The sequence below is a fragment of the Bacillus sp. YKCMOAS1 genome (genome assembly GCF_030268125.1).
Taxonomy (GTDB): Bacteria; Bacillota; Bacilli; order Bacillales; family Bacillaceae; genus Bacillus; species Bacillus safensis.
Map to the genome: position 1 here is coordinate 344,464 of NZ_BSEI01000003.1, position 115,343 is coordinate 459,806.

The 115,343-nt window shown below is 42.0% G+C and carries 115 protein-coding genes, 1 riboswitch and 1 other annotated feature (2 of these 117 only partly in view); of the genes, 11 read left to right on the top strand and 104 right to left on the bottom strand.

All coding sequences use genetic code 11. From position 1 onward, the window contains the following. The 13 genes from pknB to QSJ46_RS10870 all read right to left on the bottom strand — a co-directional run. A protein-coding gene (gene pknB, locus QSJ46_RS10810; protein WP_212039811.1) for a Stk1 family PASTA domain-containing Ser/Thr kinase crosses the window boundary here: on the bottom strand, nucleotides 1-916 show its 5' portion. Its footprint begins 1,040 nt before the window's first position; the window shows 916 of its 1,956 coding nt (coding positions 1-916); it begins with the start codon at nucleotides 914-916; its stop codon lies beyond the left edge, outside the window. Then, nucleotides 910-1,680, bottom strand: a complete 771-nt coding sequence (locus QSJ46_RS10815) for a Stp1/IreP family PP2C-type Ser/Thr phosphatase (RefSeq protein ID WP_249117668.1) — start codon at nucleotides 1,678-1,680, stop codon at nucleotides 910-912. The genes pknB and QSJ46_RS10815 overlap by 7 nt, the downstream gene beginning before the upstream one ends. 3 nt (nucleotides 1,681-1,683) lie before the next feature. Further along, complete coding sequence (gene rlmN / locus QSJ46_RS10820; RefSeq protein WP_024424208.1) at nucleotides 1,684-2,766, bottom strand: dual-specificity RNA methyltransferase RlmN; 1,083 nt, start codon at nucleotides 2,764-2,766, stop codon at nucleotides 1,684-1,686. A 3-nt stretch (nucleotides 2,767-2,769) separates the two neighbouring features. After that, entirely contained in the window at nucleotides 2,770-4,113 is a 1,344-nt protein-coding gene (gene rsmB / locus QSJ46_RS10825) for a 16S rRNA (cytosine(967)-C(5))-methyltransferase RsmB (RefSeq protein ID WP_107163644.1), read from the bottom strand. Next, entirely contained in the window at nucleotides 4,100-5,053 is a 954-nt protein-coding gene (gene fmt, locus QSJ46_RS10830) for a methionyl-tRNA formyltransferase (RefSeq protein ID WP_039178449.1), read from the bottom strand. Before fmt ends, rsmB begins: the two co-directional genes overlap by 14 nt. A 5-nt stretch (nucleotides 5,054-5,058) precedes the next feature. Beyond that, complete coding sequence (gene def, locus QSJ46_RS10835; RefSeq protein ID WP_285604706.1) at nucleotides 5,059-5,541, bottom strand: peptide deformylase; 483 nt, start codon at nucleotides 5,539-5,541, stop codon at nucleotides 5,059-5,061. Nucleotides 5,542-5,556: 15 nt separating this feature from the next. Then, on the bottom strand, nucleotides 5,557-7,965 hold the full coding sequence (priA, locus tag QSJ46_RS10840) for a primosomal protein N' (protein WP_285604707.1): 2,409 nt from the start codon (nucleotides 7,963-7,965) through the stop codon (nucleotides 5,557-5,559). After that, complete coding sequence (gene coaBC, locus QSJ46_RS10845) at nucleotides 7,962-9,179, bottom strand: bifunctional phosphopantothenoylcysteine decarboxylase/phosphopantothenate--cysteine ligase CoaBC (protein WP_285604708.1); 1,218 nt, start codon at nucleotides 9,177-9,179, stop codon at nucleotides 7,962-7,964. The genes priA and coaBC overlap by 4 nt, the downstream gene beginning before the upstream one ends. Nucleotides 9,180-9,296: 117 nt before the next feature. Beyond that, nucleotides 9,297-9,500 carry a DNA-directed RNA polymerase subunit omega gene (gene rpoZ, locus QSJ46_RS10850; protein WP_003211647.1) on the bottom strand — a complete coding sequence of 68 codons (204 nt, stop codon included), beginning with the start codon at nucleotides 9,498-9,500 and terminating at the stop codon, nucleotides 9,297-9,299. A 3-nt stretch (nucleotides 9,501-9,503) separates the two neighbouring features. Next, nucleotides 9,504-10,118, bottom strand: coding sequence for a guanylate kinase (gene gmk / locus QSJ46_RS10855; RefSeq protein WP_024424214.1), 615 nt, complete (start codon nucleotides 10,116-10,118; stop codon nucleotides 9,504-9,506). Nucleotides 10,119-10,127: 9 nt separating this feature from the next. Then, complete coding sequence (gene remA, locus QSJ46_RS10860) at nucleotides 10,128-10,397, bottom strand: extracellular matrix/biofilm regulator RemA (RefSeq protein ID WP_008344898.1); 270 nt, start codon at nucleotides 10,395-10,397, stop codon at nucleotides 10,128-10,130. A gap of 76 nt (nucleotides 10,398-10,473) precedes the next feature. Next, the gene (locus tag QSJ46_RS10865) at nucleotides 10,474-11,349 is read right to left on the bottom strand and encodes a YicC/YloC family endoribonuclease (protein ID WP_285604709.1); all 876 of its coding nucleotides are present in this window, start codon (nucleotides 11,347-11,349) and stop codon (nucleotides 10,474-10,476) included. An 83-nt stretch (nucleotides 11,350-11,432) separates the two neighbouring features. After that, nucleotides 11,433-14,108: a calcium-translocating P-type ATPase, SERCA-type gene (locus tag QSJ46_RS10870; protein WP_285604710.1), complete on the bottom strand. Its 2,676-nt coding sequence runs from the start codon at nucleotides 14,106-14,108 to the stop codon at nucleotides 11,433-11,435. Between the two features lie 165 nt (nucleotides 14,109-14,273). Between QSJ46_RS10870 and QSJ46_RS10875 the strand changes: the two genes are divergently transcribed. Next, the gene (locus tag QSJ46_RS10875; protein WP_144490572.1) at nucleotides 14,274-15,983 is read left to right on the top strand and encodes an Rqc2 family fibronectin-binding protein; all 1,710 of its coding nucleotides are present in this window, start codon (nucleotides 14,274-14,276) and stop codon (nucleotides 15,981-15,983) included. Nucleotides 15,984-16,017: 34 nt separating this feature from the next. Here the strand turns inward: QSJ46_RS10875 and QSJ46_RS10880 are convergent, their stop codons facing one another. The 59 genes from QSJ46_RS10880 to QSJ46_RS11170 all read right to left on the bottom strand — a co-directional run bounded on the left by QSJ46_RS10880 (nucleotide 16,018) and on the right by QSJ46_RS11170 (nucleotide 78,442). After that, nucleotides 16,018-16,521, bottom strand: a complete 504-nt coding sequence (locus QSJ46_RS10880) for a precorrin-2 dehydrogenase/sirohydrochlorin ferrochelatase family protein (protein ID WP_047202134.1) — start codon at nucleotides 16,519-16,521, stop codon at nucleotides 16,018-16,020. Further along, nucleotides 16,502-17,287 (bottom strand): sirohydrochlorin chelatase, encoded by a 786-nt coding sequence (locus tag QSJ46_RS10885; protein WP_285604711.1) that lies wholly within the window; start codon nucleotides 17,285-17,287, stop codon nucleotides 16,502-16,504. Before QSJ46_RS10885 ends, QSJ46_RS10880 begins: the two co-directional genes overlap by 20 nt. 73 nt (nucleotides 17,288-17,360) lie before the next feature. After that, complete coding sequence (gene cobA, locus QSJ46_RS10890) at nucleotides 17,361-18,116, bottom strand: uroporphyrinogen-III C-methyltransferase (protein WP_047202132.1); 756 nt, start codon at nucleotides 18,114-18,116, stop codon at nucleotides 17,361-17,363. A 29-nt stretch (nucleotides 18,117-18,145) separates the two neighbouring features. Further along, the gene (gene cysC / locus QSJ46_RS10895) at nucleotides 18,146-18,739 is read right to left on the bottom strand and encodes an adenylyl-sulfate kinase (RefSeq protein WP_064498420.1); all 594 of its coding nucleotides are present in this window, start codon (nucleotides 18,737-18,739) and stop codon (nucleotides 18,146-18,148) included. 14 nt (nucleotides 18,740-18,753) lie between these two features. Next, on the bottom strand, nucleotides 18,754-19,890 hold the full coding sequence (sat, locus tag QSJ46_RS10900) for a sulfate adenylyltransferase (RefSeq protein WP_039178416.1): 1,137 nt from the start codon (nucleotides 19,888-19,890) through the stop codon (nucleotides 18,754-18,756). A 57-nt stretch (nucleotides 19,891-19,947) separates the two neighbouring features. Next, the gene (locus tag QSJ46_RS10905; protein WP_047202130.1) at nucleotides 19,948-21,012 is read right to left on the bottom strand and encodes a sulfate permease; all 1,065 of its coding nucleotides are present in this window, start codon (nucleotides 21,010-21,012) and stop codon (nucleotides 19,948-19,950) included. A 13-nt stretch (nucleotides 21,013-21,025) separates the two neighbouring features. Continuing rightward, nucleotides 21,026-21,727 carry a phosphoadenylyl-sulfate reductase gene (locus QSJ46_RS10910; protein ID WP_047202129.1) on the bottom strand — a complete coding sequence of 234 codons (702 nt, stop codon included), beginning with the start codon at nucleotides 21,725-21,727 and terminating at the stop codon, nucleotides 21,026-21,028. A gap of 45 nt (nucleotides 21,728-21,772) precedes the next feature. After that, nucleotides 21,773-21,877, bottom strand: coding sequence for a DUF2292 domain-containing protein (locus tag QSJ46_RS10915; RefSeq protein WP_369810469.1), 105 nt, complete (start codon nucleotides 21,875-21,877; stop codon nucleotides 21,773-21,775). A 116-nt stretch (nucleotides 21,878-21,993) separates the two neighbouring features. Then, nucleotides 21,994-22,096, bottom strand: a riboswitch (SAM riboswitch). A 161-nt stretch (nucleotides 22,097-22,257) separates the two neighbouring features. Next, entirely contained in the window at nucleotides 22,258-22,896 is a 639-nt protein-coding gene (pyrE, locus tag QSJ46_RS10920; RefSeq protein ID WP_039178408.1) for an orotate phosphoribosyltransferase, read from the bottom strand. Nucleotides 22,897-22,903: 7 nt separating this feature from the next. Beyond that, complete coding sequence (pyrF, locus tag QSJ46_RS10925; protein WP_047202128.1) at nucleotides 22,904-23,608, bottom strand: orotidine-5'-phosphate decarboxylase; 705 nt, start codon at nucleotides 23,606-23,608, stop codon at nucleotides 22,904-22,906. Then, nucleotides 23,580-24,512, bottom strand: coding sequence for a dihydroorotate dehydrogenase (locus QSJ46_RS10930; RefSeq protein WP_047202127.1), 933 nt, complete (start codon nucleotides 24,510-24,512; stop codon nucleotides 23,580-23,582). The genes pyrF and QSJ46_RS10930 overlap by 29 nt, the downstream gene beginning before the upstream one ends. Next, on the bottom strand, nucleotides 24,506-25,282 hold the full coding sequence (locus tag QSJ46_RS10935) for a dihydroorotate dehydrogenase electron transfer subunit (protein ID WP_047202126.1): 777 nt from the start codon (nucleotides 25,280-25,282) through the stop codon (nucleotides 24,506-24,508). Before QSJ46_RS10935 ends, QSJ46_RS10930 begins: the two co-directional genes overlap by 7 nt. Then, complete coding sequence (carB, locus tag QSJ46_RS10940) at nucleotides 25,279-28,494, bottom strand: carbamoyl-phosphate synthase (glutamine-hydrolyzing) large subunit (RefSeq protein ID WP_099663239.1); 3,216 nt, start codon at nucleotides 28,492-28,494, stop codon at nucleotides 25,279-25,281. The genes QSJ46_RS10935 and carB overlap by 4 nt, the downstream gene beginning before the upstream one ends. Then, a complete protein-coding gene (locus QSJ46_RS10945; RefSeq protein ID WP_047202124.1) occupies nucleotides 28,479-29,573 on the bottom strand; it encodes a carbamoyl phosphate synthase small subunit in 1,095 nt (364 codons plus the stop codon). Before QSJ46_RS10945 ends, carB begins: the two co-directional genes overlap by 16 nt. Then, the gene (locus QSJ46_RS10950; protein WP_285604712.1) at nucleotides 29,570-30,856 is read right to left on the bottom strand and encodes a dihydroorotase; all 1,287 of its coding nucleotides are present in this window, start codon (nucleotides 30,854-30,856) and stop codon (nucleotides 29,570-29,572) included. Before QSJ46_RS10950 ends, QSJ46_RS10945 begins: the two co-directional genes overlap by 4 nt. Further along, nucleotides 30,840-31,763, bottom strand: a complete 924-nt coding sequence (locus tag QSJ46_RS10955; protein WP_047202122.1) for an aspartate carbamoyltransferase catalytic subunit — start codon at nucleotides 31,761-31,763, stop codon at nucleotides 30,840-30,842. Before QSJ46_RS10955 ends, QSJ46_RS10950 begins: the two co-directional genes overlap by 17 nt. A 130-nt stretch (nucleotides 31,764-31,893) precedes the next feature. Then, nucleotides 31,894-33,222 carry a solute carrier family 23 protein gene (locus QSJ46_RS10960; protein ID WP_039178389.1) on the bottom strand — a complete coding sequence of 443 codons (1,329 nt, stop codon included), beginning with the start codon at nucleotides 33,220-33,222 and terminating at the stop codon, nucleotides 31,894-31,896. Nucleotides 33,223-33,377: 155 nt separating this feature from the next. Further along, nucleotides 33,378-33,920 carry a bifunctional pyr operon transcriptional regulator/uracil phosphoribosyltransferase PyrR gene (gene pyrR / locus QSJ46_RS10965; RefSeq protein WP_024424234.1) on the bottom strand — a complete coding sequence of 181 codons (543 nt, stop codon included), beginning with the start codon at nucleotides 33,918-33,920 and terminating at the stop codon, nucleotides 33,378-33,380. 170 nt (nucleotides 33,921-34,090) lie between these two features. Next, nucleotides 34,091-35,005, bottom strand: a complete 915-nt coding sequence (locus QSJ46_RS10970; protein WP_039178386.1) for an RluA family pseudouridine synthase — start codon at nucleotides 35,003-35,005, stop codon at nucleotides 34,091-34,093. Then, the gene (gene lspA, locus QSJ46_RS10975) at nucleotides 35,002-35,469 is read right to left on the bottom strand and encodes a signal peptidase II (protein ID WP_024424236.1); all 468 of its coding nucleotides are present in this window, start codon (nucleotides 35,467-35,469) and stop codon (nucleotides 35,002-35,004) included. The genes QSJ46_RS10970 and lspA overlap by 4 nt, the downstream gene beginning before the upstream one ends. Nucleotides 35,470-35,563: 94 nt before the next feature. Beyond that, the gene (locus QSJ46_RS10980; RefSeq protein ID WP_039178384.1) at nucleotides 35,564-35,938 is read right to left on the bottom strand and encodes a TraR/DksA family transcriptional regulator; all 375 of its coding nucleotides are present in this window, start codon (nucleotides 35,936-35,938) and stop codon (nucleotides 35,564-35,566) included. 161 nt (nucleotides 35,939-36,099) lie between these two features. Further along, entirely contained in the window at nucleotides 36,100-38,865 is a 2,766-nt protein-coding gene (gene ileS / locus QSJ46_RS10985) for an isoleucine--tRNA ligase (RefSeq protein ID WP_212039798.1), read from the bottom strand. 59 nt (nucleotides 38,866-38,924) lie between these two features. Next, nucleotides 38,925-39,161, bottom strand: a binding site (T-box leader). Nucleotides 39,162-39,220: 59 nt separating this feature from the next. Beyond that, complete coding sequence (locus QSJ46_RS10990; protein ID WP_008344947.1) at nucleotides 39,221-39,715, bottom strand: DivIVA domain-containing protein; 495 nt, start codon at nucleotides 39,713-39,715, stop codon at nucleotides 39,221-39,223. Nucleotides 39,716-39,741: 26 nt separating this feature from the next. After that, nucleotides 39,742-40,518: a YlmH family RNA-binding protein gene (locus QSJ46_RS10995; RefSeq protein ID WP_285604713.1), complete on the bottom strand. Its 777-nt coding sequence runs from the start codon at nucleotides 40,516-40,518 to the stop codon at nucleotides 39,742-39,744. Between the two features lie 53 nt (nucleotides 40,519-40,571). Next, nucleotides 40,572-40,853 carry a YggT family protein gene (locus tag QSJ46_RS11000; protein ID WP_041084921.1) on the bottom strand — a complete coding sequence of 94 codons (282 nt, stop codon included), beginning with the start codon at nucleotides 40,851-40,853 and terminating at the stop codon, nucleotides 40,572-40,574. Between the two features lie 6 nt (nucleotides 40,854-40,859). Further along, a complete protein-coding gene (gene sepF / locus QSJ46_RS11005) occupies nucleotides 40,860-41,318 on the bottom strand; it encodes a cell division protein SepF (protein ID WP_003212271.1) in 459 nt (152 codons plus the stop codon). Nucleotide 41,319: 1 nt separating this feature from the next. Next, nucleotides 41,320-42,009, bottom strand: coding sequence for a YggS family pyridoxal phosphate-dependent enzyme (locus tag QSJ46_RS11010; protein WP_285604793.1), 690 nt, complete (start codon nucleotides 42,007-42,009; stop codon nucleotides 41,320-41,322). A gap of 6 nt (nucleotides 42,010-42,015) precedes the next feature. Continuing rightward, the gene (gene pgeF, locus QSJ46_RS11015) at nucleotides 42,016-42,879 is read right to left on the bottom strand and encodes a peptidoglycan editing factor PgeF (protein ID WP_483298734.1); all 864 of its coding nucleotides are present in this window, start codon (nucleotides 42,877-42,879) and stop codon (nucleotides 42,016-42,018) included. 211 nt (nucleotides 42,880-43,090) lie between these two features. Beyond that, nucleotides 43,091-43,327, bottom strand: coding sequence for a YlmC/YmxH family sporulation protein (locus QSJ46_RS11020; RefSeq protein ID WP_008344958.1), 237 nt, complete (start codon nucleotides 43,325-43,327; stop codon nucleotides 43,091-43,093). Between the two features lie 79 nt (nucleotides 43,328-43,406). Next, a complete protein-coding gene (locus QSJ46_RS11025; RefSeq protein ID WP_285604715.1) occupies nucleotides 43,407-44,183 on the bottom strand; it encodes an ABC transporter ATP-binding protein in 777 nt (258 codons plus the stop codon). Nucleotides 44,184-44,312: 129 nt separating this feature from the next. Next, nucleotides 44,313-44,669, bottom strand: a complete 357-nt coding sequence (locus QSJ46_RS11030) for a PTS glucitol/sorbitol transporter subunit IIA (protein WP_007499733.1) — start codon at nucleotides 44,667-44,669, stop codon at nucleotides 44,313-44,315. Nucleotides 44,670-44,695: 26 nt separating this feature from the next. Continuing rightward, nucleotides 44,696-45,706 carry a PTS glucitol/sorbitol transporter subunit IIB gene (gene srlE, locus QSJ46_RS11035; protein ID WP_024426936.1) on the bottom strand — a complete coding sequence of 337 codons (1,011 nt, stop codon included), beginning with the start codon at nucleotides 45,704-45,706 and terminating at the stop codon, nucleotides 44,696-44,698. Nucleotides 45,707-45,722: 16 nt separating this feature from the next. Then, the gene (gene srlA / locus QSJ46_RS11040; RefSeq protein WP_047202115.1) at nucleotides 45,723-46,250 is read right to left on the bottom strand and encodes a PTS glucitol/sorbitol transporter subunit IIC; all 528 of its coding nucleotides are present in this window, start codon (nucleotides 46,248-46,250) and stop codon (nucleotides 45,723-45,725) included. An 18-nt stretch (nucleotides 46,251-46,268) separates the two neighbouring features. Next, on the bottom strand, nucleotides 46,269-46,700 hold the full coding sequence (locus QSJ46_RS11045) for a transcriptional regulator GutM (RefSeq protein ID WP_041084924.1): 432 nt from the start codon (nucleotides 46,698-46,700) through the stop codon (nucleotides 46,269-46,271). 12 nt (nucleotides 46,701-46,712) lie between these two features. Further along, nucleotides 46,713-47,957 (bottom strand): NAD(P)H-dependent oxidoreductase, encoded by a 1,245-nt coding sequence (locus tag QSJ46_RS11050; RefSeq protein ID WP_039178366.1) that lies wholly within the window; start codon nucleotides 47,955-47,957, stop codon nucleotides 46,713-46,715. Nucleotides 47,958-48,201: 244 nt separating this feature from the next. Next, entirely contained in the window at nucleotides 48,202-49,140 is a 939-nt protein-coding gene (locus QSJ46_RS11055) for a sugar-binding transcriptional regulator (protein WP_039178363.1), read from the bottom strand. A gap of 151 nt (nucleotides 49,141-49,291) precedes the next feature. Further along, nucleotides 49,292-50,071 (bottom strand): RNA polymerase sporulation sigma factor SigG, encoded by a 780-nt coding sequence (sigG, locus tag QSJ46_RS11060; protein ID WP_024424250.1) that lies wholly within the window; start codon nucleotides 50,069-50,071, stop codon nucleotides 49,292-49,294. A gap of 143 nt (nucleotides 50,072-50,214) precedes the next feature. Further along, entirely contained in the window at nucleotides 50,215-50,934 is a 720-nt protein-coding gene (gene sigE, locus QSJ46_RS11065; protein WP_007499746.1) for an RNA polymerase sporulation sigma factor SigE, read from the bottom strand. A gap of 58 nt (nucleotides 50,935-50,992) precedes the next feature. After that, a complete protein-coding gene (spoIIGA, locus tag QSJ46_RS11070) occupies nucleotides 50,993-51,922 on the bottom strand; it encodes a sigma-E processing peptidase SpoIIGA (RefSeq protein WP_212039793.1) in 930 nt (309 codons plus the stop codon). A 250-nt stretch (nucleotides 51,923-52,172) separates the two neighbouring features. Then, nucleotides 52,173-56,489: a S8 family peptidase gene (locus QSJ46_RS11075; protein WP_483298735.1), complete on the bottom strand. Its 4,317-nt coding sequence runs from the start codon at nucleotides 56,487-56,489 to the stop codon at nucleotides 52,173-52,175. A gap of 303 nt (nucleotides 56,490-56,792) precedes the next feature. Next, complete coding sequence (ftsZ, locus tag QSJ46_RS11080) at nucleotides 56,793-57,938, bottom strand: cell division protein FtsZ (RefSeq protein WP_285604716.1); 1,146 nt, start codon at nucleotides 57,936-57,938, stop codon at nucleotides 56,793-56,795. A 33-nt stretch (nucleotides 57,939-57,971) separates the two neighbouring features. Then, nucleotides 57,972-59,294: a cell division protein FtsA gene (gene ftsA / locus QSJ46_RS11085; protein WP_024424253.1), complete on the bottom strand. Its 1,323-nt coding sequence runs from the start codon at nucleotides 59,292-59,294 to the stop codon at nucleotides 57,972-57,974. Between the two features lie 159 nt (nucleotides 59,295-59,453). Beyond that, nucleotides 59,454-59,822: a small basic family protein gene (locus QSJ46_RS11090; RefSeq protein ID WP_003210988.1), complete on the bottom strand. Its 369-nt coding sequence runs from the start codon at nucleotides 59,820-59,822 to the stop codon at nucleotides 59,454-59,456. Beyond that, a complete protein-coding gene (locus QSJ46_RS11095) occupies nucleotides 59,822-60,547 on the bottom strand; it encodes a DUF881 domain-containing protein (RefSeq protein WP_039178351.1) in 726 nt (241 codons plus the stop codon). The genes QSJ46_RS11090 and QSJ46_RS11095 overlap by 1 nt, the downstream gene beginning before the upstream one ends. 20 nt (nucleotides 60,548-60,567) lie before the next feature. Beyond that, nucleotides 60,568-61,257, bottom strand: coding sequence for a DUF881 domain-containing protein (locus QSJ46_RS11100; RefSeq protein ID WP_039178348.1), 690 nt, complete (start codon nucleotides 61,255-61,257; stop codon nucleotides 60,568-60,570). After that, nucleotides 61,254-62,033, bottom strand: coding sequence for a cell division protein FtsQ/DivIB (locus QSJ46_RS11105; protein ID WP_107163617.1), 780 nt, complete (start codon nucleotides 62,031-62,033; stop codon nucleotides 61,254-61,256). The genes QSJ46_RS11100 and QSJ46_RS11105 overlap by 4 nt, the downstream gene beginning before the upstream one ends. A 127-nt stretch (nucleotides 62,034-62,160) precedes the next feature. After that, on the bottom strand, nucleotides 62,161-63,072 hold the full coding sequence (gene murB, locus QSJ46_RS11110; protein ID WP_047202109.1) for a UDP-N-acetylmuramate dehydrogenase: 912 nt from the start codon (nucleotides 63,070-63,072) through the stop codon (nucleotides 62,161-62,163). A gap of 31 nt (nucleotides 63,073-63,103) precedes the next feature. Next, entirely contained in the window at nucleotides 63,104-64,198 is a 1,095-nt protein-coding gene (gene murG / locus QSJ46_RS11115) for an undecaprenyldiphospho-muramoylpentapeptide beta-N-acetylglucosaminyltransferase (RefSeq protein ID WP_285604717.1), read from the bottom strand. Between the two features lie 198 nt (nucleotides 64,199-64,396). Further along, the gene (gene spoVE / locus QSJ46_RS11120; RefSeq protein ID WP_285604718.1) at nucleotides 64,397-65,497 is read right to left on the bottom strand and encodes a stage V sporulation protein E; all 1,101 of its coding nucleotides are present in this window, start codon (nucleotides 65,495-65,497) and stop codon (nucleotides 64,397-64,399) included. Nucleotides 65,498-65,556: 59 nt separating this feature from the next. Next, nucleotides 65,557-66,903 carry a UDP-N-acetylmuramoyl-L-alanine--D-glutamate ligase gene (gene murD / locus QSJ46_RS11125; protein ID WP_404841313.1) on the bottom strand — a complete coding sequence of 449 codons (1,347 nt, stop codon included), beginning with the start codon at nucleotides 66,901-66,903 and terminating at the stop codon, nucleotides 65,557-65,559. A 9-nt stretch (nucleotides 66,904-66,912) separates the two neighbouring features. Further along, nucleotides 66,913-67,887: a phospho-N-acetylmuramoyl-pentapeptide-transferase gene (gene mraY, locus QSJ46_RS11130; protein ID WP_003211854.1), complete on the bottom strand. Its 975-nt coding sequence runs from the start codon at nucleotides 67,885-67,887 to the stop codon at nucleotides 66,913-66,915. A 135-nt stretch (nucleotides 67,888-68,022) separates the two neighbouring features. Next, entirely contained in the window at nucleotides 68,023-69,498 is a 1,476-nt protein-coding gene (locus tag QSJ46_RS11135) for a UDP-N-acetylmuramoyl-L-alanyl-D-glutamate--2,6-diaminopimelate ligase (RefSeq protein ID WP_047202107.1), read from the bottom strand. A 210-nt stretch (nucleotides 69,499-69,708) separates the two neighbouring features. Beyond that, the gene (locus QSJ46_RS11140) at nucleotides 69,709-71,628 is read right to left on the bottom strand and encodes a stage V sporulation protein D (protein ID WP_047202106.1); all 1,920 of its coding nucleotides are present in this window, start codon (nucleotides 71,626-71,628) and stop codon (nucleotides 69,709-69,711) included. Between the two features lie 128 nt (nucleotides 71,629-71,756). Then, nucleotides 71,757-73,907, bottom strand: a complete 2,151-nt coding sequence (locus QSJ46_RS11145) for a penicillin-binding protein (RefSeq protein WP_047202229.1) — start codon at nucleotides 73,905-73,907, stop codon at nucleotides 71,757-71,759. Between the two features lie 7 nt (nucleotides 73,908-73,914). Then, a complete protein-coding gene (ftsL, locus tag QSJ46_RS11150) occupies nucleotides 73,915-74,262 on the bottom strand; it encodes a cell division protein FtsL (RefSeq protein WP_039178324.1) in 348 nt (115 codons plus the stop codon). 37 nt (nucleotides 74,263-74,299) lie between these two features. Continuing rightward, nucleotides 74,300-75,232 carry a 16S rRNA (cytosine(1402)-N(4))-methyltransferase RsmH gene (gene rsmH / locus QSJ46_RS11155; protein WP_024426925.1) on the bottom strand — a complete coding sequence of 311 codons (933 nt, stop codon included), beginning with the start codon at nucleotides 75,230-75,232 and terminating at the stop codon, nucleotides 74,300-74,302. A gap of 66 nt (nucleotides 75,233-75,298) precedes the next feature. Beyond that, nucleotides 75,299-75,730, bottom strand: a complete 432-nt coding sequence (gene mraZ, locus QSJ46_RS11160; protein WP_003211163.1) for a division/cell wall cluster transcriptional repressor MraZ — start codon at nucleotides 75,728-75,730, stop codon at nucleotides 75,299-75,301. 128 nt (nucleotides 75,731-75,858) lie between these two features. Continuing rightward, nucleotides 75,859-77,478 (bottom strand): bacillithiol biosynthesis cysteine-adding enzyme BshC, encoded by a 1,620-nt coding sequence (gene bshC, locus QSJ46_RS11165; protein ID WP_107163614.1) that lies wholly within the window; start codon nucleotides 77,476-77,478, stop codon nucleotides 75,859-75,861. A 64-nt stretch (nucleotides 77,479-77,542) separates the two neighbouring features. Then, complete coding sequence (locus QSJ46_RS11170) at nucleotides 77,543-78,442, bottom strand: 2-dehydropantoate 2-reductase (protein WP_285604719.1); 900 nt, start codon at nucleotides 78,440-78,442, stop codon at nucleotides 77,543-77,545. Between the two features lie 210 nt (nucleotides 78,443-78,652). Here QSJ46_RS11170 and QSJ46_RS11175 point away from each other — a divergent pair, with 210 nt between their 5' ends. After that, nucleotides 78,653-79,132, top strand: a complete 480-nt coding sequence (locus QSJ46_RS11175) for an N-acetyltransferase (RefSeq protein ID WP_007499784.1) — start codon at nucleotides 78,653-78,655, stop codon at nucleotides 79,130-79,132. Nucleotides 79,133-79,177: 45 nt separating this feature from the next. Here the strand turns inward: QSJ46_RS11175 and gerR are convergent, their stop codons facing one another. The 3 genes from gerR to QSJ46_RS11190 form a co-directional block, all read right to left on the bottom strand. Further along, entirely contained in the window at nucleotides 79,178-79,717 is a 540-nt protein-coding gene (gene gerR, locus QSJ46_RS11180; protein ID WP_047202102.1) for a sporulation-specific transcriptional regulator GerR, read from the bottom strand. A 138-nt stretch (nucleotides 79,718-79,855) separates the two neighbouring features. Then, a complete protein-coding gene (rpmF, locus tag QSJ46_RS11185) occupies nucleotides 79,856-80,029 on the bottom strand; it encodes a 50S ribosomal protein L32 (RefSeq protein WP_008354700.1) in 174 nt (57 codons plus the stop codon). A gap of 21 nt (nucleotides 80,030-80,050) precedes the next feature. Continuing rightward, complete coding sequence (locus QSJ46_RS11190; RefSeq protein ID WP_107163612.1) at nucleotides 80,051-80,569, bottom strand: YceD family protein; 519 nt, start codon at nucleotides 80,567-80,569, stop codon at nucleotides 80,051-80,053. 206 nt (nucleotides 80,570-80,775) lie between these two features. On the opposite strand from QSJ46_RS11190, the gene QSJ46_RS11195 reads away from it, so the two are divergent. Further along, nucleotides 80,776-82,023, top strand: a complete 1,248-nt coding sequence (locus QSJ46_RS11195) for a nucleotidyltransferase (protein WP_285604720.1) — start codon at nucleotides 80,776-80,778, stop codon at nucleotides 82,021-82,023. Nucleotides 82,024-82,261: 238 nt separating this feature from the next. Here QSJ46_RS11195 and QSJ46_RS11200 read toward each other — a convergent pair whose 3' ends face one another. Then, complete coding sequence (locus QSJ46_RS11200; protein ID WP_047201772.1) at nucleotides 82,262-83,290, bottom strand: SepM family pheromone-processing serine protease; 1,029 nt, start codon at nucleotides 83,288-83,290, stop codon at nucleotides 82,262-82,264. Nucleotides 83,291-83,294: 4 nt separating this feature from the next. Beyond that, complete coding sequence (locus tag QSJ46_RS11205; RefSeq protein ID WP_107163609.1) at nucleotides 83,295-84,074, bottom strand: patatin-like phospholipase family protein; 780 nt, start codon at nucleotides 84,072-84,074, stop codon at nucleotides 83,295-83,297. 155 nt (nucleotides 84,075-84,229) lie between these two features. Between QSJ46_RS11205 and ylbJ the strand changes: the two genes are divergently transcribed. Next, on the top strand, nucleotides 84,230-85,438 hold the full coding sequence (gene ylbJ, locus QSJ46_RS11210) for a sporulation integral membrane protein YlbJ (protein ID WP_047201770.1): 1,209 nt from the start codon (nucleotides 84,230-84,232) through the stop codon (nucleotides 85,436-85,438). A 13-nt stretch (nucleotides 85,439-85,451) separates the two neighbouring features. Here the strand turns inward: ylbJ and coaD are convergent, their stop codons facing one another. The 9 genes from coaD to QSJ46_RS11255 form a co-directional block, all read right to left on the bottom strand. Beyond that, nucleotides 85,452-85,934, bottom strand: a complete 483-nt coding sequence (gene coaD / locus QSJ46_RS11215) for a pantetheine-phosphate adenylyltransferase (protein WP_024426917.1) — start codon at nucleotides 85,932-85,934, stop codon at nucleotides 85,452-85,454. Between the two features lies 1 nt (nucleotide 85,935). Continuing rightward, a complete protein-coding gene (gene rsmD / locus QSJ46_RS11220) occupies nucleotides 85,936-86,493 on the bottom strand; it encodes a 16S rRNA (guanine(966)-N(2))-methyltransferase RsmD (RefSeq protein ID WP_047201769.1) in 558 nt (185 codons plus the stop codon). A 310-nt stretch (nucleotides 86,494-86,803) separates the two neighbouring features. Then, nucleotides 86,804-87,076 (bottom strand): YlbG family protein, encoded by a 273-nt coding sequence (locus QSJ46_RS11225; protein WP_003212137.1) that lies wholly within the window; start codon nucleotides 87,074-87,076, stop codon nucleotides 86,804-86,806. Between the two features lie 65 nt (nucleotides 87,077-87,141). Further along, complete coding sequence (ricF, locus tag QSJ46_RS11230; RefSeq protein WP_007499807.1) at nucleotides 87,142-87,591, bottom strand: regulatory iron-sulfur-containing complex subunit RicF; 450 nt, start codon at nucleotides 87,589-87,591, stop codon at nucleotides 87,142-87,144. A gap of 57 nt (nucleotides 87,592-87,648) precedes the next feature. Next, nucleotides 87,649-88,059: a hypothetical protein gene (locus QSJ46_RS11235; RefSeq protein WP_285604721.1), complete on the bottom strand. Its 411-nt coding sequence runs from the start codon at nucleotides 88,057-88,059 to the stop codon at nucleotides 87,649-87,651. 69 nt (nucleotides 88,060-88,128) lie between these two features. Next, nucleotides 88,129-88,377 carry a YlbE-like family protein gene (locus tag QSJ46_RS11240; RefSeq protein ID WP_285604722.1) on the bottom strand — a complete coding sequence of 83 codons (249 nt, stop codon included), beginning with the start codon at nucleotides 88,375-88,377 and terminating at the stop codon, nucleotides 88,129-88,131. A gap of 19 nt (nucleotides 88,378-88,396) precedes the next feature. Next, the gene (locus QSJ46_RS11245; protein WP_047201768.1) at nucleotides 88,397-88,810 is read right to left on the bottom strand and encodes a YlbD family protein; all 414 of its coding nucleotides are present in this window, start codon (nucleotides 88,808-88,810) and stop codon (nucleotides 88,397-88,399) included. A gap of 111 nt (nucleotides 88,811-88,921) precedes the next feature. Beyond that, nucleotides 88,922-89,965 (bottom strand): CAP domain-containing protein, encoded by a 1,044-nt coding sequence (locus QSJ46_RS11250; protein ID WP_285604723.1) that lies wholly within the window; start codon nucleotides 89,963-89,965, stop codon nucleotides 88,922-88,924. Nucleotides 89,966-90,087: 122 nt separating this feature from the next. Continuing rightward, a complete protein-coding gene (locus tag QSJ46_RS11255) occupies nucleotides 90,088-90,510 on the bottom strand; it encodes a CBS domain-containing protein (RefSeq protein ID WP_034663862.1) in 423 nt (140 codons plus the stop codon). 161 nt (nucleotides 90,511-90,671) lie between these two features. Between QSJ46_RS11255 and QSJ46_RS11260 the strand changes: the two genes are divergently transcribed. Then, nucleotides 90,672-91,037: a YugN family protein gene (locus QSJ46_RS11260; RefSeq protein WP_039178290.1), complete on the top strand. Its 366-nt coding sequence runs from the start codon at nucleotides 90,672-90,674 to the stop codon at nucleotides 91,035-91,037. 61 nt (nucleotides 91,038-91,098) lie between these two features. On the opposite strand, the gene ctaG is transcribed toward QSJ46_RS11260, so the two are convergent. The 6 genes from ctaG to cyoE all read right to left on the bottom strand — a co-directional run bounded on the left by ctaG (nucleotide 91,099) and on the right by cyoE (nucleotide 97,271). Then, entirely contained in the window at nucleotides 91,099-91,977 is an 879-nt protein-coding gene (ctaG, locus tag QSJ46_RS11265) for a cytochrome c oxidase assembly factor CtaG (protein ID WP_047201765.1), read from the bottom strand. Between the two features lie 30 nt (nucleotides 91,978-92,007). Beyond that, entirely contained in the window at nucleotides 92,008-92,337 is a 330-nt protein-coding gene (ctaF, locus tag QSJ46_RS11270) for a cytochrome c oxidase subunit IVB (protein WP_024426910.1), read from the bottom strand. Between the two features lie 2 nt (nucleotides 92,338-92,339). Continuing rightward, the gene (ctaE, locus tag QSJ46_RS11275) at nucleotides 92,340-92,960 is read right to left on the bottom strand and encodes a cytochrome c oxidase subunit III (RefSeq protein ID WP_024424780.1); all 621 of its coding nucleotides are present in this window, start codon (nucleotides 92,958-92,960) and stop codon (nucleotides 92,340-92,342) included. Continuing rightward, on the bottom strand, nucleotides 92,960-94,831 hold the full coding sequence (gene ctaD / locus QSJ46_RS11280) for a cytochrome c oxidase subunit I (RefSeq protein WP_034281664.1): 1,872 nt from the start codon (nucleotides 94,829-94,831) through the stop codon (nucleotides 92,960-92,962). Before ctaD ends, ctaE begins: the two co-directional genes overlap by 1 nt. 175 nt (nucleotides 94,832-95,006) lie before the next feature. After that, nucleotides 95,007-96,074: a cytochrome c oxidase subunit II gene (gene coxB, locus QSJ46_RS11285; RefSeq protein ID WP_107163606.1), complete on the bottom strand. Its 1,068-nt coding sequence runs from the start codon at nucleotides 96,072-96,074 to the stop codon at nucleotides 95,007-95,009. A 279-nt stretch (nucleotides 96,075-96,353) separates the two neighbouring features. Next, nucleotides 96,354-97,271, bottom strand: coding sequence for a heme o synthase (gene cyoE, locus QSJ46_RS11290; RefSeq protein WP_047201764.1), 918 nt, complete (start codon nucleotides 97,269-97,271; stop codon nucleotides 96,354-96,356). A 393-nt stretch (nucleotides 97,272-97,664) separates the two neighbouring features. On the opposite strand from cyoE, the gene QSJ46_RS11295 reads away from it, so the two are divergent. Beyond that, a complete protein-coding gene (locus tag QSJ46_RS11295; protein WP_041084950.1) occupies nucleotides 97,665-98,588 on the top strand; it encodes a COX15/CtaA family protein in 924 nt (307 codons plus the stop codon). A 38-nt stretch (nucleotides 98,589-98,626) separates the two neighbouring features. On the opposite strand, the gene QSJ46_RS11300 is transcribed toward QSJ46_RS11295, so the two are convergent. The 5 genes from QSJ46_RS11300 to glsA form a co-directional block, all read right to left on the bottom strand. Next, nucleotides 98,627-100,063 (bottom strand): cryptochrome/photolyase family protein, encoded by a 1,437-nt coding sequence (locus tag QSJ46_RS11300; protein ID WP_285604724.1) that lies wholly within the window; start codon nucleotides 100,061-100,063, stop codon nucleotides 98,627-98,629. Nucleotides 100,064-100,163: 100 nt separating this feature from the next. Then, a complete protein-coding gene (gene pyc, locus QSJ46_RS11305) occupies nucleotides 100,164-103,610 on the bottom strand; it encodes a pyruvate carboxylase (RefSeq protein ID WP_047201763.1) in 3,447 nt (1,148 codons plus the stop codon). A gap of 79 nt (nucleotides 103,611-103,689) precedes the next feature. Further along, nucleotides 103,690-104,901, bottom strand: coding sequence for a putative lipid II flippase FtsW (gene ftsW / locus QSJ46_RS11310; RefSeq protein WP_039178273.1), 1,212 nt, complete (start codon nucleotides 104,899-104,901; stop codon nucleotides 103,690-103,692). A gap of 209 nt (nucleotides 104,902-105,110) precedes the next feature. Next, on the bottom strand, nucleotides 105,111-105,392 hold the full coding sequence (locus tag QSJ46_RS11315) for an Fpa/YlaN family protein (protein WP_003212509.1): 282 nt from the start codon (nucleotides 105,390-105,392) through the stop codon (nucleotides 105,111-105,113). A 122-nt stretch (nucleotides 105,393-105,514) separates the two neighbouring features. Next, the gene (gene glsA / locus QSJ46_RS11320; RefSeq protein ID WP_034281651.1) at nucleotides 105,515-106,444 is read right to left on the bottom strand and encodes a glutaminase A; all 930 of its coding nucleotides are present in this window, start codon (nucleotides 106,442-106,444) and stop codon (nucleotides 105,515-105,517) included. A 120-nt stretch (nucleotides 106,445-106,564) separates the two neighbouring features. On the opposite strand from glsA, the gene QSJ46_RS11325 reads away from it, so the two are divergent. Then, on the top strand, nucleotides 106,565-107,047 hold the full coding sequence (locus QSJ46_RS11325; RefSeq protein ID WP_047201826.1) for a hypothetical protein: 483 nt from the start codon (nucleotides 106,565-106,567) through the stop codon (nucleotides 107,045-107,047). 15 nt (nucleotides 107,048-107,062) lie between these two features. Here QSJ46_RS11325 and QSJ46_RS11330 read toward each other — a convergent pair whose 3' ends face one another. Then, entirely contained in the window at nucleotides 107,063-108,385 is a 1,323-nt protein-coding gene (locus QSJ46_RS11330) for a PhoH family protein (protein WP_107163604.1), read from the bottom strand. Between the two features lie 140 nt (nucleotides 108,386-108,525). Between QSJ46_RS11330 and QSJ46_RS11335 the strand changes: the two genes are divergently transcribed. Further along, entirely contained in the window at nucleotides 108,526-109,143 is a 618-nt protein-coding gene (locus QSJ46_RS11335; protein ID WP_107163603.1) for a YhcN/YlaJ family sporulation lipoprotein, read from the top strand. Nucleotides 109,144-109,245: 102 nt separating this feature from the next. Then, nucleotides 109,246-109,476, top strand: a complete 231-nt coding sequence (locus tag QSJ46_RS11340) for a YlaI family protein (RefSeq protein WP_024424769.1) — start codon at nucleotides 109,246-109,248, stop codon at nucleotides 109,474-109,476. Between the two features lie 31 nt (nucleotides 109,477-109,507). Here QSJ46_RS11340 and QSJ46_RS11345 read toward each other — a convergent pair whose 3' ends face one another. Together QSJ46_RS11345 and typA are read right to left on the bottom strand one after the other, a co-directional pair. After that, nucleotides 109,508-109,789: a YlaH-like family protein gene (locus QSJ46_RS11345; RefSeq protein ID WP_044334035.1), complete on the bottom strand. Its 282-nt coding sequence runs from the start codon at nucleotides 109,787-109,789 to the stop codon at nucleotides 109,508-109,510. Between the two features lie 96 nt (nucleotides 109,790-109,885). Continuing rightward, nucleotides 109,886-111,724 (bottom strand): translational GTPase TypA, encoded by a 1,839-nt coding sequence (gene typA, locus QSJ46_RS11350; protein ID WP_024424768.1) that lies wholly within the window; start codon nucleotides 111,722-111,724, stop codon nucleotides 109,886-109,888. 114 nt (nucleotides 111,725-111,838) lie between these two features. On the opposite strand from typA, the gene QSJ46_RS11355 reads away from it, so the two are divergent. Both QSJ46_RS11355 and QSJ46_RS11360 read left to right on the top strand, forming a co-directional pair. Beyond that, a complete protein-coding gene (locus QSJ46_RS11355; RefSeq protein ID WP_024426900.1) occupies nucleotides 111,839-112,018 on the top strand; it encodes a DUF5325 family protein in 180 nt (59 codons plus the stop codon). 274 nt (nucleotides 112,019-112,292) lie between these two features. Continuing rightward, nucleotides 112,293-112,928 (top strand): hypothetical protein, encoded by a 636-nt coding sequence (locus QSJ46_RS11360; protein ID WP_024424766.1) that lies wholly within the window; start codon nucleotides 112,293-112,295, stop codon nucleotides 112,926-112,928. 42 nt (nucleotides 112,929-112,970) lie between these two features. Here QSJ46_RS11360 and QSJ46_RS11365 read toward each other — a convergent pair whose 3' ends face one another. The 4 genes in view from QSJ46_RS11365 to QSJ46_RS11380 are tightly spaced (each overlapping or abutting the next) and all read right to left on the bottom strand, a layout consistent with a single transcriptional unit that may run on beyond the window. After that, a complete protein-coding gene (locus QSJ46_RS11365; RefSeq protein ID WP_047203711.1) occupies nucleotides 112,971-113,267 on the bottom strand; it encodes an anti-sigma factor family protein in 297 nt (98 codons plus the stop codon). After that, nucleotides 113,264-113,782 (bottom strand): sigma-70 family RNA polymerase sigma factor, encoded by a 519-nt coding sequence (locus QSJ46_RS11370; protein ID WP_212039786.1) that lies wholly within the window; start codon nucleotides 113,780-113,782, stop codon nucleotides 113,264-113,266. Before QSJ46_RS11370 ends, QSJ46_RS11365 begins: the two co-directional genes overlap by 4 nt. Then, nucleotides 113,782-114,045: a hypothetical protein gene (locus tag QSJ46_RS11375; RefSeq protein ID WP_107163600.1), complete on the bottom strand. Its 264-nt coding sequence runs from the start codon at nucleotides 114,043-114,045 to the stop codon at nucleotides 113,782-113,784. The genes QSJ46_RS11370 and QSJ46_RS11375 overlap by 1 nt, the downstream gene beginning before the upstream one ends. Further along, on the bottom strand, nucleotides 114,035-115,343 hold the 3' portion of the coding sequence (locus tag QSJ46_RS11380; protein ID WP_285604725.1) for a DMT family transporter. Its footprint extends 623 nt past the window's final position; the window shows 1,309 of its 1,932 coding nt (coding positions 624-1,932); the start codon falls outside the window, past its right edge; its stop codon occupies nucleotides 114,035-114,037. Before QSJ46_RS11380 ends, QSJ46_RS11375 begins: the two co-directional genes overlap by 11 nt.

A 115,343-nucleotide genomic window follows, 5' to 3' on the forward strand; every position in this document is an offset into this window, starting at 1 on the left:
CATTGTCTTGATCGACTTGATGATCTTGAATGATTGGGATCGCTTTCGTTGCTTCATGATCTTCTTCAATCACAAAGCGTTTTTCTTTTAGCCTTGAAGGGTCGAAAGCAGTTTGTAAATCTTTTTGCATTTCAGATGCATCTTCATATCGATAAAAAGGATCTTTGGCCATCGCCTTTAAAATGATGTTTTCCACGCTTTGTGGAACAGAAGGGTTCCACCTTCTCACAGATGGCGGCTCTGATTGTAAATGCTTCAGCGCAACACTGACAGCTGATTCTCCTTCAAACGGCATGCGTCCGGAAATGAGTTCATAGAGCACAATGCCAAGTGAATAGATGTCTGATTTTTTCGTCGCAAGACCTCCGCGTGCTTGTTCTGGAGACAAATAGTGCACGGATCCTAGGACCGAATTTGTGTGGGTGATGGTCGCTGAGCTGAGTGCTATGGCAATCCCGAAATCAGTGACCTTAATATTCCCCATGTTGTCTATTAATATATTGTGAGGCTTAATGTCCCGGTGGACGAGCTGTTTCGCATGGGCTTCTTCCATCGCCGCAACGACTTGCTCCATAATGCGAACGGCTTCTTTCGGATGAAGCGGGCCATTGGCGTGTATGTATTCTTTTAGCGTCATCCCCTCGACATATTCCATGACAATATAATAAATGTCATCTTCTTCCCCTACATCGTAGATGCTGACAATATTTGAATGATCTAAGCTTGCGGCTGATTGCGCCTCGCGCCGGAAACGTCTAATAAAATCATCATCGCTTGCAAAGTCAAAGCGCAAAATTTTAATCGCGACTTCGCGATCTAAAATCATATCCTCCGCCAAATAAACGTTTGCCATTCCGCCTCCGCCTATGACGCGAAGAATCTGATAACGGCCGCTGATCCGTTTTCCGATCAACACTTGCTGTCACCCTCCTCTGGCTGGGAGGAGATTTCTAACAATACTGCTGTAATGTTATCTTCACCGCCGTTGTCATTCGCTGTTTGGATTAATGCTGTTACTTTTTCATCTGGTGCGGTCGTTTGGTTTAAAATATGAATCAAATTCTCTTCTTCTACTTTATTTGATAAACCATCTGAGCAAAGCAGGATTTGATCTCCTGGGTCCACTTCAAAAGTATGTGCATCGATTTGAACGTGTTTATCTGTTCCTAATGCTTTTGTGAGCACATTTTTTCTTGGATGATATTCTGCATCCTCTTTAGAAATTTCACCTGTTTTCACAAGCTCATTTACAAGTGAATGGTCATCTGTTAGCTGGGTCAGTGCTCCTTCTCTTAGCAAGTAGCAGCGGCTGTCTCCAATATGAGCAATTGTGACCGTTTGCAAATGAACGAGCGCACAAACAATGGTTGTCCCCATTCCTTGGCACTCCTCATTGTTTTTCGCATGTTCATATACTTGATCATTAATGTCACTAATTTTTGAGATTAACCAGCTTTCTTGCTCTGCTGGTTTTGCTGGGATTGAAGATGTTTCTTCCCAGTATTCTTTTAAAGAAGAGACGGCCATCTTGCTGGCGACATCACCAGCAAGATGACCTCCCATTCCATCAGCTACAACAGCTAGAAGGGTGTCTTCTTTTGCTTCAAAAATACCTGCATCATCTTCATTATGCTGACGGACTTTTCCTGTATCGGTTTGAAAGGCTGCCCTTATCAACATTCGTCACCTCGTCTCTTCCTGACGCTCCTTCGCTCTTAGCTGACCGCAAGCAGCATCAATGTCATGGCCTTGCTCTCGTCTAATCGTTACGTTTACGCCGCGTTCTTTCAGCGTTTTTTCAAATAGGAAGATTTGTTCTCTCGGTGTTCTTACATAATCCCTTTCCGGTACATAGTTCACCGGAATGAGATTCACGTGGCACTTGATTCCTTTTAATAAGTCTGCAAGCTCTTCTGCATGATGAACTTGATCATTTACTCCGCCAAACAGGCCGTATTCAAAGCTGACACGTCTTCCTGTTTTTTGAATGTAGTATTCAATGGCTTCCATTAATTTCGGCAGCTTATATGCCTTATTGATCGGCATTAGACGGCTTCTGATTTCTGTGTTCGGTGCATGCAGGGAGACAGCAAAATTGATTTGCATTTGCTCATCAGCGAATTGATAGATCTTTGGAATGATTCCGCTTGTCGACACTGTAATATGACGCGCGCCAATATTTAAGCCGTTGTCATGGTTGATGATTTTAAGGAAAGCAAGCATTTCGTCAAAGTTATCAAACGGTTCACCAATTCCCATGATGACAACCGAGCTGACTCTCTCATCTGTTTCGTCAAGTGCCTGCTGCACTTTCAATACTTGAGCAACGATTTCTCCTGCTTCAAGGTTTCGTTTTAACCCACCAAGTGTAGATGCACAGAATGTACAGCCAATTCGGCAGCCAACTTGAGTTGTAACACAGACAGAGTTTCCGTATTCGTGGCGCATCAGCACTGTTTCAATGGTATAGCCATCATGTAATTCAAATAAAAACTTGATCGTTCCGTCTTGAGACGTTTGTTTGATCACGGTTTTTAATGTGGTGATCGCAAATTGATTTTTTAATTTTTCTCTTAAATCCTTTGAAAGGTTAGACATATCGTCAAAGGATGTCACACGTTTCTCATAAAGCCACTCGAAAATTTGAGCTGCGCGGAAAGGCTTTTCGCCTTGTTCTTTTAACCATTCTTTCATTTCGTGAAGCTCAAATGAGTAGATCGACGGCATTTCTGTCTTCAGTTCTTTTCTTACTTTTTGTTCTGTCATTTTTTATCCCTTCTTTCTCATGCTGCAAATAAAGAAACCATCTGTTCCGAAATAATGAGGAAGTATTTGCACACTTCCGTTTTGAACAAACGGAGCAACCTGCTCAGGCAGCCGTTCATTAAGAGATAGATCGGGTTCGAAGTCTTGGTGTTCTTGTAAAAACGCATGAATCACTTGTTGATTTTCTGTTGGGTCCATTGTACATGTACTGTATACAAGGGTTCCGCCCGGTTTTAAAAGCGGGGCCGCTTCCTTTAAAATGGCCTGCTGGATAGCTGCAAGCCTTGCTGAGTCTTCTTGTGACTTTGTATATTTCATATCTGGTTTTCGTCTAATGACGCCAAAACCGGAACACGGCGCATCAATGAGAATGCGGTCAAACGAAGCTTCGCTGTAATAGTCTGCTGCTTTCCTTGCATCAAGTGCTTTTGCCTCAATCTGAGTAAGGTTCAGACGTTTTGCTGCTTGTTTGATGAGTTTCACTTTATGTTCATGTAAGTCAAGCGAAACAATTTTCCCCTCATCATTCATACGTTCTGCAATATGTGTTGATTTTCCGCCAGGAGCCGCACAGGCGTCAAGCACCGTTTCTCCCGGCTGAGGGTCAAGCGCTCTTGCAACAAGCATAGAGCTTTCGTCTTGTATCGTAACATAGCCTTCTTGAAAAGAAGGGGTTGAGACGATGGACCCTTTCATGAGCTTAAGTGCATCTTCAGATAAGTCGCCAAGCTCCGTTTCAATGCCTGCATCCATTAGTTTTTGCTGCAGTGCCGTGCGGTCAGTTTTCATTCGATTGACGCGAAGGGTTTGCTTTGGCGGGACTAAATGAATGCGGCACATGTTTTCTGCCGCTTCAAATCCGTACGCCTGAACCCATTCCTCCACAAGCCATAATGGGTGGCTTGTCTCAATGGACAGCCGCTTTACTTGATCTTTGATCGCATCAAATGACGGAATGCCTTCTCTTTGTACGGAACGAAGAACACCGTTCACAAGTGAAGAAATGCCTTTGTGCCCGCGCTTTTTCGTTAGCTCGACAGCTTCATGAATGGCTGCACGATCTGGGATTTTTTCAAGGTACACCATTTGATAAAGAGACATCCGTAAAAGCTGCATCACCCATGGAGCCACCTTTTGCGGTTTTTTCACAAAGGGCGCAAGCATATAATCTAATGCCAGCTTATTTTGCAGTGTACCATACACAAGCTCTGTTAACAGCGGTTTGTCCTGATCAGCTAAGTCTTTATCTTTCATGACTGACTGCAAAAGCAAATTACTGTAAGCTTGGTTTTGTTCGAGTTTGATTAAAGCGTCCAGCGCTACTTCTCTCACATTACTTTTCTTCATTCATTAACCCTAATTTCTGCCCAATTTCGATATTTGCGCCTCTTAAGAAGTCTTCGCCGCTCATTTTTTTCTTACCAGCTGGCTGCACACCTGTTAACAAGAGGCCTTGCTTATTCCCCGTTCCAATGACCGGACCTTCTTTTTGAAGCTCAATCACTTTCCCAGGTTCTTCTTGCGCTTGTAGCGGAACCTTTTTCGCTTCCCATACTTTTAGATGAGCGCCGTTCCATTCAGTATAGGCAACTGGCCATGGATTTAGCCCGCGAACTTGGTTGTAAAGCTCTTCACCGGTTTTTGTCCAGTCTAACCTTTCTTGTTCCCGCTTAATATTTGGTGCGTATGTGGCCGCTTCTTCATTTTGCGGAATCGGAGAAATAGATCCGCTCAGAACATTTGGCACCGTATCTTTTAGCAGTGCGGCACCAGCTGTACTTAATTTGTCATGCAGTGTTCCAACATTGTCTAATTCATCGATTTCAACTTCTACTTTACTGATCATGTCACCTGCATCGAGCCTTTCCACCATGTACATGATCGTAACGCCTGTTTTCTTTTTGCCTTGAAGGATCGCATAATGAATCGGCGCGCCGCCTCTTAGTTCTGGCAGGAGCGAGGCATGAACATTGATACAGCCAAACTTAGGTTCATCAAGTAACCGTTTAGGTAGAATTTGTCCAAATGCCGCTGTGACGATTAAATCCGGCTGTAATGCAAGCACCTTATCAATTTCTTCATCTAGGCGTACCTTTTCAGGCTGCAACACAGGAATGCCGTGTTTTAAGGCTTCCACTTTCACAGGAGGCGGTGTGAGCACTCGCTTTCTTCCTTTCGGGCGGTCTGGCTGCGTGACGACCCCTACCACTTCGTATCCTTCTGTTATCAGTGTTTGCAGCACAGGTACTGAGAAATCAGGGGTTCCCATAAATACGATACGTGCCATTTTCTTCACCCTTCCATTTCCGCAAGTTCTTTTTCTGTATAGGTTTCAATGATTTTTGACGTAAATAAAATGCCGTCTAAATGATCAATTTCGTGCAATAAGGCTCTTGCTAAAAATCCGTCTGCTTCTATTGTAAATGGTTTGCCTTTCTTATCAAAGGCTTTTACCTTCACATAGTTCGGTCTCTCTACAGTGCCGTATAAAGATGGAAAGCTCAGGCAGCCTTCAATATCTGTTTGGCTTCCTTCTACTTCAAGCACCTCGGGGTTCACTAAATCAATTCTGCCAGATTCTTCTCCAATATCTACAACAGCGATTCTTTTTGAAACACCAATTTGTGGTGCTGCTAGTCCAACTCCATCCAGCTCAAGCATTGTATCATACATATCATCCAGCAGTTTTTTAAGCTTTTTATCGAACGTATCGACACGCTCTGTCTTTTGTTCAAGCACTTCTGCCGGATATATGACTATTGGTTTTACTGCCACTTATAGCCCTCCGTTTTACATCATCATATATGGATTCATATCTATTGAAATCATCAATTGTTTTTGTTCCATTTCCTTTTGATAATGGTCTTGTATTTTCCGTAGTAAACTTGCCAGTTCATTTTCCCTTTTGTATTTTATCACGCATTGATAGCGATATCTATCTTTGATCTTAGCGATTGGTGATGCAGCCGGACCAAGGATTCGAGTATTCGGTGCACAGTTCGTTTTTAGGAACTGGACAATTTGATCAGTCACATGTGCTGCCTTTGTCACTTCTTCGTGTGACACTGTCACCATCGCCAAAAAGTAATACGGCGGATAGGACTGGTGGCGGCGATGCAGCATCTCCTGTTCATAAAAGGCTTCGTAATCATGCTGCTTCGTTAATTCAATACTATAGTGAGAAGGCGTATACGATTGAATAATAACCGAGCCCGCTTTTTCATGGCGCCCTGCCCTGCCGCTGACCTGTGTGAGAAGCTGAAATGTTTTTTCACTTGAACGGAAATCAGGGATGTGAAGGGATGTATCCGCACTGAGAACACCAACAAGTGTGACATCTGGGAAATCCAGTCCCTTTGCAATCATTTGCGTCCCGAGCAAAATGTCCGCTTCTTTATTGCCAAAAGAGGTAAGAAGCTTTTCGTGAGCACCCTTTCGAGACGTTGTATCTACATCCATTCGGATGACTCTTGCCTCTGGCAGTACTTTTGTCAGCTCTTCTTCTACACGCTGCGTACCCGTACCAAAATAGCGAATATGCTCACTGTGGCATTCTGGACATTCAGCAGGTACTGGTGCTTCGTGACCACAATAATGGCACTTCAGCCGTTTTTGATAGCGGTGATAGGTGAGAGAAATTTCGCAATGAGGACATTGCTCTACATATCCGCAATCACGGCACATGACAAAGGATGAATAGCCTCTTTTGTTCAGAAATAAAACAGCTTGTTCTTTTCTTTCAAGCACTTCCTTTAACCTAAGCATTAATTCCTCTGAAAACATGGAGCGGTTGCCATTTCTTAGTTCTTCTCTCATATCAATTAACGAAACGTGCGGCAGCTGCTGCTGGTTGACGCGGTGTTTTAGCGACAGCAATGTATAAACGCCTTTTTTCGCACGTGCATAGGTTTCAAGTGAAGGTGTTGCACTGCCTAATACGACTGGACATTGATGCCGACCTGCTCGTTCAATGGCGACATCTTTGGCATGGTAACGAGGCATTTCTTCTTGTTTATAAGAGGATTCATGCTCTTCATCTATAATAATCATGCCTAGATTTTCAAATGGAGCGAAAACAGCAGACCTTGCGCCAACGACAAGCTTGACTTCCTTGCGATGAATTTTCCGCCATTCATCATATTTTTCTCCTGTCGATAAGCCGCTGTGAAGAACGGCCACATTTGAGCCAAATCGTTCTTTAAATCGCTGCACCATTTGAGGAGTTAACGAGATTTCAGGAACTAAAACGATCGCTTCTTTTCCTTTTTGAAGAACATGATCGATTGTCTGCAAGTAAATCTCCGTTTTACCGCTTCCTGTCACTCCGTGCAAAAGAAAGGTTTCGTGCTGATCATCACTCACTGCTTGATGAATATGCTTGGCCGCCTCTCTTTGCTCTGGCGTAAGATCAAGTGGAGCAGATGGTGTAAACTCCCGGTCACGATAAGGATCTCGATAGACCTCTTCATAGCTTTCTGTTAACAACCCTTCTTGAATAAAGGTTTTAAGCGTTTGGGAACTTGCGCCTGTTTGCTGCTGCAAGTCTTTCGCTAAAAAGGTTGTCTCTCCCGCTTCAAGCAGATAGGAGATCAGTGCTTTTTGTTTCACCGCATTTTTCTTTAGCTGCTGCTGTTTTTCTGCAAGTTTTTCTTTCGATACAGCCATCTGGAGCATGCGGACCTTTTTCTTTCCAGATTTTTGTGAGACATGGTATCTCACCTCGAGATGACCTTTTTGGACATGCTTTTGAATCCGTTTTAATTGTTCAGCCGGGATGTCAGCATAAAGAATGCTTTCTCGCTGACCGAAAAGCTCTTTCAATGACTGCGGAAGTTCTTCCTCAGAAAGCACCTGAATTTCTTTTTCATACTTTGCCTTCATGGCTGCGGGCAGCATCGATTGAAGTGCCGTGATATGATAGGACAATGTTTTTTCCGTCAGCCAGTGGGAAAGCTCCAATAGCTCATCTGTCAGAACAGGTGATAAATCAAATAAATCGACAATCTCTTTGATGTTTCCTGTCTTGATGTCTGTTTCATCTTTGACTTTTGTCACAAACCCTTGAATCTTCCTCGGGCCAAAGGGAACGACCACCCTCATTCCCGCTTTGACGAGATCTTTGAATCGATCTGGTACACGGTAATCAAATGGCCGGTCAATGGCTTTCGTTGTGACATCTACGATGACTTCAGCAATCATGCTCGATCACGCTCTTCTGGAAGCAGCTGTATTGCCTCCTTTAAAATTTCAAAAGCGAGGTCTTTTTTGCTCATCATCGGCAGCTCTTTTTTCGTTCCATCTGCTTTGATCATCGCTACCACATTGGTATCTGTGCCAAAGCCTGCACCCTCTTTTGTAACGTTATTGGCGACAATCATATCTAGATGCTTGGATTCAATTTTCTTTTTCGCATAATATTCTACATCCTGCGTTTCAGCTGCAAAGCCGACCAGCACTTGATGCTCTTTTCTTTTCCCTAGCTCTTTTAAAATATCTTTTGTCCGGGTGAATTCAATGTCCAGAGCGCCGTCCTGTTTTTTCATTTTATGAGCATATGTCGTGACAGGGGTATAATCGGCGACAGCTGCTGATTTAATGACAAGATCAGCTTCCCCGTATACATTTAGTGCAGCTTGATACATCTCCTCAGCTGATTCAACATGCACTACATGTACATGGTCAGGTTCAGTTAAAGAAACAGGTCCAGAAATCAGCGTAACATCTGCCCCCATTTGCTGAGCAGCCTCTGCAATCGCATAGCCCATTTTTCCACTAGAACGATTTGTAAAGAACCGGACAGGATCGATGACTTCACGTGTAGGACCTGCTGTCACCACGACTTTCTTTCCTGAGAGCGGTAAGCTTTTTGGCTCTTCAAAAAAAGCACGGATGTGTTCAACAATTTTTTCAGGCTCTTCTAATCGCCCTTTTCCAATGTATCCGCAGGCTAAATAACCTTCACTTGGCTCAATAAACCGGCACCCGTCTTCATATAATGTGCGAATGTTCCGTTTCACAGCCGGGTGATCGTACATATGCACATTCATCGCTGGAGCGATCCATACAGGCGCTGTTGAAGCAAGCAAAGTCGTCGTCAGCATATCATCTGCAAGTCCAGCAGCCATTTTACCAATCGTATGTGCTGTTGCAGGGGCAACAAGAATGAGATCGGCCCAGTCAGCTACGTCAATATGCGCAATGACTCTTGGATTGTTTTCTTTGAATGTATCCACATATACCTCATGCCTAGACAGAGCTTGGAAGGTAAGCGGAGACACAAACTCACGAGCAGATTCCGTCATAATCACTCTGACATTTGCGCCTGCTTGTACAAGTTTACTAGTAAGTGCTGCTGCTTTATATACGGCGATTCCTCCGCTGACACCGAGCAAAATATTTTTTGACTGTAACATTTGTTTGTCCCCCTTAACGGCCTTTTTCACAAATTCGTCTACAATTCAAAAAAGTCAAAACCAATCATAGTTTTGACTTTTTTGAACGTATCGTATCTGCATAGCAGAAGCGATGTGTTATTCTTGATCCTCTTTTTCAAATGTCAAAAGACCAGCGTCGATTTCTTCTAGTGCTTTGCCTACGAATTTGTAGGACTTTGTGTTTTCAATTTGCTGATCTTGGTGGATCTGCATTTCACGTGCACGGCGTGCAGACACTGTTACAAGTGTATATTTTGAATCAAGTTTGTTCATCAATGAGTCAATTGAAGGATCTAACATGGTTTATTCTACCCCCAGCATTTTTTTATATCTTGGTGCGACTCTGTCTCTGCGCAGGTGTTCTGCAAGGACGATCGCTTTGATTCTTTCACAAGCAAGCTCGACATCATCGTTTTCAACGACATAGTCGTAAGCATCCATCATTTCAATTTCTTCTTTCGCAGCGGCCATTCGGTTTCGAATGAGCTCTTCAGATTCTGTACCGCGTGTAATGATGCGGTTTTGAAGTTCTGAAAGACTAGGCGGTGCAAGGAAAATAAAAAGACCTTCCGGGAATGCTTCTCTTACTTGAAGCGCACCTTGCACTTCAATTTCAAGGAAAACATCTTTTCCTTCGCTTAATGTCTGTTCTACATAGTCAACAGGCGTGCCGTAGTAATTCCCGACGTACTCTGCCCATTCTAACAGCTTTTTGTTTTCAATCATATGTTCAAATTCTTCCCTGGTTTTAAAGAAATAATCGACACCATTTCTTTCACCTTCACGCGGTTTGCGTGTCGTCACAGAAATAGAGTATTCAAATTTCGTATCTTCCTGGGAGAAAATGGCTTGTCTGACCGTTCCTTTTCCAACTCCCGAAGGTCCAGAGAGAACGATTAAAAGTCCTCTTTCTTTCATAATGGCGTATTACCCCTGCCCTTCATCTATGATTTCTTCTTTTACAGAAAGTCTTTGCGCGACAGTCTCAGGCTGAACGGCAGATAAGATGACATGGTCACTGTCCATAATGACAACAGCACGGGTTCTTCTTCCGTATGTAGCATCTATGAGCATGCCTCGATCTCTTGCGTCTTGTATCATTCGTTTAATCGGTGCTGATTCCGGACTGACGATCGAAATCATCCGATTCGCTGAAATGATGTTTCCAAATCCGATATTGATCAACTTTATGGTCATCTTCTTTCGTCCCCCTGTAATATAAACGTCTCTAGTCTCGCCGAAAGAGACGCACTGTAAACAGCATACACAATGACTATTCTATATTTTGCACTTGTTCTTTTATTTTTTCAATAGCACTTTTCATTTCAACCACCAGCTTTGTTAAATGGTGATGGTTCGCTTTTGATCCAATGGTGTTCACTTCACGGTTGAGCTCCTGTACAAGGAAGTCAAGTTTTCGGCCGGCAGCACCGCCTTGCAGCAAGATTTGTTGAAATTGCTGAAAGTGACTTTTTAATCTCGTAATCTCTTCTGTAATGTCGCAGCGGTCAGCAAAGATGGCAGCCTCTGTTGTCAGTCTGCTCTCGTCAAGCGCCTCTCCGATCCATTCTTGCAATCGCTGATTCAATCGTTCTTTGTACTGACTCACAACCTCTGGTGCAAAGACTTTGATTTCTTCTGTATAGGCTTCTAGTTCAGAAAGCCTCAGTTCACAGTCTTTTTGAAGTGACGCTCCCTCTTGCTCTCTCATGAAGCAAAGCTCCTTGACAGCATCCTCGCAAGCTTCCATCAGCAGCTGCTCTAGCTGTTCATTTCGGCTGGCTGACTCTTCCACCTGAACGGCAAGCTCAAGCCCCAGTAAGTCATGTGCATGCTGAATGCCTGAAATGTGATAGCGTTCCTCGAGATCTTTTGCGGCTTTCATGTATTCATCAAGCAGCGGCCAGTCGATCTGTAAGGACCGGCTTGCTAGTTTACCGCCTTCAATCGTGACAAACAGCTCAATTCTACCGCGCTGCACGTGACGAAGAATGATCTTTTTTAATGTATCTTCGAAATATAAAAGCGGCCTCGGCAAACGGGCATGAACCTCTTTAAAACGGTGATTGACCGATTTTAGCTCAATTGACACTGTCAGTTCTCCATCCGTTTTACTCGCTTGGCCGAATCCCGTCATACTGCGTATCATGTTAAAACACCCAATTCTTTCATATTAATAAAATGAAAAAGGTAATAGCAGACACTATTACCTCAAAATTATACCATAATGAATTATTTTTTTCTTGTCAAAAGTGATCCTGCCAATAAAAAAGTTGGCAGTGCAGACATCCCGATGATCAGCAGCCAATCAATTGGTGAAATCGCGACCGTTTTAAAAATCGGCTGAAGGGGCGGATAATAAATGACCACAAGCATGAGTAAAAGCGATGACAAAACCGCACCGATCAAATAGAGGTTCCCAAATGGATTACGTTCAAAAATGGACCGTTCACTACGGCAGTCAAATACATGAATGAGCTGCGCCAAAACAAGCGTACTAAATGCGACAGTCTGCGCATATTGCAGGTTGTTTGGATCGCGGTGATATACAAATATAAAGGCTAAAAGGGTCGCAAGTCCAATGAGGAATCCTCGGGAGATGACCTTCCAGCCAAGCCCTCTAGCAAAAATACCCTCTTTCATATTCCGCGGCTTTCTCTTCATGACATCGCCTTCTGGCTTATCCATGCCAAGTGCCATAGCAGGTAGACCATCTGTAACAAGGTTTACCCATAAGATTTGTATAGGAACGAGCGGCAGCGGAAGCGCGAGGAGCATCGCAAACAGCATGACCAAAATTTCTCCGACATTTGATGCCAGCAAATAGCGGACAAACTTACGAATGTTTTCATAAATATTTCGGCCTTCTTTAATGGCCGATTTAATGGTCGCAAAGTTGTCGTCAAGTAAAATAAGAGAAGACGCTTCCTTGGCTACGTCTGTACCAGTGATGCCCATGGAGATGCCGATATCTGCTTGTTTAATGGCAGGCGCATCATTGACCCCGTCACCTGTCATCGCTACAACATGACCATTTTTTTGATAGGCTTTGACAATTCTCAGCTTATGCTCAGGGGAAACCCGGGCAAAGACGTATACATTTTCAACCGTTTGCTCAAGATCTTTGTCGCTCATCTGATCAAGCGCTTTTCCGTCGAGCACCTGTCCTTGCTTCGGTAAAAGGCTTAAGTCTTTTGCGATCGCTTTGGCCGTTTCCACGTGGTCCCCTGTAATCATGACCGTTTTAATGCCAGCATCCCGGCACTCTTTAATCGCTCGTCTGACTTCAGGACGCGGTGGATCAATCATGCCCTCTAACCCGATAAATGTTAAATCAGCTTCAGCCTGCTGTACAGAGGTGATTTTCTCTGTCAGACCGACTTTTTTATACGCAATAGCAATGGTTCTAAGCGCCTGTCTTGCTAAACCTTGAATCGCAGCTTCTGTTTCTTGCTTGTGAGTGGTTGAAAAAGAAGCTGTGCGTCCGCCGTGCATGATATGACTTGAACGGTTCATTAGTACATCCGGCGCACCTTTTGCAATGACATACCGCTCTTTTTGATTTGTTTCAACGACGACTGACATCATCTTTCTTTCTGAGTCAAAAGGAAACTCCTCAATGACATGAAATCCAGCTTCGATGAATTGCTCTGTAAAACCCGCTTTACGTGCTGCGGTAAGGAGCGCTCCCTCTGTCGGATCTCCATCAAGCCTCATCTCCCCGTCTTTTTCAACAATAGTCGATGTATTACAAAGCGCCCCGTATAATAACACCTTTTGCAGGCTTGGATGCTTGTCGGCATGGACGATTTCCCCGTTTAAGGTAAAGTCACCGGATGGCTCGTAGCCTGTGCCAGAAATATTCCACGTTTTTCCCTCTGCCCACACATGGGTCACGGTCATTTTATTTTGCGTCATGGTTCCTGTTTTATCAGAGCAAATGATTGACGCGCAGCCGAGTGTTTCCACCGCCGGGAGCTTTCTGACAATCGATTTTTGTTTGATCATCCGCTGCACCCCTAGGGAAAGGGCGACAGTGACAATCGCCGGCAGTCCTTCTGGAATCGCCGCCACAGCAAGAGATACACCCGCTAGGAACATATGATACAATTCATGTCCTTGCACAACACCGAGAACAACAACGAGCACCGTTAAAAATAAAGCAGCCACAATCAGAATTTTCCCAAGCTGCTCGAGACGCCTTTGCAGCGGCGTTTCCATATTACCTGCTGCATCCAGCATGCCGGCAATTTGTCCCATTGCTGTATTCATTCCTGTACCAATGACAACCCCTACGCCGCTGCCTCTAGTGACAAGCGTCCCCATAAAGGCCATGTTCGTCAAATCACCGAGTGAAACATGGCCGCTTGAAAGTGGACTTGCGTGTTTGACTGCTGGGATTGACTCACCAGTGAGGGCGGACTCCTCAATTTCTAAGCTCTTTGTTTCTAGTAATCTAATATCTGCCCCAATCCGGTCTCCGCTTGAAAATTTCACAATATCCCCTGGCACGAGATGTTTAGACGGGATCTTGACCCATTCATTATTTCTCCTTGCATACACGTGAGGAGTTGATAATTCCTTTAACGCTTGAAGGGATTTTTCCGCCCGGCGTTCTTGATAAAAGCCGAGTACACCATTAATCAAAACAATGGCCACAATCGCAACAGCATCAATGTATTCTCCTAAAAAGGCAGAAATGATTGTTGCTGCAAGCAAGATTAACACCATGAAATCTTTAAACTGTGCTAAAAAAATGATCAGAGCCGACGCCTTTTTTCCTTCCTGCAATTCATTTGACCCGTGTTTTTCAAGCCGCTTTTGTACATCTTTTTCTGACAGTCCGTCACCTATCGATGTATTCATTGTTTTTAATAAATCGGTTTGGTTCAGTTCATGCCAATTCATTTGACCTCGTCCACTCCTCTTTTGTTCTCTCTCATATGCAGTGTTCTATAAGCCAGTTTATTCAGACTCGTCCTAAATCATGCTATAATAATAAGACTGCCTAAAGAACGAAAAAACGGAAGGTTCTTTCAGTAGATTTGTGTGAAAGAAGAGGGTGTATCCAACATGTCATTTGACGGCATTTTTACATATGGTATGACAAATGAATTGCAAAAGGCATTAACTGGCGGAAGGATTTCAAAAATCCATCAGCCATATAAACACGAGCTGATTTTTCATATTCGAGCAAACGGGAAAAATCATAAGCTCCTTTTATCGGCTCATCCGAGCTACGCGAGAGTGCAGCTCACAGAGCATCAATATGACAATCCAAGCGAACCGCCAATGTTTTGTATGCTTCTCAGAAAGCATCTTGAGGGCGGCTTCATTGAACGTTTTGAACAGATTGGATTTGACCGGGTGATCGTGCTTCATGTGCGAAGCCGAAATGAAATCGGCGATGAACAGACGCGTAAACTTTATATTGAAATCATGGGACGTCATAGCAACTTCATTCTTGTAGAGGATGGAACGCAGCAGATCATTGATGGTCTGAAACACCTTTCTCCATCTGTAAACAGCTATCGAACGGTGCTTCCTGGTTATGAATACCTACTGCCGCCTGCACAGCAAAAATTGAATCCTTTTGACGTGACAAAGGATGATATTTTGAAGCATTTACGCTTTCAAGAAGGAAAGATCGCCAATCAAATTGTCGATACCTTCTCTGGGGTTTCCCCGCTGTTTGCAAAGGAAGCAGTACACCGGGCCGGTCTTGCCAATCAAGAAACGATCCCAAATACACTGCTCGACATGTTTCAGCTCATTCGCATGCATTCTTTTACGCCGCAGCTTACAAGAAAAGACGGGAAAGAGTATTTCTATTTATTAGAGCTTCAGCATGTCCAAGGCGAGATGAAGACATTCGACTCACTCAGCCAGCTGCTTGACCGCTTTTATTTTGGAAAAGCTGAGAGAGACAGAGTCAAACAGCAGGCGGCTGACCTTGAACGGTTTGTCGTCAATGAAAAAAAGAAAAATGAAAACAAGCTGAAAAAGCTAAAAAGAACCCTTGAAGAATCTCAAGATGCACACAAATATCAGCTCTATGGCGAATTGTTAACAGCCAATTTATATGCGATCAAAAAAGGGGATAAAGAAGCGACTGTCATCAATTATTACGATGAAGACGGCGGAGAAATTACGATCCCGCTTAAAACAAACAAAACCCCTTCTGAAAATGCACAAGCATACTTTACAAAATATCAAAAGGCAAAAAATGCAGTAGAAGCTGTAAATGAACAAATTAAGCGAACACATGAAGAAATTGCTTATTTTGAAGAGCTGATTCAGCAGCTGTCCTCTGCTTCTCCGAAGGACTTAGAGGAAATGAGAGAAGAGCTTGTTGAAGGAAAATATTTGCGCGCCAAACAAAAGCGTCACGCCAAAAAGAAAAAACCGACGGCCATTCAGCTTGAAACGTACGAGTCTTCCGAAGGCATTCCAATTTTAGTCGGAAAAAACAACAAACAAAACGAGTATTTGACTACAAAGGCAGCTGCTCGTGATGATATTTGGCTGCATACAAAGGATATTCCTGGATCACATGTCGTCATTCGTCACCAAGCACCTGATGAACAAACGCTGCTTGAAGCGGCTCAAATTGCCGCCTACTTTTCGAAGGCAAAAGAGTCTAGCTCCGTTCCTGTCGACTATACAAAAATCCGGCATGTGAAAAAACCGAACGGAGCAAAGCCTGGCTTTGTTACGTATGATCAGCAGCAAACATTATTTGTCACGCCTGACGAAGATCTTGTGCTCAAGCTGAGAAAATAAATAAGAAAAGCCGATAAAATCCTGACATGAGGATTTATCGGCTTTTTCTTTGTCGCTTTTTTCTTTCGATGTAAAGGGCATCAAGTGCATCAATATCCTCTTGTTCAAGCAAGGATTCAATTGCCGCCGCCAGCTGTTTTGTCCGGGCGGGGCTTGCACCGCTTGTAGAGACTGAAATCGTCACTTTTCCTGCTTTGACAACCTTCGGCACCATCACATTGCCTAGCTCTGATTGGCTCACACAATTCACGAGCTGGTGAGGCTGTGCTGTTTGTGCAATCCATTCATTTACCGAAGGGTCATTTGTCGCAGCTACAATGAAAAATGCATCCTTCAAATCTTCAGCATCTACCTTCTTTTCCTTCCAATTCAATTGGTATGTATCAATGAAGTGTGCCATCTCTTCAGAAAGATTAGGACTGACAACGGTTATATGGCAAGGCTCCGTGCACAGCGCCTTTGCTCTTCTTAACGCCACAGATCCGCCGCCGGCAATGACCACTTGTTTATTGGTTAAATCAAGATGGACTGGAAGCATGGCTTTCTCCTTGGAAACAAAATGCATCGTCTTTGTTTAAAATGGTTTCTTGCACGCGTTCAATATAAGCTGCTTTAACATGCGGATGAAAGCCAATATACCGGCATACCCGGACATCTTTCAGCCGCTTTCTCGCCTGAGCGGCTTCACTTTCAATTTCTTTCATTAAAATTCCGGTAAACAGCAAGTAAGGAACGATATAGACAGGCCCATCGTCATCTGCTGATAACTGCGCAAGAACATCTCGATAATTGGGCTCACATGCTGTAATAAAACACGGAAGAACCTCTGCATACGGAAGCAGACTTCGGACATCGTCTGCAATGCCAAACACATCTCGCTTCACATCCGGATCAGAGCTCCCGCGGCCAATTAAAAGAATCCGCGCCCGCTCGCCTTGATATCCTGCTTCTTCAATTCTTGCGGAAACCGCTTTTGTTACTTCTTGATTCACCCCGATTGGCTTTCCATATGTGACCTTCACTTGCGGAAATCGCGCGCGCACTTTCTCAATTTCGACCGGTATATCCGATTTAGCATGCATGGCAGTTAAAAGGAGGAGCGGGACGATGGCAATGTGTGTCGCTCCTTTTTTCACACAGGCCTCAAACCCTTCTTCTATAGAAGGGTCCGTCAGCTCTAAAAAACAAATTTCTTGTATATCTGCTTTCACTAACGGCATACAGCTTTTCATAAAAGAAATGGCCTTATCTTGCGCCTCTTTTACTCGGCTTCCATGCCCAACATAAAGGACAGCTTGTTTCATTCGGCTCCTCCCCCTCACTTATTTCATCAGACGAAAAGACACGATGTATGTACGTGTCTTTTCTCTATCATTCTCATTTCTCGATTAATGCGGGTTCAAACCAGTTCAGTTTTTGATGAAAATGAACGACATCTCCAACAACAATTAAACTTGGATGCTCGATCCCTTCTTTTTCAACGGTTTCAGACAGTGTCGCCACAGTGCAGCAAGTTGTCTTTTGCCTCGTCGTGGTTCCCCAGTGTATAAATGCAGCGGGTGTTTCTGGATCCCGTCCATTTTTTAAAAGCAGGCGCTGCACTCTTTCCACGTTTTTGACACCCATGTAAATCACAAGAGTATCAATCCCTGTAGCCAGCGCCTCCCACTTTTCTTCAAAATGTTCATCCTTTTGATAGTGACCCGTGACAAAAGCAACATTTGAGCTGAATTCACGGTGTGTCACAGGGATGCCCGCATAAGCAGCCGCTGCAATACCAGAAGTAATTCCTGGGACAACCTCATACGGAATTCCGTGCTCAGCTAAGCATTCGATTTCTTCACCGCCGCGGCCAAAGACAAAGGGGTCGCCGCCTTTCAGCCGAACGACAACGTTCCCTTCCTTTGCATGAGCCACAAGCGCTTCATTGATGGCTTCCTGTCTCATTGTATGATGATTTGGCAGCTTTCCGCAATAAATCAATTCCGCCTCTGGTTTGGCGTGGGCGAGAATGTCTTGATTGACAAGACGATCATATAAGATGACATCTGCCTGCTGTATCGCCTTATGGGCCTTTAATGTAATTAAATCTGGGTCTCCGGGTCCAGCACCCACAATGTATACTTTCCCCATCTTGCTTTTCTCCCCCTGCCATCAGGCGATTATTTCGTTGTTGCTTTTACATAATCAACAAGACGCTGTTTGGATTCCTCACGGGATAATTCCCCTGTATCTAAGACGAGCTCAGGCGCAGCTGGCTCTTCATATGGTGAATCGATTCCAGTGAAAAATGGAATTTCGCCGTTTCTCGCTTTTTTATATAACCCTTTTGGATCACGCTCTTCACACACGTTCAGATCACATTTGACAAACACTTCGTGAAATTCCCCATCTTCGACTAACTGTCTGACAATGTGGCGGTCTTCTTGAAATGGAGAAATAAAAGCAGTGATGACAATCGTACCTTGCTCCACAAATAATTTCGCCACTTCTCCGATTCGGCGGATGTTTTCTTTTCTGTCGTCATCTGAAAACCCTAGATCTTTATTGAGTCCGTGCCGCACGTTATCGCCATCAAGAACTGTGACTTGATAGCCTTGTTCAAACAGCTCTCTTGCAGCTGCATTTGCGATCGTTGATTTACCCGATCCGCTTAAACCTGTAAGCCAGATAATGCCGCTTTTATGCTTGTTTTTCTGTTGATATTCTTTTTTTGTAATAGATGCATCATGCCACACGATATGTTCGTTGCTCATGTCATACCCTCCCTTTAAGATACCGTCGTTTTTAATCCTTCGATTAATGTTTCAATGACTTCTTTTCGGCTGAACGTGCTTGGTGGTAATTCACCGTTTCTCAGCATCGTTCGAACCTTTGTACCTGAAAGAATGACATGCTCGCTTTTGTCGTGAGGACACGTTTTTGGTGTGGCCATCGCTTCACATGTATTACAGTAGAAGCTGTGTTCAAATTTTAATGGAGTAATGCCGATTTCTTCGCTTGTAAATTGATCAAATAGTTCCTGCGCCTCGTATGTGCCGTAATAGTCACCAACACCTGCATGATCTCTTCCGACAATAAAATGGGTGCAGCCATAATTTTTACGAACAAGCGCGTGAAATATTGCTTCCTTTGGTCCCGCATAACGCATTGCAGCAGGAAAAACACCTAAAAAGACGCGGTCTTTTGGATAATAACCATTCAATAACACTTGATAGCTTTTCATTCTCACATCTGCCGGGATATCGTCAGATTTTGTTTCACCGACAAGCGGATTTAAGAATAAACCATCGACCGTTTCTAATGCTGTTTTTTGAATATATTCATGCGCACGATGAACCGGGTTTCTCGTTTGGAAACCAACAATGGTTTTCCAGCCGTTTTCTTTAAAATGACGTCTTGTTTCTTCTGGCTCATACGTAAATTGAGGGAATGGTTTTTCACTGCGTTTCGTCAGTGTAATTTTCCCGCCAATATAAGTATCACCGCGTTCAAATAATTTTTTCACGCCTGGATGATTGCGGTCATCAGTTTTATAGATATTTACCGCTTCTTTTTCCTTATCTGGTGTGTATTGATCCTCTACTTCAATGACCCCATATACAGTTCCATTATAAGATAAGCGCACGATATCGCCTTGATGGATTTCCGCCGCCTTTTCTTTTGTCACTGGCAGTGTAATAGGAAGAGACCAAACGACACCACTTGCTAGCCGCATACTGCTCACAACTGCTTCATAATCAGCTTTTGTTAAAAACCCTTCAATTGGACTATATCCGCCAATTGCAATGAGTTCAAGGTCGGCAAAGGAGATCGCATCTAGTTCAATTTCCTTTGCAGCTGTGCTGAGATCATATTCTTCATTTACTCGATTAATTAATACGCCACCATGTGGTGTTAAACTCATTTGTTCATCTTCCTCTCAATGTTCATATTTATTAGATGTTAATAGTCGGATTTGTGATTAAATCCCGCCGCCCTGTTCATGAATAGAGCTGCTCTCATTTTTGACTGCCTTCATCAGACTCAGCGCACCAAGTGAGGCAAGCAGTACACTCATCATGATAAAGATAGAGTAATAGTCTCCTTTTAAGAAAAGGCTCACCAGCAAATACGATAGGCTGAGTGATAAGAAGGGTGACACCACCCACACTTTCAGCATTTTTTTCACAACATGTTTGTGAAAAATGTTTGGCCCGCCTTTTGCCATTCCAAGCCCGATAATAGACGAGGAGGTGATTTGCGTAAGCGGAACAGGCAGCCCAAAAATAGAGCTGACGATGACAAGCCCGGCACCGGTACTCGAAAGTAAAATCCCTTCACCCGTTTGATAGCGGGTAATTTTCTTTCCGTTTGTTTCTAGTACCCTTCTCCCAAGCAAAAGCGCACCAAGTGCAACAAAGATCCCGCCGTAAAGAGTTCCTTGCCCGACTGACAAAACGCCTGACGCGACAAGCGGGCCGACCGCATTTGCGACATTGTTCATACCAGCTGAAAACGCCTCTAGAAATCCGCTGAGGATTAATACGACAGATAAAATAGCTGTGCCTTTTTTAGACAGCTTCCGTTTAGGGAACATTCTGATGATTTTGACGACAGCAAAGGTAAAAAGAAAGGCGAAAATCGGGATGATCACCCAAAATGCCACAATCACTAAAATGGATTTCACAAACAATACTTTATACGCGACTGCCACACCAACCACAGCCCCTACTGTGACCTCACTTGTTGATAAAGGAATCGCCATCAGATTCGCTATGAAAAGTGATAGCGCAGCAGAACCAATGATAATACAAACGATTTCAAGTGTAATGACTGATTCTGGCATAATACCAGAGCTGATCGTTTTGACGACCTCACCGCCGCCAATCACTGAACCTGCTAAAATCCCAACTGCACAAACGCTGAGCGCATAAATGGGCTTTTGAATCGCACCTGACCCGTACGCAATGCCCATAGAAGCAGCTGCTCCGCTTGCGCCTATGTTTAAAGCAAAGAATAGACTAAATAAAATTGCGGCGATTTCCATACATTATGCTCCCTTACTCATGTAATCCGCACTCTGTCTTTGCTGTGCCTGACCATCTGCCAGAACGCAGATCATCTGCAGTAAATGCTGGTTGTGTACACGGTGCACAGCCGATACTTGGATATCCCTGGTCATGCAGCGGATTATAAGTAAGTTCCTCTCTTGATGCATATCTCCATATGTCCTTCCACGTCCAATGGATAAGCGGACATACTTTCACTGATTTGAATTTTTCATCCTTATTTAAGAAATTCGTCCCTGCTCGTTTTGGTGACTGCTCTCTTCTTAAACCGGAAAGCCATGCTGGATAACCAGATAGGGCTTCTTGCAAAGGAATGACCTTACGCATATGGCAGCAGCTTTGAGGATTTGTTTTCCATAATTGTTCACCGTGCTGCTCATTTTGCTGTTCAACCGTCAGCTCAGGCGTTTTCAGTTCAATGTCTAAACCCGGGTATCTTTCCTTTACCGCATCAATTGTGTCGTATGTTTCTTTAAAATGCAGACCTGTATCTAAAAAGACAATTTTCGCATCTTTTTTTACTTTTGCAATCAGATCAATCAGAACGATGCCCTCAATCCCAAAGCTGCACGCATATACGAGCTGGTCACCATAATGACCGTACGCCCATTTCAGTACAGACAGGGCACCTTTATACAAATCATCTTCTTGAAATGTAATGGACGGCTCTTGCCAATTTTCATAAGTTAACATGATTTCTCCCCTTCCGGAGTACAGCTCATATTGCTTTTTTCCGCACTACTTCAATCTAATTTTTTCGTTTTTTTCCACTTGAATCACTTGACCGTCCTGAACAATTAACGTAATTGAACCGAATTTCATATCCCCAATCAGTTCTTGCATATGCTTTACTAAGTCCTCATCCTGATTTTGTTTCACTTCCATCTCCTCTTCCTCCTCACCGTTAAAATAAAAAAACTTTCTTTCAGTCCGAAAGAAAGATGAGGAAGCTCACGATTTCCTTATCTTTCAAAATAGAATCATTTTGCAGGAAGTAGCACCTTGCGAATCGCAGGTTGCCGGGTTTCATCGGGCCAGTCCCTCCACCTCTCTGGATAAGAGTTTCAATTTGTCTTAAATATTAACACAATTCAAACAAAAGTCAACCCGACTTTATTGATAGGATTAGTTTTTATTAAAATTTGAGTCTATTTTACTATTTTTACCTAAATAAAAAACTGTGCGGGCAGGCACAGTTTTTGTTAACGATGGGCTTTAACTTTTCAGACCGTTTCTTCCATCCAAGATTCTGAGGAAGGATCTTGTCTCCAGCGTTTTAGTTTGTTCATCGCAGCAGGCTCAATCGCTTTCAGTTCAAGTGCCACGTCTGTCAATGTGTCATAGTCTGTTAGGGTGACATATGGAATATTTTTTTCTTGAAAGGCTGCCGCTGCTTTTGGCAGTCCGTATGTGAAGATCGCGGCAACTCCTAGTACCTCGCAGCCCTCATCTTGAAGAGCAGCGACCACTTCAAGCACACTGCCTCCTGTGGAAATAAGGTCTTCTACGACGACAACCTTTTGGCCTTTTGATACGGCCCCTTCAATTTGATTTCCTTTTCCATGTGCTTTCGGCTTACTTCTGACATAACACATCGGGATGTTCAAGCGGTCTGCTGCTAATGCCGCATGAGGAATGCCTGCTGTTGCAGTACCCGCGACAACCTCTGCTCCCTTGAAATGAGTGAGAATTAAATCTTTTAGACCTTCAGCAATGTCGTGTCTCACTTCTGGATATGACAATGTCAGGCGGTTATCACAATAGATCGGTGATTTTATACCGCTCGCCCATGTAAACGGTTCGTCTGGTTTTAATGAGACCGCTTTGATTTGTAATAGATGTTTCGCGATTTTTGATTTCATCTGGCAGTCACTCCCACTCTTTCAAAATTTGATGATAGGCTTCTATTGGTTTATCAGCTTTTGTGATTGATCTTCCGACAACGATTTGTGAAACACCTTGCTCTTTTGCATAGGCCGGTGTCGCCACGCGCTGTTGGTCATCGGTTTGATCATTCGGTAAGCGAATTCCTGGCGTTACAGTGAGAAAGGATGGTGAAATATGTTCATGAAGTGCTTTAGATTCATGAACAGAGCAAACAACCCCGTCTAGCCCACTTTCATATGCTAATTGTCCGTACCGGATAACAGTCTCTTGCAACGGATGGTCAATGAGTAATTCGTTTCTCATCATGTCTTCTGACGTACTAGTCAGCTGGGTCACTGCAATAATGCCCGGGCGGCTTTGTCCAGCAGGAGTCCCGCTTTCAAGTCCCTCTAACGCAGCCTGCATCATTCGTTTCCCGCCAGCAGCATGCACATTGACCAAATCAACACCAAGTGCAGCAAGCCGGTTCATCGCTTTTTGCACAGTAGTTGGAATGTCATGTAATTTTAGATCAAGAAAAATGCGGCAATTTTTTTCTTTCAGCGCATCAAGGATGGCAGGTCCTTCTTGGTAAAACAGCTCCATGCCAACCTTTACGAATAATGGAGTGCCTTCAAAACGATCTAAAAAGGCGTGGGCCTCCTGTCCTGATGGAAAATCAAGCGCGATGATGGGCAAGTGCTTCATGTTTCCAGCTCCTTCCGATGCATTCCTCTACAGATGAATAACCATATGCTGCTAACACATTTGGCAGCTCTTCAATAATTTCTGGGCAAATAAATGGATTCACAAAATTGGCTGTGCCGACAGCTACTGCACTTGCACCTGCTAGTAAAAATTCAAGTACATCTTCAGCACTTTGCACTCCGCCCATCCCGATAATCGGAATAGAAACCGCTTGACTCACCTCGTGTACCATGCGCACAGCGACCGGTTTGACAGCTGGTCCTGATAATCCACCTGTTTTATTGGCAAGGATGGGTTTCCCAGTTTTTAAATCTAAACGCATACCGATTAATGTGTTAATCATGGTGAGTCCATCCGCTCCAGCAGCTTCAATCGCTTGAGCAATCTCCACAATATTGGCTACGTTAGGTGACAGCTTGACATAGACAGGTACAGAAGAGACTTCCTTGACAGCTTTTGTCAATGACGCCGCCATATTTGGATCTGTACCGAAGGCAATCCCGCCTGTTTTCACATTTGGGCAAGAAATATTCAGTTCAAGGGCATGAACATTTTTTGCTTGGCTGATTTGCTTGGCTACTTCCACATAATCATCAACCTGTGAGCCAGCAACATTCGCAATAATAGGTGTATCAAATTGTTCAAGCCAAGGCAGCTCATTTTCAAGCACGCCTTTTAGACCCGGATTTTGAAGGCCGATTGCATTAAGCATACCAGCTCCTGTCTCGGCTACCCTTGGCGTGGGATTGCCAAATCTCGGTTCAAGGGTTGTGGCTTTGATCATGATACCGCCTAGCAATGATAGGTCATATAAGGATGCAAATTCTCTCCCGAACCCGAAGCAGCCTGATGCAGGGATGATTGGATTCTTTAAAGATAATCCGGGTAACTCAACGTTTAGCATGACAATGCCACCTCCTCTGCTTTAAAAACAGGTCCATCAAGACAGACTTTGACGTAAGGTTTGTCGAGCTGATCTGTATGACAGACACATGCAAAGCACGCACCAATCCCGCAGCCCATTCGTTCTTCCATCGAAATGTAGACGGGCTTATCAGGATACGTGTCTTTCAGTGCTTTGAGCATAGGTGTTGGACCGCAGGAAAGCAGCACATCAAAGCCCAGGTTTTGCTCTTTTATCACATCTGTTACAAAACCTTTAGCACCGTATGTGCCATCAACCGTTGCAATAAACGTATCACCGAGTGCTTGAAATTTCTCCTCGTAAAATACATCCTTTTTCGATTGAAAGCCGAGGACATGCTTCACGATGACGCCTTTTTTCGTTAAACGCTTGGACAGTTCATATAGAGGCGGTACGCCAATCCCGCCGCCGACTAGTAATGCCGTCTCTCCGGGCTGGACGACTGAAGGATCATACCCGTTTCCAAGCGGCCCTAATACATCGACTGATTCTCCCTCCCGCTTTTGGGAGAGGAGCTTTGTGCCCTCTCCCTCTGCGCGGTAAATGATGGTTGCTTCTTTTTGCTCGGCATGAATGTTGGCAATACTGATCGGTCTTCTCAGCAGCGGTGTCATGGATTCACTGACCTTTAGATGAAGAAATTGTCCAGCCGTTTGAAAGGAGTCCACAAGGTCACCTTTTAATGTCATTTCGTAAATATGATCAGCGATCTCTCGGTTCGAGACGACCGTCAAGTATGCTTTTTTCATATCGTTACTGTCACCTCAGCATTCGTTTTCACTTCTGGCATTTCATCCGCTCTAAATGTCATGCTCTCAAGCACTCTTAAAATGGCTTCTGCAGTATCTAAGGACGTTAAGCAGGCCACTCCGTTTTCAACAGATTCACGTCTAATTCTAAAGCCGTCTCTTGCCGGCTGTTTTCCTTTTGTTAAGGTATTGATGACAAATTGCGCTTCCCCGTTTCGAATGACATCGAGAAGGTTTTTGCCTTCCTCTCCGATTTTGCCGACCACACTTGATGGAATGGAGGCTTGTTTTAAATAATTCGCCGTTCCTTCTGTCGCTAAAATATGATAGCCGATTGAATGGAATCTTCTTGCGATCTCAAGTCCTTCTTCTTTATCCTTATCAGCCACTGTCAGAAGTACTGTTCCGTCATTAGGAATTTGAATACCTGAGGCAATCAATCCTTTATATAGGGCTTTTTCGATCGTGACATCTTTCCCCATGACTTCACCTGTTGATTTCATTTCAGGTCCGAGTGTAATATCGACTCTTCTTAATTTAGCAAAAGAGAAGACTGGGACTTTAACGTACACTCCTTCTTGCTCTGTGTGAAGCCCTTCTTCGTAGCCATAATTTTTGAGCTTGTCTCCTAAGATGACTTTTGTCGCAAGGTTGGCCATCGGGATGCCTGTGATTTTACTTAAGAAAGGAACCGTCCGGCTTGATCGCGGGTTCACTTCAAGCACATACACTTCGCCTTTTGATAGGACAAATTGGATGTTTAAAAGTCCAATAATGTTGAGTCCTTTTGCAAGCTTGATCGTGTATTCTGCGATCTTCGCTTTGATGTCCTCAGACAATGTTTGTGGCGGATAGACTGCAATCGAGTCACCAGAGTGAACTCCGGCTCTTTCAATGTGTTCCATAATGCCTGGGATCACGACAGTTTCGCCATCAGACACGGCATCTACTTCAATTTCTTTTCCTGTCAAATACTTGTCAATTAACACTGGATGCTGCGGATTGACCTTCACCGCATTCTCCATGTAGTGAAGAAGCTCGGCTTCTTGATACACAATTTCCATCGCGCGGCCGCCTAATACATAGGAAGGGCGGACAAGGACTGGGTAGCCAATTTGATTGGCAATCGCTACTGCTTCAAGCACAGACGTTGCTGTTTTCCCTTTAGGCTGGGGCACGCCAAGTGTTTCTAACGTTTGTTCAAACTTGTCACGGTTTTCTGCGCGGTCTAGGTCTTCTAGAGAAGTTCCAAGAATTTTAACCCCTCTATTTGATAATTCATCTGCTAAGTTGATCGCTGTTTGCCCGCCGAACTGAACGACAACTCCTTCAGGCTGTTCAAGGTCGATGATATGCATCACGTCTTCTACAGTGAGTGGTTCAAAGTAGAGCTTATCTGAAATACTAAAGTCTGTTGAGACCGTTTCAGGGTTGTTGTTAATAATGATCGCTTCATAGCCTGCTTGTTTAATTGCCCACACAGAGTGAACGGTCGCATAATCAAATTCTACCCCTTGTCCAATTCGGATAGGACCTGAACCTAATACGATAACGCTTTTCTTGTCTGTACGTTCTGATTCATTTTCATCTTCATACGTGCTGTAGAAATAAGGTGTCTCTGATTCAAATTCTGCCGCACATGTATCCACCATCTTGTATACAGGTACAATGCCTGCTTCTTGTCTTAGCTTGTAGACATCCGCTTCGTTCATATTCCACTCGCGGCTAATGTAGATATCTGAGAAGCCTTTTTCTTTCGCTTCTTTTAATACGTCTGTATTGCCTTTGTTTTCTTTTAATGTCTTCTCAAAGGCGATGATGCCTTCCAGTTTATGAAGGAAGAAGTAATCAATTTTTGAGAATTCGTGTATTTGTTCGACTGTATAGCCTCTTCTAAGCGCCTCAGCGATATAAAATAATCGTTCGTCTCCCGCTTTGATAATCCGTTTTTCAAGCACTTCATTTGTGATGTCTGCTTCATCTTTTAATTCAATGTGATGCACATCGGCTTCAAGTGAACGTACAGCCTTTAGAAGAGACTCTTCTAATGTGCGGCCGATCGCCATGACTTCACCAGTTGCCTTCATTTGCGTACCAAGACGTCTGTTGGCAGATTCAAATTTATCGAACGGCCAGCGCGGTATTTTTGAAACGATATAGTCAAGTGCAGGCTCGAAGGCTGCATAGGTTTTACCTGTGACTGGGTTCATCATTTCATCAAGCGTTAAGCCGACTGCAATTTTCGCTGCCAATTTGGCAATTGGATAGCCTGTCGCTTTTGACGCAAGCGCAGAGGAACGGCTCACACGCGGGTTTACTTCGATGATATAGTATTGAAAGCTGTTTGGATCAAGTGCCAGCTGAACGTTACAGCCGCCTTCAATGCCAAGTGCGCGGATCAGCTTAAGCGACACATTACGAAGCAGCTGATATTCACGATCACTTAACGTTTGGCTTGGTGCTACAACAATACTGTCACCTGTATGGATACCGACAGGGTCAAAGTTTTCCATGTTACAAACAACGATTGCATGGTCACCGCTGTCCCGCATGACTTCATATTCAATTTCTTTAAAGCCTGCAATGCTTTTTTCAAGTAAGCATTGTGTAACTGGGCTTAGCTTCAGGCCGTTTTCAACGATTTCCTTCAGTTCTTGCTCGTTTGTACAAATTCCGCCGCCCGTTCCACCTAATGTATAGGCTGGTCTGACGATGACAGGGAAACCGATTTGATCCGTAAACGCCATTGCTTCTTCCAGGTTATGAATGATTTCACTTTCTGGTACAGGCTCATTTAGTTCATTCATCAAATTACGGAATAAATCTCTATCCTCTGCTTTTTGGATGGCTGACAGCTTTGTACCGAGTACTTCAACGCCGCATTCAGCTAATACACCAAGGTCTGACAATTCAACAGCAAGGTTTAATCCAGTTTGCCCGCCAAGTGTTGGCAAGATCGCATCAGGGCGTTCTTTTCGAATGATTCGTGTTAAAAATTCTGGTGTCAGTGGTTCGATGTATACCTTATCAGCCATTTCTGTATCTGTCATGATGGTCGCAGGGTTAGAGTTCACAAGAACGACTTCATAGCCCTCTTCTTTTAGTGCTAAGCAAGCCTGTGTGCCTGCATAGTCAAACTCCGCTGCCTGACCGATGATGATAGGACCTGATCCGATTACTAAAATCTTTTTGATGTCTACGCGTTTTGGCATACTTCTTCCCCTTCTTTCTCAGTCGTATGAATCATTTCCATGAACTGGTCAAATAAGTAGTTTGCATCTTCTGGACCCGGTGATGCTTCTGGGTGGTACTGAACAGTGAACGCTGGTGCTTCTTTATGTTTTAATCCTTCAATCGTATTGTCGTTTAAGGCAATATGTGTGACTTCGAGCACGTCTTCGTTAATCTTGCTAACCGTGTAGCCATGGTTTTGAGACGTGAGTGTCACCTTGCCAGTTGCTAGTTCTTTCACCGGATGGTTCGACCCTCTGTGACCAAATTTCATTTTTTCTGTGCTTGCACCGCACGCTAGAGCAAATAACTGATGTCCGAGGCAAATACCAAAGAGCGGCACCTTTCCAATCAATTGCTGAATCATCTCAACGGCTTCTGGTACATCCACAGGATCTCCAGGTCCGTTTGAAAGCATGATGCCATCAGGCTTTAGCTGCAGCACTTCATCTGCAGTGATGTTGTATGGCACCACAATAACGTCGCAATCACGTTTATTGAGCTCGCGCAAAATGCCGTGCTTCATGCCGAAATCGACAAGGACAATTCTTTTTCCTCTGCCTGGGCTTGGGTACGCATTTTTCACAGATACTTGACTCACCTGATCAGTTGGCAGCTGCAATGTTTGAAGGCGGCGGACAACGTCTTCCACTTGTTCATCAGGTCCTGCAAACGCCCCTCTTAAAGTCCCTGCACTTCGAATCATTCTAGTCAGCTTCCGTGTATCGATTCCGCTCAGCCCCGGAATGTTTTTCATTTTTAAATATTCATCGAGTGAGTATGAAGAGCGCCAGTTTGAGGGCTTTTCACAAAGCTCTTTCACAATCAGCCCTTTCACAAACGGTGTGATCGATTCAAAATCGTCACGGTTAATGCCGTAGTTGCCGATAAGCGGGTAAGTGAGTGTGACAATTTGTCCGCAGTATGATGGATCAGATAAAATTTCTTGATAGCCCGTCATCCCTGTATTAAAGACGACTTCTCCGACTGATGGTTCTAAGCTGCCAAAGCCTGTTCCTTCGAATACTGTTCCGTTTTCTAGCACTAAGCGTCTCTTCATTTTACTAGTCTCCCCTCTTCATAAACGACTTTCCCAGATGCAAGTGTCATGACTGGCCATCCTGATACAGTCAATTTGTCAAACGGTGTATTTTGTCCTTTTGATAAGAAGCTTGTTTTATCGATTGCCATTTCTTTGTTTAAATCAATGAGTGTAATATCAGCTATGTGTCCTTCTTCAAGCTTTCCGTATGGAAGGGAAAAGGCTTCTGCTGGTTTGATTGTCATATAATCAACGAGTTCTTTTAATGTCCATTCGCCTGTTTTGACAAATCGTGTATACATAAGCGGGAACGCTGTTTCAAGTCCCACAATTCCAAACGGGGCACGCTGCATGGTTTCGTTCTTTTCTTCTTCTGTATGCGGCGCATGGTCTGTTGCGATGAAATCAATCGTTCCATCTAACAGTCCCTCGATCAATGCCTCGCGATCCTCTTTCCCTCTGAGCGGCGGGTTCATTTTATAGTTTGTATCAAGACCTGGAATGTCCGTATCACACAACAGCAGGTGATGCGGTGACACCTCAGCCGTCACACGGATGCCTGCTTTTTTTGCATCGCGTACGACTCGCACAGATTCTTTCGTACTGATATGACATACATGATAATGACAGTTCGCTGCTTCTGCTAAAAGAACATCTCTTGCAATATGCACCGATTCACAGATTGACGGTATTCCGTTTAACCCATTTGCTTTTGAAAATTCTCCTTCATGAACGCACCCGCCGTAAATGAGCGAGTTATCTTCACAGTGCGCCACAATCGCTTGATCAAGACTTGCTGCCTGTTTCATCGCTTCGTACATCATGCCTGCTGTTTGGATACCGACACCGTCATCTGTAAAAGCAAAGGCTCCTGCTTCTTTTAGTGCTGCAAAATTCGTCATCTCTTCCCCAATTTGTCTCGTTGTGATGGAGGCGTATGGCAGTACTCTAACAGATGAGGTTTCTTCGATTCGATTCATGAGCCATTCCATTTGCTCTTTTGTATCTGGAACCGGTCTTGTATTCGGCATCGCTGCAATGGTCGTATATCCACCTCTTGCGGCTGCTTTAGAGCCTGTTTCAATTGTTTCCTTTTTCTCTCCGCCTGGCTCTCTTAAATGCACATGCAGATCGATCAAGCCTGGTGACACAAATAGCCCTGCTGCATCAATAACCTCTTCTCCGTCTTCTCTTTCTAGGTGACCCATCGCTTGAATCACTTTTCCTTTTACCCTAATATCCTGCTGCACTCTTTCACCTGTGCTTGTTAAGATAAAACCGTTTTTAATGAGATATGACATAGACAGAATCTCTCCCTTTTTGATGTAGTGTGCTATTTTGAAAAGCTCTTTTTAATACGGCCATTCGGATATAAACACCATTTTCCATTTGCTTGAAAATCCTTGACTGCTTGGACTCTACTAATGAATCATCTATTTCAACACCTCTGTTTACTGGTGCTGGATGCATAATAATCGCGCGTTCTTTCATTTTGCTTGCTCTGTCTACTGTTAATCCATAAGTTGATAAGTAATCATCACTGCCCATTTTTTCAGCGTGCCGTTCATGCTGGATTCTGAGCAGCATCACCACATCAGATTGTGCGATGGCTTCATCTACTTGGACGTACGTTCCGTGAGGGTTTTGTTCATCCTGGAAGGAAGCAGGTCCTGAAAAGAGGACTGTCGCTCCCAGTCTTGAGAGAACCTCAGCATTTGACCTTGCTACCCTGCTATGTTTGATATCTCCATGAATCGAAATCGTTAAGCCTTCAAAGCCGCCAAACTCTTCAAATATGGTCATGAGGTCAAGCAGTGATTGGGTTGGATGCTGTCCGCAGCCATCTCCTGCATTGATGATGGGAATTCCAACCTTCCCAATCAGCTCGTTATAATATTCATCGGTGCTGTCTCTGATCACACATGCCTTTACTCCGATTGATTCCAGTGTTTTTACCGTATCGTAAAGTGTTTCGCCCTTTTGAACGGAGGTGCTTGCCGCATCTAAGCTCAGGACATTCATCCCTAGTTTCTTCTCGGCTACTTCAAAGCTAAAACGTGTTCTTGTGCTTGGTTCAAAGAAGAGGTTTGCCACAAATTCTCCGGCTAATCCATGTTCTTGTTTCCCCTTTTTGAGTGCAGCTGCTTCTTCAATCAGCTGTAAAATCTCTTCTTTAGACAAGCTGCTCATTGTCGATAAATCATTCATTTTTTCTTCCCCCTCTAGTTTTTCATCACTTTCAGGTTCAAAAAAACCCTAAGCCTCGGCAGCTTAGGGTTCTCCAAAAGAAGCAGCGGCACTTTCGTGCATTCTGCTTCATTTAGAACCCTTGTCAGCCTCACTGGACTTCTTTTAAAAGGTTTTCTGTATTTGATTCATTTGACTCGTCATCTTCCGCTTTTTGATGCGGCAGGATCAGGTTTAACAGGACACCCGTAATCGCAGCAAGTGCCATTCCAGATAGGGTGAGATTGATTTGTTTCACCTCAATGAATGCCCCGCCAATTCCGATGACTAGGATGACTGATGCGATAATGAGATTACGCTTTTCTTCAAAATTCACTTTATGATCAATCAGGATTCTCAGGCCGCTTGAGGCAATGATTCCAAAGAGCAGGAACGAAACGCCTCCCATCACCGCGGACGGCACTGTACTGATTAATGCTGAAATTTTCCCTACAAAACCGAAGCAGATCGCAAACACTGCTGCTCCGCCGATGACGAAGATACTGAACACTCTTGTGATGGCAAGTACGCCAATGTTCTCTCCATAAGTTGTTGTTGGTGGTCCGCCAATAAGTGAAGCGAAGATGGTCGCCGCACTGTCTCCTAAAATGGAGCGGTGAAGACCTGGTTTTTTAATAAAATCTTGTCCTACGACCTTACTTAACACCACTTGGTGGCCGATATGCTCAGACATTGTGACAAAGGCAACCGGCACCATCACTGTGAGAATGCTTAAAGTCACAGCAGGTGTATAGTCGACAAATGGCACGACGAAGTCTGGGACAGCAAACCATTTTGCGTCAATGACCGGCTGGAAATTCACAATGCCTTGTGTTAAGGCAAAGAGATAGCCGCTGATAATGCCGATTAATACTGGGATTAAGCTAAGGAATCCTCTTAGGAAAATCATACTGATAATCGTGACAGCCAGTGTGAAGCCAGCGACCATTAAGTGCTTGAGGCTGTAAACAAGCTCGGTTGCATTCGGATCAACATACATCGCCATGTTGACTGCTGTTCCAGCGAGTCCAAGTCCAATGACCATAATGACTGGTCCTACGACGACCGGCGGCAGAAGCTTCATCAGCCAGCCTGTGCCGAGCCATTTAATGAACAGGGCAATGAGCGCATAAGCGACACCCGCCATGAAGGCGCCAACCATTGCGGCTCCGGGGCCGCCCGTTGCTTTCACATTCAGTATGGGGGCGATGAAGGCAAAGGACGATCCAAGATACGCCGGAATTTGCCCTCTTGTGATGATTAAGTAAACAATCGTTCCCACACCGCTTGAGATGAGCGCGACGGCTGGACTCATATCAATGATTTTTGGTACAAGAATGGTTGCACCAAACATCGCAAACAAATGCTGCAGGCTAAGTGATAGCCATGTGAATGGTTTTGGGATATCTCGAATGCCTAAATTGGCTTTTTGCTGACTCATGATTTTCCTCCTAGATGTGTCCTTTTTCATTAAAAAAGCCTCTTTGCGAGTATGCGCAAAGAGGCCTAGAAAAACCAGACACGTCATGTTAGCCGTGTGCTCGGTGTCTCTGATATTGCCCTCTTTGCAAACTCTCTGGAATGCATTTAAAAAGGTTATTTTTCATATATAGCGACAAGGTCGTTTTGATCTACTTCATTGAGCTGAACCATGACGGTCTCTGCTTTTGACGTCGGAATGTTTTTCCCGATATAATCCGCTCGAATTGGCAGCTCCCGGTGTCCCCGGTCGACGAGCACAGCCAGCTGAATGGAAGATGGTCTTCCTACATCCACAAGGGCATCCATAGCTGCTCTGACGGTTCTGCCTGTAAACAGGACATCGTCAACGACAATGAGTGTTTTGTCATTAATGTCAGCTGGAATGTCTGCACCCTTTACAAGCGGGTCTTGGTTGTCTGTCTTTTTTGTCAGGTCATCACGGTATAGCGTAATATCAAGTTCACCCACAGTGACTGGATTTCCTTCAATTTGCTCGATGCGCTCTGCAAGGCGCTTTGCAAGATGTATGCCTCTTGTCTTGATCCCAGCAAGGATGACATCCTTCATCCCTTTGTTGCGCTCAATCATTTCATGTGCAATGCGGGTAAGCGCTCGTCTGATCGCTTGTTCATCAAGAATGACTGCTTTTTGTTCCATCTTTTACACCTCTTTTTGACAAATAAAAAGCCCCTTCTGCAAAGGGCAGAGAGGGACGTTCATTTGTGCATACTCGTGCACAAATTGATCCGTTATCCTTCTCAGCCTCTCTGGACTGTTTTAAAGAATCTCAATTTCTTCGTTTATTATTTCAGAAAAAGAACGGCCTGTCAATCGTTATTTCTTAATGAATCGATAAAGCCCCGCATATCAGCTGGAATTGGTGCTGTGAACTCGATATATTCTCCTGTTCTAGGATGATCAAATCCTAAAACACCTGCATGCAGAAGCTGTCCATTAAAATCGACTGTTTTTCTCGGTCCATATTTCGGATCTCCTGCAAGAGGGTAACCGATATATTTCATATGAACACGAATTTGGTGTGTTCTTCCTGTTTCAAGACGGCACTCGACAACTGTGAAGTCTTTAAAGCGTTCAATCACATCAAAGTGAGTGACAGCCTGTTTTGCATTTTCTTTTGTGACCGTCATGCTTTGGCGGTCTTTTTTGTCTCTGCCAATTGGTGCATCAATTGTGCCTGTATCATGCTGGATAATACCGTGGACAACAGCCGTATACTTTCTTGTGACAGTTTTAGCCACCAGCTGATTGACGAGTGACTCATGTGCGATATCGTTTTTTGCGACCATTAACAGCCCAGACGTATCTTTATCGATTCGGTGGACAATTCCTGGACGCATCACACCGTTAATCCCTGATAAATCCGTACAATGTGCCATCAGGCCATTTACAAGTGTACCTGACACATGACCTGGCGCTGGATGAACGACCATTCCTCGTGGTTTATTTACGACTAACACATCTGCATCCTCATAATAAATATCAAGATCCATTGGTTCTGCTTCTACATCTAACGCTTCCGGATCTGGAATCTCCACTTTGATTTGATCCCCAGCTTGTACTTTGTAATTGGCCTTTACTTGTTTCCCGTTTACTTCGATCAGCCCATCTTTTACCCATTGCTGGACTTGGGTTCTTGACCATTCTGGTTCTGTTGTGCTTAGAAATTTATCTAGCCGTTCACTCGTTTGTTCTTCTGAAACGGCAATATTTACTTGATTCATGTAGTTGACTCCTTATTTTTCTTTCCATCTAACAGCATTTGAATGAAGAGCAGAATAACCCCTACACAGAGAGAAGAATCTGCAATATTAAAGATTGGGTAGTGATAATCCCCAAATACGAAATGAGCAAAATCAACCACTTCCTGACGGAAAATACGGTCGATAAAGTTTCCGATCGCTCCGCCAAGCATTAAGGCCAGCGCTACTCCAAGCAGCTTGTCCTTTTGTCCATGTTTTTGTAAGTAATAAACAATTCCCGCAATAACAACGAGTGTGATCACATAGAAAAACCACATTTGCCCTTGGAGAATTCCCCATGCGGCTCCTGAATTTCGGTGAGACGTGATATAAAAGAATCCATCAATAACTGGAACAGAATCTCCGAGCATCATATTTTTGACAATGAGCCATTTTGTTAATTGGTCTAAACAAATGATAACGAATGCGATTATGTAATAGAACACACACGTTCCTCCATCTTCATACTTTGATCTTTAAGCATTTTATCAAGAAAACAGGAAGGAGTAAAGAAACTTTAGTTGACAGACAAAAACCTCCCTACATGTGGAAGGCTTCAAAATGAGAATCATTTGATTCGGAAGGATAAGGAGTGAATGCTTTTTTCTCGTATTGCTTATGATATAAAAAGTCGTCAGCCGTGCGGGCGGTAGGAAGAATGCTCATTTGTTCAAGCGGAATCATATTACCTGTTGCCTCACATATGCCATAGGTCCCTTGTTCGATCTTTGCAATAGCGAGAGACACATCTTGCAGCTCTTCTTTGATGTGATAAAGAAGTGTGGTCGTTTTAACGTCATTCAACGAGACATGCTCAGCGGGTGAACGAAATGATGCGTATTCAAACAGTTTAGATTGCAGCTCTTCTTTTATTTGAAGGAGTTCCGTGTAAATCGTCTCTAGATCGCCATTCATGTCGCTATTTCAACTCCTGCCCTGTCGTGATAATCATATTGTTGCCCTGCCTGGTTACTTTAAAGCCATAAGATTTTTCCTTTCGTTCTAAACGCTGTCATTTTCTCAAAAAAGAAAACGCCCCGCATATGACGGGGCGCCAGCTTGTGATTATCGCACTGTTAATTTTGGTAATATTTCTCCACGATTTCAGCATTTTTCAGCGACAATGTTGGGTATTTCGGATTTGCACCAACATCTTTTGAAATAATGCGGGAACGTTCGCACAGTTCTCCTTCTGCTTTTTGAACCACAATTCTTCCTGATGTATATTCAGGCGCCGATGTATCTGCATGCTGCTTATCCTCTACCGTTAATTCAGAGATGATAAAGAGCTGCTTCACATCTTCTTTAATGGATGCAAGAAGGTTTTTCACTTCGTCTGTCGCATAAAGCGTCACACTTGCTTCAAGTGAACGTCCGATGACTTTCTCATTACGCGCAATCTCCAGCGCTTTCAGCACATCGTCACGTACCTCCATAAAGCGGTCAAACTTCGCTTCTGTCGCTTCAGCTTGAGGAACTGCCACACCTTCTGGCATATCTGTTAACTGAACACTTGGCTCTTCAACAAAGCTTAAGTGGCTCCATAATTCATCTGCTGTATGCGGAAGAATTGGTGCAGTCAGCTTCACTAATGCCATTAATGTTTCGTAGAAGACAGTCTGCATGCTGCGGCGGTCTGGGTGATCCGCATGCTCAATGTAGACGACATCCTTTGCAAAATCGAGATAGAAAGAGCTGAGCTCAATCGTACAGAAATTGTGAATCGCATGATAGACGACCGCAAATTCGTAATCATCATAAGCTTTTTTCACTTTATCAATCAATTTGTTTAATTTGATCAAGATGTATTGGTCCACTTCGCGAAGCTCTTCTACTGGCACAGCATTTACTGCTGGATCAAAGTCAAATAGGTTTCCATGCAGGAAGCGGAATGTGTTACGGATTTTACGATAGACTTCTGCTACTTGTTTCAAAATATCATCAGACACTGGATGATCGGCTTGATAGTTGACAGAAGATACCCAAAGTCTAAGAATTTCTGCACCGAGCTGCTTCGCAACCTTCGTTGGGTCAATCGTGTTGCCTAATGATTTACTCATCTTACGTCCTTCTTTATCAAGCGTAAAGCCGTGGCTTAGGACACCTTTATACGGTGCTTTTCCAGTGACAGCAACTGCTGTTGATAAAGAGGAGTTAAACCAGCCGCGATATTGGTCAGAGCCTTCAAGGTAAAGATCTGCCGGACGGACTAGGTCATCTCTTTCTTCTAAAACGGCTTGGTGAGAAGAACCGGAATCAAACCATACATCCATGATGTCCTGCTCTTTAGTGAATTCACCATTCGGGCTGCCTGGATGTGTAAAGCCTTCTGGCAATAGCTCTTTCGCTTCTTTTTCAAACCAAATATTCGAGCCATGCTCTCTAAATAATTGAGATACATGCTGGATGGTTTCGTCTGTGATGATCGGCTCACCATTTTCTGCATAAAACACCGGAATTGGAACGCCCCATACACGCTGTCTTGAAATGCACCAGTCACCTCTGTCACGCACCATATTGAACAGGCGTGTTTCACCCCATGCTGGAACCCATTTCGTTTCTTTAATATTGTCTAATAACGCTTCTCTAAAATCTTTAATGGATGCAAACCACTGAGCTGTCGCACGATAAATCGTTGGTTTTTTCGTTCTCCAGTCATGCGGATAGGAGTGCGTGATAAAGTCGAGCTTCTTCAGCGCGCCTTTTGCTTCAAGCTGTTCTGTGATGGCTTTATTGGCATCCTCGTAGAATAGTCCTTCAAAACCAGGTGCCTCATCTGTCATCACACCTTTTTCATCTACTGGACAGAGCACATCAAGACCGTATTTCATACCGACAATAAAGTCATCTTCCCCGTGGCCTGGTGCAGTGTGAACACAGCCTGTTCCTGCATCAGTTGTCACGTGATCGCCAAGCATCACAAGAGAATCTCTACCATAGATTGGATGCTCTGCAACGATGTTGTCTAATTCTTTTCCTTTTAGCGTTTTCACCACTTCATACTCTTCAAAGCCGAGTGTTTTTACTACTTGTTCAACAAGTTCAGATGCAACGACATAACGCTCATCACCGACTTGAAGAACACTGTACTCTAAGTTCGGATGAACACAAATGCCAAGGTTTGCAGGAAGCGTCCAAGGTGTTGTTGTCCAGATAATGAATTGTTCGCCGTTTTCAAGAACGCCTTTGCCATCTTTTACTTTAAACGAAACGTAAATGGATGGTGAACGTTTGTCTTTATATTCAATTTCCGCTTCAGCAAGAGCTGATTCACTTGAAGGAGACCAGTTAACTGGCTTTAATCCTTTATAGATATAGCCTCTCTTCGCCATTTCACCAAAGACAAGAATTTGCTGCGCTTCGTATTCAGGCTTTAATGTGACATATGGATTGTCCCAGTCTGCTCTGACGCCTAAGCGCTTAAACTGATTGCGCTGACCTTCAATTTGCTTCCAAGCATACTCCTCGCATAGTTTGCGGAATTCTGCTGTAGACATTTCTTTGCGTTTTACTTTTTTATTTTTAGTAAGAGCTGTTTCAATTGGCAGCCCGTGTGTATCCCAGCCCGGTACGTACGGAGCATGGTACCCGTTCATTGATTTAAAACGGACGATAAAATCTTTTAGGATTTTATTGAGTGCATGCCCCATATGAATGTCACCATTCGCATATGGAGGCCCATCATGCAAAATAAACGTTGGGCGTCCTTTTGTCCGCTCTAAAACCATTTGATAGATGTCTTTCTCTGCCCACTCCTCTTGGATTTCAGGCTCTTTGTTCGGCAAGTTCCCTCTCATCGGGAATTCTGTTTTCGGCATTAATAAGGTGTCTTTGTAGTTCATACCCATTCCTCCACATGCAAATTCTGATTAAAAAACAATAAAAAAAGCCCTCTCATCCCATAAGGGACGAGAAGGCTTGTCTCGCGGTACCACCCTTTTAGACAAGCGCTATGAAACAGCCGCTTATCCACTCTAAAATCGTAACGTGATCAGACGCCTTTTCTTACTGCTTTTTTCAGAAAAGGAACTAAAGGGGTGATCTCATTGCAGCGTCTCGTAATGTCAGGCTTCCACCATCCCTGATTCGCTTAATTACGCATGTGACAGCTGCGAGTGTCCCTTTCAAACGTTTATCTCTTGTTAATTTATGATGGTATTATATGCAACATGAGCACGTCATGTCAAGATGATGCGCTTATTCTTTTTCGTCAAAGACAGCGTCCACTTCATATTCCAGTAAATGATCCCAATCGTCATTTTTCAGAAGATCAAGCTGCGCTTCGATGAGCATTTGGAAGCGAGTTCTAAAGACCTTCGATTGTTTCTTCAGTTCTTCGATTTCCATTGCAATCTTTCTTGATTTTGACAGCGCTTCGTTGATAATACGGTCTGCATTTTTCTCTGCTTCACGAATAATCAATTTTGCTTCTTTATCAGAATGACGCTTAACGTCTTCTGCTGCTTCCTGCGCTACAAGAATGGATTTGTTTAATGTCTCTTCAATTGTTGCAAAATGACCTAGTCTTTCGTCAAGCTCGTTTACTTTGTCTTCAAGCTCGTTCTTTTTACGGAGTACGATCTCGTAGTCTTTACGTACTTGGCTTAAAAACTCGTTTACTTCGTCTTCGTCATAGCCGCGAAAGCTTTTTGTGAACGTTTTATTATGAATATCATTAGGTGTTAATGGCAACCTCGCCACCTCCAGATTCAAGTTCGTTATGTCATAAGCTCAAATGTTACTTTGAATTTATCTTTTTTGGTTTTCCCATCAATCGATTTTAGGCTAAATCGGCCAAATCCCCGAACAGAGAGCTGATCGCCTTCACCGATTGTAAAGGAAGGGTCCTCAGTGACTTTCCAATTGACTTTGACAAGTCCATTTTTGACTAAAAGCTGTGCTTTTTGCCGAGACTGACGGCTGACAGCAGCACATACAGCATCAAGCCGAAGTGAAGAAATGGTATCTTCTTTGATATCAGTCTTCGTCATCACTGGCTTTATTTCTGCCTGCGTGATTTCCTCTAATGAAACGGAGGCTCTGCCGACATGTGTCAGCTGCGCCCGCACAAAATCGGCGACATCACTTGTACAAATAAACTGCACATCTTCCTCTGAAAATAATAGATCTCCGAATTTTTGACGCTTCAAGCCTGTCCCAATCAATGAGCCGAGAAGTTTCGGGTGTTCTAAGGAAATAAACTTTTTCGCATAGTTCACCTGAAAATATGACAGCTCAACATCTTCAATAGAAGGTTCTAAATAATCAGGATAAATGAGAGCTCTTTTGCGCTCCGCTCCCTCATACCCGCCAAAAAACATGATCCCAAGTTCTTCAGCATGCTGGATGACGGACTCGGTAATAAATTGCTCACGCGGATCAAGGAAGTCTGTTAATTTCATTCGATATTGGTCGAGTGCGATTTTTTTCCAGCCTAACACTTGGTCGACAAATGGCTGTTCGTCTTTTCTAAAATGCTGATAGATATCGCTCATTTTGTTCCTCTCTTATGTAAAAGAGCCTGGCAGTGCCAAGCCCGGCAGCCTGTTTACATGATTCCTGCAATCATTTGATAAAGACCTCTCAATCCATATTCTGAAGCAAAGCGAATCACAAGCAATGCCACAATCGGCGAGATGTCGATCATGCCGATTGGCGGAATAATTTTACGAAATGGTTCTAAATACGGTTCGCAAATATTTGTCAAAAAACGGCCAAACACAGTTTCTCTTGCAGATGGCACCCATGACATAAAGATGTAAATAATAATCGCGAATGAGTAAATCGTTAATACCGTTCCTAAAATATTAAAAATGAAATTTAGAATCACTATGATTTACCACCTCTGAGGTTCTTCCTCTGTCAATAGCTCTGATATTGTGCCAGATACATCTACATTATCAGGTGTGCAGAGGAATATATTCGAGCCAATACGCTGGATGTCTCCACCGATTGCATAAACGGTTCCGCTTAAGAAGTCAATGATTCGCTTTGCTTGATCATGCTGAATGCGCTGCAAATTCACGACGACTGCACGTCTGTTTTTAATATGGTCTGCAATCTCCTGCGCTTCTGCATAAACACGCGGCTCACTTAACACCACTTTAGAGGATTTCTGCACGCTTTGCAAGCTGACAACATTTTGTTTTCCTGTCTGCGGGCGCTCTTGAAATGCTGCTTTGTCCTTCGTTCCTTTTTCTTCTTGAACGGGTTCTCTTTCTTCATCAATATATTCGTACTCATACTCTTCATCGTCGAGAGTGAAAAAGCTTTTAAATTTATTTTTTATGCTCATGTCACGCACCTCCTGTTTCATTTCCAACAAGTGAAGAGCCAATCCGAACGAATGTCGCACCTTCTTCAATTGCGATTTCAAAATCATTTGACATGCCCATCGATAAATGCTGACAAGGTGCATTCACTTGGTTAAGATGTTTTACTTCTTCTTGAAGGTTTTTTAATGCTTTAAAACAGTTTCGAATCACAGTGTGATCCTCTGTAAATGGAGCCATCGTCATCAGTCCTGCAATTTCAATCTGTTTGAAATCAGCGAGCTGTTTCACAAATGGAATGACGTCTTCACTTTTCAAGCCGTGTTTTGACTCCTCAAGTGATGTGTTCACTTGTACAAAACAGCGAACTGTGTGATCCGCTCTTTTTTCAATTTCATTCGCAAGAGACAGCCTGTCGAGCGAATGTAAGTAGTCAATTGTCTGAATGACAGATTTCACTTTTCGTGTTTGTAAACTGCCGATAAAGTGCCAGCTAATGTTTTCATCGGTTATGGCCGCCTGCTTTTCAAGTAACCCTTGGTCTCGATTTTCACCAAAGTGCACAATCCCTGCTTCCTTGGCTTCTAGTGCTCGTTCAATCGAGACATACTTTGTCACAGCGACGACCGATACATCTGCTGGATGTCTACCTGCTCTTTTACATGCTTCGTTTATTTGTTCATTTATATGTCTGAGATTCTCTCGTACATTCAATTGCACTTATGCCTCCTTAAACCCGACAAAAGACATCATACGTCCTGTTTTCCCTTGATCACGCCGGTGTGAGAAGAAAAGCTGATCATTGCAGCTTGTGCACATCGAACTGACATGTATGTTTTCTTCTTTTATTCCTGCATGAAGCAATACGTTTTTGTTTAGTGTTTTCAAGTCAATTTTATATTGTCCTTGTGAAATCTCGGAATACACATCCTCTGTTGAAAAAGGAAGCCGTTTCACTTGATCCATGACGACGTCATCGACTATGTAGCAGCAGCTGCCAATGGATGGTCCAATGACGACTTGAATCTGATCGGCCTTGGCACCTTCTTGGCTGACCCATACATCAACCATCTTTGCACCAATTTGCTTGACGGTTCCTTTCCAGCCGGCATGAGCCGTTCCAATTAATCCGTTTTGCGGAGCTAGAAAATAAAGCGGAACACAATCAGCGAAACAAAGAGCGAGCATCATGTTCGTCTCAGACGTATATAAACCGTCTGTACCAGGCAGTGCCTCATCATAATGAAGACTTCCTCTTCCTCTTTGCTCCTTGGTGACTTTCAGGATGCGATCCTCGTGTGTTTGGTCTGCAAACACCCAATCAGAGAGCGGCACAGCAGCAGCAGCTGCTATGACTTGACGATTCATTTGTACACTAGAAGCATCGTCTCCTACATGGAGTCCAGTGTTCAATGATTGATATGGAGTAAGGCTGAAGCCGCCATTTTTTGTTGTAAATCCGGCCAATACCTCTTTACCAGAACATGTCATGTTCGTCCAATCATGAATGGTCATTGCATATGGTGATTTCTGCTGAAAGGGGTCATATTTGTGTGTCAAAGCTGCCTCCCACCTTTCATTCATCTCTCTTTATTTCGCTCCTATTTTACCACAAGACATACATAGACAGTTAGTGGGATTCATTAAATATTACACTCAAATGTGCCCTTTCTGCAGGTTTTTTTTCAAATTGATATGAAAACGTAATCTTTTTACCCGAAAAAGACATTGTTTGCTAAGAATGAAGAGTTTATTTTAAGGAAAAATTGAATGATTCATTGAGGAGTTATACGAATTAAGAAGACAAGCGGACAAGTATCACATCTTCGCCAATTTTTACTATATTTCGCCATGGGACAATCATTTCCTCTTCTTTTCCGAAAAATCCCATCATTTTACCTGTGCCGCCAATAATAATCGCTTGGATTTTGCCGCTTGTGACATTAATATCAATGTCCCCAATGGTACCTAGTTTTTTCCCGCTGGATACATCGACGACATCCTTGATTTGGAATTCAGAAATGCTGATCATCTGTCCTTCCCCGCCTTTCGTTTTCTACTATAATATGTATGATGGAAAAGCAGGGACGCAGACCAATAGTTTCTATTATCTACAATTTACTTAAATGCGGACGGCCATTTCTCCACATGACATCTACCGGACATTCAAAAAAAGAAGAAAGTAGGCCGCTTGTCATCATCCCTTTTGTTTCTCCTTGATCAAAAACAGATCCATTTTTTAATAATAAGGTATGCTGAAAAACAGGCAGAATCTCCTCTGCATGATGGGTCGTATAGAGCAAAGTAGGCGCATCAGGCTTTGCTGCAATCAATGAGATGGTCTCCAGCACTTGCTCTCTTGCTAGAAAATCAAGACCCGTCACAGGTTCATCTAAAATCAAGAGCTGCGGATCATTCATTAAAGCCCTCGCAATCAAGACTTTTTGCTTTTCTCCCTGTGAGAGTGTTTCATAAGTTCTGTTGGCATATTTGAATGAACCGAATGCTTTTAATAGATCAATGGCTTTCTCTCTCATTTCATCTGTCGGGGTTTCATAAAGCCCGATAGAAGCAAATGCGCCGCTCAGCACAATTTCAAAAGCATTGTCGTCTCTGTGCAATTTCTTTTCAAGTCCTGCTGAGATGAGACCAATTTTCCTCCTGAGCTTTTCACCAAGAGCCTCCTTGCCAAAGACATGTCCCAGCACTGTCATCTCGCCTGACGTGGGGAAATAATAAGAGCAGAGCATATTTAATAATGCGGTTTTCCCCGCACCATTTAAACCGTAAAGTACCCAGTGTTCCTGCTTGTTCACCTGCCAGTCAATAGACTGCAGGAGCCATTTCCCATTTCGTTTTAATGAAACATTCTTCAATTCAAGTGACACGATAACTTCCTCCTGAGTAAAAATTCTGAATATACAAACAATGAATGTTTACAGCATATCGTAAATGCTCTTTCTGGTAAACCTCATGTAAAAAAGCTGCTCCTTTTTAGGAACAGCTTTTTTACATGGTTACGAAATTTCAATTCGTACGCCTTCTTTTATATCAGGAAACGTGTGCGGGGATGCAAATACAGCTCCTGGTAATACATCATCAAACGGCTCTTGGAAGTAGATCGAAATGTGGCCGAGCTCTTTAAAGTTGTCATTTGCTTTATTGCCGAGGGCTGTGATCGTGTATGTTTGATCGCCCACTTGAATGGTTCCGCCCAGCTTCAGCGGCTCTTCTTCTAGATGTTCGAACTCATGAATAACAGACATATCTCTTAATTCCTGCGGCGCTGCGGGTCCAAATAATACAATCAGCTTATCTTCTTTAAATTGCGGGACTAAGATCCCAATTTCTTTTACGACAGATTGTGTTACCATGTATCTCGATTCCTCCTTTAATACGTTTAATACATACCGAAGCTGGCAACGTATGCGATCACAACAGATAGAACCCCTGTAATGAGACGGCTATACAAAACAGCTGGTACCCCATATTGTACCGTTTCCGGCTTCGCTTCACCAAGTGACAGCCCCACTGGAATAAAATCACACCCTACTTGACCGTTGATGGCAAATAGTGCAGGAAGTGCAAATTGAGGCGGAATGTTTCCTAGTGCGATTTGACTACCAATCAGAACACCGATGACTTGGGCAATGACTGCTCCAGGTCCTAAGACAGGTGATAGGAACGGCAATGTACAGACCACTACGAGCAGTAAGAGCCCCCAAAGAGATCCTGCCAAAGGTGATAGAAAATGGGCAATCAGGTCACCAATTTTTGTATAATTGATAATTCCAATTAACATACTGACAAATGCCATGAATGGAATAATGTTTTTCAAAAGCATATCAACAGAATCACGGCCAGCCTGGTAGAACGTACCGGTGACTTTCCCGATTCCTCGTGAGAATCTCATCAGGAAATTGCCTTTTTCCTGCCGCTCGATATTTTCCTCTTTCAGCTTTGCATACGTCTCTTTGAAATTCTCTTTGTCAATCGACTCACTGTTTTCCTGACCTTCTGCTTTTGCCTCACCATCAGATGCTTCTGCATAGGAAATATCTTTTTCTGTTACGCCTGATACGAAGATATCTTCTGTAATATGTTTAGCAAGCGGTCCAGAAGGAGAGGATGCCAAAACGTCTACAGTAGGAATGCGTTTCATTGGATAAAGTCCGATTCGCGCTGTTCCTCCGCAGTCAATGACAACACACATCATTTCATCTTCTGGTATGGAGTTTTTAAAGCCGTCACATGCTTCTGTCCCTGTCATTTCTGCAATTTTACGTGCAACCGGGTGAATGCCTCCCCCTGTAATGGAAACAACCTTTCTTCTTTTACCAGTTGGTTCAAGCTCTAAACCTTCTCCCCATCCGCCAGCACCTTTTGCAACAAATACTTTGTGGTTTGTCATGTCTAACCCTCCCCTATTATGAATTCGCTTTCATTTTTCCTGCTAAATATTTTGTAATCCATTCAGTAATGATTCCGCGTAGTAAAATGACGACGATCCCGACTAAGAAGTAACGAACAGCAAGCTCTGACATTGAATATCCAGCTTCTTTAATCCCGTTCGCAATTCCTAAGTAGACAAATAGTTCTCCTGCGTTGGCATACGGGAACAGTGATGTCACCGGATGAACAAATGAAACAGCTGAATCATAGAATGCTGGTTTTTGTTTTTCAGGTAAGAAGCGGCCAAACGTATAAGCCATTGGGTTTGTCAAAATAAGAACGGATAAGATCGGCATTAACGTGTAGCGCAAAATGGTATACTTCGCTGCAAACTGAATGGCTCTATTCACTCGCTCTTCTCCAATAAATTTCATGACAGCATAAGTGAAAGTAAGTAACACAACAAGCGTTGGAACGATACCTGTAACAAGGCCCATGAATTGCTTTCCGCCGGCTTCAAACATTCCGATAAAGTGCTCTCCAAACCATTGAATCCATTCCATGTTTCATCTCCCCTTTCTTTAGTTCACATTTGTTATATTTTTTTTCGAAATCGAGACAAGTGCCTGCTCAGCCGCCATGGAAAGTGCTTGCATGACAGCTGGCGCCTTTTTACGTTTTTTCAACGTTTTCTTCATCATGTGGTGCTCGTCCAGCACAGCCCCTACATGCTTGCCTTCATATGAAGGAACTTCTTTAAATTTAGATAAGATCGACACGCCGCCAAGCACATGACATTTTTGAATAATATACGATTCATCCACAATGATGAGCGCAATGGCTCCAGGGCCAACTTTGCGCCGTTCCATTCCTGAAAATAAGTGATAGCCCTGTTTCCCTCTGTAGTCATCAATTAGTGAGTCCATGCTTTTGCGGTAATACTTGATTTGAATAAAAGATAATCCATACTGCACGATGAGAATGATACAAAGTACGATTGCTAATTTTTCCATAGCTTCACGTCCTTATGATTGAAATAAGTGATCTTGTAATGAACGCAGCTTCCAAACGGTTGTGTTTGAATCAAGCTCTACATCATCATGAGTGAGGAACTGTCCTAATTTGATGTCTTTTTTCGCTACGACTTTTCCGCTGATTAAGCCAATCGGAATATGACCGTTCGATTTCATGTCTTGATGCGTTTCAAGTACACCTCTTACAGAGTATCCGCCAATTCCGTCAAGTGATTCTCCTGCTTGAATATCTCTTTTCGCAACAGCGACTGTTTCTGACACTGGTACACCAATCGGGTGGATCGATGAGTCATGCTGTAAGACTGCTTTTGCGATGGTAACAGGTGTTTCAAGACTCGCTAAGTGGAAAGGACGGTAAAGCGTGTAGTGAGGACCTTTTCCAACTTTTAAGTAACGAAGCTCTTCATCTACTGGCTCAAGATCACTCTTGACGATAACGAATACGCCTGGTGCTAGCCCATTTACATATTCAACGACTCCGAAGTTATCGAGCACGCCACCTTGTTGTTTTTGATTCAATTTATCTGCTACATTCTCTAAATTTGCTTCAACCCCGTGCATACCGACTTTATCTGGCAAAAGCCCTGTCGCGTTACTTAATAAGTTCATTTCTGCCATTGTTTTTGTTCCGTCTTGGAAGGCAGCGAGCATATGTGCACTCATATGTTTACTATCTGCTTCTGCTTTACACGTATCTGGATTTGCTTCTGGGAAGAATGGGTTGTTCTTGCCTTTCCCAGCAACGAGCACCTCAAGTCCCATTGTTTTCGCAAATTCATATAATTCTAGTGTTGCTGCCGGTTCGTCACCAGCTGATCCAGAGTAAACAAGTCCTGCATTTGTGAATAATTTATGCATCACCAAACCGATGGTAATATCAACTTCTACATTTAAAAGAACGAGATGTTTTTTTGAATTAAGCGCTTCCAAAGAAATGTTTGCTCCGACTTCTGGAACTCCTGTTGCATCTACGACCACTTCCACAAAATCTGATTGAATCACTTCCCTATAATCATTTGTGACGACCATTTGATGCGGCTTCGCATGCTGCTTGTAAAAATTCGCTGCCTTCTCCGCTGCACTAAGGTGAATATCACAAACACCTGCTACAATCATGCCTGGAATTTTAGAAATTTGTGAAATGAGCCCAAAGCCCATCTGGCCTGCCCCAATAATTCCTACTTTGATTGGATCTCCACTGCGTTCTCGAGCTAACAATTGTTGATAGATTGACATCTAAATCATCCTTTCAGGTTTTCTTGCTTCTCGGGTAGATTGCTAGAAAAATAATCTGAAACTTTTAACAAATGTTATAAAAATTAACAAAAATCTGTTTCTTGTAACATTTGTTATTTTGTTTATCATTTGTTATGAACTTAGTTTATATGATGTGTCAACTTTGTGTCAAGCTAAAATCGATAAAATTTTCAATCTTTTTGAGTCTAAAGACTCAAAAAAACTACCTAATATGATTAGGTAGTTACTTTAATAAGGCATCTCCTGTTCGTTCATCCGTAATCAATACATGAATTAATCCACCTTCTAATGCTGCCCGGATCGCTTCAATTTTCTCTTCTCCTCCAGCGACACCAATGACTAGCGGGATTTCCTTCAGCTTTTGCGGGCTTATGCCCATTACCCGGTCGTTCCACGGGTGGGGATACACTTCCCCTTGATGATCAATAAAGTTATAGCAAATGTCACCCGCCACATCCTTCGCTTGAAGAATATCCTCCTCACCGCTTGTCATATAAGATTTCACCATCGTTGAATGCTGCGGAACCCCGCCAATTCCGACAACCGCAATATTTGATGATTCTCCTAGTTTAATCACTTTTTTGATTGATGGCTGCCGTATTAGTACGTCCTTCGCTTCTTTCGTATCAAGCATAACAGGCACATGTAAAAACTCACATTTAGATTTGAGTGCTTCTGTGCACCTTGCAATTATATAGTTGGCGTGGATATCAACATCTTCGTTACCCACACCCCCGACAAGCGGAACAAATGTCACGGACGGAAAGTGCTGAACTGACGTAAGCGCTTTCGCCATTTCATGCAAAGTGGTTCCTGATGAAAAACCGATGACTTGTCCATCCTTTATTACTTTTAACAAAAAGCCTGCCGCTGCAGCGCCGATTCGGCTTTTGGTTGTTTCTTGGCTGAGCGTTTCCACACAGACGACTTCTCGCAGTCCATATTTCCGCTCTATTTTTCTTTCTAATGATCCATATTGTTGATTCACTTCATCATGAATAATGATTTCCACGATTCCTGCTTCACGTGCTTTTGCCAAATATTTCGATATGAGCGAGCGGCTAACCCCAACAGCTTCTGCTATTTTAGATTGAGTGGCGCCTTCTTCATAATACATATGCGCAACCTTTATGAGCAGCCTTCTTTCATCATGGAATGTCATAATAACCCTTCTTTCCGCTTAAGTGTTCCCTAACAAATGATATATAAAATAACATTTGTTAAAAACAGATTAAATGAAAAAAATAACAGAGTCAATACTAGAGACGTGCTCTCTCACAAGAATGAAAAAAGCCGCACATGAAGCGGCGGCTTTAAAAGATATTTTTATTCATTTGTTTGATGGCTGCTTTTTCAAGTCTTGAGACTTGTGCTTGAGAAATCCCGATCTCTTCAGCGACTTCCATTTGCGTTTTTCCCTGGAAGAAACGTTTGCGGAGAATCATTTTTTCTCGATCATTCAATCGGCGCATTCCCTCTTTTAAGGCCAATTCCTCTACCCATTGTGTGTCTTTGTTCCGATCATCACTAATTTGATCCATCACATAAATCGGATCTCCTCCGTCATTATAAATCGGTTCAAACAAAGAAACAGGATCTTGAATCGCATCTAGGGCAAAGACAATTTCCTCATGAGGCACTTCCAGCACTTTGGCAATGTCTTCTGCCGTTGGCTCCTTGCTTGTCTCACTAATCAGCCTCTCACGGACCTGAAGCGCTTTATAGGCAATATCTCTTAGTGAACGAGACACCCGAATCGGGTTGTTATCACGCAAGTATCGTCGGATTTCTCCTATGATCATAGGGACCGCATAAGTTGAAAATCTGACATTGTGGCTTAAATCAAAATTATCAATTGATTTCATTAATCCGATACAGCCTACTTGGAAGAGATCATCCACATACTCGCCTCTGTTGTTAAAACGCTGAATCACACTTAAAACCAACCGCAAATTGCCATTGACTAGCTTTTCTCTTGCTGTATCGTCACCTTCATCTTGCAGCTGTCTGAACAATTTTCTCATCTCTTCGTTTTTCAGAACAGGCAGTTTGGAGGTGTCGACTCCGCAGATTTCCACTTTATTTCTGGACACTTTTTTCCCTCCCTACAGGAGCTGTTGTACAAAGTTCAGTATCTCCTTGGGATGGAAAAATATGCACGACGGATGACGAGAATCATGAGAAAAGAAGTTGATTCCTTTGACAGCAAAGGGACAGAGCTTTCAAAAAAATTTTTTTAGACCATTTTGTTAAATTCTTTTTGTAATCGTTTAATAATTCTTTTTTCAAGCCTTGAAATATACGACTGAGAAATTCCTAGCATGTCAGCGACATCTTTTTGGGTTTTTTCTTCACCGCCTACCAAACCGAACCTGAGCTCCATGATCTGCTTTTCGCGGTCATTTAATTGCTCCAGCGCTTTTTTCAAAAGTTTTTTATCTACATTTGCTTCAATATCCCGCGTGATAATATCATCATCTGTTCCAAGGACGTCTGATAAAAGCAGTTCATTTCCGTCCCAATCAATGTTGAGCGGCTCATCAAACGACACTTCAGAACGAATTTTATTATTCCGGCGCAAATACATCAAAATCTCATTTTCAATACATCTCGAAGCATATGTGGCAAGCTTGATCTTTTTTTCTGGGTTAAATGTATTGACTGCCTTAATCAGGCCAATGGTTCCAATACTAATTAAATCCTCAATATTTATCCCTGTGTTTTCAAATTTTCTTGCGATGTAGACCACCAACCGTAAATTTCTTTCGATTAGGATGGCCCTTGCTGTTTGATCACCTTTTGGTAATTTGACAAGCAGTTCCTGCTCTTCATCCTTTGATAATGGCGGCGGCAGCGCCTCACTACCACCAATATAATAAATCTCATCACTCTTTAGACCTAGCTTCATGAGGAGTTTATACCAGTAGTAAGTGAGTTTAAATTTTAATTTTTTCATCTTCTTCTCCCTTCTAAATGTCAAGTTGACCTCGTAAGATAAAAGACATCACCAAAACTTAAGACACCCCTTGGATGATTTTTCCGTCTAACATATCTGGGTGAATGATGGATTGAAATTCCTGATCTGCTGATAAACCGCTTAGACTCATGCCTACAAAACACTTGGCTGGCTTGATCATATGTGTTTTTGAATAAATGATGACCGTATCTGGTTTTAAGCATAGAAGAAACCCGTGATCATGACCGACCGCTCGATATGGAACAAGTCTTAAACGATCAAGAAGCGGAAATTGATCATCGAGCTTTTGCATCACTTCAACAGGATGAGACTGCTTCATAAGCTCTATAAATGGCTCCCCGCAAATGGACATAAGCTGATCGGCCTGAACAATCATCACAGGTGTTTTCGTCATAGGATCATACAGCTGATTGCCAGAATCGACGAGTCCCTTTAGCCGGATGGTCTCTCCGTGAATGTGTATCTCCACAAGTACTTGTTCATCAAACTGTCTTTTTTTCGCACCGACCTCTCCTAATCTTTTCTTTGAGAAGAGCCAAATCGCAGGAAAGCCAGTTAAAACGAAAAGCCAGCTAATGGGATCACCAAAGCCATCATTTTGTGAAATCAGCAGCCCGTTTTGAATAACAGTATTGGTTTGTAAAAACGAATGAACCCCGATCATGCCTCCTCCCATCAAAAATGTGACAAAGTAAAAAGCAAACAGGTTTTGAAAAAAGGAACGAAATCTTTGAAATCCAAAAGTTGCAAGCACGATCAAGACAGAAAAAAGCAGTTTGCCTAGAGGGTGTGACACATACATTGCAAATGGTGTAAAGAGCAAGAGAACAATGCTCGATCCAATCAGAGCTCCTAACATATATCGCCTTTTTTTTACTTGTCGTTTGAGAATAAATGCAGTGAGTAAGAGAAGCAATAGATCAAAACAAAAGTTTAACAGCCAAATCACATCTAAATAAATGACCACCTTCTGCTCCTTTCATCTGAAACAAAGAATCAAAAGCAGTACTTGCACTTGTTTGTACCAGTATAAAACAGCCATGAGATGGAAGTCTGTCAATTCTTGTTGGGGATGATAGAGAACTTTTGGTGGATTGTTATTGTTTTTGTCGAGGAATGAGAGCGCAAAGCAAGGGAGTGTGCTCCTGGACAAGCCTTCAAACAATTGTTCGAAATGAAAAAGACACGCTCCTAGGAGTCGTGCCTTTTTTCAAGGGTCATTTTTCATTGATATTTAATGTGCCTGGAGCCTTTTGTCGTGTGATATTTCCATAATCATCCCGCACAATCACTTCAATGACTGCACCTTTTGCTTTGGCGGTAGAAGTAGCTGTCCAGTAGCCTTCATACGTTCCGTTAGCTACCTCGCGAAGCGGCAGCTCTGTTGTATTTTGCAGCTTTGATCTAACGTTTGTCAGCGGCATATGAATGACAAACGTTGCGTCTAACTTTTCTCTGCTTTTAAATGAAATTTTAACAGACTCACCTGATGATAGATTGACATTCTCTGCTGGTGTCAGCTTCGAAATTTCAGGTGCTTCGTATTGAACATCGATATCGACTTTTTTAGTCGTTTTGTTTCCTGCTGCATCTTTCGCTGTTACTTTGATCGTATTTTTCCCGTTTTCAAGCAGTATTCTTGCAGAATATTTCCCATCTTTTATTGCTGCCTTTTTTCCATTCACAGTGACTTGATCAAGATGATCATCCGTTACCTTTCCTTCTACAGTGAGAGATTCTTTGTTAGACTTTTCCCCTTTTTTCGGTGTATCTATCGTTAGCGATGGGGCTGTTTGATCAATGATCACCTTTACTGATTTGGATTTTTTCGTTGCACCTTTATCCGTAACAGTGGCAGCCGTGAATACATGCTCTCCGCTTGAAACTGTGACCTTCTCTTTGAAAACACCTGACTGGTCTGCTTTCACTTTGGCAATCTCTTCATCGTTTTGATAGATCGCTACATCCAGCCCTGGAGAGGCTTTTCCTTGAATCTCCAGTTCATCTTTGTTCGTGATCGTTCCTGCTTTTGGAGACGTTATTTCTGGTACATCTGCTTCATATTGGACAAGCGCACGAATCATATAATTTCCCTCTTCTTTTGGAGAAGGAGAAAAGGCACCGCTTGTCAGCTGCCAACTTCTTTCAGCATTTGGTCCATCTTCATCTGTTGCAAGGCCTGGAGATTCCGTATTCTTTTTCGTTTGAATATAGACAAGGTAGAAATCTCCCTCCACCGTAATGGCTTGATCCTCTAAATTTACTTTTGTCCATTCACCATTGCGCAGCGCATTCGCTTTGAAAGGTCCAGCGACTTTCTCACCTGGAGCGCCGTCCTTCCCGGATGCATCATACACTTCAACCGCAAATTCATTCCCGCCAGGGGCTGGCCACTCTGTTGTCCAGAAACGGAAAAGCCCACCTGTGACTTGCGCTTGTTTCTTCCCCTTTTCTAATGAAAATTTCACCGCCCAGCCATTGCCAGGATCATAGAACGCCCGCGCATTTTCAGCTGTTCCGTCATCGTAGCCAATTTCGCCAGCAAAACCGATGAAAGGTTCCAGCTTAATTGCTTTTTCAAGCGGCTTTTCTGTCACATCTGCTGTAAATGAATATCCTTTAAACCCTTTCGCAAATACTTTGACTGTATACACACCGCTCAATGCCTCTAGAGAAAACTCGCCGGATTCATCTGTTTTGACCGGCTCAATTTTCGCATCCTCTACAAGATAAACCGTGGCATCCTTGACTTTTTCACCCGTTGTTTCGTTTACAATTGTGCCGGAGATCGTTCGTTTCTCAAGTGGCTGCAAAGAGAAATTTGCCTCTGCCGTGTCATTTGAGGGAATATTGACTTTTTGGGTGCGTGATTCAAATCCATATGCTTCAGCTTTCACTGTAAACTCCCCTGCACCATGAGAAAGCTGATATCTCCCTGTCGCTTCATCTGTGTACGTGGATTTTCCGCTTTCAAGAACACTGATTTCTGCCTTCATCGGAAGAGCTTTGATAGACGGAGCATCTAAGCTTTTTTCCTTTTTCATCTGGACATGTTTTTCTTTTATTTTAGCAGGCTTTGCCCTTTTCGGATCAACGGGTTTCTTCTGCTCCTGTGCTGGCTTTTCTTTTTTGATGATGCCAAGTTGTTTCTTTGCCTTTTGAGGCAAGGCTTCATCTGTTATTTTCACATCATCTAAATAAAAACCGTCTTTTGTCACACTGCCATCCGTTCTGAGCTGAAAAATAACCCTCACATTTTGGCCTTTGTAGGCAGATAAATCAACTTCTCCTTTTGTCCATGCACTTGTTTTGCCTGTGTAGGCTGCCACCTGGACAGCATCTTCCCCCTCAGGCTGCACATGAATATGCACATAGTCATAATTTGCTTCAAGGTCATGCCAGTATTGATATTGTAAAAAGGAGGAGCCTGACTCAGGTACAGCAATCATCGGCATGGATAAATGAGCATCTGTTGAATTTTCATAAGGACTGTCTAGGTTTGTGGCGTAAACATGATCTCCAGTAAAGGCTTGATTCGGACCTGTGGTCGGCTTTCCCCACTGCCAAGGATCTTTTGTTCCACCACTGAACCATCCACTAGGCCATGCTTCAAAATCTTGCGAGTAGCCAGTCGTGATGGATGTTCTAATCGGAAGCGTATACGGTTCTGATGCGGCTTCATTTTCTCCAAAATCTTTCACAATCCATCGGTACGTGACATTTTCTCCCTCAAGTTCTGGTAGCTGGACAACATATGTCCCTTTTAAATGATTTCCATCCGTACGTTTTGCTTGCAGCGTCTCCCTTTTCCCTTGATCCACTTGATAGCTCAAGGAGACATTTGTCACAGCTACTTCATCTTCTGCTGTGATGCTTAGAGGAGTTGGCGTAGAGGCAAAAATTTCATTCGGTCCTTTATGAGAAAAAACAGGTGGTTCTGTATCTTCTCCTTCTTTTGTTACCTGTCCTTCAATCTTGCCAATTCCATCTGTTAATGCTGTGATCGCCTCTCTTGCATCAACTAATCCTGCCCCATAGCCATTGTTAGGGGATTCCGGGAATTGCTGATCTGTCAGCGGCTTTGCAGTATCAATGAGAATTTCTTCGATCTCTTCCACAGACAGATCTGCCTGTACTTGGCGCAGAAGAGCCACAACAGCTGAAACATGCGGACCTGCCATCGAGGTTCCATTCCAGCCATCCTCATACCTTTTTCCAGGTATAGAAGAACGAATGTTTACCCCTGGGGCCGCAATATCTGGTTTCATGACGCCATATGGAGAGGGACCTTGCAAAGAGAAAGAACCCAATTTGTTGTTTTGATCTGTTGCACCCGTCGCAAAGGCTTCTGGATAGTTCGCAGGATTTGCAATAGATCCCTCACCGCCAGGGTTAAATAAATCCGTATTACCAGCTGAAAACTCTGGGAAGATATCTGCCGCTCTCCAAGCATTGACCACATCTTTATACCAATCATCTAGACCAGGCCCGCCGCCCCAAGAATTATTGACTACATCTGGTGCCTTTTCTGGATGAGGGTTTCCGTTTTCATCTTTTGGGGCTAAAATCCATTCACCTGCGTCAAGCAGATCAGCATCTGATCCACCATCTTCTGAGAAAGCTTTCACCGCAATCCATTTTGCACCTGGTGCGACGCCAATTTGATTCTCTCCATTTGACTCAGAGCCAACCATCGTTCCCGTCACATGTGTACCATGCTCTAAATCATCGTATGGCGTTTCAGAACCTGTCGTTGCATCGTACCAATTGAATTCATGAGAAGGTTCATTCGGACGTGCAAGATCAAAACCGCGGTACTTTTCTTTTAATGCAGGATGATCCCATTCCACACCTGTATCAATACTTGCCACAACGGTACCAGTACCGTCATAGCCTAAAGCCCACGCTTCTGGGGCATGAACTTGAGAAATATTCCATTCGATTCCATCTGCTGCTTTGATTTGTTTGTTCGGCTTTGAAGTGTTCAAATCAACAGGACGATGAATTTGACGGATTTCATTTGGCAGCACTTGATCTACTTCTGGGAAGGAAGCCACCTTTTCCATGACTTCTTTCGTTCCCGTCACAGCGAGACCATTCACAATATAGTACGAATGAATAGCCTTCACTTGGTTTTTCTTTTGTGCCTTTTGTAAATAAGCAAGCAGCGCTTCCTGCGTCTCTTCAGATGTTGCTCTTAGTTCTGATACAACAGCTGATCTTTTTGTGTACTGCGTTTTAGCAGCTGTTAACTTCTGTTTTTTGGCTTTTGACACAGCATCCTTCGCCACTTTTTTGACATTTGTTTGTTCCTTCATTTTGACTAAAAAGGTCACCTTGTCTTCTTGTTGAAACTGTTTCATTAATCTAGATGATATCTTTGCTTTTGTTTTTTTGGAGGAAACAGCTTCCTCTTGATATGAGGTAGAAGTCGATTTTGCTTGAACCATTCCAAAGCTTGTCATCGTTAAAGTACCAATCACCAAAAGACTCATCAAACGATAGCCGGCGGTTTTGCGAAACTTCACTTTCAATCAAATCCCTCCTCCTCAAATGGTCAAACAGAGTGTGGGTCTCACTCCTCCCTTTCCTTTGTTCATGACAAGATTCATGGTGTTCTATTTAATGTAGTCAAATAAAGATCATCATTTTGTCGCTTTTTGTAATAGGATTTAAAAATGATTCTTTTGACTTAATCACTCTAAGTCAAAATACATATGTTGAATGAAGTAATCCAGACACATTCAAGACTTTTTATTCAGAAGAGATGCTGGTTTGTTTATATTTGAGACATGAAAAAAATCCCCTTCCAATGGAAGGGGATGAGTGATACTCGACTAGCGTTTATTACGATTGCGCAAGAACGTTGGGATATCCAGCGTATCATCATTAGATTGTGTATTTTGTCTCGGCTGAGATGATGGCTGCTGATGTTCCTCACGTTTGACTTCACGCTTTTGAGGAATGGATTGATTTTGCTTTAATCCTTGTCCTAATGGATTTCTTTGTGGTTTTGTCACTTCTGGCTCTTGCTCAATAAAACCAGTTGCAATAACCGTTACCACAATTTCGTCCTTCAAGTTATCATTAATGACAGACCCGAAAATCATGTTTACATCTTCGTCAGATGCAGAAGCAACAATGTCCGCTGCTTCTTGTACCTCATAAAGGCTTAGGTTCGTACCACCAGTAATATTCATGATAACACCTTGTGCACCATCGATTGCCGTTTCCAGAAGTGGTGAAGAAATAGCTTTCTTCGCAGCTTCAGCAGCACGATTTTCACCAGTTGCGACACCAATACCCATAAGAGCAGAACCTTTATTAGACATGATCGTTTTCACGTCAGCAAAGTCAAGGTTGATTAAACCTGGTGTAGCAATAAGATCTGAGATCCCTTGAACACCTTGTCGTAGTACGTTATCTGCTGCACGGAATGCTTCAAGCATTGGCGTGTTTTTATCAACAATTTCAAGCAAGCGATCGTTTGGAATCACAATTAATGTGTCAACTGCTTCTTTCATAGAAGCAATTCCTTCTACTGCTTGAAGCTGACGTTTTCTTCCTTCAAATGTGAAAGGACGAGTCACGACTCCAACTGTCAATGCACCAGAATCTTTTGCGATTTTTGCAATGACAGGTGCAGCACCCGTACCAGTTCCACCGCCCATACCAGCAGTTACAAAGACCATGTCAGCGCCTTTTAATACTTCTTCAATCTGTTCTTTGCTTTCTTCAGCAGCTTTTTTACCGACTTCAGGATTCGCACCTGCTCCAAGCCCTCTTGTCAGCTTAGCACCGATTTGCATTTTCGTTTCTGCTTTTGATAGATTTAACGCCTGTGCATCTGTATTGACTGCAATGAAATCGACACCTTGTACGTCATTTTCGATCATTCGGTTGACAGCGTTATTTCCGCCTCCACCTACTCCGATTACTTTAATTGATGCTAGGCCGTCTATATTTGTTTCAAACTCCAACATGCTGAATCCTCCTAATCCGTCGAAAATCTAATTCTATTCCCAGAACATATTAAATAGTTTTTTCATTTTGCCCGGTTTTTTATTTGTCTCTTCTTGTGCTTTTTGTTTTACTTTCGGTCTTGGCTGCGCTTCTTTCACTTGTGGTGCAGAAGAAACCGGCTCCATGGATGCGCCTACTTCATGAAACGCCTCATCCGGCATTTGGAATCCAACCTGTCTGCCCTGAATCTTTGCATTGCGATAAGCAAAGTGGATCAGACCCACTCCTGTCATATACTGAGGTTCTCTCACTCCAATATAATTCGGACTTGCAATTCTAACATTGTTTTGCAAGACCGTTTGTGCAAGAGAAAGGATACCTGGTATAGCTGCCTGTCCACCTGTTAGAACGAATCCGCCAGGCAAATCATGGACACCCATATTTCTTAATTCCTCTGCCACAAAGAGCAAGATTTCTTCCAGCCGAGCTTCGATGATATTAGCCGCTTCAAGCTGTGTATACGTCTGTTTCTGATCAGTACCGATGACAGAAACTTCAAATGTTTCCTCAGACGATGCCTCATCATAAAACGCATGTCCAAATTGTTTTTTGATTCGTTCAGCTTCTTCAGTAGAAGTTCTAAGTCCTATAGACAAATCTTTTGTAATGTTCTCTCCGCCCAAAGGGATACTGTGAGTAGAATAGAGATGCCCGTTTTCAAATACGGAAATCGTTGTAGATCCGCCGCCAATATCGACGAGAGCTACCCCTAGATTTTTTTCATCTTTCGATAATGCTGCTGAGCCTGATGCGAGCGGCTGCAAGCAAATATCCATAATTTCAATTCCAGCTCTCTCTACACATCGGAGCCAGTTATGTAGAATCGTTTTAGAACCTGTAATCAACGATCCATCCACCTCTAGCCGAACACCAAGCATTTTTTTCGGATCAGTGATCTCATCTCTTCCGTCGACGATAAATTGCCTCGGGATGACGTCTACGACGAGATGTTCTTGAGGAATAGATACTACCTGTGCAGCATCTAAGACACGTCTCACATCTTCAGCATGTATTTCTTTGTTTTCACTAGATACTGCGACCACGCCGCTCGTATTCTGAATATGAATGTGGTTTCCGTTAATTCCGACAATCGCCTTTTGTAAAGGAAAACCTACCATTCTTTCAGCCTGTTCAAATGCTTGTCTAATAGAATGAACTGTCTCATCTATATCAACAATCGATCCTTTTTTTAACCCTTCTGAAGGGACATTTCCAACACCTATAATGTTAAGCGAATCATCCGCCATTTCTCCGACGATGACTTTTATATTGGATGTACCGATGTCAAGGCTGACGTAAATTTCATTGTTGTTCATTCTATGGCACCTCCTCACATATCAATACTTTCTATTCTATTATTTGCTGAACAACAATACAATGAATGTGTTTTTACAAGTGTGTAACAAAACTTAAAAAATCAACATTTTTTATTAGGATTACTGAAAATATTCGTTACATCATATGTATATCCTTTTTTATGACTCACTTTTTTTCTTTTTTTCTCTAGAAATTGTCCATTTAGTTAGTAGAATTCTTCGAATAACTGCTATATTTTGAAACAATCTAACGCCGAAAGCAAACATTCCGACTAAGTACAAGTCTACACCAAGATGGACGCCCAGAAAAGCTAAACTTATTGCAAGTATAATATTAAAGAAGAAGCCTGATACAAACACTAGTTCATCGTATGCCCCTTGCAGATGTGCCCTGATTCCACCAATCAATGTATCAAGTGCAGCAAGTACAGCGAGGGAAAGATAATTAGAATACTCATTCGGTATCGTAAAATTTGTTAAGAAACCGATCGCAACTCCTATGATTAAGCCAAGTACAGGAAGCCACATTAAGATTTTCCCTCCTTTACATCGTCAAGAGGCTTCAACTCGTTTACCTGAATTGCACCGTCATATGCTTTTAGTTGAATTTGTTGCTTTGGCTGGCTAATACTCAAACCGAAATTTTCCTGAGCAAACAAATCACCAATATCTGATACATTTAAACGGCTGTATAATTTGTCGGCCTGGTCGCTGATCATCTTGATGGTCACTTCATCACCATCTAAGCTGTAGCCATCCATTTTCGTCGTGCCATTAATATCTCGAATCACACTTGTATTAATCACACGGTGGTCATTAATGGAAATATGCTTTGCTCCATACATATTGGCTTCGTTGATTAACTTTTTCAGAAGATCAGGCGGGATATTTTTCACTTCTTCTCCAGTCAGATCCTTAGAGAAGAGCTGAGAGATGTCAACTTCTATTCCCTCCCCTGTCACTTCTGTAAAACCAGCCTTTTCTTTTAAATCTTTTAATGTTTTCGTTAGTTGAGCTTCTTTTGATTGATCACCTTGATGACCATACTTTTTCAGCATTTCATCGTATTTATCAATTTCTTTCAGTAAATCCAATTCTTTACTTTTAGATGCAGATAAATCCTCTCTTAGCTCCCACACATCGCGAGTATCACGAACTTTGGGCTTTTGCAATGAGTTAAATTGGATGGAGACCATGATGCCGAATATCACCATTAAGACTGTCAAACTAAGTAAAGGCTTCTTTTTCCTCAACACCACTCACCTTTTCACTTTTAATCTTTGTGTTTTAAAAGAGGATTCATACGAATATCCTTTTTTTCAATCGTCATCGAAATATGATCACTTGTCAGCTGATCGACCACTCCTCCTGCAATATTTAATGCAGGTATTAACACAGCCGGATCACCGATAGCAGAAATGACAAACGGCGCTGGATGCTGTACACCGTCAACTGTGACAACTGGGCCGTTACAATGTATGTATGATTGGTGTGTAATTCTCTGTCCATTAATAGATACGGCAGAGGCTCCTGATATAAATAGTTCGTTTATCACATGAAAAATGTGGCTCTCATGAACAATGTAATTATTGACATTTTGTCCACTCGGGATATAAGATGCATCTTCAAGGGATACTTTTACCCCTTTTCCTTTTACGCCGATCTCTCCTGTAAACATCCTGTATTTCTCAACATCTTCCAATACATTAAAATACTGCTCTTTTTCATTTTTCAAATTGGACTCAGTGGCTTGAACCTGTGATTGAAGGCTGTATAATTCTTTTTCAAGTTTCTGATTCGCCTTTTCTTGCTTTGTCAGCTGACTTTTCAAGGAGTATTCTTTTTTCCATTGCTCTGTGCGAATGACCTCTGCCTGATGCTGCTTAGTATATTGGTATGAAAAAGAAATCAGAAAACCAAGAACAAGCATTACAATTGAGAATATAACTGTTTTGCCTCTCAACGTTCATCTTCCTTTTTCTTAGATTTAAACGCTTCAAAATACGTCGCGACTTCCATATGGATTGTACCTTTTTCAGAAGGTGAAAGTTCTTTTACAATGGCAGGATAAGTTTTCATTTTATCAGCGAATGTTTTAATTGATGCAATCACAGTGTTCCCATCATTCATATAAAATTTAACGAGCCATTGGTTTGAGCTTGTCGGCACATAATATATTTCAGAGATGAGTTCCTGAATAGAGGCTGGCAGCTGATTCAAAGATCTTACAGTTAGCTTCAGCTTCTCTTTATTGTCCCAATCCACAAAAATAGGTCCTGCATGACTTGGTGTGACTTCTTCTGGTAATGCTGTCCCATTTTCAAGAAGCTCATAATATAGATTTCCCTTTTGAAGATACGCAATATTGGCATATTCTTTGACAGCAATACTGACCTTATTCGGAAAATGTTTTTTGATACTAACACTTTTAATTAGTTTGTTTTGTTTAATATGATCTGCTGTTAAATCTTTATTTAAATTCCAAAACTCTGTTTCGCCTTCTTTAATTTGGGAAAGTTTCACAAGTTGTTTTGTAGGGACATGCTCGTTACCCGTAATAGTTAAAGAAGAAATTTTACTGATTGGTGTCTGCAAATAAATAATGATTAAAACCATGATAAAAAACAGTAGAATAAAAGAGATTAGTCTCCGGTTCGCTTTCTGCTTCCTTTGTTCTTTAATTTTAGGAATTCGTTCTTCTATATTGACGATCTTTTCATTTTCATGATCAGGCCGCATGTATATTCTTCACCCCATTCAAAGCTGCTTGTCCACACCTTTGGGTCATCATTTTGATGAGAAAACAAACGGCATTCTTTCATGCCGTTTGTTTTCCTGTGATGCCATCATTCATAAAAACTAGCTTTTAATTTGCTTCACCGATAATTTCTACTTCTGTATGCATATCTACATTGTAGTCATCTTTAATTTTCTTTTGGATGTATTGAATTAAGTCCAGCACGTCTTGAGCAGTAGCGCCACCAGCGTTCACAATAAAGTTGCCATGCATATCAGAGATTCTTGCTCCGCCAATTTGGTACCCTTTTAAATTCGCTTTTTCTACAAGCTGTCCTGCATATTCAGGCAGCGGATTTCGAAAAATACTTCCGGCACATGGTCGATTGTAAGGCTGTGTTTCCTTACGATAGTCTTTATTTTGCTGCATTTTCTTTGTGATTTTCTCGCGATCATCCTGTTTGAGCTTAAACACGGCCTCGAGAACAATACCTGGTCGTTCCTTTTGAAGGACAGATGTTCTATAGCTAAAGTTCATCTGCTCATTTGTTAGCCACTCGATACTTCCATCTTCAAATAAGATTCTCGCTTTCACAAGGATCTTACTGATATCAGATCCGTGCGCACCTGCGTTCATATAAACAGCGCCGCCAATAGATCCTGGAATACCAGCTGCAAACTCCAGCCCTGAAAGCCCCTGCTTACTAAGAGACGTTGCAAGCCTTACAACAGAATAGCCCCCGCCAACTGTAATTTCTTCATCATTTATAGTTAAATGATCAAGTCCAGCGCCTAACTTCAGGACAACGCCACGTATTCCTTTATCAAGTACGAGTAAATTCGATCCTCTCCCAATAACCGTCCAGTCCGCGTGGTGTTTTTTTATCTGATCCATGATCGTTTTAACTGCATCGATATCTTTAGGAACGATCAATAGATCTGCCGGCCCGCCTATTTTCATCGTCGTATGATTTGCAAGCGGCTCATTTTCAAGCACTTTACCGACTTGCGCTTCTAATAATTCATTCTTCAAGTTCTCCATATTACCCTCCGCCTTACCTAATATCATTCCATCATGTAGTCGTAATATCTTTTAATACATTATATAAACGTCCAGCCGCATCCGGTACTCCAAGTTCTTTTGTTAAGCGGCTCATTTCGTTTAACTTTTCTTCATTACCAGCAATTTCATCAATGGCATGAAGAAGGCTCTCTCCAGAAAGCTCTGATTCTCTTAAAACGATTGCAGCGTCATGCTTTTCTAGTGATCTTGCATTAATTTCCTGGTGATTTGCTGTCACGTATGGGCTTGGAATAAAAATAGTTGGGATTCCAAGGGCTGTTACTTCAGCAATCGTTGTGGCACCCGCTCTTGCAACAATCACATCAATTGATTTCAAGTACTCCGGCATTTGATGCAAGAAAGGCTTTGTGATCATATTAGGTGCTGCATCTTTTTCCTTTAGTTCGTTCAGCACTTTTTCATAATGAACCTCACCTGTGATATATAAAAGCTGATAGTTCTTAGCCTTTAATTCATCTTGCATGTCAATGACTGCTCTATTAATCGGTGCAGCACCACGGCTCCCGCCAAAAATAAGAACTGTTTTTTTCTTTTCATCCAGCCCAAACTCTTTAAGAGATTTCCCCTCTTTTATAGAGACGACTTCAGAGGCTCTAGGGTTTCCCGTAAATACAACCTTTTCAGAAGGAAAATGTGCCTTTGCTTCTTCAAAGCAGATGGCTACCTTATCAACATATCTCGCCAGAAACTTATTTGTGATTCCAGGCAGACTGTTCTGTTCGTGAATAATAGTCGGGATTTTCAGCTTAGAAGCTGCATAAACAACTGGACCGCACACATAACCACCTGTTCCAATGACCGCATCTGGCTTGAATTCTTTTAAGTAAGATTTGCTTTTTTGAACGCCCTTTAGAAATCTCATCACCGTTTTTACGTTATCAAAGGAAAGCTTTCTTTTAAAACCTGAAATTTCTATGGACTTGAAAGGGATATTTTCTCTTTCTACAATTTTCTTTTCAAGTCCATTTTCAGTACCAATATATAAAAATTCTACATTAGGATGCAGTCTTTTCACTTCTTTAATAAAAGCTAAGGCCGGATAAATATGTCCGCCTGTTCCGCCTCCACTGATTACTATACGCATTATACCATTTCCCCTCAATTTTTTTCTGCTCTGAACAAAGTATAAACCCTGTTTTAAACAACAGGGCTCCGTTAAAACCTGTAAAGAAGAGTCAAAAAACATGCTTTCAATACTAAAGCTGTCTTTTTCACTCTTCAAATCATTTTTTTGTACTTTTGCAAAATAAATATCATCATGGTTTCATGAACTAGCAGCACATTAATATCTAGCGTATCTGCTTACATTCAAAAGTACGCCAATTGCCATCAGCATTAATGTCAGTGATGAGCCTCCATAACTTAGGAATGGGAGCGTGATACCTGTCACAGGGATGAGTCCAGTAACAACTGCGATATTTATCATCACTTGAATGGCAACCATTGAAATAATGCCAACTGCTAGGAAACTTCCGTATAAGTCTGGGGCTCCAAGTGCTATTCGTATGCCTCTCCATAATAGAACACTAAAGAGCAGCAAAATGAGTGATCCTCCTATAAAGCCAAGCTCTTCAGACAATATCGCAAAGATGAAGTCTGTTTGAGGCTCAGGTAAATAAAAGAATTTCTGTCTACTTTGACCGAGACCCATTCCGAACAGACCGCCTGGACCAACAGCGTATAAGGATTGAATAATTTGAAACCCACTGCCTAGTGGATCTTCCCAAGGATTTAAGTACGATGTAATTCGTTTTATGCGGTAGGGCGCTGATAAGACGAGTGCAGCAAATCCGCTGAGCCCTAAAAGACCGAGAAATATAAAGTGAGCAATTCTCGCACCTGAAACAAATATCATAATAATACAGGTTCCAACCATTACCGTCCCTGTTCCCAAATCTGGCTGCAGCATTATGATGGCAAATGCAGAAAACACAATGCCTAATGCTGGTGCGAAACCTTTACGAAAGGATGTGATATTTTTTTGTTTTTCAGATAAGATTTTTGCAAGAAACGCAATCATCGCAAGCTTCATAAATTCAGAGGGCTGAATACTAAACGCACCGACACCGATCCAGCTTCTTGATCCATTTCTCTCCATACCGATACCAGGAATAAGTACAAGCAGCAAAAGGAGAAAACAAACAGCAATCAATATCTTTGACCAAGTCCGCCACGTCCAATAATCGACTCGCATAATGAAAAACATCGCGATAACTCCGATTCCGGCAAACAAAAGCTGTCTTTTTGCAAAATAAAACGAATCATCAAATTTATACGATGCCCACACAGCACTAGCGCTGTACACCATAATTAAACCAATCGTCAATAAAAGTAACGTAATGACAACAAGCAAAAAGTCCGGAGAAGTTTTCTTATTCGTCAAGAGACCGACACCCCAAGCATAATTTCATTTGGGCTGTCAGTCATATGAGAGACAAGCCCTTATTTAAGCATATGCACGGCGTTTACAAACATGTCTCCACGTTCTTCAAATGTTTTATGTTGATCCCAGCTTGCACAAGCCGGGGATAATAAAATCACGTCTTCTTCTTCAGAAATGTTAAACGCCGCAGGTACTGCTTGTTCAACATTATCGACATGTTTCACGTGATGTATTCCCAGTTCTTCACCAAGCTTCACAAACTTAGGTGCCGTCTCACCAAATGTGATAATTCCTTTTACATTTTTCATAAAAGGCTTCAATTCATCAAATTCATTACCGCGATCAAGCCCGCCGGCTAGTAAAATGGTCGGCCGCTTAAAAGCTGACAATGCTTTACTTGTTGCCAGTATATTGGTGGCTTTACTATCGTTATAAAATTTTCTACTTTGAATTGTATCTACAAACTGGAGACGATGCTTCACTCCACTAAATGTCGTGAGAACGTGTGCGATTGCTTCATTTGAACAGCCTGTATTTTTCACGACACAAATAGCTGCCAAAATATTTTCTTGGTTATGCTCACCAGGAAGAACAACATCCTTTAAATCAATGATATGTTCATTCATGTAGTAAATCGCACCATGTTTAATATACGCACCATGTTCCACTTGCTCTTTTACCGAGAAAAACACTTTTTTTGCTTTTGAAGCTTCAGCCAGTTTTACGACTGATGGATCATCGAAATTAATGACAGCTATGTCATCTTCAAGTTGATGTGCGTATACTTTCTGCTTTGCTTTTTCATATTCATCACGAGTGTGGTGATAGTCTAAATGTGCATCAAAAATATTTAATATTAAGCTGATTTTAGGTCTAAAATCAACTGTTCCCATTAACTGAAAAGAAGACAGTTCAGTTACAATCCACTCATCGCCAGCTGCCTTTGCAGCGACTTCGCTGGCAACTGTGCCAATATTACCTGCCACTAAAGTTTTTTGACTATCGTGTTTCAGCATTTCATAAATCAAAGTCGTGGTAGTGGTTTTTCCATTTGATCCAGTAATCCCTATAAAAGGAGCTGAGGTTAAATGATAAGCTAATTCAATTTCCGTCCAAACTGGAATTTGGCGGCGAATCGCCTCTTGAACCATCACATTTTCATATGGAATTCCTGGATTTTTAATTAAAATCGTGATTTCATTATCATCGAACATACGAAGAGGATGGCTGCCACAAATGACATCAATCCCCTTTTCAGAAAGAAGCTGAGCAGGTTCATTTTCTTCAAACGGCTTTTGGTCATTTACTATGACATTTACTCCATGCTCATGAAGAATTGAAGCTGCCGCATATCCGCTTTTTGCAAGACCTAATACTAGTACATGTTCGTTTTTTAACATTTGCATCTTATTCAATTATAACCACACCTCGATGTAAATTCCTAAAACAGCAAGTAATAAACCAGCTGTCCAGAAGGTGACAACTACTCTCCACTCAGACCAGCCAACTAACTCATAGTGGTGGTGAAGCGGACTCATCTTAAAGATTCTTTTTCCAGTTGTTTTAAAGGAGATCACTTGAAGAATAACGGATAACGTTTCGACAACAAATACTCCTCCAATAATGACAAGTAAAATTTCAAGCTTTGTTAAAATGGCAATCGCTACAATCGCTCCGCCTAAAGCAAGCGACCCTGTATCACCCATAAATACTTTTGCAGGATGCGCGTTAAACACAAGAAACCCAAGAACGGCTCCAGCAACAGCTACTGAAAAGATCGCTACATCGTACTGTGATTGATTCCAAGCCAGTATAGCAAAGGCTCCAAAGGCAATAGCAGCGGTTCCAGATAATAGACCATCCAGTCCATCCGTTAAGTTCACAGCATTTGAACCTCCGACAAGCATGAAAACAACAAGAATAAAGTAAGCCCATCCTAAATCGAAGCTGACATCTGTTCCTGGAATGCGAATCGTCGTTGCAAACTGATAATAATGGAAGACTGCATAAAAAATCACTGCGATCACAATTTGACCGATTAATTTCTGTTTCGATGTTAAACCTAGGTTTCGTTTCATCGCTACTTTAATATAATCATCTAAAAATCCTAATAGACCGTAGCCAAGCGTGACAAATAACAGTAAAAACATTTCTGGACTAATCTCAGAAAATTTGTTGATCATCACAATCGTCGTAATTGTGATAGAGAAGATAATCATAATTCCGCCCATTGTCGGAGTACCTGATTTCTTTTGGTGAGACTGTGGTCCTTCTTCTCTAATACTTTGACCAAATTTAAGTCTTCTTAAAAACGGAATAAAAATCGGGGATAAAAGAACACTGATTAAAAATCCCATTATGATTGTAAACAATATCACCTGTTCAAGCATCGTTCTTTACTCCTTCCGAATTTCCAAAGCCGTTTTCCATCAGAAAATTGCATTCATTATTAAGGTATTCATTCGTGTTCTTCGTATGTTGTTTTTGTACAAAATGCTTCATTTCATTACACTCTTTTCATCATTTTAAGATTTGTTTAGATCTAAAATAGCGTCCATAGCAACCTTTGCATCATCAAAATCGTAAACTTGATCGCCAACGATTTGATATGTCTCATGACCTTTACCCGCTATTAAGACTGTATCGCCCTTTTTCGCATTGGCAATTGCAAAAAAGATGGCTTGTTTGCGATTCACAAAGCTATGATAATATGCGTCTGGCACACCATTTTCCATATCCTTTAATATAGCTGAAGGATCTTCGCTTCTTGGGTTGTCTGATGTAAATACAGGCTCATCTGCATACTTCACAGCGATTTGGGCCATTTGAGGACGCTTTGTTTTATCACGGTCGCCGCCGCAGCCTATCACACAGAAAATTTTGCCGTCTGTTAATTCTCTACACGTTGTCAGGACATTTTCTAAACTGTCAGGTGTATGGGCGTAATCGACGATCACAGGGAAATCTTGATCACAGTTCACAAGTTCAAATCGGCCTTTGACTCCCTCCAGCTCTTCAATAGCACTTACAATCGTTTCAAATGTCAAACCAGATACGATCCCTACTGATACAGCTGCTAGGATGTTGTACACATTAAACTTACCGATAAGGGCAACTGTCACATTTTTTGTGCCAATTGGAGTGATTAAATCAAATTGAGTTCCCTTCGGCTTGATTTGAATATTCTTTGCCATGACATCTGCTTTTTGCTCTAAGCCATATGTCATGACTTCAGCAGCTGTCACTTTTTCATAGTAACTCGAAGCATCATCATCCGCATTTAAAATCGCATGCTTTGGCTTATCGTGATGAAAGGCACTGCCAAGCTGTGAAAACAGCAAGCTTTTCGCATGTTTATATTCTTCCATTGTGTTGTGATAGTCAAGATGGTCCTGCGAAAGGTTTGTGAAAACGGCAATATCATAATCACATCCATGTACCCTGCCAAGATGCAGTGCATGTGATGATACTTCCATAATGGCTGTGTCTACATCTTGATCAAGCATCTGTTTAAAGGTCTTCTGAAGTGTGACACTTTCAGGTGTCGTGTTTTTCACATCGAGAATGTCATCATTCACCTTCATATACATCGTACCGATTAAGCCTGTTTTCTTTTCGGCTTTTCTCATCATTTGTTCAATCATGTGTGTTGTGGAAGTTTTTCCGTTTGTTCCTGTGATCCCGATGAGATTCAGCTTATGAGTTGGCTGTTCGTAAAACGCATCAGCTATTCTTGCAAGAGCTCTTTGAGAGTGTTTCACAATAATGACTGGTACATCTGTTATGTTAAGAGGGTATTCTGCTACAATTGCTGCAGCCCCGCTCTTCACCGCTTTTTCAGCATAATCGTGTCCATCTACTGTATAACCTTTTATACAGACAAAAAGGCTTCCTTTTTTCACCTCTCTAGAATCCATTTCGATGGAAGTGATATCAGGATTTTCGTTTATTAATTCGTTGTTTTCACTTTTAAAGTATGTAAGGAGTTCTTGTAATTTCATTTCATATCAAACCTCTCAAATTCGTTCACGTGCATGTCTTGCGAAAAAACACACAGTCTATATTTTATCGTAAAAAAAAGGATACATCCAGCGTATTCCTTAAGTTTCTCTTGGAAAAAACACACTTTAGGTTCTTTTTTTCAAACAGACCTTCTCTTTCAACAAAAAGAGGCAGCCGAATGAGTGCGGCTACCCTCTGTTCATTCTTTATTATTCATCGTTTAAGTATAATCTGATGGTGGAGCCTTCTTTGACCTTCGTCCCAGCAGCAGGTGATTGCTTCACCACTTTACTGCCAGTTCCAGAAGCATCGATCCTAAGGTTAATCAAAAGTGATTCAAGATCTGAAACAGATCCCCCTACAAGATTCGGTACCTCAATGGTTTTTGTGTCCAGCCACTGGTACTTCTTTTCAATTTGTCCTTTTCTTTTTTTCACACCCATTTCAGGCAGGCTGTCCCGCATAATATGACCCACAATTGGTGCAGCAACTGTCCCGCCAAATTGAATGGTGCCTTTCGGGTTATCTACAGCCACATATACAACGATACTTGGATCATCAGCAGGCGCAAACCCGATAAACGACACAATGTGGTTATTTTCCATGTACTTGCCGTCTTTTACCTTCTGTGCTGTCCCTGTTTTTCCGCCAACACGATATCCTTCAACAAATGCATTGCGGCCAGTCCCTTGAGCGACTACACTTTCAAGCGCATATCTGATTTCTTTTGATGTTTCTGCTGAAATCACTTTCTTTTTGGCAATCGGTGATTGCTTTTTCACAACCTCTTTTGTGATTGGATCTATCCATTCTTTTGCAATGTACGGCGTGTAAAGTGTTCCGCCATTTACCGCTGCGGCTACGGCAGCTACTTGCTGTATCGGCGTAACAGATACACCTTGACCAAAGGCAGTTGTCGCCTGCTCTACAGGGCCAACTCGGTCCAGCGGGAACAAAATGCCTCGCCCTTCCCCTTGAAGATCAATTCCTGTTTTTTGGCCAAACCCGAAATTTTTAATATAGGAAAATAATTTATCCTTTCCTAGACGGTCGCCTAGTTCAACAAAGCCAGGGTTACATGAGTTTTGAACCACTTCTAAAAATGACTGTGATCCGTGCCCGCCTTTTTTCCAGCACCTAAGCCTTGCACCATCTACTGTTACAGATCCGCTGTCAAAAAAATGATCGCGTTTTAAATTGACTTTTTTCTCTTCTAGTGCTGCTGCAAGTGTAATTATTTTAAACGTCGAACCTGGCTCATATGTGCTCCACACCGGTAGATTTCGGTTAAACACTTTCGAGTCAACTGATTGATAATCCGCTGGATCAAAATCCGGTCTGCTCGACATCCCCAGCACTTCACCGTTCTTCGGATTCATCGCAATTGCAATCATGCCGTCTGGGTTATATTTTGCCTGCGCGTTGTCTAATTCCCGCTCTATGATGGTTTGTACTTTCGCATCGACAGTTAACTTCATATCAAGGCCATCTTTAGGCGGTGTATAATCATCTGCTTCATCTGGCATTTTCTGCCCTTTTGCATCGGAATAGAACTTTACAGAGCCTTTTTCACCTTTCAGGTCATCATCATAATAGGCTTCCAGTCCAAGTAACCCTTGATTATCAATTCCAGCGAAGCCAAGCACATGAGAAAGAAAACTGCCGAACGGATAGTGTCTGATGCTGTCTTCCGCAACATAAACTCCATCTAAATCAAGCTCTCTGACTTCTTTTGCTTTTTCATGAGATACTTTTCTTCCCTCTGGAGAAATTCGTTCGATCGATGTTTTCTTTGTGACGTGCTTGTACGCTTTCTCCTCAGACATATTCAGTACTGCCGCCAGTTTCTTGCTTGTTTCTGCGGGATCTTTAATTTGACGCGGAACGACCAATATAGATGGGGCACTTTTGTTCGTCGCAAGCTCTACCCCATTTCGGTCCAAAATATCTCCCCTTTCTGGTTCGAACGGGAGGTTACGGCTCCATGAATCTTTTGCTAAACTTGTGAGCTTCTCACCCATAATAAACTGTACATATCCTAATCTAGTATCTATGATGAAAAAAATGATCACCCCAATCAGCAGCACGAAAAGCAATCGTTTTCTCACTGTTACACTTGATACTCGCACGCCCGGTTCACTCCTTACATACATATGGCTTGTTTCCATCATATGCAGGCCCGTCCTTATGTAGAACGTCCCGTCTATCCCGCTCGGCAAAAGAAAAAACCTAGCAAGTCGTTTGCTAGGTTTTGCAATTAATTCGGGCTTTTAAATGTCACTGTGACGACTTTATCTGAAATCTCCGCTCCACTTTTAACACTTTGTTTGACAGCATATCCTTGTCCCTTTGTTTCAATATGCACACCAGAAATGGATGCATATTGAAGGACTTCTCTTCTCGACCAGCCTGTCATATCAGGCATTTTGATGGTTTTCCCTGCTGTTTTCAAGAAAACTTTCTGACTTTCAGAGAATTCAGAGCCTGCACTTGGCCACTGTCGTTTAATGGAGAGGCCGTCGCCGATGACAACAGGCGTTAAGTTTTTGTTTTTGGCTTCTGTTTCCGCCTGCTTCACTTCTAAATCTAAGAGTGAAGGCATTGTTTCTTGCTTCACTTTTTGTTCGCCTGATTTTTTATCGTCTGTTTTTGTTGGTGCAATATTTAAATATAGCAGACTATTTTTCATCACTGGGTTAAAGATTTGTGCAACTGGGGCAGAGCCAGTTTCTGTGTCTGACAGCTGCGGCTGCTGTACAGCTACATAAACGAGCAGCTTTGGATCATCTTTTGGCGCCATTCCCATAAATGAAAAGACGTAATCGTTTCTTCCTTGGAGGTAACCGCCGGCACCGCCGATTTGTCCTGTTCCTGTTTTTCCAGCAACGTCAAAGCCTTTGATTTGGTAAGGCTGACCTGTTCCAATCTTCGAGGAAACAACCTCACCTAAAATGTCACGTACTTGCTTTGCTGTATCTGAGGAAATTGGTTTTCCAGCTACTGTTGGTTCGTGCTGTAAAATCGTTTTGTTTGTGTTCGGGTCTGTAATATGATCAATGACATATGGCTTCATCATCGTTCCACCGTTTGCTATCGCTGTCGCTGCTTCGATTTGTTGAATCGGTGTAATGGCAGACGCTTGACCGTAAGCTGTCGATGCTTTGTCATATTCGTATCTGTAATTGATTTTACTAGACGCTTCGTTCGGCAAGTCAATACCTGTTTTGTCATAGAAATGGAACTTCTGCAAATATTGTTCGTAGCGCGTGAAGCCTAATTTTTCTTTTGCCAGCTTTGCAAAGGCTACGTTTGACGAACGGAGAACACCTTCATGAAATTCAATTTTCCCCCAGCCATTTCCGTTGTTGTGGTCTCTTACAAGGCCGCCGCCTACTTTATAAGTACCAGATTGATATTTATCATTGCCTTGGTAGACCCCTTCTTGGATTGCCGCAGCAAGTGTAAAGATTTTCATCGTTGAACCTGGTTCAAACGCATATGAAATGACATCATTGTTATAATTCGTAATGTCTAATTCATTTAAATTAAAGCTTGGCCGCTGTCCCATCGCGAGCACCTTTCCCGTTTTTGGGTCAACGACTGTAGCAATGATTTTCTTCGGTTTATATTTTTTAGCAACCTGCGTCATACTTTCTTCAAGGAACGCTTGAATTTTTTGATCGATGGTCAGCGTGACATTTTTTCCATCCTTCGGAGCGACAATGTCTTCTTTACTATTTGGAAGAGCCCATCCACTTCTGTCACTGTTATATGTCACATAGCCGTCTTTTTCTTTTAAAAATTTGTTCAGCGCCTTCTCAAGTCCCATCGCGCCTGACATGTCCTTTGTCGCCTCATCTAATCTTGCATAACCGATCAGATTTGAAGCAAACATGCCGTTTGGATAATATCGCTTCGTGTCTTTTTCAAATGCGATCCCTGGAAGCTTTAGCTTTTCAATTTTTTCCTTTGTTGAAAAACTGATGTCTTTCCCAGCTTTACCAAACTCAACTTGGAACGCATCTTTTGTATTCAGACGCTTTAAAATTTCGCTTTCGCTCATATCAATTACTTTTGACAGCTCTTTTGCTGTCTTTTCTTTGTCAACGACATGCATTGGGTGCTTTGGATCGACCGTCATTTTCTTGCTCATGATCGCAATCAGCTTATAGACAGATGTATCCTCGGCAATCACATTCCCATTTCGGTCTAAAATAGATCCTCTTTTGGCTTCAAGTGTTTTCTTCGATTGATATTGTTCATTTGCCTTTGCGGCTAACACTTGACCATCGACCGTTCCTGTAATCTGAATATAAATAAAACGTGCAAGGATGATAAAGAAAAACAGGGCGAAGCAAATACTCGCAATTGCCGCGCCTCTGTTCATCATTTTATTCTTTTTAGGCATCGCCATCTTAATCGACCTTCTTAACATCTTTCGAAATGCTTAAGCCTGCTTTTTTCGCAGCTTCGATGATTCTTTCTGGTTCGCTCAGCAAGTCTTTTTCCTTTTGAAGCTCAGTGATCTTCTTCGATTCTAAAGATACTTGCTGCTCTAATTTCTGCACCTCGATATTGGCGTGATAGACAGCAAAGGCTTTAGAAATGATGAGAATGGAGCTGCACATAAGAGCCATGACAAACATGACAAGTAAGATTTTTTCACCAAGTGTGATAGAACCTCTTCTTTTAATAACAACCGATTGGCCTTGCTGCTCTGTTTGATATTGCTTTACTTCTCTTTGGTAAGCCAAATTACTCATAAGAAACCTCCTTTTTATCATCATCTATGGTGTCGTTTTACTTTTTTTCTGCAATTCGGAGCTTCGCTGAACGGGCACGGTTGTTATGTTCCAGCTCTTGTTCTGATGCAACGATTGGTTTTCTCGTGATCAGCTTTAGCTTTGGTTCAAGTCCTTCTGGAATCACTGGTAGTCCGTGCGGAAGTTCTGGAAGAGAAGACATTTCTTTAAATGTACTTTTACAAATCCGGTCTTCAAGTGAATGGAATGTAATGACAGAAATTCTCCCCTTCGGATTGAGTAACTCTATTGCTTGTTCTAGTGCTTCTTCAAAAACTTTCAATTCATCATTTACGGCAATTCGGATCGCTTGAAACACTCTTTTTGCTGGATGTCCGCCAGTTCGTCTTGCAGGTGCGGGAATTCCTTCTTTGATAATGTCGACAAGCTCACCTGTTGTTTCAATTGGCGCTTTTTTTCTAGCTTCTTCAATTTTGCGTGCGATTTGCTTGCTGAATTTTTCTTCCCCATATTTGTAGAAAATCCGAACTAGATCTTCAAATGGCCATTCATTCACCACTTGCTTTGCCGACAATGCGGCTGTTTGATCCATTCGCATGTCAAGAGGTGCATCATGGTGATAACTAAAGCCTCTCTCTGGTGTGTCGAGCTGAGGAGATGAAACCCCAAGATCAAAAATCACACCGTCTACGCTTGTAATGCCTTGTTCATTCAGACGTTCTTTTAAATATCGGAAGTTGCTTTTTATGAAAAGAATGTTCGCTTTAGAGTCCGCGAGCTTCTCTCGTGCATGATCCAGTGCAGCATCGTCTTGGTCAAATCCAATCAATGTACCTTTTTCTGATAGTTGAGATAGTAAATATGAGCTATGACCTGCTCCGCCCAGCGTGCAGTCTACATATGTACCGTCTTCTTTGACGTTTAAACCGTCAACTGTTTCTTTTAATAATACTGTCTCATGTTGAAACATGATGTTATGGTCCCACCTTTTTCAAATAGAAATGAATGTGTAGAAAGCTTGCTGCACAAGGGATTATTATATATCAAACCCAATCATGTTTTCAGCAATTTCAGCAAAAGAATCTTCTTGCTCTTCTGTATATTGTTCCCAGATCGACTTACTCCACAACTCAATTCGATTTGAAACGCCGATGACCACACATTCTTTTTCGAGTTTTGCATATTGGAGTAGGTTTGATGCGATGTTAATGCGCCCCTGCTTGTCCAGATCGCATTCTACTGCGCCGGAGAAGAAGAACCGGGTAAACGCACGTGCATCTTTTTTCGTTAGCGGCAGTGCTTTGAGTTTCTCTTCAATTAGTTTCCACTCACTCATAGGGTAGCCAAATAAACATTGATCAAGCCCTCTCGTCAGCACAAACTGTTCTCCGAGACCGTCTCTAAATTTAGCAGGGATGATCATGCGCCCTTTTGTATCAATCGTATGTTGGTATTCACCCATGAACATGATAATCAGAGCCCCACTTTCTCACCCTTACTCTCCACTATCCACCACTTCTCTCCACAAAACTTATTTTACACTGTTTCTACATAAAAAAAAACCCTGAACTAGTCAGGGTTCATTAAAACTTTATTTCAAAGTTTGACAATTTGTTGCTTGTTTTGAAATGAAAATGGCAGATTTTTGAACGTTTTGAAGAATTCTGGACCGTATTTGTTTAAAAAGTACATGATATTCCAAATTCTTTCTTGCGGGGCATCTAGTGGTTTTAAGCTGTTTTCAATCCGTTCAAAATCTCGAAGGATATATCCTTCCTTCTCTTCCACACGCTGCGCCACCTTTTGATAAACAAATTGAAGCTGTTCTTCGATAAATTTGGCATTTTTATCTAGCAGCTGCTCGAAGTTTGGTTCAACCTCCAGTGCTTCTTGCCTCAATACACCGTGAACATTCGCTAATTCACGTTTCGCATGATCAACGGCTTGAACAAAGCTGTCTGGAAGGCTTTGTTCAAAGTGAGCCTCTTTCTTTTCTTTTACTCCGCTTGTGAGCACTTCTTCTACAGAAAGTTCTCTGACCGGGAGCTTCTTATCGATATGCCTTTCAAGAATGGTCACATGCAGTCTTGGAAGAACAGGTGCCATCTTTAATTTAAAATGCTCAAAGATTCCTTTCAGCTCTCCCCAATAGTTGACTTCACCGTGTCCTGCCATAAAAGCAAGTGTCGGGAGAAGGGTTTCCTGCATTAAGGGACGCGTCACCACATTGTTGCTGAACCGTTCTGGGTGCTCCTCAATTTCCTGCAAAAGCTCTTCTTTTGTCCATGTAAGCCCCACTTCTGATATAGAAAACTGGCCGTTTTCTTTTTCAATAAGGAAACGCTCCTCATCATATTCGTAAAACAGGTTCGCCTGATTGTCACCAGCTTCAATGATCGGCTGATATCCCGCTCGTTTCATGGCAGCCTGCGTTTCATTCAAACGAGCTGTGACCGCATCATTTGTCTCGACAATGTGCTTGAACAACGTACGTTCAAGTGGTTTAACGCCTAAGTCTCCTGAATTAAATAGAAGAAGTCCATCTTCTTCAAAAAGGTCGCATACAATCCATTCAAAGAAATCCGTAAACGTTTGTGATTTGCGTAAACATCGAAGAAGCTGATCAAGCAAGTCATTTGTATATGCAGATTCCTCATACGTTGAAAACACGTCACGTAGCCATTTCTCTGTTTTTTCTTGATGCAGCGGTGTTCTTTTTGCAGCAGTTTTTTTAACGTTATGTAATGGCAGCTTTTGCTTGACTGGACCTTTTTCGCCAGATGTGTAGACAAAATTAATTTCATCTACGTCATGATCCTCACCTGCTACCCAAAAGACTGGAATCACAGGAACGCCAAGCGCTGATTCTTTTTCTTTTGCGAACTGAATAATGGATATGATTTTATGTATGGTATAAAGCGGTCCTGAAAGTAGGCCTGCCTGCTGCCCTCCAACCACCATGACACTCCGCTTGTCACGGATCTTTTCAATGTTCTGACGCATCGCTGCCGATTCAAACTTTGCGTGGTATGCGCTCATATAATCTGCTAAAGCCTCGCGCGGGAAGCTCATTTCCATGAGATCGTCATATCTCTTTTTCCATGTGTGCTCAGAATGTATATCATAATCAAAAAAAGCAGTCATCTCTTTTTTTTCTTCTATATAATCACGTATGAATAAATTCTGACTTCGGATGGAAAGTTCAGTCAATTGCATGTTTAGAACTTCCTTTCTTCAATAAATAGTTAGTTTCCCGAAAAAGTATAGCATGTAAATGAGCTCACTCAAAAGATTTTGTTTGCTTTTTTTCCAATACTTCCAAGCTTCGATTGAAGAAAGTAAGATGTGGCGCCAGAATCTCTTGAGCTTGAGCCTTTTTTAAAAGATAGCCAACGATGGCTTTTCTTTCGGTTTCACGGCCTTTGACGATATCTTGAAGCATCGACGATTGATTGGCGGCCGTTATCTTACAAATTGAAACGACGTGTGACCAGAGCTGCTCTTTTTCAGCCAGATCTAAAATGGACAATGCTTCTTCAAATGCACATTTCATCATGTATTCATATGAAGGATTTGAAATCAATTCCCCATTTTTCACATGCAATAAAGCCGTGAGCGGGTTAATGCATACATTGACTAGCAGTTTTTCCTCCAGCACTTTTTTCCATTCATCCGTATAAATCATCTGAAAATGAGCCGGCGTTTCGTTTAAAGCATTTCTCACATCAGCTGCATCCTCAGGATGAAAAGCCCCCCACTTGATGACACCAATCCCTGTATGGTTTACCGCATGATCTGATACCTTCATCGCCCCGTGCTCTACGACACCTATATATATTGTATGCGCCGTTTTCCAGTTTTCTAAATCTAATAAGTGGGCCATGCCATTTTGTAAAAATAAGATTCGCTGACGAGGTAATGTCGATAGGTCATCAAGCACCTCTTGCAAATGATGATATTTCACCGTCACAATCAGCAGTTCAAATCCTCCTGTAATCCCTGCCCGTGCCTCGGCAGACGACCAGAATGTCTCTCCTTTTACCGTTCGCTTAATTCCTGATGTTTGAATCTCCTCTGCCTGTTCTTTTCTTCTTGTCAAAACAGTGATGTCATGATGCTGTGATAAATAACTTGCACAAAGCAGACCAATCGCACCGCCGCCAATGATTCCAATGTTCAACTGCCGCACTTCCCTTTTTCTGTTTACTTCATCATATCAACCATTTTAACAGTTTCATGCCGCGATGCAAAAAGCAGATGGCGCGCCGCGATTGAATTTTTTTAATTTAAAAACTATAATAATAAGTGTAAAAACTTTTTGAGGCGGATGGGATGAAAACGCCTTCAACGATATCACTGTCAACATTATGTGTGTAAGGGGGAAGATCATATGACACAAGTAAAGCGACTTCTAATCAATTACAAAACTTTAGAGGAATTTAAACAATTTAAGGAATATGGCATACAAGAACTATCCATGCTTGAAGACCTTGAAAGTAATATGATAGAAAATGACAGCAACTCTCCATTTTACGGGATTTATTTTGGAGATAAGCTGGTTGCACGTATGAGCCTTTATCAAGTGGACGGCTCGACGACAACGTATTTTGACCACAATCATGATTATTTAGAGCTGTGGAAGCTGGAAGTGCTTCCTGGGTATCAGCGTAAAGGGTACGGCGAGGCACTTGTTGATTTCGCCAAATCTTTCGGGTTGCCTATCCGAACCAATCCACGCGTCAAATCTGCCGGTTTTTGGGATAAAATGGGCTTTGAAGCAGTGAAATATGATATGGAACGCGATAAAGGTGAAAATCCACTCATCTGGGAGCCCGCCCATATTCAAAAGAATACAGGTGAATCCGCTTAATACTGATGGCAAAACGCCCCTCCTTTCTCTGTGAGGGGCGTTTTCTTATTTAGCATATTCTTTTAAGTTGATATTCTGTTTGACTCTTTCAACAATCCCAATGAGTGCCCGGTAATCTTCTTCTGTCATTTTTAATTGCCTCTTCAAATGTTCATTTTCTTCCGTGAGCGACTTTAGTTGATGCTGTGCATCCGCTAGTTCTTCGCGTAAATAAGCAGAGCCAGCAGGTTCTTTTTCAAGCTGCTCTAAAAACTGAATCACTTCTCGCAAGGTTAATTCAGCCTGATTTGAAGATGTCTTCTCTTCTATCGTTAACGTATTTTGCGGTAAACCCGAGGAATGAATCCCAATCTTTTTACGTAGTTCTTTTCGCTGTTTTTTCGCCAGCTCAATGCCTGCCTGATATTGTTTTCTGACGTATGAGTTCCATCTGAATCCACATGCTGCAGCTGTTCTTGACAATGCTTTCCCAACTTCCTCAAATGCGGAAAGCTGCGTTCCTCCATCTCGAATATGCCTTAAGACGACTTCTGCTAAAAGTAAATCTTCATCTTGTGTCCATGCATCCTGCCTTGTAATCGTCAATTGATCATCCCCCCTGAATCTGAATACCACATCATATGCGCTTACTAGAGTAGATAGACTATTTGCAGGAGAGAAACCTAAAAAATAGACAAATAAAAAAACGCAAGGGAAGATTCCCTTACGCTTTTTTATCAAGCATTAGTTGCTTTTTACGTCTTTGCCTTTGTATGTTCCGCAAGATTTGCAGACACGATGAGAAATTTTCATTTCACCGCATTCTGGGCAAGCTACCATACCAGGTACTTGTAGTTTGAAATGCGTACGACGCAATCTTTTTTTCATTTTAGAAGTTCTTCTAAAAGGTACAGCCATTATTCCCACCTCCTTAAAGAGTTAAGATTCATTATTTTCTTCTAAGAGCTTCTTCAAGCCTTCCAGACGCGGATCAATTCGGTTTTGATGTGCATCTTCCGAAATGACCGCCCAGTCATTCCCTTCCTGTGGTGCAGCACCTTTTACGTCTGTTTGGTCGCAAAAGATTTGCATCGGCACTTCAAGAAGAATTTCTTCCATGACTATAGGCGTTAAGTCGATGATATCGTCTTCTACAACAGATACGTCTTCATCTTCTATATCGTCTGTCTTATGAAGTACAAATAGTTCTTTCGTTGAAATCGCAAATGGATAATTTACATCAACAAGCGTTCTTGAACAAGGCAATGTCATTTCACCTGTGATGGTTAAATCAAATGCGACTTGCTTTGATTCGATCACTCCAGTCCCTTTCACCTCTACTGGTGAAATGCGACGTATATCTGAATGAAGGCTAGTAAGTTCATTTAAGTCAACCGTCTCATGAAAATCGAAGCTGTTTTTAGCTTTTTGATGTAACTGATAAACTGTCCATTTCAATTGTATCACCTCTAAGAGCAACAAACATGATTATAGCTTTCATCATGCTATTTGTCAATATTTTTTCTTTACAGTCCTTTGTGATGTCAGAGCGTTGTTTGACATCAGTTCACGGAATGCCTACACTGAAAAAAATGGGCTTCATTTTTCCCTTATGCTACTGTAGCATAGACCATTTAACCATAGCAAGAAAGGCGGAACATCTATTGAAAGCAACAGGAGTCGTTGTCGAGTACAATCCATTTCATTATGGACATGCCTATCATGTTCGCCAGGCGAAAACACATACCTCCTCAGATGTAGCCATTGCCGTCATGAGCGGTTCCTTCCTCCAGCGCGGAGAGCCTGCTATCGTCTCCAAATGGGCACGTACTAAAATGGCATTACAAAACGGTGTAGACATCGTATGTGAGCTTCCATACATATATGCAGTGCAAAAGGCAGAAACCTTTGCAAACGGCGCCGTGTCCATTCTAGACGCTTTAAAATGCCGCTCCCTTTTTTTCGGAAGCGAGGACGGAGATATCAAAGCATTTGAGCGAACAGCTCACGCTTGGCATGAGAAAAAAGAAGAAATTGATCTTTTCACAAACGCAAAAGTCAAAGAAGGGCTTAGTTATCCCGCTGCCTCTGCCGCTGCGTTTCAAGAGGTCATTGATCCTAAACATTTACTGGATCTGTCTAAGCCTAATAACATTTTAGGTTTCCATTATGTCAAAGCCATCTTAGAGAGATCTCCTCACATGCAGCCCTTTACATCTCAAAGAATTGCATCAGGTTATCATGATCAAGAGCTTCCTGAACATCAGAAAATTGCAAGCGCAACAAGTATCCGAAAAGCCTTAAAAGGGAATGGATCATTTGAGACTGTTGCCTCTTATCTCCCGGAAGCTTCGCTTAAGCAATTACATGACTATTATTCTTCTTATGATCTTTTACATACTCAAGAAGACTATTTCAGCTTCTTAAAACATGTGTTTCACACCATGGATACAGCAGAACTAGAAGGCATCTATGAAATTGAAGAAGGCATTGAACACCGCATGCAAAAGGCGATCACACATGCGTCCTCCTACGAGGAATATCTATCACTTTTGAAAACAAAACGATATACGTGGACAAGGCTGCAGCGGATGAATACGCACCTTTTAATGAGGGTAAAGAAAACTGTCATGCATGAACTGCTAAAGGAGAAACACACGCCATACATTCGTTTACTTGGTATGTCAAAGAAAGGACAGCAATACTTATCACTTGTCAAAAAAGAATTGGACGTACCGCTCATCAGCAAGCTGTCTTCCTTTTCACACCCTGCCCTTGATCTTGACATTCGCGCTTCCCGTGTCTTCAGCCTTCCCCTCAGCGAACCAATGCAAACAAAGCTAACAGAAGCAGAATTTAAAACCTCACCGATCCGCTATGATGAAGAGACTGGTCTCTTCCAATCTCGATAAAAAGAGCAGCCTTTGATAAAGGCTGCTCTCTGATTGTTGACAAAGGGCTAAAATGATCTTTATTTTAGTCCTTTGTCTTCTTTTCAGCGTGATAGAAAACCTTTGAAGTCTAGGAAGGGCGAGCACCGGAACGGAGCGAATTTGACATTCGTGAGTACCGGCGCAGAGACCTGACACCGAATGCGAGGGTTTGTCTACACGCTGAGAGCAGCCTTGATAAGGGCTGCTCTTTTTTCACTTAAGATGCTTTCTCTTTTAACTTGTTTAAATAGTTCAGTGCGTCCTGCATTGTGTCTACAGGAACGATTTTCATATCACTTTTAATATCTTTCGCTGTTTTCACTGCATTTTTGTAGTCTGAATTTGGATCACCTTTATCGTTTGGTGCAAAGAAGATATCTTTTCCTGCTTTATCTGCTGCAACGACCTTTTGATCAATTCCGCCAATTGGCCCGACCGTACCATCAGCGTCAATCGTTCCAGTTCCTGCAATCGCATAGCCATGTGTTTCGTCTTCTTTTGTCAGCTGGTTATAAATTTCAAGTGACATCATTAAACCTGCCGACGGGCCGCCGATATTTTCAATATCGACCTTAATGGAAGGCGAGACTTTCACATTTCGATCTGTAAATAATGATACGCCAATCCCAACTCGATTCGGCTCTTCTTTAAAAGGTTTTAACTTCACTTGCTGCGTGATATCCTTGCCGTTTCGTTCGAGGACAAAACGGACAGATGTACCAGCTTTTTGACGGCTGATATACGAAACCATTTTATCAGCAGAATCATACGTCTTGCCATCAACGCTTTTAATCCGGTCGCCCACTTCAATTTTACCGTAAGCAGGCATGCCTTTCATGACGTAACTCGCATATACCCCATTAAACGTATAATCTACTTTTTTGCCTGCTTTTGTATACGCTGCAATCATGGCATTCTCTTGAGAGCTTTTCATCAGCTGAAGCTGTCTTTTCATATAATCTTCATCCGACTCTCCGTCCGCTTTAATATTTTCTTCTGGGACGATCTCGTCATATTTATTCATTTTCGCAAGCAAATACGTATACGGATTTGCTGGACCTACTTTAATCGTCATAAGAGAGAAGCTGCCCTTCTCACCATATCCACCGTCCACTTGAATGTGTGGGGCAATTTCTGTTGCATCACCCGGCTTTGTCACGTAATACGGCAGTTTGACAAAAGTTAAGCCAAATAAGACAAGAACAACGATAAAAAAGCTGAGCCAGCGAATATTCAATTTTTTCATTCGATTAACACTCCCATTTATCAATGACATCTTTCAGTTTACCTGTTAATTGGTCTGCGGCGAGCTCCCCAGCTTCAATCATCTCCTGAACCTGTGTGAACGAACTAGAGCTAAATGTTTCAAGCCTCGGCCGAATCATGAGATCTGCATGAATGGTTTGATGACGGACCAATTCATTTTGAAGGATGTCCAAACTTTGCATAATCACATCCGATAATCTCGTCGCCTTTTCTGTTTTTTTCACCCTTGATACATCAGAGGCGATGATAAGGTCTGCGCCCATTTCTTTTAACACAGACACAGGAATGCGGTCAACAACCGCTCCATCCACCAGCTGTCTGCCGCCCATTTCGTGAGGAACAAACACACCTGGAATGCTGATGCTTGCTCTGACTGCTTGTGAGACAGACCCTTCTTTAAACACAACCTTCTCCCCTGTTTCGAGGTCACAGGCGACCACCGCAAGAGGCATTCTTAATTCTTCGAATGTTTTCCCATATGTAAACGTGTGAATCAGCTGCAAAATTCGATTTCCTTTTAAAAGACCGATTTTTGGCAGTGTATAGTCAGCATAATACTTTCTTCTGAAGACAAGTGCAAGTTTTTTCATTTTTTCTACGTCTTGTCCTGCCGCATAAAAGCTCCCAACAAGTGCACCAATACTGCTTCCTGCGATCATATCTACCTGTATCCCTTCTTTCTCAAGACTAGACAAAACCCCGATATGCGCCATTCCCCTCGCACCCCCGGAGCCTAATGCAAGCCCGATGATCGGTCGCTTCATGAAAATCCACCCTCCTCTTTCTATGCATATATACGAATCTATAGGTCTAAACATGCCCCTACTGCTCGTATAGTAATAGAAGACAGGCTCGGCTAGTTTCTTTTCTACAATCACGAGCTCGCCAATAGATCATAACGGCAAGGGGCGAAATCTCCATGAAAAAATGGAACACTCTGTTCATCGCTGCTTTTTTTATTTTTTTAACAGCCACTGTGATTACACACCCACAAGCCTCTTTACAAGCGTCGAAAAATGGACTTGCAATGTGGTGGGAGGTTGTGTTTCCATCATTGCTTCCTTTTTTTATTTTGTCCGAGCTATTAATTAGTTTTGGGATTGTCAGATTTGTCGGTGTATTATTAGAGCCATTTATGCGTCCCATCTTCCGGGTGCCGGGTGTAGGCGGATTTGTCCTAGCAATGGGAATGGCTTCAGGGTTTCCTTCAGGTGCGAAATTAACGACAAGATTGAGGCAGGAAAGACAGCTGACGCGAATCGAAGCAGAGCGTCTCGTTTCCTTTACAAATTCATCGAATCCATTGTTTATTTTCGGTGCGGTGGCTGTTGGTTTTTTTCATCACCCAGCTTTAGGCATTGTATTAGCAAGCGCACATTATTTAGGGAACCTTGCTGTTGGTGTGACGATGCGGGGATATAAAGCGCGGCATGATGCGCATCTAAGAAGCCGTAAGAAATTTTTATTCCCGCCGTTTAAAGAGGCATTTCATGCTCTTCATACAGCAAGACTCGCAGAGAAAAGACCGCTCGGCCAAATTTTAAGTGATGCAGTCATGTCATCAGTCCAAACACTCTTTATGATTGGCGGCTTTATTATCTTATTTTCTGTGTTTAGCAAAATGCTGTCAGTTGTCCATGTGACAGACCTTTTATCCATAGGGCTCAGATATATGCTGCAAACGATGCACCTTCCGCCAGAATTAGACCTTGCCATGATTGCTGGTTTATTTGAAATCACATTAGGAAGCCAGATGACAGGGTCACAGGAAGTCACCCTTCTCGCTAAAACCATTGTCGTCAGCTTTATTTTAGGATTCAGCGGGTTTTCTGTTCAAGCCCAAGTCGCCGGCATTCTAGCGGCAACCGATATCCGCTTTAAACCATTTTTCTTCGCCCGTTTGCTTCACGGGATTTATGCAGCTGTTTTTGCCTTTTTATTATTCAAGCCTCTTTATGTCTCTCGATCAGACATCGCTCTCCCAGCGGGTGCCTTTGATGCAGGCCAGCAGGTCGTCATGTTCAGCAGCGTGCTTTGGAATCAGCTTGTGACAGCTGGTCCTTTGATCACACTTTGCAGCTTGATTGTGTATATCGCGCTCTACTATCGGAAATTAAAAAATGGATGAGTGCTGGGTGCACTCATCCATTAAATTTTTCCTTCAGCGCTGCTTCTACCTCTTTTGGTACAAGATCTTTGACTGCCCCATGATATTTCGCTACTTCTTTGACAATGCTGGAGCTTAAGAAGGAATATTGATTGTTGGTCATCATAAAAAACGTTTCAATTTCATCGTCTAACACTTTGTTCATTGAGGTGCCTTGCATCTCATACTCAAAGTCCGTCACAGCCCTTAGTCCGCGTAAAATAACTTTGGCTTCTTTTTGCTTCGCATAATCAACGAGAAGGCCGTGAAAGGATTCAACTTTGATATTTGGCAGCTCCTTCGTCGCTTGGCGAATAAGCTCACACCGTTCTTCAACAGTAAATAACGGTTTTTTAGATGAATTATTTAATACACATACATACACTTCATCAAAAATCTTTGCACCTCTTTTGATGATATCCAAATGCCCCAATGTGACTGGATCGAAGCTGCCCGGACAAACGGCTATGTTCCCCATATTAATTTCCCCGCTTTCTATAGATCGTAATACCAGTCAATCCGTACAGTTCCTGTCTTGTGATGTGAAGTTGTCCTGCTTCTTCTGGCAGCTTCACATCTTTGTCGTGCTCACATACGATCACGCCGTCATCTGTTAACAAGGCGTGCTCGTCAATCATTTCAAGAAGTGCTTTTAGCTGTTGATCTTTATACGGCGGATCAAGGAAGATGGCTTGAAAGGATTCCTCTCGTTTCACAATAGCTGCGAGTGCACGCTTTGCTTCATTTCGAAACACTTCACTTTGATCCATTAGCGACAATTGATTCAGATTGCCTTTAATCGTCTGAATCGCCTTCATATCTCGATCAACAAATATGCAATGATCGAATCCTCTAGAAAGCGCTTCAATTCCTAAACCACCGCTTCCTGCAAATAAATCAAGGGCCCATCCGCCATCGAAATACGGGCCGATCATATTAAATATCGATTCTTTTACTTTATCTGTCGTCGGTCTTGTTGATTGACCTGGTACCGCTTTAAGTGTGCGGCCTTTTCTCGTTCCAGAGATGACTCTCATTTTTCCACCACTTTTTCTGCTTGCTTCTATTGGTCATTGTTTATGACAAAAAATTCAACATTATCTTACCACATCACTCTTCAAGGAACAATGCGCGGATTTTCATTCATTTTCTATGTATAGATCAAGAAATCCGGGGTCATACTACTTATAACAGCATCTGATGTGGTGCTGTTGCCAACCGCGGAGAAGACTTACGTTTCCCCATAAGTTCTTCCTCCGGTTTCTCCTCTCCCTTTGCCTTCTCCTTAATGAATCATTAAGAATAGAAGGACCCCGCGGGTGATGCCGCGGGGATTTTTTTGTGTCTTTAAAAGCCCACCTTATAATCATACTCTTTTGCTTTGTCCAATTTGGATTCGTACTCTAATTTAATAAAAGGTTTATATGAAGGCTCAACACGTTTCACAAATGGTAACGAGCTGAGCTTAGCCATATGGCGCTCAAGATCATTCATATCACAATAGATCACCGCATATTTCATTTTCCTTGAAATATAGTGAACATTCCCGAATTTTCTTAGCGCTTTTGACTGCTTTAACGAATGCAGCCAGACGACCATCCCTTGACGTTTGGTTTCCATCTTTTCACCTGCCGCTTTTCAATTCTTTTCATTCATTATGTAAAAGACGAGACATTCAAGTCTCGTCAAGATACTTTACAGCCGCAGCTGCCACCTGATCCACAGCCACCGCCGCATGATGATAGACCATCAAAATATGGGTTCCCTGTTGGAACTTTAATATATGCTGATACAGCTTGACCGATTTCAATACTAATCTCATCTAAGATGGATTGAATCGCTGTTTCTGCTTTTTTGAAATCAACCACTGTATCGTGAAGATCTAGCTTTCTTTTGACCTCACGCATTTCCTTTGAGATCGTTCTATAGTCCGGATGGTATTTGCCGAACCGCTGCACATCCTCATATTGCTCTTTTACTTTTGTAAAATGGGCAATAATTTGTTGGGCTTCTTCGTCTTGCTGGAGACGCTTAAAGCAGTTGCGGTAATGTTCAGCCTCCTCCGACTGAAGAATCATAGCAGCCAATTGATTTGCTTCCTCTTGGAGCTCCACAGATTCGATTGTCGCATACATAAATGTTGCACCTCCAATTCATAGTTTACCACGAAACCTATGGATCAGAAAATGCTTTTACGTGACAAATACATCCCATGTTTCTCTTTTCTGTTTATATTCTGGATGACGAGAATTCAGCACAACAGTCATTTTATGCTTTCCTTTTGAAAGGTGCTTGACCACAAATGCCGCAGTATACTCATTCCCTGCACGTTTCCCGTCTACATACACTGTGAAATATCCTGCCTTTTCGTTCTTTTTTAGACGCTCTGGCTGAAGATGAAAATCTTGAAGTGTACTTTCTATATAGACAGACGATCCCTGCACTTTGTATTTCAAAAAGCCTTGCTGCTTCATTTCGCTTTGGGTTTGCTGCATGACTGGTACTGCTGGGTCTTGCTTGATCACTTGCTCTTCTCCATGTTGACTTTGACACCCGGTAACAAGAAAAAGCAATGCGCCTATTGACAGCATCCATTTCATCATCTGATTCTCCTTTCATCTACTTTTATAGGATGCTCAGGAAATAGACATCTTAATCAACTCAAAAAAGCCTCAACCGGCTCCATTTTGATTGCGCATTGCTTGGAACATTTGAATCATCATTTCAGCCATTTGGATGCTATTGCTCAACTGACTTACACGATGAGGAATGGTTTTTTCGTAAAAGTTCATTTTATCTAATTCAAAGGACGATAGATTTTCAGGATGTCGCGTCAGCTGTCTGTACCAGAGAGGACGCTGCCTTATGAATTTGATTCGATCCTCTTCGGCCATGACAAATTCCTGTACTTCTTTTCGCACCAGAAGCATCCCCTTTCACTTAATCTTTCCTGAAGGAGAATGGGTGCTGACTGCCTCCAGATGAACCTTTCTTTGAACCATTGGATGAAAATTGGCCGAGTAAGCTTTGTAAAGAGGAAATAGACTGGCTCATTTTGTTAATCTGTTCATTCATTTGATCAGCGTCCATTTTTTTCACAGCAGAAACCATTTTAGACATAAAATCTGCTTTTCCTACTTCACTTGGCTTAGAGGCTTTTTCTTCTTTAGCGTCTTCAGATTTCGATTGCCGGTAAGGTGACCACATCTCATCTTCCTCACCAAACATGACCCAATTCTCGTATACACTTTGCCAGCTTTTTTCTTGCGTTTGCACTTCTTGAATTAACTTCGGATGGCGTCTGACGAATTGTTTAAATTCATCAATGGATGTTTGTTTTTGCTTATTTGTCATATCCTCACCCCCCATACAAATGCCTACTATACTATATACACCGGCATCTATTTTGGTGAGCCTCTTTTTAAACATCAAAAAAACAGCTGCGACTTATGCAGCTGCTTTCGTTTAAGATGTTTTCTTGATGAAATTCTGGGTGTAATATTTTTCTTTCACCCCTACGCCAAGATGCGTGTAATCTTTATTTAATAACGCCTTCCTGTGACCTTCACTATTGAGCCAGCCCTCTACCGCTGCAGGTCCATCGACATAGTTATAGGCAATGTTTTCACCTGCGAGCTGAAAGCCCACCTCGCCTCTTTCTAACCGGTCTTTCAGCGTACCGTATTTTTTAGATTCATGGGAGAAATAATGATTCTCTTTCATGTCCTCACTATGCATAAAGGCCACTTCAGAGGTTTCATCATCCCACTTTAAGATCGGCAGGCTGTACTTATGGCGGATAATATTGGTCATATCAAAAATTTGTTTTTGACTGGATGTTTCGATATCTTTCCACTTTTCGCCCGATATCGGCTCAGGTTCTACCAATTGACCTCGGTAGACGACCTCATACGGCTTTTGTTTCACAAATGTATCTGCGTTGAAGGCCCTGATACTTGATAGGGTGCTTTCAAACTTATCCATGTAAAGCTGAACATACACATCATCTCCCACTTTCACAGTGGGTCTTGTATTCATATCATCTTCTGAGAATTCAAAGCGGTATGAATTTTGTTCATCCTCTACATGAATGTAAGGTGCAATTTGTGTTTTCTTAAATACTTCACTCGTGGCTTGACCGATTTTAAATGGTTCTACATTCAGTCCGTCTCCTGTTGCAAACAAGGTCACCACTTTACTATCCTTTACCCCTACTTGAATATAGTGCTTCTTCGATTGGTTGTAAATCCACCAGTCATAATCATATGCGGAAGGATCAATGCGATCTGGTTCTCCCAGCTGTTTAAGCACTTCGTTTGAAGATTTCCCCATAAAGGACATGAGCCCCTTCTTTGGGATGTTGATCGGCTTATCGCTAGATGTTTCTTCATTAGACACCTTCGGCTCATTGCTGTTTTCTTTTTCTGGTGAAGATCCATATTGAATAAACAGAACGTACGTTCCAGATATAATCAGGAGGATGAGGAGTGTTTTGAGCACAGTTTTCAAATAAACACCTCCGTTAAATTGGCAAGGTACAAAAAGTACCTTCTACTGTCATTTAAACAAAACTTGCTCCATTTATCAACGACAATACAGCCTATTTAACACGAATTTAAAATATGCCCCTCTTAATGAAGAAATCCTTGTCCATGATCTTGATCCTGTTGAGAGATTTCTGTCAGTGCATCTCCCGCGCGATCATTTGATAAATCTTCGACAGATAAATCTCCAAGAGCGACAATTCCTGTTAATGCGCCGTTTTTCACAACGGGAATGCGGCGGAGCTGATGCTCTGACATGAGCCGGACAATTTCTTCAAGCGTTGCATCTTCTTCAGCTGTTAGTACTTCCTTTGTCATCAGCGAGCCCACTTCCTGTGAATTTGGCTTTTTTTCTGCAATGCCTCTAAGCACAAGGTCACGGTCTGTCACTATTCCAACGAGCTGATCTCCGTCAACTACTGGAATGGCACCGATGTCAGCATCTCTCATTTTGACTGCTGCTTCATACGTATTGTCATCTTGCTGACATGTCACTACTTTTTTTGTCATAATATCTTTGATTTTTTTCGTTTTCACGTTGATTCCTCCATCCGTTATTTTCTTTATTACTGTAACCAGCTTATAAAAGAACATACCTTTCACAGTTGAAAGTTTAACGCTTTCATACTATGATTGTCAGTAAAGGGAAATTTTATAAGGAGGGGTTTTGGGTGAAGTTTGAAGGTACGGGGATTGAAGAGGTATCAGCTGACTTAAATAAATTAGATTTCATTATGGAAAGTGAAGGATTTGTACGAGCTGATCAATGGGATTATGAGCGTGTGACGTACGACAGAAAATACAGCATGGTAGAGGGAACCTTTTATTTACGAATTTCCGGCTACGCCACTGAAGGAGATGTCGGTTCCAAAAAGGCACACATCCAGCTTCTAACACCATTACTTGGAAAACACTATTATCCACATGGCGTTGAATATGGCGAAGGCGAAGAATTCCCTAAGTCTCTCATCCAATCAAGCAAAAAAACACTTGCACAACTGAAGGAAAAACTAGAAGCCATGACGGCTGAAGCATAAAACAAGGCTAAAATGATCTTTTAGCCATGAAATAAAGCACAGCCAGTCGGCTGTGCTTTTTTTATTCATATTTCGGAATAAGCGCATCTGGTACGGCATCTTTTGCTCTTTCTTTTCTTGCCCAGTCAAAGAAGACAACAGCAAGAATAGAGCCGTACACAATTTCTTGGATAATTTTCATCAAAATGGCACCTAGCTGCTGATCCTCTAGCAGCGGCAAGGTGTGGAACATATCAGGGCCAGTGAGAGCAAGGCCTGCAAGCATATCACTTGGCACACATAAATGCAGTGCTTGTATCCATGCACCTGCATCAGAATAGGTTGCATAGATCGGTGCCTCACTAAACATGATGAGTGCACAGGCCGGAGTCATCAATATCCCGTCTGCCATGATATATCCAAGCTTCAAAATGCCTGTGATCTGCGGCAGACTTTGAACTTTATGGACAAGCGGCCACCACATGAAAAAGGCAGCGATAAAAATAACAACTGTCATCAATGCATGGTAAAACGGATCTGTTTTTACAAAATCAAACACAAGTGGAATGTGATACAGCGAAAACAAGCCGTTAAACCCAAGTAGTGCAATTAAAGGTTTGGAAAACAAACGGAAAATGGCTTGAATACCTGGTGTTTGAATGATCCGCTCCCAAATGGCTGCAGGCAATCCTGTAATAAGGAGAGGCGGGATGACTAAATAGAGCACCGCCATTTGCGCCATATGTGCACTAAACATAATATGCCCCATTAAATCAATTGGGCTCCCTTTCACAGCATATAACAGAACAAGCCCAGTCAGAAATAACGTTTTCTCTTTCACCGTCGCACGATGCTTCCCCTTTGTCACAAGAAGCAGATAAAGAGCAGCTGCTATCACAATACAAGTCAAATAATAAGGGCTCCATAATGCCCGAAATCCGAATATTTCTAAGTTCTCCATTGCTGCGCCTCCTTCAAGGGCAAAGCGGGTTTACCACCATATAATGGTCAAAAAGGCTAATACGGTAATAAACGCAACAAACACACCTGAGTATAGAAACAAGGCGGGTGTTTCATGCCCTTTTTGGTTCATGTGCATAAAATAATAAAGCTGAAAAGCTACCTGAATGCCTGCAAGCAGTAAAATAAATGGTACTGCGAACCAATTTCCAACGTCTTCTGAGGCGATCGTTAAAAACGCAACAAATGTTAATCCAATCATCAAGCCGAAAGAAATGAGCTGATGCTTCATTTCTTCGGCATTTTTCTTTTTACGATATACAAGGTCGACTTTGGACTGATTTGTGTTTTTATTTCCCATTCTTATCCCACCATTCCCATTAAATATACAACGGTAAAGATGAAGACCCACACAACATCAATGAAGTGCCAATAGAGACTTGCCACATAATATTTCGGAGCATTGTATAAATCGAGTCCGCGTCTCATATTTCGAATCATGAGAGCGGTAATCCAGCAAAGTCCGAAGGCGACGTGAGCTCCGTGAGTTCCTACAAGTGTATAGAAGGAAGAACCAAGAGCTGAGCTGGTAATCGTAAATTCATACGCATGCACGTAGTGATAAAACTCATAAATCTCAACCCCTAAAAATCCAGCACCTAAAAGGACCGTGATACCAAGCCAAAGCTGCATCTTTTTAAAGGCAAAGTTTTTCATATGATACATGGCATACACACTCGTTAAACTGCTCGTTAATAGAAGCATTGTGGCAATAAAGACAAGTGTGAGGTCAAACATATCAGTTGTTTTTGCTCCGCCTGCATTTGAGTTTTTCAGCGCCAAATACGTGGCGAAAAGCGATGCAAACAGAACGGTTTCTCCCCCAAGAAACAGCCAGAACCCGACAAACTTATTCTTCCCTTCTAACGTGGCTTTCTCAGGAGATGCCGGAAAGGTTTCCGCCGTCATTTTTTGTGGTTCCATTATGCTTTCACCCCTTTATCATCGTCGTCGGTCAAATCTTCTTTGTGAATATGGTATCCATGATCATCTTTCAGAGACCTAACCAGCATGGTCGCAAACGTAATGCCAAGACCAATGAAGATCACCGGAAGCCCCCAGCTGTGCTCTTGACGATACATGAAACCAAACGCTGACACAAATAGACCGAATGAGATAATGACAGGCAAAATGGAGTTATTCGGCATGTGAATATCATCGAGCGGTTCAGATGCTGTCATTCCTTTTTTACCATCCATTTTTTCAATCCATAATGGATCTAGTCCTCTCACAAGCGGAAGCTGTTTAAAGTTGTATTCTGGCGGAGGCGAAGACACTGCCCATTCAAGTGTTCTTCCATCTCCCCATGGATCGCTCGATACACGCTCCCCTTTTGCTGTTGTCCAGATGATGTTAATCAGCATGATCACAACAGCTACAAACATAAACAGCGCACCAATCGTACTGATCAAGTTCCCAAGCTCGAGACCCTGACCTGGCAGGAACGTAAAGACCCGGCGCGGCATGCCCCATAGACCGAGAAAATGCTGGATAAAGAAAGTTAAGTGGAAACCGATGAAAAACAGCACAAAGCCAATTTTTCCAAGTTTCTCATTCAGTATCTTTCCAAACATCTTCGGCCACCAGTAATGCACACCTGCTAAAATACCGAATACAACCCCGCCGATAATGACGTAATGGAAATGCGCCACAACAAAATACGTATCATGGAACTGATAATCCGCTGCAGCTGCCGCAAGCATGACCCCAGTTACCCCGCCAAGTAAGAACGACGGAATAAAGGCAACAGAATAAAGCATCGGCGTTGTAAACTTCACATTACCGCCCCATATCGTGAGCAGCCAGTTGAATACTTTAATTCCTGTTGGCACCGCAATTGCCATGGTCGCTACGGCAAAGATTGCATTGGCGATAGGTCCAAGCCCTGTTGTGAACATGTGATGCGCCCACACCATGAATCCAAGGAAACCAATCAATACAGTAGCGAACACCATGGACGAGTAGCCAAACAGTCTTTTTCTTGCAAACACTGGAATGATCTCAGAGAAGATTCCGAATGCCGGCAGGATCAAGATATATACTTCTGGGTGTCCGAAAATCCAGAACAAATGCTCCCAGATGATTGTATTTCCTCCTAGTTCTGGATTGAAAAAGCTCGTGTCAAACATTCTATCAAGCATCAGCATCGCAAGCCCTGCTGTCAGCGGCGGGAATGCGAATAAAATAAGTGCGGAGGCGACAAATGTCGTCCAAGTAAAGAGCGGCATTCTCATATACGTCATCCCAGGCGCTCTCATATTAATAATCGTTGCAAGAAAGTTAATCCCGGCAATCAGCGTACCAATACCCGCTATCTGCAAACCTAAAATATAGAAATCCATTCCATGCCCTTCTGAATTCAGCGTGAGCGAAGCGTATGCAGTCCAGCCTGCATCAGGTGCTCCGCCCATAAACCATCCAAGGTTTAAGAAAATTCCTCCGAAAAAGAATAACCAAAAACCAAGTGAATTCACAAACGGAAATGCTACGTCACGTGCACCAATTTGAATTGGTACAACCGCATTCATTAATGCAAATAACAGCGGCATAGCTGCAAGGAAAATCATTGTCGTTCCATGCATCGTCATGATTTCATTGTAAACCCCTGCACTGACAAAATCACTTTCAGGGATGGCTAGCTGAATACGGATAAACATCGCTTCGATTCCGCCAACCAAAAAGAAAAATCCCCCTGCCACTAAATATAATATGGCAATTTTTTTGTGGTCAACCGTTGTCAAGTAATCCCATAAGACAGCGCCAAACCCCCGCTTTTTAGCTATTGTACTCACCATGAAATCCCCCTCTTATCTCCCATTTGCCCCTTTTCATATAGATGTCTTTCTTAACGATCCTTTAAACAGACTATGTCTGACAGATGACGACTTCTCGGTTGTAGAGACATATTCGGGAGCTCTTAACAAAAACTTCACATCGATCACATACCCTCTTGCATATCTGCTCTAATTGTTACTCGATTTTAAGACCTTTTAAATACTCGTAAAGTGCATCTGCTTCTGAGTCATTTAATTTAGGGTACGTTCCTGTCATCTTATTCCCTGGTTTAAAGCTTTCTGGATCTTTCAGCCATGCTTTCACATTTTCTTTGTTCATGTCTTTGATTCCAGCTACTTTCGTCCGCTCTCCGAAGGTCGCAAGGTTTGGTGCTGTCCTTGCTGCTTCCGGCCGTTCGTCACCAGGCTCTACTGCGTGACAGCTTAAGCAGTTCTTCTCTTTAAATAGCTTTTCACCCTCTAAAGCGAGATCTTTTGTGGATTCAGGCTTCTTGTAATCAGCCATTTTTTTCGTCCATCCTAAGAACTCATCTTGAGAAAGCGTTTTAACTTTAAAGTCCATTAAAGCATGTGACGGTCCGCAAAGCTCCGCACATTTCCCGTAGAAATATTCCCCTGCATCTTTCGTTCGTTTCGAGTCAAAGATTAAATAAAATTTGTTCTCATTATCTGTGTTTGTATCAATTTTACCGCCAGCCGATGGGACCCAGAATGAGTGTTTGACATCGGATGCTTTTAGCTTAAAGTACACCTTTTGATCTGTTGGTACGATCAATTCCTGACTTGTGACAATCCCATAATCAGGGTATTCAAATTCCCACCAATATAAGCTGGCCCTTACATTCACAACAAGTGTCTTTTCAGGATCTCGTTTTTTCTTATCCATAGCGCTTGTATCCCCTAGTTCAAGCGTGTATGCCACAACAGGTACAACGAGAATAATGAGTAGAAGAATCGGAATCGCTGTCCATGTGATTTCCAAGTTTCGGTTCCCTTCCACCTGCTTTGGAATCGTATCTTCTCCCACTTTAGAACGTTTGAATTTAATGATGACGTAAAAGAAAATGATCGATACAACAATGACGACAAGAACCATAATAAGTGTACTCAGTACCGTTAGGAAAAACTGTTTATCTGCTACTTCCCCAACTGGCTTGAGTGTTGATAAGTATGGTTCACCACAGCCCGCCAAAACGAGCGTCAGTAAGAGAAACAGTGAATAAACACGCCATTTTCTTATCATAATTTGTCCCAACCCCTTTTGCTTGATCTCCTTTGCCTTTCGCTTTTTACCTCTTATTTATAAAATCACTTCTCACCCATCTATAACCCCCGCCTCTTATAAAAGCACTTACATTTCCTCTTTTCATAAAAAAATGATGTTTTTACTCAAAATACCATCTATGTATAAACAGAAAGCCGCCTAAATAGAACTGAATATCAGGCGGCTTTCATAGTTGTTAGAAAATGTTGTGTTATAAGATATAGCCATTGTTTTGATGTGATCAAAGTGTATTTCACTCTAGAATAGTGTAATAATAATCATCGCTACGAAAAAGATGGTTAAGTAATTTAATGAATAAACGAACATGAGCGTTGACCACTTCATGACGTCTTTCATTTTAAAGCCCATAAGGCCAATAACAAGCCATCCAATATTAAGCAGTGTACCAAGTGCAACAATCGGCCATCCTAATCCACCTAAGAAAAATGGAAGTGGAAGAAGACATGCTGTCCAAATGATGATTTGGCGTTTTGTGACTTCAAAGCCGTAAACAACTGGCAGCATTGGAATGCCCGCCTTACGGTAATCTTCTGTTTTCTTAATCGCAAGTGAAAGGAAGTGCGGGATTTGCCAAATGAACATAATCATAAACAAAACCCAAGCCGTTGTGTCGATTGTACCTGTGACAGCTGTCCAGCCGATTAATGGCGGAACCGCGCCAGATACACTTCCGATGACTGTATTGATGGTGTAATGGCGTTTAGACCACATAGTGTAAAGAACCGCATAAGTAAAGACCCCAATAAATCCAATCACTGCTGATGTAACGGTTGTCATCAGAAGCATAATGAGTCCTAATACAACAAGCAGAATACCAAATGCATACGCTTGCCCCGGCTGAATTTTACCTGTAACCGTCGGTCTTGTTTTTGTTCTTTCCATTAATATATCAATATCACGGTCAAACGCATTATTAATCGCGCATGAACCGGCAATAATAAGAGAAGAACCAATCATTGTTAACAGCACAATATCAAGATTTCCAAGAAAACTCATACCTGTAAAATAAAAAGCAAGCCACATTCCAGTAAATGTCGTAATGAAATTGGAATTGACGATGCCCATTTTAATCAGAGCAAGAAAATCTTTCCATGCTGTTGTTTCTTCTATTTGTCCATGAATAGCTGCTTCCGCGGCTGTTTTGGAATTTGCCAATGTGTATAACCTCCCTTGCCCAAACCTTCAAACGAACGAATGACACGTAAAATCATTACAACTCTATCATACAAGATAAACAGCTGTAAAAAAACATCCTATTAAATAATAAACGACAAACTTGAAGTTATTTGTGAACTTTTCGTGAATTTATTAGGATATATGTGTGTTTCAGAAGGCGGTGCAAAATGAAATATTCTCTCCTCTATTTCTATCAGACTGTCAAAGAAAGATCAAGCACTCTAAATCTGTAAACTTTGTGAACTAACATATCATTTTTTTGTGAACTTTGGTCATTATGAATTGCAACAGAACACGCATTTGGCTTAAACTTGAGAGCATGTGAGGTTTTCATTTACATCAGAAGTTTTTTAGAGAAGGTGAAATAATTTGATGAAATTTGCTTTAAGGCTATTGAGCGTGATCACAACGTTTGTGATGCTGATCGTACTGATTGGCGGTGCGCTTGTTACGAAAACCGGTTCGGGTCTTGGCTGCGGTAGACAGTGGCCCCTTTGCCACGGTCGTTTCTTTCCTGAAATGAACCCCGCTTCCATCATCGAATGGAGTCACCGCATGTCAACAGGGGTTTCCACCATTCTTGTTCTGGCACTAGCGGTCTTATGCTGGAAAAAAATTAGTCCAGTATTCCGTGAAACCAAATTTTTGGTCATCATGTCCATTATATTCTTAATGCTTCAAGCGCTGTTAGGAGCTCTTGCCGTTGTATTTGGTTCTAACGCACTTGTGATGGCACTGCACTTCGGTATTTCACTCATTTCATTTGCTTCAGTATTACTGCTTGCCCTTCTTGTCTTTGAAGCAACCAGATCTGAAACAAAGCTTGTGAAGCCGCTTCATATCGGCAAAAAGATGCAGTTCCATATTTATGGGTTGATCACGTATACGTATATCGTTGTCTATACGGGTGCTTATGTGAGACATACAAAGTCAAGCCTTGCTTGCTCTGTCTTCCCGTTTTGTTCAAAAGACGGTGCGCTTCCAACTTATTTTAATCAGTGGGTTCAAATGTCTCACCGAGCAGCAGCGCTTCTTTTATTCGTCTGGATATTTGTTGCTATGTTCCATGCCATGAAACATTATAAAGAACAGAAGCAGCTGTATTATGGATGGATCATCTCAGCCATTCTGATTACGCTTCAAGCCATTTCAGGTGTGATGTCTGTTTATTCTCAGCTTGCACTTGGTTACGCGCTGGCTCATTCATTCTTTATTTCTTGTTTGTTTGGGGTACTATGCTACTTCTGCTTACTTATTGCCCGGTTTAAATATGAAAGCAAAGAACCCTTTAAATAAGATTTGTATCCCCCTATCATGCCGAGAGGGGGATTTTTTTATTGTTGTTTTGCTTCTTCGAATAGTGAGATGGCTTTTTTGCGTCTTTCCCCGTGATCAACTGTTGGCAACGGGTATGTATCCCCTAGTACACAGCTCGATTTTAGTTGTTCATCGATCGGCATTTTACTTGGTTCATGAATCCATTTTTCATCGACATGCTTAAGCTCTGGTACATATCTTCTAATATATTCCCCGCTCGGATCAAATCTCTTTGACTGAGTCGTTGGGTTAAAAATACGGAAGTATGGAACGGCGTCTGTCCCAACAGAAGCTGCCCACTGAAATCCTCCGATATTCGAAGCCTCATCATAATCCACAAGCTTTTTTGCAAAATACGCTTCTCCCTTTCTCCAATCAATCAAATAGTCCTTTGTTAAAAATGAGGCGGTGACCATTCTTAAACGGTTATGCATCCAGCCTTCCTCATTTAACTGCCGCATCCCTGCATCAACGAGGGGAAAGCCTGTCTCACCTTTACACCATGCGTTAAACAGCGTCTCATCTTCATTCCATTTCATTCCTTGAAACGCCGAATTGATTTCTTTTTCTTTCATCTCTGGATAATGAGCATAAATCATATGGTAAAAATCTCGCCATGCCAGCTCTTTGATAAAGGTTTCACTGCCCTCGTCTTCAAACAGCACTTCCTCATGAACCGCATGAAAAATCGTTCGAATCGAAATGGCACCTGTTTTTAAGAAACGAGACAGCTTGCTCGTTCCAAAAACAGATGGAATATCCCGTTTCCCATGATAACGCGTTAGTCTTTTTTGGATAAAGTCATGCAGCGTGTTCATCGCTTTGTGTGAGCCGATTTGATCAAATTTCCTTGAGAATTTCTTGATCATGCTGCGTAGTTTGTCATTCCCTTCATGCGAAAGTGACTCATCACAAATCGTATGAGCGCTGCTGAGAAATGATTTGTCAACTTTTATCACAGGCTGCTTCTCTTGCTTTCGCCATGATTGATAGTATGGAGTAAACACTTGATAATGAGTGCCATCCGCTTTTAAAATATCATGCGCCCCGTGAAGGTGTGTATCTTGCCATTTTGACACATGAATGCCCATCTTTTCTAAAAAATCGGTTACGTGATGGTCACGCCTTTGTCCGATTCCCACTTGATCTTCATTAAAAAAGACCGCTTTGATGTCATACACATCGATAACTTGCTGAAAGGCACGCAAGACATCTCCATAGAGAAGGTGAACATACATTTGAGATTCTCTTGCTTCCTTGACGAAATGCGCCACGTTTTGAAAAAAATGTTCGTTGTTTAAATCGAGGTCCATTTCAGTAAAAAATGGATCTAGATGATAAAGAGCAAATAATTTGTACTCGTGTTTTTTTGCATATGTGATCGCTTTTGATAAGGCGATATGATCATCTAATCGCATATCCCGGCGAAACCAAATCACAACAATTTTGTCCAACCTTCTTCACCTCACTCTATAGTGTAATCACTCTCACTTGCTGCTGCACATTTTAATGCGCTCAAGAAAAAGACACATCACGGTGGATGTGTCTCACTTCTTATTCAGGCTTTAATACAATGAGCAGATCACCTGTTTGAATCGGTTCTCCATTCGTCACATGTATTTCATCTACGACCGCAGAAAATGGGGCTTGTACAGTCGTTTCCATTTTCATGGCTTCATTGATCATCAAATGCTCACCTTGTGAAATTTTTTGCCCTTTTTCCACGAGTACTTTAATGACAGTGCCTGGCATCGACGCGGCGATGTGATTTGGATTCGAGCGGTCCGCCTTCATTTTTTCTTGAACGGAGGATTTGATGCTTTCATCCTTAATCACCACTTCACGCGGCTGGCCATTTAACTCAAAGTAAAGAACTCTTGTGGCATCTGGATTCGGTTCGCCAATTGATACGAGTTTGACAATAAGGGTTTTTCCTTTTTCGATTTCTACCTCAATCTCTTCTCCAAGTCTCATCCCGTAGAAGAACGTTGGTGTATCAAGAACAGAGATGTCACCGTAGCTTTCTGCTGTTTGGACAAATTCAGAAAAGACTTTCGGATATAAGGCATACGCAATTGCGTCTTTCTCTGTTAATGTCAGGTCATGAGATTCTTTGAACTGCTTCTTAATGTCTTCAAAGTCCACTGGCTTCAGCTTCTCACCAGGTCTGACAGTAAGAGGCTCTTCCCCTTTTAAAATCAGCTTTTGCAGTTTTTCTGGGAATCCGCCATGCGGCTGGCCTAAATAGCCTTTAAATAATTCCACAACAGAATCCGGGAAGTCTAATGTTGCGCCTTTTTCATAGACATCTTCTTCTGTTAGATCATTTTGCACCATATAAAGTGCCATATCTCCAACTACTTTAGAAGATGGTGTTACCTTTACAATATCACCAAACATGTCATTCACACGTCTATACATTTCCTTTACTTCATTCCAGCGCTCACCAAGACCGACACCTTTCGCCTGCTGCTGCAAGTTACTATATTGACCGCCAGGCATTTCATGCTCATAAATTTCTGTATGAGGCGAATTCATGCCGCTTTCGAATTCATGATAGTATTTTCTGACGGAATCCCAGTATTGAGAAAGGCGTTCGACAGATTGGACGTTCATGTCTGGCTTTCTTTCATGTCCATCTAAAGCATAATAAAGTGAGCTTGCACTTGGCTGCGATGTGAGTCCTGCCATAGAGCTGACGGCAACATCCACAATATCAACACCTGCATCAATCGCCCTTGCATAGGTGAACAGTCCATTTCCACTCGTGTCATGCGTATGAAGATGGATAGGGATTGTAAGCTCATCTTTTAAAGCAGAGACTAGCTCATAGGCAGCCTGCGGTTTTAATAACCCCGCCATATCTTTAATACCTAAAATATGTGCGCCTGCAGATTCAAGCTCCTTCGCAAGAGATACATAGTATCCAAGATCATATTTGGGACGAGACGGATCAAGGATGTCCCCCGTATAACAAATGGCCGCCTCTGCCACTTTGCCTGATTCCCGAACAGAATCAATGGCAAGCGTCATGCCTTTGACCCAGTTTAAGCTGTCGAAAATACGGAACACGTCAATGCCTGCCTCGGCAGATTCTTTTACAAATGCTTTGATCACATTATCCGGATAGTTTGTATATCCGACAGCGTTTGATGATCTTAATAGCATTTGGAACAGTGTGTTTGGCACTTCTTGACGAAGCTCTTTCAATCGTTCCCACGGATCTTCTTTTAAGAAACGGTACGCGACATCAAATGTAGCCCCGCCCCACATTTCCATACTAAACAGCTCTGGCCATAAACCTGCTGTTGGCTGGGCAACTTTCTTTAAATCATGAGTTCTGAAGCGTGTCGCAAGCAGAGACTGATGCGCATCTCTAAAGGTTGTATCAGTTAAAAGGACGTTATTTTGTTCTTTCACCCAGTTGGCAAGTCCTTCAGGTCCATGCGTATCTAACAATTGTTTTGTCCCAGACGGGATCTCTTGATTGAGAGGAAGCTTCGGTACGTCTGGCTTGTCAAAATGAGGCTTCTTTTTCTCAGCAATACCAGGGAACCCATTAATGGTAACGTTACCAATATAAGTTAACATCTTCGTTCCGCGGTCTTTTTGCTTAGGAAAATTAAATAGCTCTGGCGTTGAGTCGATAAACGATGTATCGTATTCTCCTTTTAAGAACTTCTTATGCTTAGCTACGTTTTCAAGAAATGGGATGTTTGTTTTAATCCCACGAATCCTGAATTCTTGTAAATTTCGGACCATTTTAGCAGCCGCTTGATCAAATGTGAGCGCCCATGTGGACAGCTTGACCAATAGTGAATCGTAATAAGGTGTAATGACCGCACCTTGGAAACTGTTCCCTGTATCAAGACGTACACCAAATCCCCCACCTGAACGGTAGGCCATAATTTTTCCTGTGTCTGGCATAAAGTCATTGAGAGGATCTTCTGTTGTGACCCTTGATTGAATGGCAAAGCCGTGCGTAAAGATATCTTCCTGCTTTGGAATACCAACTTCTTTGCTGTGAAGGTTATGCCCCTTTGCAACAAGAATTTGGGTTTGGACGATATCAACACCTGTGATCATTTCTGTGATCGTGTGTTCTACCTGCACCCTTGGATTAACTTCAATAAAGTAAAACTCTCCATTTGCAACAAGGAATTCTACAGTCCCAGCATTAATGTACGATACATTCTGGGCCAGCTTGACAGCTGCTTCGCAAATGTCTTCACGCAATTGATCTGTTAGAGACACACTTGGCGCCACTTCAATGACCTTTTGATGCCGCCTTTGAACAGAGCAGTCACGCTCATATAAATGAATGATATTGCCGTGATTGTCACCAATCACCTGCACTTCAATATGTTTTGGATTCTCAATCAGCTTTTCAACGTATACTTCGTCATTTCCAAAAGCAGCTTTTGCCTCTGACTTCGCACGGTCATAGGCTTCCTTCAGCTCTTCTTTTGATCTGACAATCCGCATACCCCGGCCGCCGCCGCCTAGTGAAGCTTTAATAATAAACGGGTAACCGTATTCTTCACCGAATTTTTCGACTTCTTCGACCGAATCAACTGGTCCGTCACTTCCTGGAATGACTGGAATACCAGCTTTTTTCGCTTCTTCTCTAGCCTTTACTTTATCTCCAAACATATCTAAATGCTGAGAAGTTGGACCGATAAATTGAATGCCTTCCTCTTCGCATCGTCTTGCAAAATGAATGTTTTCGGATAAAAATCCGTAGCCTGGATGAATCGCATCCACGTCATTTCGTTTTGCAATTTCGATGATCCCCTCGATATCAAGGTAGGCATCAATCGGTTTCTTTCCTTCTCCAACTAGATATGCTTCATCTGCTTTATAGCGATGATAAGAGCCAGAGTCTTCTTTGGAATAAATGGCCACTGTACGTAAGTTGAGCTCCGTACAGGCCCTGAAGACTCTGATAGCGATTTCCCCTCTGTTTGCAACTAGAACCTTTTGAATTGTTCTCTGTGACATTCTCACTCCTCCATATCCCTTAAAATTTTATATGTACTCTATAATAAAGGAAGAAATGAAAACTGTACACTTTTGTTTTCTAAAGATTCAAAGTTTTCTGCAATCCATTTTTTTCAACCGATGGTTTGCTCATTGATTTTTTCTTTTTGTAACGCTCTTTATATTCAGTAAACATGCTGATATTCAGCAGCATGCCCATACAGATGCTAAGTAAAATGATGGACGATCCTCCGTAGCTGATAAACGGAAGTGTTACCCCAGTGATCGGAATAAGACCTGAAACACCGCCTAAATTGATACAAGTTTGGATCGCAATCATGGAGGAAATTCCTATTGCAAGCAAACTTCCAAACGGATCTTCACACTTTCTCGCAATATAAAAACCTTTCACGACGATGAAACCAAGAAGAGCGATAACGAAAAACACGCCGAAAAAACCAAGCTCTTCTGAGATAATTGCCATGATAAAGTCTGTGTGCGGTTCTGGAAGATACCCGTACTTTTGAACGCTTTCTCCTAGACCGAGTCCAAAAAAGCCGCCTGATCCAATGGCATAATATGAATTAATCAATTGATGCCCAGTAGCCCCTGCATCTTTAAATGGATCTTGGAAACTCTCAAAACGTCCGAGACGATTTTGCGTGAAAATTTTATCCCAAAAAAGAATAATAAATGGGGTCACAACGACCATTACTGCACTAAATAGCGCGAGCAGCTTCGCTAGCGTTTTGCCGCTAAAACCTGAGCATAAAATCATCGCAAGGGCAATCATGCCAATGATAAAGGCTGTCCCATAGTCTGGCTGCAAAATGATAAATCCGCATAGGATAGAGACAATCACGATCGGAGGCGTAACACCTCTTAAAATATGATCAATATAATGCTGCTTTTTGGCATACACCGCAGCAAGATAGATGATGACGACAATCTTCACAAATTCAGCTGGCTGAAGACTAAAAGGTCCTAATTTGATCCAGCTTCTTGCGTTCCCTGCAATATGACCGCCAAAATATACATAGATGAGGGAAAAAACTGAAAGCAGCAGCATACCAATCTGGAATTTCTTATTTGAAAACAGCTGATATGGAACTAATGCTGTAAAGATCAAGATGGCTGCTCCAACAATCATAAATAAGAGCTGTTTCTTAAAAAAGTTATCTGGCGCGGCATCGTATCTGATAACAGATGTAATCATACTTGAGCTATACACCATAACCAAACCGAATGCGCTGATTAAGATAATGGCGAACAATAATGAGTAGTCATACGATTTTAGCATTCTCTTTAACATATAATCCTCTTCCTAACGTCTGTTTCTACTGCTTGATATCTTCTTAGCTGTTCTTATTCTACTACATTTTCTCCGTTTGATCCCGTTTTACCTCTTTTATATTGTTCGTCATTCATGAAAGAATCAAGTCCGTTTGCCGTCAATCCATCAAAAGAAAATAGAGGACAAAAAAACTCAAACTTAGTTGTGGAAGTTTGAGTTTTCAATCGTTATTTTTTTGTGAACGCATCATGAAGTGCGGAAAGCTCTCTCTCAAGTTTATCGAGTAGTTTCTTACCTTCATGTTGATCAACTAATCCAAGCCGGACAGCGAAATCAATTTCTCTCGATAATCCGAACATTTGAGTATCTAAAACCTCTTCATAAAGAGGACATTGCGGCATCGTTAAGTTGTCCATTTGCACTTGGATCAATTTTAAAATTTTATCTGCATCCAATTTTAATAAAGCCAGTGCTTTTTGCCGATGATCGACTAAAATTTCTGACGCCAAAAGTATCCCTCCGTTCCCCAGGCGAGTACCTAATTCTTCTATTTATCATAAAGCGAAACGCCCAAAATTGCAAGCAGATTTGTACAGTTCGCTTTGTAAAAATAAAAAGAAGACATTCATCATTAAAAGATGCTCATCTCATATTTTTCACTCATGAGCTCAAGCAGCTTAATCCCAGCAATACTATTCCCTTTTTCATCCAGTGCAGGGCCAAAAATTCCGATCCCAAAATCATATGGAGCCGCTCCCATAATCCCGCCTGAAACACCGCTTTTAGCGGGTATGCCGATATTAATGGCAAACTCCCCGCTTGCATTGTACATGCCGCACGTCACCATAAAGGTTTTACAAATTCTAGCGACATCTTTTGAAAGAATTTGCTGCCCCGTCTCTGGATGTCTGCCATCTAATGAAAAAACACAAGCAATTTTCGCCAAATCTAAGCTGTTCATCATGATGGCACATTGTTTCGTATACACGTCCATGACCTCTTCTACGTTCCCTCTAATAATATGATATTGCTTCATATAATAGCACATAGCCCGGTTAATCATTGATGTCTCAAATTCGGATGCGGCTGTTTCCTTGCAGTATGTAATGCTTTTGTCATTTGCAAGCTCTCTAATAAAGCCAAGCAGGCGGTTTAGCTGATCTTGCGGCGTCGCGCCTCTTATTAAGCTTGTGACTGCAAGCGCTCCTGCATTAATCATTGGATTCAGCGGCTTATTCGGACTTGCTGTTTCCAGCTTAATCATTGAATTAAACGGGTCACCTGTAGGCTCTTGTCCAACAAATTGAAAAACTTTTTTTGGCCCTTCTTCTGAGAGTACGAGCGCAAGGGCTAATACTTTTGAAATACTTTGCAGGGTAAAGCGTTTATCTACATCTCCTGCCGAGTGGCAAGTATTACTCACATGATACACAGCCACAGATAAATCCGTCTGATCCGCTTTGGCGAGAGCGGGAATATAGGATGCTACTTTGCCATCTTTGGCCACTTTTTTTGCTTCTTCTACAAATCGCTGAAGCTCTTCATTGTCGCGACATGCCATGCCCAATATCCTCCCTATCTTTCATGTAAGATTAGTGTGTACAAGGAGATGCATGTTTATGAAAGTGACAAAGCAGGCGAAAACTTCTATAATTTATGGTGGAAAGGGGTTGTCTTGAACATGAGCATCATTCAAATTAAGGGGAACGTAAAGTACAAGATCACCATTGATCCAAGTGTATGGATTTTTGATGACCGTAAATTTTTAATGGATTCATTTTTTGAAAAAAGTACAGCAAACGAAGAAAGTCAGCTGGATCAGGAGCTTGACCAAGAGCGGGTGATCAGAGAAGGGCAAACACTTCCACCCACTTTAAAAACAGAGAAGAAGTATGAAAAGGAAAGACTCGTCACAGGCAGCTTCGGAATGAAGCTTGGTGATATGCTGAAAAATGCAGAACCGCTTGAACATGCAGACACATGCGAATTTGTCACAGATACAGGGACAATTGCTGTTCCGCTTTCTCAGGCAATGGAAAGCATTGCACACTTCAGCCAAAATGGGAAGCCTATGACTGAAGAAGGACCAATCCACGTTTATTTCGCGGATCAGTCCAACCTCACTCAGCCGATAAAAGGTGTCAAAGAGCTCATCATTACATAAGACAGAGGGTCTGGACTATAGCAAATCAGCTGCAAGCTGTGCAAGTCCAGACCTTTCTCCTTTGACAAGCTTGACATGTCCAGATATTTGCTGTCCTTTGAACCGCTCAATGACATACGTAAGCCCATTATTTAAGCTGTCTAAATAAGGATGATCGATCTGCTCTGGGTCTCCCATTAGCACAATTTTACTTCCCTCTCCGACTCGCGTTAATAATGTTTTCACCTCGTGTTTCGTTAAATTCTGCGCCTCATCAATGATAATAAATTGATCAGGGATACTTCTTCCGCGGATATACGTTAAAGCTTCCACTTGAATCGAACCAATTCCCGCCAAAATCGCATCAAGTTCACCAGGTTTTTTTGTATTAAATAAAAATTCTAAATTGTCATAGATCGGCTGCATCCATGGTCTGAGTTTCTCTTCCTTTTCACCTGGCAAGTAGCCTAAGTCCTTGCCGACAGGAACAATTGAACGGGCGACGATCAGTTTTTTAAACATGCCGAGATCCTCTGTCTGCATTAATCCAGCAGCCAGTGCAAGGAGTGTTTTACCAGTTCCCGCTTTTCCGATCAATGTCACGAGCGGAATATCACGGCGCAATAGTAGCTCTAGTGCCATCGTCTGCTGAACATTTTTCGGACGAATTCCCCAAACATGCTCTTGATCATAAACGAGCCGTTTCACATTCTCTGCTTTTTGATCAAGCATTCCTAAAGCAGAGCCGCCTTCATTCCCCTTCATAATGACAAACTGATGAGGGTTTAATGGTACACTCGTGACTTCTTTTATCGGCAATTGGCTTTGCTTATAAAATGTATTCAATTGCTCCGTCGGAATATAGAGCTCATGATAGCCGTTATCAATGTCTTCGTTTTGCAGCACACGGTCACTTAAGAAGTCTTCAGCTTGGAGGCCTATAGCATCTGCCTTTACCCGGACTAAGACATCTTTACTGACCAAAATAACTGGCCGTCCGTGAGGCTTTGTTTCTTCCTCTAAGCTTAAATTTTTCGCGACAGCCAATATCCGATTATCGTTCGTTTTTTCAATAAAAATTTCTTGAAGTTCATGGAAAGAGCGATGATTCAGCTCGATGCGCAGCGTTCCTTTTGACTCTAGCGTAATTTTTTCATGGAGTTTCCCTTTCGATCTCAAACCGTCGATTAAACGTGAGACGCGCCGAGCGTTTTGCCCAACCTCGTCCATGTATCTCTTTTTCGAGTCTACTTCTTCTAACACAACGGCCGGAATGACGACCTCGTTGTCTTCAAATGAAAAGATTGAATTCGGATCCTGTAATAACACATTTGTGTCTAATACATAAATTTTACTCAGGTCCTTCGCCTCCTGATCGGGGTTTCATTCATCCTTGTCTTTCCCAAAACGATTGTTAAAATATATGTTTTCATGAATAAAGTTAGAAGGTTAATTCAACAATAAAATAAATCATGCAGTTTGTGAAGGAGGGAATATAGATGCGACTATTTTTAACATTATTCATGATTCAAACGATTATTCTGTTAGGCGCTTGCCAGCAGCAGGAAAAGCCAGAGGCGCTGGACAAGCAAGATGGACGCCAGCACTTAGTACGGGTATCAGACTCATCGAAGAAAAAGACAAATCAAGCCCGCCCATCCACAGATGTTGCGCAGCATCTTGTCAATGTGACAGAGCACGTAGCAGATGTCAATGATGCAACGGCAATCGTCATCGGACGCTATGCTGTTGTTGGTATTGATGTAAAAGATGATTTAGATAGAAGCAAAGTAGAAACCATTAAATATTCAGTTGCAAAAGCGCTGAGAAATGACCCGGAAGGTGCAAATGCTGTTGTGGTTGCTGATCCGGATACAGTCAGCCGTTTAAAAGAAATGGGCAAAGAAATTCAAGCAGGCCGTCCTGTAAGCGGTATTATGGATGAACTAGCTGCCATTGTCGGCCGCGTGATGCCAGAGATGCCGAAAAATGAGATCGACCGTAACGAAAAGGATCCGACAAATGATCCGAATAATCAGCTCAAAGAACAAGATCAAAAGCAGTTAGAAAAAAATCAAAACGACCAATCAAATCATCATATGAATCAAAAGAAATGATGAGAACGGCTTATATCTCCTGTGATATAAGCCTTTTTCTACGCTGATTTTAAGTGGCTGGAAAACATGCTATAATAAATGCAATAAAGTGAGGTGAAAATGATGAGAGTGAAGTGCTCATTATGTGAAAAGCTTGAAACCATTGATGATGATACACTCGTTGCGAAACGGTTAAGAAACCGGCCAATTCATACATATATGTGCGATGACTGCCAAGAACGCATTAAAATAAAGACAGAAGCTCGCATCAAAACCGGCAGATTCTCTCTTTATCAGGATCCTGCGACAAAAGAGAAAAAGAAGAAAAAAGGAAAGAAAGAACAAAAGACATAAAAAAAGACCTGACACATGTTCAGGTCTTTTTTTACGTATTGACTGTTCCTTCTTTTTTCGCACGATGCAGCCGTATTTTATAAATAATCAAAATGGCAGCTGCCACAACAAGGCCTTCCGCTACTGGCAGGAAGATTCCTAGAAATGTGAGAAACGTGCAGCCAAAAATCAAAAACAAATAAATCACGAGCGCTTTTAAAATCGGTAAACGTCTTGCAAAGCCGAGCTTAAAAACAATAATCGCTAAAACAAGGATGGTGCCATATAGGAGCCACATCCCTGTTTGCGGATTTTCATCGACACGAAACAGCATCGCGAAAAAGGATAGATTTTCACTTACTTCCTGATCATTCAAAAAGATTCCCTCCCCTTATCTTTCAGGGTTCTATCTTTTTAATTCTTCATGGAATTAAGATAATCCTGCTAGCTTTTTCTTCTTCGCTGCTTTCTCACGTTCGTTTTTGTCTAAAATTTTCTTTCTAAGACGAATGGATTCAGGTGTAACCTCACAGTATTCGTCTTCATTCAAGTACTCAAGAGATTCCTCAAGTGACATAATACGAGGTTTTTTCATGCTAACCGTTTGATCTTTCGTCGCTGAACGTACGTTTGTTTGTTGTTTCATACGGCTTACGTTCACAACAAGGTCGTTCTCACGGTTATGCTCCCCAACAATCATGCCTTGGTATACTTCAGTACCTGGCTCAACGAAGATCACACCGCGCTCTTCAACACCTTGGATTCCGTAAGCAGTCGCTTTACCTGTTTCCATTGAAACAAGTACACCTTGACGGCGTCCGCCGACTTGACCAGACTGCATTGGCTGGTAGCTGTCAAACGTATGGTTCAAAATACCAAAACCACGAGTTAATGAAAGAAATTCAGTTGTATATCCAATTAAACCACGTGATGGCACTGTAAAGATCAGGCGAACTTGACCGTTACCATTGTTGATCATGTCAATCATTTCACCTTTTCTTGCACCCATTGATTCCATAACAGAGCCAGTATGCTCTTCTGGTACATCAATTTGAACGCGCTCAACAGGCTCACATCGAACACCATCAACTTCTTTTACAATAACTTCTGGCTTCGATACTTGTAATTCAAATCCTTCACGTCTCATATTCTCAATGAGAATGGATAAGTGAAGTTCTCCGCGTCCAGAAACAACCCAAGCATCAGGTGAATCAGTTGGGTCCACACGAAGACTGACGTCTGTTTGAAGCTGCTGCTCTAAACGCTCTTCGATTTTACGTGATGTCACGTATTTTCCTTCACGGCCTGCAAATGGGCTGTTGTTTACAACAAACGTCATTTGAAGTGTCGGCTCATCAATACGAAGGATTGGAAGTGCCTCTTGGTGTTCTACCGGACAAACCGTTTCACCTACGTTGATGTCTTCCATTCCAGATACAGCGACAAGATCTCCCGCTTTCGCTTCGTTGATTTCCACTCGTTTTAACCCTTGGAAACCAAAGATCTTTGTTACACGGAATTGTTTCACAGTGCCGTCGACTTTCATCAAGGCTACCTGCTGTCCTACTTGCATTGTTCCTCTGAATACACGGCCAATTCCAATTCTGCCAACATAATCATTGTAATCAAGTAGCGCCACTTGGAATTGAAGCGGCTCTTCATGGTTATCAACCGGGCAAGGAATATGGTTCACAATAGCTTCAAACAAGGATTCCATGTTTTCATCTTGTTTGCTCGCATCGTTACTTGCTGTACCATTGATTGCTGATGCATAGACAACTGGGAACTCAAGCTGTTCTTCTGTTGCATCCAATTCAATGAACAAGTCAATCACTTCATCGACTACTTCAGCCGGACGAGCAAAGTCGCGGTCAATTTTATTGACGACAACGATTGGTGTTAAGTTTTGCTCAAGTGCTTTTTTCAGCACAAAGCGTGTTTGAGGCATACAGCCTTCATAAGCATCCACAACGAGGAGTACACCATCTACCATTTTCATGATACGCTCAACTTCACCACCGAAATCGGCGTGTCCTGGTGTATCTAAAATATTAATGCGTGTATCTTTATAATTTATCGCAGTATTTTTAGCTAAAATCGTAATACCGCGCTCTCGCTCTAAATCATTTGAATCCATGGCTCTCTCAGCGATATTTTCATTCGCACGGAAAGTACCAGCTTGATGGAGCAATTGGTCAACAAGCGTCGTTTTACCATGGTCAACGTGGGCAATAATTGCGATGTTGCGAAGGTCTTTTCGAAGTTTCACATTTTCATCTCCTAAAATAATTAGATAACTTTCATATTATATCACAATCCCCTTTAAATGCCGATCGTTTTTCTGTAAACTTATATTAACTCTAAAAAAAGGGATGGGGACATTATGAAACAAATCAAATGGCTTCTATTATTATGTGCATTACTTGCAGTTGTCAGTATGGCGTTTATTGGGGTAACTCTTGCAGAAAAAAACATACTGGGCATATGTCTAAGCATTGTATTCGCCATGATTTTCATGGGTACAGGATTTACATTAAAAAGAAAATTAAACGTGCAATCATAAAATTAGGTAAAAGCCTTTTACATTCTATATGTAGAAGGCTTTTTATTTTGAGTAAAAACAAGACAAATCACCTATGAAAGCTTGCGTCACATACAAAAACATCTATTGAGAATTGACAAAAGTAAGCAATCTGAACCTCTCCATAATTCGACAAGAACTTTTATAGTTCTCCAAAATCAAACAGAAAGTTACAATTTTCCTATTCTTCCACAAAGTTTCTCATGGTATGCTGTTCTTGCAACAAAATTTAACAGAAAAGGGAGAGAAAAGAAGCATGAAGAAGTTTTTGAGCAAATCGCTCAGCTCTGTTGTATTTTTCGCTTTAGCTATTATTCTTACTTTCACAACAGTAGCTCCTGGGCAAGCAAGCGCTGCAACTTTCAAAGGCATTCCTTTTGAACAGCAGCAAATCATTAAAGAATTATTGGAGAAAAACGAGCGTGTCATCAACATTCTCATCAATTCATTTGTTGAGGAAGACAACAACTACACATTTGATGTGAAAAAAGCTGTTGAGCTCGGACTAACTGAAGAAGAAGCGGCGACTGCTGAGAAATTCTTAGATCGCGCAGCTGTTCTTACAATCGTTTTCAGTGAAAGCATCACTAAAAACGAAAAAGGGAAATTGGTTTTTGATGCAGCAAAAGCTGTTGAACTTGGTCTTACAAAAGAAGAAGCGGCTAAATTCGAAAAGCTTTTCAAATCAGTGATCAGAATTGCTGATCTTGCTGGTGATGCCCTTGTTCTAGACAAAAAAGGAAACGTTGTGATTGATTCAAAAATCGCAAAAGGTCTTGGATTCAGCTCTACTGAATTACTTGTTTTCAACCAAATGCTTAAGAAAATTCCTCAAGAGCAATTAAAAACGTTTTATGATGCAGTTCAAATTGCGAAAGAAAAATTAAGCTAAGCTCAGAAAAACCCCCACCTGGTTTATCCAGATGGGGGTTTTTTATTTCAGCCAATAAAGAATGATCATCATGGCGTATCCTATACCAAATGCGATACTTGCTCGATATAACAGCTTGCCATAGTAGCGCTTTTCAAATTTTCTTCTTTCTTCCTTTTCATCTATATATGGCATGAGATCAGGAGTTTGTATAAGGGTTATTGGCTCTTTCATTTCGTGATAAAGGTGTTGGCAGCTCTCGCAGGATTGTAAGTGCTCTGCAACAATTTTATTTGTTTCTGCACTTGTGTCTCCCTCTATATAAAGTGGTAACAATTCTTCAATCAAATAACAGCTCATTTATTGAACTCCTCACAATGTAGCATTCGCTTCAGCTCTAATCTGGCTCGATGAAGGGTTGTTTTGACTTTAGATAAAGTCCAATTTAAAATTTCAGCTACTTCTTCATATGACAATTCTTGAATATCTCTTAAAATGAGGACCTCCCGGTAGGAATCCTTCAGCTGATAAATATGATGCCACAGCCTTTCTATATCAGCTTGTTTTTCAATGTGATCTTCTGGTGTCGTGAACGACTGCTGCTCTAAGAAATCCATTTCCTCTACGTTCGTAAAAGTCCATTTTACTTTTCGGCGATAATCATTCACAAATGTGTGATACGCAATGGTATAAAGCCATGTTTTTATACTTGAATGTCCCTTAAAGGAGGACAACCCATGCAGAGCCTTCATAAATACGTCCTGCGCAAGGTCCTTGGCCGTTTCCATATTTCCCGTCCGGCGATATAAATATTTGGTGATTTCCTGAAAATATTCTTCATAGATTTTTTCAATTTGGTCGGCTGGTCTGGACATCAAAAATAAAACCACACAGTCATCCAAATCGATAAAACGATAAAAAAGAAGTATAACGAGTAAATAAACCCTTTCATACGTTTTAACTCGTCATAGTCATTATGGCTTTCCATCGGCGCTGAAGACTGCTTTCTTCCCGCGGCCACATGCTGAAATTGCTGTTCGTGTGCCTTCATCCAGCTAGCTGCCTCGCCTCCCAGATCCCCTTCTTGATACAGTTCATATAAGTCTTGAAAGATGGCTTGTTTTTCTTTATCTGTCAAAACGATGCACCTCTTTTGTTCGTCCATTCACTTCATAGATTTTATGCTCATTTGATCCGAAGGTTTGTATGATGACAAGCCATGAAATGTCGATGTTCCCTTCTTTGTCGATCATTCTCACAGGTTTTATTTGCTTTTTATAGATCGTATATGGTTTATACCTTTTAAGTACTTGCTGATAGACGTCCTCCCGATCTTGATTAGAAACTACGTGCGGGATAGAAGAAGCTGATTGCGATTGCACTCTCAACTCAATTCCATCATCCCCTTTAAATAAATTGACGACATGAGAGGAGTGGTTAAATGTATATTGTTTGCTTTCACTAGTGCCTGTTTCTTTTCTTATGTCTTTTGGCGTTTTCCCTATGATCTTTAACAAATCTTTATCGCTGATGTTCCCTTTTTTCTGTTGAAGAATCGCTTTTGACAGCTTAAAGCTGATAACTTCTTTTGATGAGCCATTAAACACAAACTCCGATTGATCTTTTGTTGTGACCCTCACTTCATGCTGCCAATCATAATAAAAATCATCAATGCCTGTGATTTGATATACTGGCGTCTTTAGATTTAAATTTTGATAAATACTGTTGATCCTGTTTTTTATATCCATTTTTGTTAAATGAATTCCGTCTATATCCTTTAATTGAAAGATGGCGTTTTCGTATTGCGCTTGTCGAAGCGTCCCTTTTTTCCAGGTGGCAGACGCTAAACTGTCCTCTTCATTCTGAGACATTTTTGGCAGAAGTAGAACGTCCGTCTCTCCGTCCTCTTTTTGTACAGTCAATTGAATGCGATTGAGATCTATTGACCTTCCGCTTCTTTCGAAAAATTCAATGGTCTTTTGCCTATATTCTTTATCGGTCAGTTCCTTTCCCTCTACACGACCTCGATAAGAATATTCGCTTAATTCACCTGTAAACGGAGAAATATTCACTTCATACTGATCATCTGCAAACACGTAATGATAAGGGATAGGCTGATGACTAGCATTTAAATACAGCGATTGATTCTCCGGTACAAACTTTGAAGCAAATACTTTTGCACTTGCTGCTGATAAAGGGCGATATTCTTCCGAGAAAGTATCTACCAGTTCCGTTTTGGTGAATTGGAACATGGTATGAGGGATATTGATAATCGGATTGAGTAATAGCAGAAAAAAGACAGCTATACAACCAGCGCCCCACTGCCTTAATCTCACCTTGTCCCGCAGTAAAGCAGATAACAAATAAATCGTCATAAAGCTTCCTGCTGCTGCAGCTAAAATGACAATCGATTTAAATGTAGATTGAAGTTCATAC

Bases quoted from the DNA above. Each gene is read 5' to 3' on its own strand.
- QSJ46_RS10815 (WP_249117668.1), bottom strand. From the start codon at position 1,680: ATGTTGATAAGGGCAGCCTTTCAAACCGATACAGGAAAAGTCCGTCAG.
- rlmN (WP_024424208.1), bottom strand. From the start codon at position 2,766: ATGACAGAACAAAAAGTAAGAAAAGAACTGAAGACAGAAATGCCGTCG.
- rsmB (WP_107163644.1), bottom strand. From the start codon at position 4,113: ATGAAGAAAAGTAATGTGAGAGAAGTAGCGCTGGACGCTTTAATCAAA.
- fmt (WP_039178449.1), bottom strand. From the start codon at position 5,053: ATGGCACGTATCGTATTTATGGGAACCCCTGATTTCTCAGTACCTGTG.
- priA (WP_285604707.1), bottom strand. From the start codon at position 7,965: ATGATTGCTGAAGTCATCGTAGATGTCACAACGAAAGCCATTGACCGG.
- coaBC (WP_285604708.1), bottom strand. From the start codon at position 9,179: ATGTTACAGTCAAAAAATATTTTGCTCGGTGTCAGCGGAGGAATCGCC.
- rpoZ (WP_003211647.1), bottom strand. From the start codon at position 9,500: ATGTTAGATCCTTCAATTGACTCATTGATGAACAAACTTGATTCAAAA.
- gmk (WP_024424214.1), bottom strand. From the start codon at position 10,118: ATGAAAGAAAGAGGACTTTTAATCGTTCTCTCTGGACCTTCGGGAGTT.
- remA (WP_008344898.1), bottom strand. From the start codon at position 10,397: ATGACCATAAAGTTGATCAATATCGGATTTGGAAACATCATTTCAGCG.
- QSJ46_RS10865 (WP_285604709.1), bottom strand. From the start codon at position 11,349: ATGATACGCAGTATGACGGGATTCGGCCAAGCGAGTAAAACGGATGGA.
- QSJ46_RS10870 (WP_285604710.1), bottom strand. From the start codon at position 14,108: ATGAATTGGCATGAACTGAACCAAACCGATTTATTAAAAACAATGAAT.
- QSJ46_RS10875 (WP_144490572.1), top strand. From the start codon at position 14,274: ATGTCATTTGACGGCATTTTTACATATGGTATGACAAATGAATTGCAA.
- QSJ46_RS10880 (WP_047202134.1), bottom strand. From the start codon at position 16,521: ATGCTTCCAGTCCATCTTGATTTAACCAATAAACAAGTGGTCATTGCC.
- QSJ46_RS10885 (WP_285604711.1), bottom strand. From the start codon at position 17,287: ATGAAACAAGCTGTCCTTTATGTTGGGCATGGAAGCCGAGTAAAAGAG.
- cobA (WP_047202132.1), bottom strand. From the start codon at position 18,116: ATGGGGAAAGTATACATTGTGGGTGCTGGACCCGGAGACCCAGATTTA.
- cysC (WP_064498420.1), bottom strand. From the start codon at position 18,739: ATGAGCAACGAACATATCGTGTGGCATGATGCATCTATTACAAAAAAA.
- sat (WP_039178416.1), bottom strand. From the start codon at position 19,890: ATGAGTTTAACACCACATGGTGGCGTATTAATTAATCGAGTAAATGAA.
- QSJ46_RS10905 (WP_047202130.1), bottom strand. From the start codon at position 21,012: ATGGAAATCGCCGCAATTTTATTTAGTCTATTCTTTGCTTTAAACATA.
- QSJ46_RS10910 (WP_047202129.1), bottom strand. From the start codon at position 21,727: ATGTTAACTTATGAAAATTGGCAAGAGCCGTCCATTACATTTCAAGAA.
- QSJ46_RS10915 (WP_369810469.1), bottom strand. From the start codon at position 21,877: ATGCAAGAACTGATTGGGGATATGAAATTCGGTTCAATTACGTTAATT.
- pyrE (WP_039178408.1), bottom strand. From the start codon at position 22,896: ATGAAATCAAAAATCGCGAAACATCTATTACAAATCAAAGCGGTCTCA.
- pyrF (WP_047202128.1), bottom strand. From the start codon at position 23,608: ATGAAGCACTTGCCCATCATCGCGCTTGATTTTCCATCAGGACAGGAG.
- QSJ46_RS10930 (WP_047202127.1), bottom strand. From the start codon at position 24,512: ATGCTAAACGTTGAGTTACCCGGATTATCTTTAAAGAATCCAATCATC.
- QSJ46_RS10935 (WP_047202126.1), bottom strand. From the start codon at position 25,282: ATGAAAAAAGCATACTTGACGGTCGTCTCGAACCGAGAGATCGCTGAT.
- carB (WP_099663239.1), bottom strand. From the start codon at position 28,494: ATGCCAAAACGCGTAGACATCAAAAAGATTTTAGTAATCGGATCAGGT.
- QSJ46_RS10945 (WP_047202124.1), bottom strand. From the start codon at position 29,573: ATGAAGAGACGCTTAGTGCTAGAAAACGGAACAGTATTCGAAGGAACA.
- QSJ46_RS10950 (WP_285604712.1), bottom strand. From the start codon at position 30,856: ATGTCATATCTCATTAAAAACGGTTTTATCTTAACAAGCACAGGTGAA.
- QSJ46_RS10955 (WP_047202122.1), bottom strand. From the start codon at position 31,763: ATGAATGATTTATCGACAATGAGCAGCTTGTCTAAAGAAGAGATTTTA.
- QSJ46_RS10960 (WP_039178389.1), bottom strand. From the start codon at position 33,222: ATGAGTCAGCAAAAAGCCAATTTAGGCATTCGAGATATCCCAAAACCA.
- pyrR (WP_024424234.1), bottom strand. From the start codon at position 33,920: ATGGAACAAAAAGCAGTCATTCTTGATGAACAAGCGATCAGACGAGCG.
- QSJ46_RS10970 (WP_039178386.1), bottom strand. From the start codon at position 35,005: ATGAATCAAGTAAATATTGCCGTTTCAGAAGAACAAACGAGTGAACGG.
- QSJ46_RS10980 (WP_039178384.1), bottom strand. From the start codon at position 35,938: ATGAATGGCGATCTAGAGACGATTTACACGGAACTCCTTCAAATAAAA.
- ileS (WP_212039798.1), bottom strand. From the start codon at position 38,865: ATGAACTACAAAGACACCTTATTAATGCCGAAAACAGAATTCCCGATG.
- QSJ46_RS10995 (WP_285604713.1), bottom strand. From the start codon at position 40,518: ATGAGCGATATCTATCAGCATTTTAGAAAAGACGAACAGCCATTTGTC.
- sepF (WP_003212271.1), bottom strand. From the start codon at position 41,318: ATGAGCATAAAAAATAAATTTAAAAGCTTTTTCACTCTCGACGATGAA.
- pgeF (WP_483298734.1), bottom strand. From the start codon at position 42,879: ATGAATGAAAGGTGGGAGGCAGCTTTGACACACAAATATGACCCCTTT.
- QSJ46_RS11020 (WP_008344958.1), bottom strand. From the start codon at position 43,327: ATGATCAGCATTTCTGAATTCCAAATCAAGGATGTCGTCGATGTATCC.
- QSJ46_RS11030 (WP_007499733.1), bottom strand. From the start codon at position 44,669: ATGGTAACACAATCTGTCGTAAAAGAAATTGGGATCTTAGTCCCGCAA.
- srlE (WP_024426936.1), bottom strand. From the start codon at position 45,706: ATGACAAACCACAAAGTATTTGTTGCAAAAGGTGCTGGCGGATGGGGA.
- srlA (WP_047202115.1), bottom strand. From the start codon at position 46,250: ATGGAATGGATTCAATGGTTTGGAGAGCACTTTATCGGAATGTTTGAA.
- QSJ46_RS11045 (WP_041084924.1), bottom strand. From the start codon at position 46,700: ATGGAAAAATTAGCAATCGTACTTTGTATCATTCTCATCGTGCAGTAT.
- QSJ46_RS11050 (WP_039178366.1), bottom strand. From the start codon at position 47,957: ATGTCAATCTATCAACAATTGTTAGCTCGAGAACGCAGTGGAGATCCA.
- QSJ46_RS11055 (WP_039178363.1), bottom strand. From the start codon at position 49,140: ATGACATTCCATGATGAAAGAAGGCTGCTCATAAAGGTTGCGCATATG.
- sigE (WP_007499746.1), bottom strand. From the start codon at position 50,934: ATGAAAAAATTAAAATTTAAACTCACTTACTACTGGTATAAACTCCTC.
- ftsZ (WP_285604716.1), bottom strand. From the start codon at position 57,938: ATGTTGGAGTTTGAAACAAATATAGACGGCCTAGCATCAATTAAAGTA.
- ftsA (WP_024424253.1), bottom strand. From the start codon at position 59,294: ATGAACAACAATGAAATTTACGTCAGCCTTGACATCGGTACATCCAAT.
- QSJ46_RS11090 (WP_003210988.1), bottom strand. From the start codon at position 59,822: ATGTGGCTTCCTGTACTTGGCTTAATCATAGGAGTTGCGATCGGTTTC.
- QSJ46_RS11105 (WP_107163617.1), bottom strand. From the start codon at position 62,033: ATGCGGCCTGATCATGAAAATGAAAAGATCGTCAATATAGAAGAACGA.
- murB (WP_047202109.1), bottom strand. From the start codon at position 63,072: ATGGAGAACTTGAAGAATGAATTATTAGAAGCGCAAGTCGGTAAAGTG.
- murG (WP_285604717.1), bottom strand. From the start codon at position 64,198: ATGCGTATAGTAATCAGTGGAGGCGGAACAGGCGGACATATTTATCCG.
- murD (WP_404841313.1), bottom strand. From the start codon at position 66,903: ATGCAAATGTTAAAAAACGAACATGTACTAGTATTAGGTCTTGCAAAA.
- mraY (WP_003211854.1), bottom strand. From the start codon at position 67,887: ATGCTTGAACAGGTGATATTGTTTACAATCATAATGGGATTTTTAATC.
- QSJ46_RS11135 (WP_047202107.1), bottom strand. From the start codon at position 69,498: ATGAAATTACAAGAACTCCTTACATACTTTAAAAGTGAAAACAACGAA.
- QSJ46_RS11145 (WP_047202229.1), bottom strand. From the start codon at position 73,907: ATGCCTAAAAAGAATAAAATGATGAACAGAGGCGCGGCAATTGCGAGT.
- ftsL (WP_039178324.1), bottom strand. From the start codon at position 74,262: ATGAGTAATTTGGCTTACCAAAGAGAAGTAAAGCAATATCAAACAGAG.
- rsmH (WP_024426925.1), bottom strand. From the start codon at position 75,232: ATGTTTCAACATGAGACAGTATTATTAAAAGAAACAGTTGACGGTTTA.
- mraZ (WP_003211163.1), bottom strand. From the start codon at position 75,730: ATGTTCATGGGTGAATACCAACATACGATTGATACAAAAGGGCGCATG.
- bshC (WP_107163614.1), bottom strand. From the start codon at position 77,478: ATGCAATTGACTGAACTTTCCATCCGAAGTCAGAATTTATTCATACGT.
- QSJ46_RS11175 (WP_007499784.1), top strand. From the start codon at position 78,653: ATGACACAAGTAAAGCGACTTCTAATCAATTACAAAACTTTAGAGGAA.
- rpmF (WP_008354700.1), bottom strand. From the start codon at position 80,029: ATGGCTGTACCTTTTAGAAGAACTTCTAAAATGAAAAAAAGATTGCGT.
- QSJ46_RS11200 (WP_047201772.1), bottom strand. From the start codon at position 83,290: ATGAAAAAATTGAATATTCGCTGGCTCAGCTTTTTTATCGTTGTTCTT.
- QSJ46_RS11205 (WP_107163609.1), bottom strand. From the start codon at position 84,074: ATGAAGCGACCGATCATCGGGCTTGCATTAGGCTCCGGGGGTGCGAGG.
- ylbJ (WP_047201770.1), top strand. From the start codon at position 84,230: ATGAAAAAATGGAACACTCTGTTCATCGCTGCTTTTTTTATTTTTTTA.
- coaD (WP_024426917.1), bottom strand. From the start codon at position 85,934: ATGGGGAACATAGCCGTTTGTCCGGGCAGCTTCGATCCAGTCACATTG.
- rsmD (WP_047201769.1), bottom strand. From the start codon at position 86,493: ATGAGAGTCATCTCTGGAACGAGAAAAGGCCGCACACTTAAAGCGGTA.
- QSJ46_RS11225 (WP_003212137.1), bottom strand. From the start codon at position 87,076: ATGGAAACCAAACGTCAAGGGATGGTCGTCTGGCTGCATTCGTTAAAG.
- ricF (WP_007499807.1), bottom strand. From the start codon at position 87,591: ATGTATGCGACAATCGAATCTGTGGAGCTCCAAGAGGAAGCAAATCAA.
- QSJ46_RS11235 (WP_285604721.1), bottom strand. From the start codon at position 88,059: ATGATGAAATGGATGCTGTCAATAGGCGCATTGCTTTTTCTTGTTACC.
- QSJ46_RS11245 (WP_047201768.1), bottom strand. From the start codon at position 88,810: ATGACAAATAAGCAAAAACAAACATCCATTGATGAATTTAAACAATTC.
- QSJ46_RS11255 (WP_034663862.1), bottom strand. From the start codon at position 90,510: ATGACAAAAAAAGTAGTGACATGTCAGCAAGATGACAATACGTATGAA.
- ctaG (WP_047201765.1), bottom strand. From the start codon at position 91,977: ATGGAGAACTTAGAAATATTCGGATTTCGGGCATTATGGAGCCCTTAT.
- ctaF (WP_024426910.1), bottom strand. From the start codon at position 92,337: ATGGGAAATAAAAACACAAATCAGTCCAAAGTCGACCTTGTATATCGT.
- ctaE (WP_024424780.1), bottom strand. From the start codon at position 92,960: ATGGAACCACAAAAAATGACGGCGGAAACCTTTCCGGCATCTCCTGAG.
- ctaD (WP_034281664.1), bottom strand. From the start codon at position 94,831: ATGGTGAGTACAATAGCTAAAAAGCGGGGGTTTGGCGCTGTCTTATGG.
- coxB (WP_107163606.1), bottom strand. From the start codon at position 96,074: ATGATAAGAAAATGGCGTGTTTATTCACTGTTTCTCTTACTGACGCTC.
- QSJ46_RS11295 (WP_041084950.1), top strand. From the start codon at position 97,665: ATGAAATTTGCTTTAAGGCTATTGAGCGTGATCACAACGTTTGTGATG.
- pyc (WP_047201763.1), bottom strand. From the start codon at position 103,610: ATGTCACAGAGAACAATTCAAAAGGTTCTAGTTGCAAACAGAGGGGAA.
- ftsW (WP_039178273.1), bottom strand. From the start codon at position 104,901: ATGTTAAAGAGAATGCTAAAATCGTATGACTACTCATTATTGTTCGCC.
- glsA (WP_034281651.1), bottom strand. From the start codon at position 106,444: ATGGCATGTCGCGACAATGAAGAGCTTCAGCGATTTGTAGAAGAAGCA.
- QSJ46_RS11325 (WP_047201826.1), top strand. From the start codon at position 106,565: ATGAGCATCATTCAAATTAAGGGGAACGTAAAGTACAAGATCACCATT.
- QSJ46_RS11335 (WP_107163603.1), top strand. From the start codon at position 108,526: ATGCGACTATTTTTAACATTATTCATGATTCAAACGATTATTCTGTTA.
- QSJ46_RS11340 (WP_024424769.1), top strand. From the start codon at position 109,246: ATGAGAGTGAAGTGCTCATTATGTGAAAAGCTTGAAACCATTGATGAT.
- QSJ46_RS11345 (WP_044334035.1), bottom strand. From the start codon at position 109,789: ATGCTGTTTCGTGTCGATGAAAATCCGCAAACAGGGATGTGGCTCCTA.
- QSJ46_RS11355 (WP_024426900.1), top strand. From the start codon at position 111,839: ATGAAACAAATCAAATGGCTTCTATTATTATGTGCATTACTTGCAGTT.
- QSJ46_RS11360 (WP_024424766.1), top strand. From the start codon at position 112,293: ATGAAGAAGTTTTTGAGCAAATCGCTCAGCTCTGTTGTATTTTTCGCT.
- QSJ46_RS11365 (WP_047203711.1), bottom strand. From the start codon at position 113,267: ATGAGCTGTTATTTGATTGAAGAATTGTTACCACTTTATATAGAGGGA.
- QSJ46_RS11370 (WP_212039786.1), bottom strand. From the start codon at position 113,782: ATGTCCAGACCAGCCGACCAAATTGAAAAAATCTATGAAGAATATTTT.